At 66.2% G+C, this 114120-nt stretch carries 106 protein-coding genes and 5 tRNA genes (2 of these 111 cut by a window edge); 71 read left to right on the top strand and 40 right to left on the bottom strand.

All coding sequences use genetic code 11. The annotated features are described in order from the left end of the window. Together IFT67_RS03445 and IFT67_RS03440 are read left to right on the top strand one after the other, a co-directional pair. A protein-coding gene (locus tag IFT67_RS03445; RefSeq protein WP_342450546.1) for a glycosyl hydrolase family 28-related protein crosses the window boundary here: on the top strand, window positions 1-157 show its 3' end. It extends 2885 nt beyond the left edge of the window; the window shows 157 of its 3042 coding nt (coding positions 2886-3042); its start codon lies beyond the left edge, outside the window; its stop codon occupies window positions 155-157. A gap of 67 nt (window positions 158-224) precedes the next feature. Then, window positions 225-1331 (top strand): lactonase family protein, encoded by a 1107-nt coding sequence (locus IFT67_RS03440; protein ID WP_192145040.1) that lies wholly within the window; start codon window positions 225-227, stop codon window positions 1329-1331. An 8-nt stretch (window positions 1332-1339) separates the two neighbouring features. Here the strand turns inward: IFT67_RS03440 and IFT67_RS03435 are convergent, their stop codons facing one another. The 6 genes from IFT67_RS03435 to IFT67_RS03410 form a co-directional block, all read right to left on the bottom strand. Continuing rightward, entirely contained in the window at window positions 1340-2911 is a 1572-nt protein-coding gene (locus tag IFT67_RS03435) for a carboxylesterase/lipase family protein (RefSeq protein ID WP_197982899.1), read from the bottom strand. A 102-nt stretch (window positions 2912-3013) separates the two neighbouring features. After that, window positions 3014-3898, bottom strand: coding sequence for an exonuclease domain-containing protein (locus IFT67_RS03430; protein WP_244647146.1), 885 nt, complete (start codon window positions 3896-3898; stop codon window positions 3014-3016). 69 nt (window positions 3899-3967) lie between these two features. Beyond that, window positions 3968-5542, bottom strand: a complete 1575-nt coding sequence (treF, locus tag IFT67_RS03425; RefSeq protein WP_192146418.1) for an alpha,alpha-trehalase TreF — start codon at window positions 5540-5542, stop codon at window positions 3968-3970. A 69-nt stretch (window positions 5543-5611) separates the two neighbouring features. Further along, window positions 5612-8308, bottom strand: coding sequence for a TonB-dependent receptor (locus tag IFT67_RS03420; RefSeq protein ID WP_244647145.1), 2697 nt, complete (start codon window positions 8306-8308; stop codon window positions 5612-5614). Window positions 8309-8408: 100 nt separating this feature from the next. After that, on the bottom strand, window positions 8409-9389 hold the full coding sequence (locus IFT67_RS20530) for a FecR domain-containing protein (RefSeq protein ID WP_192145039.1): 981 nt from the start codon (window positions 9387-9389) through the stop codon (window positions 8409-8411). Continuing rightward, window positions 9386-9928, bottom strand: coding sequence for an RNA polymerase sigma factor (locus tag IFT67_RS03410; protein WP_192145038.1), 543 nt, complete (start codon window positions 9926-9928; stop codon window positions 9386-9388). Before IFT67_RS03410 ends, IFT67_RS20530 begins: the two co-directional genes overlap by 4 nt. Before the next feature lie 168 nt (window positions 9929-10096). On the opposite strand from IFT67_RS03410, the gene IFT67_RS03405 reads away from it, so the two are divergent. Next, entirely contained in the window at window positions 10097-10762 is a 666-nt protein-coding gene (locus IFT67_RS03405; RefSeq protein WP_192145037.1) for a UPF0149 family protein, read from the top strand. Window positions 10763-10863: 101 nt separating this feature from the next. On the opposite strand, the gene IFT67_RS03400 is transcribed toward IFT67_RS03405, so the two are convergent. From IFT67_RS03400 to IFT67_RS03390, 3 genes are all read right to left on the bottom strand, one after another. After that, window positions 10864-10940 (bottom strand) — tRNA-Arg (locus tag IFT67_RS03400). 182 nt (window positions 10941-11122) lie between these two features. Then, window positions 11123-11383 (bottom strand): SWIB/MDM2 domain-containing protein, encoded by a 261-nt coding sequence (locus tag IFT67_RS03395; protein WP_031394799.1) that lies wholly within the window; start codon window positions 11381-11383, stop codon window positions 11123-11125. A 47-nt stretch (window positions 11384-11430) separates the two neighbouring features. After that, the gene (locus IFT67_RS03390) at window positions 11431-11634 is read right to left on the bottom strand and encodes a hypervirulence associated TUDOR domain-containing protein (protein ID WP_192145036.1); all 204 of its coding nucleotides are present in this window, start codon (window positions 11632-11634) and stop codon (window positions 11431-11433) included. Window positions 11635-11753: 119 nt separating this feature from the next. Here IFT67_RS03390 and IFT67_RS03385 point away from each other — a divergent pair, with 119 nt between their 5' ends. Genes IFT67_RS03385 through fghA form a run of 3 tightly spaced genes read left to right on the top strand, consistent with a single transcriptional unit; the run spans window position 11754 to window position 14087 of the window. Continuing rightward, window positions 11754-12860 carry an S-(hydroxymethyl)glutathione dehydrogenase/class III alcohol dehydrogenase gene (locus IFT67_RS03385; RefSeq protein WP_107954987.1) on the top strand — a complete coding sequence of 369 codons (1107 nt, stop codon included), beginning with the start codon at window positions 11754-11756 and terminating at the stop codon, window positions 12858-12860. A gap of 10 nt (window positions 12861-12870) precedes the next feature. Beyond that, on the top strand, window positions 12871-13254 hold the full coding sequence (locus IFT67_RS03380; RefSeq protein ID WP_192145035.1) for a VOC family protein: 384 nt from the start codon (window positions 12871-12873) through the stop codon (window positions 13252-13254). Then, on the top strand, window positions 13254-14087 hold the full coding sequence (gene fghA, locus IFT67_RS03375) for an S-formylglutathione hydrolase (protein ID WP_192145034.1): 834 nt from the start codon (window positions 13254-13256) through the stop codon (window positions 14085-14087). Before IFT67_RS03380 ends, fghA begins: the two co-directional genes overlap by 1 nt. 338 nt (window positions 14088-14425) lie before the next feature. On the opposite strand, the gene IFT67_RS03370 is transcribed toward fghA, so the two are convergent. Then, window positions 14426-17485: a TonB-dependent receptor gene (locus IFT67_RS03370; RefSeq protein WP_192145033.1), complete on the bottom strand. Its 3060-nt coding sequence runs from the start codon at window positions 17483-17485 to the stop codon at window positions 14426-14428. A gap of 203 nt (window positions 17486-17688) precedes the next feature. Here IFT67_RS03370 and folE point away from each other — a divergent pair, with 203 nt between their 5' ends. The 4 genes from folE to IFT67_RS03350 all read left to right on the top strand — a co-directional run bounded on the left by folE (window position 17689) and on the right by IFT67_RS03350 (window position 20200). Continuing rightward, complete coding sequence (gene folE, locus IFT67_RS03365) at window positions 17689-18327, top strand: GTP cyclohydrolase I FolE (RefSeq protein WP_107962235.1); 639 nt, start codon at window positions 17689-17691, stop codon at window positions 18325-18327. Further along, complete coding sequence (locus tag IFT67_RS03360) at window positions 18327-19085, top strand: SDR family oxidoreductase (RefSeq protein ID WP_192145032.1); 759 nt, start codon at window positions 18327-18329, stop codon at window positions 19083-19085. Before folE ends, IFT67_RS03360 begins: the two co-directional genes overlap by 1 nt. Next, window positions 19078-19428 carry a dihydroneopterin aldolase gene (locus tag IFT67_RS03355; protein ID WP_192145031.1) on the top strand — a complete coding sequence of 117 codons (351 nt, stop codon included), beginning with the start codon at window positions 19078-19080 and terminating at the stop codon, window positions 19426-19428. Before IFT67_RS03360 ends, IFT67_RS03355 begins: the two co-directional genes overlap by 8 nt. Before the next feature lie 94 nt (window positions 19429-19522). After that, window positions 19523-20200 (top strand): type 1 glutamine amidotransferase domain-containing protein, encoded by a 678-nt coding sequence (locus tag IFT67_RS03350; RefSeq protein WP_192145030.1) that lies wholly within the window; start codon window positions 19523-19525, stop codon window positions 20198-20200. A gap of 44 nt (window positions 20201-20244) precedes the next feature. Here the strand turns inward: IFT67_RS03350 and leuA are convergent, their stop codons facing one another. From leuA to miaA, 6 genes are all read right to left on the bottom strand, one after another. Beyond that, window positions 20245-21903, bottom strand: a complete 1659-nt coding sequence (gene leuA, locus IFT67_RS03345; protein ID WP_192145029.1) for a 2-isopropylmalate synthase — start codon at window positions 21901-21903, stop codon at window positions 20245-20247. A 195-nt stretch (window positions 21904-22098) separates the two neighbouring features. Next, window positions 22099-22704 (bottom strand): YceI family protein, encoded by a 606-nt coding sequence (locus tag IFT67_RS03340; protein WP_192145028.1) that lies wholly within the window; start codon window positions 22702-22704, stop codon window positions 22099-22101. A 450-nt stretch (window positions 22705-23154) separates the two neighbouring features. Next, complete coding sequence (gene ilvC / locus IFT67_RS03335; protein WP_192145027.1) at window positions 23155-24174, bottom strand: ketol-acid reductoisomerase; 1020 nt, start codon at window positions 24172-24174, stop codon at window positions 23155-23157. Window positions 24175-24280: 106 nt separating this feature from the next. After that, window positions 24281-24796, bottom strand: coding sequence for an acetolactate synthase small subunit (gene ilvN, locus IFT67_RS03330; RefSeq protein ID WP_056048113.1), 516 nt, complete (start codon window positions 24794-24796; stop codon window positions 24281-24283). 1 nt (window position 24797) lies between these two features. Beyond that, window positions 24798-26546, bottom strand: a complete 1749-nt coding sequence (locus tag IFT67_RS03325; protein ID WP_187504607.1) for an acetolactate synthase 3 large subunit — start codon at window positions 26544-26546, stop codon at window positions 24798-24800. Between the two features lie 82 nt (window positions 26547-26628). Then, window positions 26629-27558: a tRNA (adenosine(37)-N6)-dimethylallyltransferase MiaA gene (miaA, locus tag IFT67_RS03320; protein WP_192145026.1), complete on the bottom strand. Its 930-nt coding sequence runs from the start codon at window positions 27556-27558 to the stop codon at window positions 26629-26631. Between miaA and serB the strand changes: the two genes are divergently transcribed. Then, entirely contained in the window at window positions 27551-28432 is an 882-nt protein-coding gene (gene serB, locus IFT67_RS03315) for a phosphoserine phosphatase SerB (protein WP_192145025.1), read from the top strand. The genes miaA and serB overlap by 8 nt on opposite strands. 148 nt (window positions 28433-28580) lie before the next feature. Here the strand turns inward: serB and IFT67_RS03310 are convergent, their stop codons facing one another. The 3 genes from IFT67_RS03310 to IFT67_RS03300 all read right to left on the bottom strand — a co-directional run bounded on the left by IFT67_RS03310 (window position 28581) and on the right by IFT67_RS03300 (window position 30474). Further along, on the bottom strand, window positions 28581-29063 hold the full coding sequence (locus IFT67_RS03310; RefSeq protein WP_192145024.1) for a hypothetical protein: 483 nt from the start codon (window positions 29061-29063) through the stop codon (window positions 28581-28583). A gap of 100 nt (window positions 29064-29163) precedes the next feature. After that, window positions 29164-29373 (bottom strand): hypothetical protein, encoded by a 210-nt coding sequence (locus IFT67_RS03305; RefSeq protein ID WP_192145023.1) that lies wholly within the window; start codon window positions 29371-29373, stop codon window positions 29164-29166. A 90-nt stretch (window positions 29374-29463) separates the two neighbouring features. After that, window positions 29464-30474 carry an SPOR domain-containing protein gene (locus IFT67_RS03300; protein WP_192145022.1) on the bottom strand — a complete coding sequence of 337 codons (1011 nt, stop codon included), beginning with the start codon at window positions 30472-30474 and terminating at the stop codon, window positions 29464-29466. A gap of 179 nt (window positions 30475-30653) precedes the next feature. Between IFT67_RS03300 and IFT67_RS03295 the strand changes: the two genes are divergently transcribed. Genes IFT67_RS03295 through IFT67_RS03285 form a run of 3 tightly spaced genes read left to right on the top strand, consistent with a single transcriptional unit; the run spans window position 30654 to window position 33175 of the window. Further along, window positions 30654-31358 carry an AAA family ATPase gene (locus tag IFT67_RS03295; protein WP_192145021.1) on the top strand — a complete coding sequence of 235 codons (705 nt, stop codon included), beginning with the start codon at window positions 30654-30656 and terminating at the stop codon, window positions 31356-31358. 4 nt (window positions 31359-31362) lie between these two features. Continuing rightward, the gene (locus tag IFT67_RS03290) at window positions 31363-31818 is read left to right on the top strand and encodes a hypothetical protein (RefSeq protein WP_192145020.1); all 456 of its coding nucleotides are present in this window, start codon (window positions 31363-31365) and stop codon (window positions 31816-31818) included. A 16-nt stretch (window positions 31819-31834) separates the two neighbouring features. Continuing rightward, entirely contained in the window at window positions 31835-33175 is a 1341-nt protein-coding gene (locus IFT67_RS03285) for an SPOR domain-containing protein (RefSeq protein WP_192145019.1), read from the top strand. Between the two features lie 157 nt (window positions 33176-33332). Here IFT67_RS03285 and IFT67_RS03280 read toward each other — a convergent pair whose 3' ends face one another. After that, on the bottom strand, window positions 33333-34553 hold the full coding sequence (locus tag IFT67_RS03280) for a dihydroorotase (RefSeq protein ID WP_192145018.1): 1221 nt from the start codon (window positions 34551-34553) through the stop codon (window positions 33333-33335). Beyond that, window positions 34550-35536: an aspartate carbamoyltransferase catalytic subunit gene (locus IFT67_RS03275; protein ID WP_056048137.1), complete on the bottom strand. Its 987-nt coding sequence runs from the start codon at window positions 35534-35536 to the stop codon at window positions 34550-34552. Before IFT67_RS03275 ends, IFT67_RS03280 begins: the two co-directional genes overlap by 4 nt. 134 nt (window positions 35537-35670) lie before the next feature. Between IFT67_RS03275 and IFT67_RS03270 the strand changes: the two genes are divergently transcribed. Next, window positions 35671-37191 carry a hypothetical protein gene (locus tag IFT67_RS03270; RefSeq protein WP_192145017.1) on the top strand — a complete coding sequence of 507 codons (1521 nt, stop codon included), beginning with the start codon at window positions 35671-35673 and terminating at the stop codon, window positions 37189-37191. Here IFT67_RS03270 and ruvX read toward each other — a convergent pair. Beyond that, window positions 37188-37655, bottom strand: a complete 468-nt coding sequence (gene ruvX / locus IFT67_RS03265; protein ID WP_060524389.1) for a Holliday junction resolvase RuvX — start codon at window positions 37653-37655, stop codon at window positions 37188-37190. The two genes, IFT67_RS03270 and ruvX, sit on opposite strands and share 4 nt — an antisense overlap. After that, a complete protein-coding gene (locus tag IFT67_RS03260) occupies window positions 37652-38758 on the bottom strand; it encodes a DUF3089 domain-containing protein (protein WP_192145016.1) in 1107 nt (368 codons plus the stop codon). The genes ruvX and IFT67_RS03260 overlap by 4 nt, the downstream gene beginning before the upstream one ends. A gap of 142 nt (window positions 38759-38900) precedes the next feature. On the opposite strand from IFT67_RS03260, the gene gatC reads away from it, so the two are divergent. Genes gatC through gatB form a run of 3 tightly spaced genes read left to right on the top strand, consistent with a single transcriptional unit; the run spans window position 38901 to window position 42170 of the window. Next, on the top strand, window positions 38901-39203 hold the full coding sequence (gene gatC, locus IFT67_RS03255) for an Asp-tRNA(Asn)/Glu-tRNA(Gln) amidotransferase subunit GatC (RefSeq protein WP_056048145.1): 303 nt from the start codon (window positions 38901-38903) through the stop codon (window positions 39201-39203). Further along, window positions 39203-40687, top strand: a complete 1485-nt coding sequence (gene gatA / locus IFT67_RS03250) for an Asp-tRNA(Asn)/Glu-tRNA(Gln) amidotransferase subunit GatA (protein WP_192145015.1) — start codon at window positions 39203-39205, stop codon at window positions 40685-40687. The genes gatC and gatA overlap by 1 nt, the downstream gene beginning before the upstream one ends. 1 nt (window position 40688) lies before the next feature. Continuing rightward, complete coding sequence (gatB, locus tag IFT67_RS03245; RefSeq protein ID WP_192145014.1) at window positions 40689-42170, top strand: Asp-tRNA(Asn)/Glu-tRNA(Gln) amidotransferase subunit GatB; 1482 nt, start codon at window positions 40689-40691, stop codon at window positions 42168-42170. A 264-nt stretch (window positions 42171-42434) separates the two neighbouring features. Here gatB and IFT67_RS03240 read toward each other — a convergent pair whose 3' ends face one another. From IFT67_RS03240 to IFT67_RS03230, 3 genes are all read right to left on the bottom strand, one after another. Then, window positions 42435-43010, bottom strand: a complete 576-nt coding sequence (locus tag IFT67_RS03240) for a retropepsin-like aspartic protease family protein (RefSeq protein WP_342450545.1) — start codon at window positions 43008-43010, stop codon at window positions 42435-42437. Window positions 43011-43133: 123 nt separating this feature from the next. Further along, complete coding sequence (locus tag IFT67_RS03235; RefSeq protein ID WP_192145013.1) at window positions 43134-43352, bottom strand: hypothetical protein; 219 nt, start codon at window positions 43350-43352, stop codon at window positions 43134-43136. Window positions 43353-43354: 2 nt separating this feature from the next. After that, complete coding sequence (locus IFT67_RS03230; protein WP_192145012.1) at window positions 43355-43510, bottom strand: hypothetical protein; 156 nt, start codon at window positions 43508-43510, stop codon at window positions 43355-43357. A gap of 109 nt (window positions 43511-43619) precedes the next feature. On the opposite strand from IFT67_RS03230, the gene IFT67_RS03225 reads away from it, so the two are divergent. The 5 genes from IFT67_RS03225 to clpX all read left to right on the top strand — a co-directional run bounded on the left by IFT67_RS03225 (window position 43620) and on the right by clpX (window position 48927). After that, window positions 43620-43704 (top strand) — tRNA-Leu (locus tag IFT67_RS03225). 68 nt (window positions 43705-43772) lie between these two features. Next, window positions 43773-45428 (top strand): trigger factor, encoded by a 1656-nt coding sequence (gene tig, locus IFT67_RS03220; protein WP_192145011.1) that lies wholly within the window; start codon window positions 43773-43775, stop codon window positions 45426-45428. 236 nt (window positions 45429-45664) lie between these two features. After that, complete coding sequence (locus IFT67_RS03215) at window positions 45665-46591, top strand: glycosyltransferase family 2 protein (protein WP_192145010.1); 927 nt, start codon at window positions 45665-45667, stop codon at window positions 46589-46591. 235 nt (window positions 46592-46826) lie between these two features. Next, entirely contained in the window at window positions 46827-47516 is a 690-nt protein-coding gene (locus tag IFT67_RS03210) for an ATP-dependent Clp protease proteolytic subunit (protein WP_056048165.1), read from the top strand. Between the two features lie 145 nt (window positions 47517-47661). After that, a complete protein-coding gene (gene clpX / locus IFT67_RS03205; protein ID WP_056048170.1) occupies window positions 47662-48927 on the top strand; it encodes an ATP-dependent Clp protease ATP-binding subunit ClpX in 1266 nt (421 codons plus the stop codon). Window positions 48928-49146: 219 nt separating this feature from the next. Here the strand turns inward: clpX and IFT67_RS03200 are convergent, their stop codons facing one another. Beyond that, a complete protein-coding gene (locus IFT67_RS03200; protein WP_192145009.1) occupies window positions 49147-49599 on the bottom strand; it encodes a hypothetical protein in 453 nt (150 codons plus the stop codon). A 100-nt stretch (window positions 49600-49699) separates the two neighbouring features. On the opposite strand from IFT67_RS03200, the gene IFT67_RS03195 reads away from it, so the two are divergent. Beyond that, window positions 49700-50824: a calcium:cation antiporter gene (locus IFT67_RS03195; RefSeq protein WP_197982897.1), complete on the top strand. Its 1125-nt coding sequence runs from the start codon at window positions 49700-49702 to the stop codon at window positions 50822-50824. 2 nt (window positions 50825-50826) lie between these two features. Here IFT67_RS03195 and IFT67_RS03190 read toward each other — a convergent pair whose 3' ends face one another. From IFT67_RS03190 to IFT67_RS03180, 3 genes are read right to left on the bottom strand one after another with little or no spacing between them, the layout of a single operon-like run. Continuing rightward, window positions 50827-51213: a c-type cytochrome gene (locus IFT67_RS03190; protein ID WP_192145008.1), complete on the bottom strand. Its 387-nt coding sequence runs from the start codon at window positions 51211-51213 to the stop codon at window positions 50827-50829. Then, entirely contained in the window at window positions 51210-51464 is a 255-nt protein-coding gene (locus IFT67_RS03185) for a hypothetical protein (RefSeq protein ID WP_342450543.1), read from the bottom strand. The genes IFT67_RS03190 and IFT67_RS03185 overlap by 4 nt, the downstream gene beginning before the upstream one ends. Window positions 51465-51520: 56 nt before the next feature. Continuing rightward, window positions 51521-53248, bottom strand: coding sequence for a M1 family metallopeptidase (locus tag IFT67_RS03180; RefSeq protein ID WP_192145007.1), 1728 nt, complete (start codon window positions 53246-53248; stop codon window positions 51521-51523). 344 nt (window positions 53249-53592) lie between these two features. Here IFT67_RS03180 and lon point away from each other — a divergent pair, with 344 nt between their 5' ends. The 7 genes from lon (at window position 53593) to IFT67_RS03145 (ending at window position 61691) form a co-directional block, all read left to right on the top strand. Further along, window positions 53593-55986, top strand: a complete 2394-nt coding sequence (gene lon, locus IFT67_RS03175; RefSeq protein ID WP_192145006.1) for an endopeptidase La — start codon at window positions 53593-53595, stop codon at window positions 55984-55986. 127 nt (window positions 55987-56113) lie between these two features. Beyond that, window positions 56114-56386 (top strand): HU family DNA-binding protein, encoded by a 273-nt coding sequence (locus IFT67_RS03170; RefSeq protein ID WP_056048186.1) that lies wholly within the window; start codon window positions 56114-56116, stop codon window positions 56384-56386. 67 nt (window positions 56387-56453) lie between these two features. Beyond that, a tRNA-Val gene (locus tag IFT67_RS03165) sits at window positions 56454-56528 on the top strand. A gap of 280 nt (window positions 56529-56808) precedes the next feature. Next, on the top strand, window positions 56809-57444 hold the full coding sequence (locus IFT67_RS03160; RefSeq protein ID WP_192145005.1) for a CerR family C-terminal domain-containing protein: 636 nt from the start codon (window positions 56809-56811) through the stop codon (window positions 57442-57444). Further along, on the top strand, window positions 57441-58610 hold the full coding sequence (locus IFT67_RS03155; RefSeq protein ID WP_192145004.1) for an HlyD family secretion protein: 1170 nt from the start codon (window positions 57441-57443) through the stop codon (window positions 58608-58610). Before IFT67_RS03160 ends, IFT67_RS03155 begins: the two co-directional genes overlap by 4 nt. A gap of 1 nt (window position 58611) precedes the next feature. After that, on the top strand, window positions 58612-60228 hold the full coding sequence (locus IFT67_RS03150; protein ID WP_192145003.1) for a DHA2 family efflux MFS transporter permease subunit: 1617 nt from the start codon (window positions 58612-58614) through the stop codon (window positions 60226-60228). Then, window positions 60228-61691, top strand: coding sequence for an efflux transporter outer membrane subunit (locus IFT67_RS03145; protein WP_192145002.1), 1464 nt, complete (start codon window positions 60228-60230; stop codon window positions 61689-61691). Before IFT67_RS03150 ends, IFT67_RS03145 begins: the two co-directional genes overlap by 1 nt. A gap of 305 nt (window positions 61692-61996) precedes the next feature. Here the strand turns inward: IFT67_RS03145 and IFT67_RS03140 are convergent, their stop codons facing one another. Further along, window positions 61997-62332 (bottom strand): DUF6481 family protein, encoded by a 336-nt coding sequence (locus tag IFT67_RS03140; protein WP_056058003.1) that lies wholly within the window; start codon window positions 62330-62332, stop codon window positions 61997-61999. A 309-nt stretch (window positions 62333-62641) separates the two neighbouring features. Between IFT67_RS03140 and IFT67_RS03135 the strand changes: the two genes are divergently transcribed. Beyond that, on the top strand, window positions 62642-64270 hold the full coding sequence (locus IFT67_RS03135) for a beta-helix domain-containing protein (protein ID WP_192145001.1): 1629 nt from the start codon (window positions 62642-62644) through the stop codon (window positions 64268-64270). Between the two features lie 108 nt (window positions 64271-64378). After that, window positions 64379-67186: a TonB-dependent receptor domain-containing protein gene (locus tag IFT67_RS03130; RefSeq protein ID WP_192145000.1), complete on the top strand. Its 2808-nt coding sequence runs from the start codon at window positions 64379-64381 to the stop codon at window positions 67184-67186. Window positions 67187-67352: 166 nt separating this feature from the next. On the opposite strand, the gene IFT67_RS03125 is transcribed toward IFT67_RS03130, so the two are convergent. Continuing rightward, the gene (locus tag IFT67_RS03125; RefSeq protein WP_192144999.1) at window positions 67353-68009 is read right to left on the bottom strand and encodes a prolyl hydroxylase family protein; all 657 of its coding nucleotides are present in this window, start codon (window positions 68007-68009) and stop codon (window positions 67353-67355) included. A gap of 182 nt (window positions 68010-68191) precedes the next feature. Here IFT67_RS03125 and IFT67_RS03120 point away from each other — a divergent pair, with 182 nt between their 5' ends. The 20 genes from IFT67_RS03120 to IFT67_RS03025 all read left to right on the top strand — a co-directional run bounded on the left by IFT67_RS03120 (window position 68192) and on the right by IFT67_RS03025 (window position 85823). After that, on the top strand, window positions 68192-68965 hold the full coding sequence (locus IFT67_RS03120; protein ID WP_342450542.1) for a type II secretion system protein N: 774 nt from the start codon (window positions 68192-68194) through the stop codon (window positions 68963-68965). Further along, a complete protein-coding gene (gene gspD, locus IFT67_RS03115) occupies window positions 68962-71181 on the top strand; it encodes a type II secretion system secretin GspD (RefSeq protein ID WP_192144997.1) in 2220 nt (739 codons plus the stop codon). Before IFT67_RS03120 ends, gspD begins: the two co-directional genes overlap by 4 nt. Window positions 71182-71312: 131 nt before the next feature. After that, a complete protein-coding gene (locus tag IFT67_RS03110; RefSeq protein ID WP_192144996.1) occupies window positions 71313-72833 on the top strand; it encodes a GspE/PulE family protein in 1521 nt (506 codons plus the stop codon). 171 nt (window positions 72834-73004) lie between these two features. After that, a complete protein-coding gene (gene gspF / locus IFT67_RS03105; protein WP_192144995.1) occupies window positions 73005-74231 on the top strand; it encodes a type II secretion system inner membrane protein GspF in 1227 nt (408 codons plus the stop codon). Between the two features lie 8 nt (window positions 74232-74239). After that, window positions 74240-74680, top strand: a complete 441-nt coding sequence (gene gspG / locus IFT67_RS03100) for a type II secretion system major pseudopilin GspG (protein WP_082444053.1) — start codon at window positions 74240-74242, stop codon at window positions 74678-74680. Further along, complete coding sequence (locus IFT67_RS03095; RefSeq protein WP_192144994.1) at window positions 74655-75125, top strand: GspH/FimT family pseudopilin; 471 nt, start codon at window positions 74655-74657, stop codon at window positions 75123-75125. Before gspG ends, IFT67_RS03095 begins: the two co-directional genes overlap by 26 nt. Beyond that, complete coding sequence (gene gspI, locus IFT67_RS03090; RefSeq protein ID WP_192144993.1) at window positions 75115-75519, top strand: type II secretion system minor pseudopilin GspI; 405 nt, start codon at window positions 75115-75117, stop codon at window positions 75517-75519. The genes IFT67_RS03095 and gspI overlap by 11 nt, the downstream gene beginning before the upstream one ends. Next, entirely contained in the window at window positions 75516-76202 is a 687-nt protein-coding gene (gspJ, locus tag IFT67_RS03085) for a type II secretion system minor pseudopilin GspJ (protein ID WP_342450541.1), read from the top strand. The genes gspI and gspJ overlap by 4 nt, the downstream gene beginning before the upstream one ends. Beyond that, a complete protein-coding gene (gene gspK, locus IFT67_RS03080) occupies window positions 76189-77187 on the top strand; it encodes a type II secretion system minor pseudopilin GspK (RefSeq protein ID WP_192146639.1) in 999 nt (332 codons plus the stop codon). Before gspJ ends, gspK begins: the two co-directional genes overlap by 14 nt. Further along, window positions 77184-78269, top strand: coding sequence for a type II secretion system protein GspL (gspL, locus tag IFT67_RS03075; RefSeq protein WP_192144992.1), 1086 nt, complete (start codon window positions 77184-77186; stop codon window positions 78267-78269). The genes gspK and gspL overlap by 4 nt, the downstream gene beginning before the upstream one ends. Further along, window positions 78266-78742 (top strand): type II secretion system protein GspM, encoded by a 477-nt coding sequence (gene gspM / locus IFT67_RS03070; protein WP_131585589.1) that lies wholly within the window; start codon window positions 78266-78268, stop codon window positions 78740-78742. Before gspL ends, gspM begins: the two co-directional genes overlap by 4 nt. Further along, window positions 78739-79464 carry a type II secretion system protein N gene (gspN, locus tag IFT67_RS03065; RefSeq protein WP_192144991.1) on the top strand — a complete coding sequence of 242 codons (726 nt, stop codon included), beginning with the start codon at window positions 78739-78741 and terminating at the stop codon, window positions 79462-79464. The genes gspM and gspN overlap by 4 nt, the downstream gene beginning before the upstream one ends. Window positions 79465-79530: 66 nt before the next feature. After that, window positions 79531-79607, top strand: a tRNA-His gene (locus IFT67_RS03060). A gap of 111 nt (window positions 79608-79718) precedes the next feature. Then, window positions 79719-80768 carry a Leu/Phe/Val dehydrogenase gene (locus IFT67_RS03055; RefSeq protein ID WP_121903357.1) on the top strand — a complete coding sequence of 350 codons (1050 nt, stop codon included), beginning with the start codon at window positions 79719-79721 and terminating at the stop codon, window positions 80766-80768. 189 nt (window positions 80769-80957) lie between these two features. Further along, a complete protein-coding gene (gene ccmC, locus IFT67_RS03050; RefSeq protein WP_192144990.1) occupies window positions 80958-81683 on the top strand; it encodes a heme ABC transporter permease CcmC in 726 nt (241 codons plus the stop codon). A 97-nt stretch (window positions 81684-81780) separates the two neighbouring features. Continuing rightward, on the top strand, window positions 81781-82227 hold the full coding sequence (ccmE, locus tag IFT67_RS03045; protein WP_192144989.1) for a cytochrome c maturation protein CcmE: 447 nt from the start codon (window positions 81781-81783) through the stop codon (window positions 82225-82227). Next, window positions 82224-84137, top strand: coding sequence for a heme lyase CcmF/NrfE family subunit (locus IFT67_RS03040; RefSeq protein ID WP_192144988.1), 1914 nt, complete (start codon window positions 82224-82226; stop codon window positions 84135-84137). Before ccmE ends, IFT67_RS03040 begins: the two co-directional genes overlap by 4 nt. Next, complete coding sequence (locus IFT67_RS03035) at window positions 84134-84661, top strand: DsbE family thiol:disulfide interchange protein (RefSeq protein WP_192144987.1); 528 nt, start codon at window positions 84134-84136, stop codon at window positions 84659-84661. The genes IFT67_RS03040 and IFT67_RS03035 overlap by 4 nt, the downstream gene beginning before the upstream one ends. 137 nt (window positions 84662-84798) lie before the next feature. Continuing rightward, a complete protein-coding gene (locus tag IFT67_RS03030) occupies window positions 84799-85179 on the top strand; it encodes a cytochrome c-type biogenesis protein (protein ID WP_446740789.1) in 381 nt (126 codons plus the stop codon). Then, complete coding sequence (locus tag IFT67_RS03025) at window positions 85095-85823, top strand: tetratricopeptide repeat protein (protein WP_342450540.1); 729 nt, start codon at window positions 85095-85097, stop codon at window positions 85821-85823. The genes IFT67_RS03030 and IFT67_RS03025 overlap by 85 nt, the downstream gene beginning before the upstream one ends. A 44-nt stretch (window positions 85824-85867) precedes the next feature. Here IFT67_RS03025 and IFT67_RS03020 read toward each other — a convergent pair whose 3' ends face one another. Together IFT67_RS03020 and ald are read right to left on the bottom strand one after the other, a co-directional pair. Continuing rightward, entirely contained in the window at window positions 85868-86086 is a 219-nt protein-coding gene (locus IFT67_RS03020; protein WP_056058060.1) for a DUF3072 domain-containing protein, read from the bottom strand. Between the two features lie 51 nt (window positions 86087-86137). Continuing rightward, on the bottom strand, window positions 86138-87244 hold the full coding sequence (gene ald / locus IFT67_RS03015) for an alanine dehydrogenase (protein ID WP_056048250.1): 1107 nt from the start codon (window positions 87242-87244) through the stop codon (window positions 86138-86140). Window positions 87245-87371: 127 nt separating this feature from the next. Here ald and IFT67_RS03010 point away from each other — a divergent pair, with 127 nt between their 5' ends. From IFT67_RS03010 to IFT67_RS02985, 6 genes are all read left to right on the top strand, one after another. Next, entirely contained in the window at window positions 87372-87812 is a 441-nt protein-coding gene (locus IFT67_RS03010) for an Lrp/AsnC family transcriptional regulator (protein WP_121903351.1), read from the top strand. 282 nt (window positions 87813-88094) lie between these two features. Beyond that, window positions 88095-89993, top strand: coding sequence for a potassium transporter Kup (locus IFT67_RS03005; protein ID WP_446740803.1), 1899 nt, complete (start codon window positions 88095-88097; stop codon window positions 89991-89993). Then, window positions 89993-90511, top strand: coding sequence for a 2'-5' RNA ligase family protein (locus tag IFT67_RS03000; protein WP_192144985.1), 519 nt, complete (start codon window positions 89993-89995; stop codon window positions 90509-90511). Before IFT67_RS03005 ends, IFT67_RS03000 begins: the two co-directional genes overlap by 1 nt. A 66-nt stretch (window positions 90512-90577) precedes the next feature. Further along, window positions 90578-90654 (top strand) — tRNA-Met (locus tag IFT67_RS02995). 180 nt (window positions 90655-90834) lie between these two features. Next, the gene (locus IFT67_RS02990) at window positions 90835-93207 is read left to right on the top strand and encodes an FdhF/YdeP family oxidoreductase (protein WP_192144984.1); all 2373 of its coding nucleotides are present in this window, start codon (window positions 90835-90837) and stop codon (window positions 93205-93207) included. After that, a complete protein-coding gene (locus IFT67_RS02985) occupies window positions 93204-93992 on the top strand; it encodes a formate/nitrite transporter family protein (RefSeq protein ID WP_192144983.1) in 789 nt (262 codons plus the stop codon). Before IFT67_RS02990 ends, IFT67_RS02985 begins: the two co-directional genes overlap by 4 nt. Before the next feature lie 31 nt (window positions 93993-94023). Here IFT67_RS02985 and fdhD read toward each other — a convergent pair whose 3' ends face one another. Genes fdhD through IFT67_RS02970 form a run of 3 tightly spaced genes read right to left on the bottom strand, consistent with a single transcriptional unit; the run spans window position 94024 to window position 97612 of the window. Further along, window positions 94024-94815 (bottom strand): formate dehydrogenase accessory sulfurtransferase FdhD, encoded by a 792-nt coding sequence (gene fdhD / locus IFT67_RS02980; protein WP_192144982.1) that lies wholly within the window; start codon window positions 94813-94815, stop codon window positions 94024-94026. Next, complete coding sequence (gene mobA, locus IFT67_RS02975; RefSeq protein ID WP_192146404.1) at window positions 94812-95312, bottom strand: molybdenum cofactor guanylyltransferase; 501 nt, start codon at window positions 95310-95312, stop codon at window positions 94812-94814. The genes fdhD and mobA overlap by 4 nt, the downstream gene beginning before the upstream one ends. Before the next feature lie 11 nt (window positions 95313-95323). Next, window positions 95324-97612, bottom strand: a complete 2289-nt coding sequence (locus IFT67_RS02970; protein ID WP_192144981.1) for an FdhF/YdeP family oxidoreductase — start codon at window positions 97610-97612, stop codon at window positions 95324-95326. A 126-nt stretch (window positions 97613-97738) separates the two neighbouring features. On the opposite strand from IFT67_RS02970, the gene trxB reads away from it, so the two are divergent. After that, window positions 97739-98707 carry a thioredoxin-disulfide reductase gene (trxB, locus tag IFT67_RS02965; protein ID WP_056048273.1) on the top strand — a complete coding sequence of 323 codons (969 nt, stop codon included), beginning with the start codon at window positions 97739-97741 and terminating at the stop codon, window positions 98705-98707. Window positions 98708-98816: 109 nt separating this feature from the next. Here trxB and IFT67_RS02960 read toward each other — a convergent pair whose 3' ends face one another. The 3 genes from IFT67_RS02960 to IFT67_RS02950 are packed head-to-tail and all read right to left on the bottom strand — an operon-like array spanning window position 98817 to window position 100566. Beyond that, window positions 98817-99593 (bottom strand): hydrolase 1, exosortase A system-associated, encoded by a 777-nt coding sequence (locus tag IFT67_RS02960; RefSeq protein ID WP_192144980.1) that lies wholly within the window; start codon window positions 99591-99593, stop codon window positions 98817-98819. Beyond that, window positions 99581-100258, bottom strand: a complete 678-nt coding sequence (locus IFT67_RS02955) for an alpha/beta hydrolase family protein (protein ID WP_192144979.1) — start codon at window positions 100256-100258, stop codon at window positions 99581-99583. Before IFT67_RS02955 ends, IFT67_RS02960 begins: the two co-directional genes overlap by 13 nt. Window positions 100259-100287: 29 nt before the next feature. Continuing rightward, window positions 100288-100566 carry an acyl carrier protein gene (locus IFT67_RS02950; protein ID WP_192144978.1) on the bottom strand — a complete coding sequence of 93 codons (279 nt, stop codon included), beginning with the start codon at window positions 100564-100566 and terminating at the stop codon, window positions 100288-100290. Between the two features lie 93 nt (window positions 100567-100659). Between IFT67_RS02950 and IFT67_RS02945 the strand changes: the two genes are divergently transcribed. The 11 genes from IFT67_RS02945 to xrtA all read left to right on the top strand — a co-directional run. Then, a complete protein-coding gene (locus tag IFT67_RS02945) occupies window positions 100660-102297 on the top strand; it encodes an acyl-CoA ligase (AMP-forming), exosortase A system-associated (RefSeq protein ID WP_192144977.1) in 1638 nt (545 codons plus the stop codon). Beyond that, entirely contained in the window at window positions 102294-103520 is a 1227-nt protein-coding gene (locus IFT67_RS02940) for a pyridoxal-dependent decarboxylase, exosortase A system-associated (RefSeq protein WP_192144976.1), read from the top strand. Before IFT67_RS02945 ends, IFT67_RS02940 begins: the two co-directional genes overlap by 4 nt. Window positions 103521-103704: 184 nt before the next feature. After that, window positions 103705-104349, top strand: coding sequence for an XrtA/PEP-CTERM system exopolysaccharide export protein (locus tag IFT67_RS02935; protein ID WP_192144975.1), 645 nt, complete (start codon window positions 103705-103707; stop codon window positions 104347-104349). Between the two features lie 2 nt (window positions 104350-104351). Further along, window positions 104352-105875 carry an XrtA system polysaccharide chain length determinant gene (locus IFT67_RS02930; RefSeq protein ID WP_107961944.1) on the top strand — a complete coding sequence of 508 codons (1524 nt, stop codon included), beginning with the start codon at window positions 104352-104354 and terminating at the stop codon, window positions 105873-105875. A 7-nt stretch (window positions 105876-105882) separates the two neighbouring features. Further along, window positions 105883-106935: an AAA family ATPase gene (locus tag IFT67_RS02925; RefSeq protein WP_192144974.1), complete on the top strand. Its 1053-nt coding sequence runs from the start codon at window positions 105883-105885 to the stop codon at window positions 106933-106935. Beyond that, complete coding sequence (locus IFT67_RS02920) at window positions 106935-108599, top strand: hypothetical protein (RefSeq protein ID WP_244647144.1); 1665 nt, start codon at window positions 106935-106937, stop codon at window positions 108597-108599. The genes IFT67_RS02925 and IFT67_RS02920 overlap by 1 nt, the downstream gene beginning before the upstream one ends. Window positions 108600-108612: 13 nt before the next feature. Then, the gene (locus IFT67_RS02915; RefSeq protein WP_192144973.1) at window positions 108613-109701 is read left to right on the top strand and encodes an ExeA family protein; all 1089 of its coding nucleotides are present in this window, start codon (window positions 108613-108615) and stop codon (window positions 109699-109701) included. Beyond that, window positions 109702-110547, top strand: a complete 846-nt coding sequence (locus IFT67_RS02910) for an XrtA system polysaccharide deacetylase (RefSeq protein ID WP_244647143.1) — start codon at window positions 109702-109704, stop codon at window positions 110545-110547. It abuts the gene before it with no gap. 8 nt (window positions 110548-110555) lie between these two features. Beyond that, window positions 110556-111581 (top strand): FemAB family XrtA/PEP-CTERM system-associated protein, encoded by a 1026-nt coding sequence (locus IFT67_RS02905; RefSeq protein ID WP_192146398.1) that lies wholly within the window; start codon window positions 110556-110558, stop codon window positions 111579-111581. Then, the gene (locus IFT67_RS20525; protein ID WP_342450538.1) at window positions 111578-112867 is read left to right on the top strand and encodes a glycosyltransferase; all 1290 of its coding nucleotides are present in this window, start codon (window positions 111578-111580) and stop codon (window positions 112865-112867) included. The genes IFT67_RS02905 and IFT67_RS20525 overlap by 4 nt, the downstream gene beginning before the upstream one ends. Continuing rightward, window positions 112864-114120: the 5' portion of an exosortase A gene (gene xrtA / locus IFT67_RS02895; protein WP_192144972.1), read on the top strand. 219 nt of this gene lie beyond the right edge of the window; only the first 1257 of its 1476 coding nucleotides appear in the window; its start codon is at window positions 112864-112866; the stop codon falls past the right edge of the window. Before IFT67_RS20525 ends, xrtA begins: the two co-directional genes overlap by 4 nt.

Below are 114120 nucleotides of genomic sequence, written 5' to 3'. Positions count from 1 at the left end.
CCTCGCCAACGGCCAAGTGTTCGTCCACGACGCCGACGGTCGCGAGTCCGGACGGATCGACGTCCCCGAACGGCCGCTGCAACTGATCTTCGGCGGCGCGAATGGGCGGACGCTGTTCATCGTGACGCACCACGCGCTCTACGCTGTCGAAACCTGAGCCGCGTTCGTTGCCTCGGCCGCACCGCTGACGCATGACACGCGCCGATAGCTGCAAAGGAACGGGCATGACCGACTGGACCACGACACGACGGTCGGCCCTGACCGCAATGGCGGCCACGATCGCCTTCCCCGCGGTCGCGGCCGGCAGCGGCAAGCGGCGGGTACGGTTGATCGCCGGCACCTACGCGCGCGAGGGCGGCAAGGGCGTGTATCCGATCTCGTTCGACCCGGATCGCGACACATGGCAGGTCGGCACCCCGGTATCGGGGATCGACGACGCGTCGTTCGGCGTCGGCGGCGGCCCGGGCGACGCGTATTACTTCGTCCGTGAGAAGGCCGCGGGCGAGATCGCTGCCTACGCGCCGGACTGGTCGCACCGCGGCACGGCCGCCACGTCGGGCGCCGACCCATGTTACGTTGCGATCGACCGCGTCAGCGCCTGCCTCGCGGTCGCCAATTATTCGAGCGGCAGCGTCGCGTTCCACCGCCTCGACCCGCGCACCGGCGTGCCAGGCGAACCCGTCGTGCTCCGCCATACGGGGCATGGCCCGAACACGGCCCGGCAGGAGGCGCCGCATGCGCACTGGGTCGGCTTCAGCCCGGATCGCCGCTGGCTGCATTCGGTCGACCTGGGGACGGACACGATCTTCGCTTATCGCTTCGATCCGCGTGCGCGTTCACTGGCCGAGCCGGTCGCGGCATGGCGCGCGCCGCCGGGCGCGGGGCCGCGCCATCTCGTCCCTCATCCCCGCCGCCCACTCGCCTACGTGGTGTGCGAACTGTCCAACGCAGTCATCATGCTCGACGCCCGCGCAGATGGCAGTTTCGCGACCCGCCACACGGTCTCGACGCTGCCGAGCGGGTACGTGGGCGCCTCGCAAGCCGCGCATATCGCGATCGATCAGGCCGGACGGCGGCTCTACGTCTCGAACCGCGGCCATGACAGCGTCGCCGTCTTCGCGCTCGACGCTTCAGGCGTGCCGAGCCTGCTCCAGCATATCCCCAGCGGCGGCAAGTGGCCGCGCTTCCTGCTGGTTCTCGAAGCGCAGCGCCGTGTCCTCGTCGGCAACGAGCGATCAGGCACGCTGGCGATCTTGAGGATCGAACCCGATGGCCGACTAATCGCAACCGGACAGACGCTCTCGGTGCCCGGTGTGGTCTTCGTCGGCTAGATATAGCTTCAGGGCACCCGCCGTTCGAGCAACGGTGTCGCCGCGACATACCGTGCCTGCTCGACGAACGGTTCCGAACGCGTCTGCACGTCGACGATCTGGCGCGGAATGACGCCCCCCGCGGACGGCGCGGGCGACCAGTTCGGTAACCCGGCGGCGTTCGGAGTACCGGTCCTGATGAACGCGGCGAAATACCCTTGGAACACCGTCGAGATCCGGCGATCGTCCGCCGTCCACGCATAGGCCGGGTTCGTGTCGAGGTTACCCAGCGCGTATTCGATCTCCGCGCTGTGCACTGCCCCGATCGGCGGCACGTCGGGATTGGTCAGCGGCGGCAGCGCAGCCGGGCGGGGACGCGCGAAATGATAATAATAGGTCGGCTGCCGCGTGCGGCGGTGCAGGTCGAACCACTGCCACGTCGACGCGCCGAGAAATGCATCGCTTGCCAACGCGGTCGCCGCGACGGGCACGTCGGCATCCGATTTCGCCGGGTACAAGGCGAGCAGTCCGTCCGCATCGGTAAAGAGCTTCGCAACGCCCGCGCGGTAATTCGCCACCGTCGGCGGTTGCCCGGCAAGGATACTGGTCCAGCTTCCCTCCTGCGAGTTCGCCCCGACCAGCAACGGCACGCGCGCCGCGCGCCCCGCCGCGTAGATGTCGATCGGCGGCTCCGTCAGGAACTGGCCGTCGACGATGAAGTCTGCGCGGAACCGCTGCGTCCCCTGCGCCGCAAGCAAAGCCTCGGCCGGCATCGCCCGAAGCGCGCCGAGCGACGGCGCCCCAGCCGCCAACGCGAACGCATCGCCGTCTTTCGTCGCCACCGCTAGAGGCTTGGGGCGGAAGGTCGGCGGCAGCACGCCGCCGCTCTCGCCGATCGCACCTGCGAACTGCGTGCGGGTGAGTGGCGAGGTCATCAGCACGCTGACCGACATAGAACCCGCGCTCTCCCCGCCGATCGTGATCCGGGCCGGGTCTCCTCCGAATGCGGCCACGTTGCGCCGGACCCACGCCAGCGCCGCAGCTTGATCCAGCAGGCCGTAATTCCCCGCGGAATGCGTCGGTGATTCCGCTGCCAACGCGCTGGTCGCGAGGAACCCAGACGCGCCAAGCCGGTAGTTGATCGTCACGACGACGATACCCTTCTGCGCAATTGCCGCGCCGTCATAGCGCAGTTCGGACCCGTCACCCGCGATCGCGCCGCCACCGTGGATGTAGAACAGCACGGGCAGCCGCGCGCCCGGTTTAGCGCCCGCCGGCGTCCAGACGTTGAGCGTCAGGCAGTCCTCGCTCATACCCGGCGAGCGGAACTTCATGTCTGCGAACAGCGGCTGCTGCATGCAACGCGCGCCGAAACGGTCTGCCTTGCGCACACCCGTCCATTGTGCTGCCGGTCGCGGTGGCTGCCACCGCAACGGGCCGATCGGTGCCGCCGCATAGGGGATGCCGAGATACGCATCGACCGGCGTCGCGGCGGTCGAGACGTGCGTCCCTTCGAGCGCGCCGCTTGCGACCTGCACGCGTTGCGCCGTCGCCGGTGCGGCCAGCAAGCCGACCGCCATTCCCCAAGTCGCCAACCGCATATCGCCCTCCGCTATCGCTTTGGGACAATGGTTGCACCCCATCTGGCGTTTGCCAAGGCGGACGGTCGCTAAGCCTTCACATTGCCGGCAGCTTGCGCCTGCTCAGGCTGCCGTAAAGCTGGCCGCGATAGCCGGGAGATCGAGCTCGACCTCAGAGACCACACGGATCGTTCCGCCAAGCCGTCGATACTGCTCCGCGCGGCGATACGCGCCGCTGTTGCGCACCGAGTAGCTGAACGGCGCACGCCCGGTGATGACGAGCATCGTCGTTGTGTTCCCGACCGCCGACACGATCCGTCCGCCGAGCGCGGCAATCGCACACGCGAGCCGGCCGTCGCGAGGCTCACCGAGGATCGCGATACATTCGCCGCTGAGCGGACCGGTGGGAGCGGGGCGCGGGGCAGGGCCGGGCTTCCGCGGTGGCTTCAGCCATTCGTCGAGCGCGATACCGGTATGGTCGATCGCCTTGACGATCACCCAGCCGGCGGCGCGCGCGTCGCTCAGCGCGTCGTGATGCTTGTGCGCGATCCCGAGATATTGCGCGAGGCCGCCCAGCCGGTGGCTCGCCAGATCGGGCCAGGCGCGCTGCGCAACGCGGACGCTGTCGAGCCAGACCGTCTCGATCGGGGGACGGTCATGGATACGACACGCCGCGGCGAGCGCGCCCTTGTCGAAATAGGAATGCGCCACCGTCGTCCGGCCGGACAAGTGACCGTTGACGATGCCGTGGATGTCCCCGAAGCACGGTTTGCCGGTGACGTGCTGCTCGGTGATCCCGTGGATCCGGGTATTGAACACGTTGAACTCGTCACGCGGGTCGACGAGCGTCTCGTATTCGAAAATCTCGCGGCCGTCGCGGAACCCGACGATCCCGACCTGGCAGATGCTGCTGACGCGCGAGCACGCCGTTTCGACGTCGATTACGACAAAATCCGGGGTGAACATGTCGGCGACGTCGGTCTGGCTGGCGGGAGCGGGGTCGAGCATTGCACGTTCATATGTGGCGCCGGGTGCCGTAAGCAACCATTGCCGCTGGAACGCTCGCTAGCGCCTGCCTTATTTCGCCTTCTGCGCTAGATCGGGATAGCGGTCGAGGATCGCACTGGTCACGCCGTTGGTCCAGCCGAAGCCGTCCTGCACCGGATATTCGCCGCCGCCGCCGGGGGTTCGTTGCTCGATATTGTATTTCTCCAGCATCTTGCCGGTTTCGGCATAGGCCGCGCCGACCGTTCCGAGCCAGCGTTTGGCGATGTCCTTGGCGAGCGCCGGTTCGCCATTCCGCTCCAGCCCGGTAATCGCCACCCATTGCAGCGGCGCCCAGCCATTGGGTTCGTCCCATTGCTGTCCAGTGTTCAGAGTCGTCGTCCGCAGGCCACCCTCCGCCACCAGCGACTTGCGCACCGTCGCGGCCACCGCTTTCGCCTGCACCGGCGAGGCGAGGCCGACGAACAGCGGGTGCAGCATGGCGGCGTTAATGCTGGCGGTGGGCTTGCGCGTCGACAGGTCCCAATCGGCATAACGCGCGGTCGTCGCCTGCCAGAGGTAGCGGTCTATCGCGGTCTTGCGCTTCGCCGCGAGCGTCGTGAACGCAGCCGCGCAGGGTGCGTCGTCAGCCACACGACAGCCGTCCGCGATGCGGCGTTCCATCGCCCATAAAAGACTGTTGAGATCGACGGGCACGATGTCGGTGGTGTGGACCGTTGCGAGCGACTTCGGATCGCGGAGCCAGCGCGAACTGAAGTCCCACCCGCTCTCCGCACCCGCACGCAGGTTGCGCTGCGTGTCGGCGGCGGGGCGGGGAGCAGCCTTCGCCGCAGTCTCGACGTCCTCGGCATAGGACTCGTCACGCGGCGTGTCGCGGTCGTCGTAATAGCGGTTCAGCATGCTCCCGTCCGGCATCCGCACCACGCGGAGGCAGGCAGGCTTCCCGGTCAGGCAGGTCGTGCCCTTCATCCAGAACGCGTGTTCCGCCCGCAGAGCAGCCAGACGGCGCTTGGCCACCGCGGGGTCGGTGTTGGTCGATAGATCGAGCATCAGTGCGTAGTAAGGCGGCTGCGACCGGCTGAGATAATAGGTCCGCGTCCCGTTCGGGATATGGCCGTACCGCTCGATCAAGCTGGTGAAATCGTCGAGCATCGATTCAACGAGCGGCTGTTGGCCATCGACCTTCAGCCCCAGCATCGTGAAATAACTGTCCCAGTAATAGATCTCACGGAAGCGTCCGCCCGGCACGACATAGGGGGCAGGGAGCGGCAGCGCGGAGCTGCCCGCCACCGGCGCGACTGGTTGGCGTACGAGCTGCGTCCAGAGCGTACGGACATGCGTCCTGAGATCGCCCGAGCCGCGATCATTCTCGCCGGGCACGACGAAATTGGCGAGCACGAATGCTTTCAGCGCGGGGCCGGCGGGTTTCGCCCGGGCGTAGTCCGCCATGATCGCCTCGGCGGCACGCTTGGGGACGGCATCGACGAACGTCTTGCCGTCCGCGAACACATGGCCCTGCTGCACGGCCCGAAACAGCGGCCCGTAAACGTCGGCCGGAGACTGGACCGCTATGGGGGAGGGGGCAGTCTGCGCTGGTGCCATCGCGGCGACCGAGGCCAGAGCGGCAAAACGGCAAAGGGTTTTCATCACGTCGCGACCATCCCGGTAGAGCGATCGATCCCGCCGACGTGGCAGGATCGATCGCCTAAGCTCTTATCAAAACTTGAACGCGGCGGCGAACCGGATCGACCGACCGACGATCGGCCGTGCCAAAATCGTGCCGCTGCCCTGCGATCCGAGCGTACGCGGATTGCCCTCGGTCAGCCCGATCTCGTCGGTCAGATTGTCGCCGATCACCTGGAACTGGATCTGCCGGGTGACGTCGAGCGTGACGCCCGCATCGAGCTTGTAATAGCCCGGCAGGACCTGAGCGTTCTGGACGTCGGAGAACCGGTCGCCGACATAGCCGACCGTCGCATACACACCCGCCTTCGCATCGCCGCCAAGCTCGAGATCATAGGCGGGGGTTACGCGCCACTGCCATTTCGGCTGGCGCTGCACCCGGTTGCCGGTCAGATCGGTCCGGCCGCCATCGGTGAAGAAGTCGCGGTACTTGGCGTCGAGATAGGTCGCCGAGCCGCTCAGCGTGAACCCGCCGAACGGGCGCAATTGGCCTTCGAACTCGACACCGGTCGCCTTGGCGCCACCGACCGACGCGATCGGTGCACCGCTGGTGATGACCGTCGTCGCGAGCCCGTCGAAGGTGTTGTGGAACACCGTCGCGTACAGGTTTGCGATCCCGGTCGAGACCTTCACGCCGCCCTCATAGCTGTCGACCTGCGGCGCGACGTCGATGCCGTCGCGCAGATTGTCGAAGAACGGGAAGCTGTTGCCGCGGCTGTAGCGGACGAATGCGCCGACCTGGCGGGTCAGGTCGTAATTGACGCCACCGGTCCACGACCAGGCGTCGCCGCGATAGCGGATCGTCCGGAAAGTGCCGTTCAACTGCGCGTCGCCATTGTCGTACAGCGTCAGCGGATTGCCGTCCGCGCCCGCCGCCGGCACCGTGCCCGCGAGGTTCTCGAGCGTGCCATCTACCGAGTGGTGCTGCCAGCGCACGCCGCCATCGACGCGCAGCTTGTCGGTGATCTGCAGTTCGTCGACCGCATAGCCCGCGACGTCCTCACCGGTGTAGCGCGCGTTGACCTTGAACGTCGAACCGCCCGAAAAGCCGTCGCGCGTGACGATCCGGCCGTCCGCCAGCGTCAGATTGAGCCGGCGCGCATTGGGCTCGGCGGTGAGCAGCATGCTGTTGCCGAGGTTCCACCGATCACGCGACTTGTAGCGCGTGTAATAGACGCCGCCGGTCAGCGTGTTGCTGCCCGACTTCCACTCCAGCGCGAAATCGTTGACGAACGCCTGGATGTGCTTCTCGACGCTCCAGAGCCCGGCCTCGACGACCGCCTGGTTGGGTGACGCCGCAGCACCGCCGGTCGCGAACGTTAGCGACCCGATCGTTCCGCCCCGACCGGCGGCATAGGCGGCGGCGGTGATCGGCGGGGTGCCGCCGGGGACGAGACCGATCGTATCGGCATCGCCCTCCATCCAGCTGCCGCGATCGCGGACCGTGATTCCGCTGCCGAGTTCATAGTCGAAGTTGCCGCCGAGATTGTAGATCTTCGCGCTGCGCCCGTCGGCCAGATCGACCCGGCTGCCGTCGTTGCGCACGCCGATCCGCGTGTCGCGCCCGACCAGCGTTCCAGTGCCGGCATCGAACCCGGCATATTCGCGGATCTTGTCGCCGTCCTGCACGACCGGGATCGGCAGCAGCCACTGGCCGCGATCGTCGAGATAGCGACCGAACAGCAGAATCGAGCCCTTGTCGAAATCATGCCGGATGTTGCCGGTGATCTGGCCGCCACGCTCCGCCTCGAACTGCGCGTCGCGAATGCCGCGCGAGGTCGAGTAATAGCCGCCGAGCATGTAGGTCGTGCTGTCGTCGATCGGGCCGGAGACATAGCTGTCGACGCGGAACTCGCCGAAGTCCGTACCGCTGAGCTTGAGCAACCCGGCCGGCGTCTGCTTGCCCTCGCGCTGGACGAGGTTGACCGTCAGGCCGGGCTGGCCGTTCGAGAAAAGTGCGCCGGTGCCGCCGCGGACCGCCTCGACCCGCTGGATCGTCTCGTCGATCCGGATCAGCTGCGTGTTCTCCAGGAACGACAGTGTCGGCGGCGGGAAGAACGGCACGCCCTGCGTCTGGAAAGTGACGTATTCCGCATCGCCACCCGACGGATAGCCACGCACGAAGATGTTCGCGCCGGTTTTGCCGCCCGAGCTTTCGGTACTGACGCCCGGTACCGCGCGGAGGACTTCCGCGGTGCTGGCGGTGCCGAGCCGCTGCGCCATCGTGCTGTCGATCGTGGTGACCGCGAACGCCGCATCCTGCCGACGCGTGCCCGCGCCCGCAGTGCCGATCACGACGATATCCGGGGCAGGTTCCTCGGGAGCCTGTGCGGCAGGCTGGTCGGCGGGCGCCTGAGCCGGAGCGACCTGTACCGCCGCCGGCGTCGTGCCTGCCGCCTGATCCTGCGCGTCGACGATCAGATACGCGCCGCTTGGCGTCAGGCGGTGACCGAGCCCCGAGCCCTTCAGGATCGTGGTCAGCGCATCGCCGACGTCCATCCGGCCGGTGACCGCACGCGCGGTCTTGCCACGGACGAGGTTGGGGGAGAACAGGATCTGCTTGCCGCTCTGGCGCGAGAAGGCGAGCAACGCGGTGCTCATGTCCTGCCGCGCGATCCGCACGCCGACCGCAGCCTGTGCGGTCACGCCGATCGGGATACCGCCCGCGGTGAGTGCCAAAGCGGTCATCATCATGCCGCGCAACAGCACGGTCCTGCCTGTGGATGTCATGCAATCCTCCCTGTTCGTGCGATCCCTCTTCCGGGGTCGATCCAAGGGTAAAGACGCGTGCGTTCGAAAAACCCGAACCGCCTTTATACCGTCGGGTCGATTATTTTTTCGAGGCGATCGTTATGCCGCCGTTCGCGTGCCGGTCGACCGTGACCGGAAAGCCCATTTCGAGCGCATCGAGGAACGGCTGCACCTCGCCCGTCCGGAACGCACCGCTGATCCGCAACCGCCCTGCCTCTGCGTCGGTGATCACGATCTGCGGGGCGCCGTAGCGGTTCATCTCGGCGACCGCCTGGCGCAAGGTCTCGTCCTCGAACACGAGCCGGCCTTCGCTCCAGCTCGACAGCGCGAGCGCACGACCGGGTATGTGCTGCACCGATACGCCCCCAACCGACGCGGTGAGGACGTCGTCCGGTACCATCGCGACGGGCTTGCCGTGCACGCCCTTGGTGGCGACGCTCACCAGCCCCTCGACCAGCGCGACCTGCACCGCATGCGGATCGAACCGCACGTCGAACGCGGTGCCGTGCGCGGTGACCGATTGCGCACCGGCGGTCACGACGAACGGGCGGCGCTGGTGCTTCGCGACCTCGAACAGCGCCTGTCCGCGTTCCAGCACCAGACGCCGTTCGCTGGCGGTGTACGCCATCCGAACCCGGCTATCGGTATCGAGCGTCAGGCGTGATCCATCGGTCAGCGTGACCATGAGGCGCTGACCGGTTGCCGTCCGGTACACCGGTGTCTCGGCGATCCGCGCGGCGGGCGCATCGTCGGCGAAGCGCCAGAGCGTCAACGGCGCGACCACTGCGGCGCAGGCGGCCGCGGCCAGCATCCACGGCGCGACCCGTGGCGGCTCGCGACCCAGCGCCGCTCGCGCCACCGCGGCGTGCCGCAGCACCAGCATGTCGGGATGGTCCGCGAGCGTCGCGCTGGTCGCGCGCGCGTCGGATACCGCCGCCCACGCTGCTGCGTGGCCGGGCCGCGCATGCCAGTCGTCGAACCGTGTACGCGTCGTGCCGTCACAGTCGCGGTCGAGCTGCTCGGCCCATTCCGCCGCTTCGATCATCGCGGGATCGGTCACCGTCGCCAGTCCTTCAGCCGTTCCGCGACATGCGCCAACGCGCGCGCCTGATGCTTTTCCGCGGCGCGCGTCGAGATCGCCATGGCGTGCGCGACATCGGCCATCTTCAATCCCTCCAGCATCCTGAGCACGAACACGTCGCGCGTCCGTTCGGGCAGTTCGGCAAGCGCACGACGCAGCGCGTCGGCGATATGCCTACTCTCCAAGACGCGGTCCGGCGCGAAATCCGAACTTTCGATGGAAAGATCGTCGATCGGATCGGACAACCCGGCGCCGCGCCCCCGGTTTCGGCGCGCCTGATCCTTGAGGACGTTGGCGGCGGTCACGAAGATGAAGCTGTCGTGTTGGCGAATGTCGTTCGGGTCCGCCAGCCGGCTGAGCCGCAGGAACACCTCCTGCACCAGGTCGGGAACGTCGTGCGACGCCGCCACGCGCCGATTGAAGTACCGGCTCAGCGGTCGGCTATACGTCTCGACCAGCGTCCGGAGGATCGTCGCCCTCTCGCCCGGATCGGACGACCTCTTACCCGCCGCGCCCATAGCCACGGTCTAAAGGGTCCGCATCGGCCGTCAACGGCTATGCGCACGCGCCTCGACACCGCACTTTGCCGTGCCTGCGATCGGCACCGTCGGCCTACTCGGCGCTAGTAGCCGAGGTGGTTCGCGCTATGATGCACGCCTCTTTTCCAGCGTAATTGATCGAAACGAATGAGACACTTTCCTTCCCGCTTCCGTCGGCTCGACGGAGCGCTTGCCGATCTTCCTCTCGACGAGCCGATGCTGCTCACCGAACTGGACGGCTTCCTCACCGGCATCGTCGTCGGCCCGGACCGAATTCCGCCGAGCGAATGGCTGCAAGGTATATGGGGTATCGATGACGGCGAGACCGCGCCCTTCGAGGATCCCGCCGACGTCCAGTGGTTCGTCGATGCGGTAACGGCGCGCTGCACCGAGATCGTCCGCGATCTGGGCCGCGGCAAGCCTCAGCCGATCTTCGACGTCGACGAACGCAATGGCGAGGTGCTCTGGGAGCTGTGGGTCGACGGTTTTTCCGAGGCGATGGCGTTGCGTCCCGACAGTTGGGCGATGCTTGCCGCCGGGGCAGACCACGACGCCGCCGACGCGCTGGCACGCCTGTCGTCCCTGATCGCGATCGCGCATGACGAAAGCCCTCTCGACAGTATCGAGATCAACGTCGTCAACGATCGGGCGCTGGCTGATCTGAACGACAGCATCGTGCGGCTGTACGCGGCGCGCCTCCGCGCCGGCGAGCCTGGCTCGATGACAGCGCTCCCGCCGACGGCTACGAAGATCGGCCGGAACGATCCATGCCGGTGCGGATCCGGGGTCAAGTCCAAGCGCTGTTGCGGATGATTTTCGGGTTAGATCGACGCGGTCCTGAAAGCCGCTAGTCGGAATTCCGTAGCTCGAGATTTCGAGCTCGATCGCCAGGCGATCGGATTTTAGGCGCGTGGTGGTGCCCCCGGCGAGATTTGAACACGCGGCCTACGGTTTAGGAAACCGTCGCTCTATCCGGCTGAGCTACGGGGGCATCGGTCGGCGCAATACGCCGGTCGGGTGGGACGATCAAGCTTTGGGCTGGCGTCCAGTCGTGCCCGATAGCATTCGGGCGACGGCAATATTTCGATAGTTCAAACCCTCGGTGGGGTCCGATCAAGGGCGACGGGTATCGCTTACGATGCCCCGTCGCCGCTTGCCGTGCAGTGCGGGCGGTTAGGCCTTGACGTGCTGCGAGATGTACTTGTTCATCTCGAACATCGTGCACTTGTCACGCCCGAAGACCTTCTTCAGCTTCTCGTCAGCCAGAATCTCGCGCTTGTTCTCGGGGTTCTGCAGGTTGTGGGCCTTGATGTAGACCCAGACCTTGCTGATCACTTCGCTGCGCGGGAGCTTGTCGTTGCCGACGATCTCGCCGAGCTCGGGAGAAGGCTGGACGGGGGCGTGGATGCCGCCGGTCTTGGGAGCTGTAGCCATAAGCATTCCTTCCTGTTGCGCACGTGCGTTAGGCACTGCGCGCGTGGTCACGCCTTGGTGAGCGCGTCCGCCTTGTGCGCTGCCTTGCCGCCCTTGTCACTCCTTACGATGAACTGGGGCTCCTCCTCGGACGCCTTGACGGTGTGGCCCTTGATCTTCGTGTCGCTGGTCTGCTTCTTTTCGACCGTGCCGTGCGCCTCGCCGCCGTGCGATTTCCAGGTGACCTCGTCGCCCTTCTTCGGATCCTTCATCGCGCCATCTCCTTGATTTGAAAGGATCAAGCGCCGCACGAGCGGATTGGTTGCATCGTCCGCGGGTTGCGGAGGCGGGGCGCTGGGGGCATCAGGGCGGCAATCAAGGAGACCCACCCATGAAGACCCGCGCCGCCGTAGCCTTCGAGGCAAAAAAACCGCTCGAGATCGTCGAACTCGACCTCGAAGGACCGAAATTCGGCGAAGTCCTCGTCGAAATCATGGCGACGGGCATCTGCCATACCGACGCGTACACGCTCGACGGGCTTGATTCGGAAGGGTTGTTTCCGAGCGTGCTGGGCCATGAGGGCGCCGGCATCGTTCGCGAGATCGGCGCAGGTGTGACCAGCGTTGCGGTCGGCGATCACGTCATCCCGCTCTACACCCCCGAATGCCGCCAGTGTAAGTCGTGCCTCAGCCAGAAGACGAACCTGTGCACCGCGATCCGCGCGACGCAGGGCAAGGGGCTGATGCCCGACGGCACGACGCGGTTCAGCTACAAGGGGCAGCCGATCTTCCATTACATGGGCTGCTCGACCTTCTCGAACTTCACCGTGCTGCCCGAGATCGCGGTGGCGAAGATCCGTGAGGACGCGCCGTTCGATACCTCGTGCTATGTCGGCTGCGGCGTGACGACCGGGGTCGGCGCGGTGGTGCATACGGCGAAGGTCCAGCCAGGCGACACGGTCGTCGTGTTCGGACTCGGCGGGATCGGGCTCAACGTCATCCAGGGCGCACGGCTGGCCGGCGCAGGAATGATCGTCGGCGTCGACATCAACCCGGACCGCGAGGAATGGGGCCGGCGCTTCGGCATGACACACTTCGCCAACCCCAAGGATGTGGGCGATATCGTCCAGCACATCGTCGCGCTGACCGATGGCGGCGCGGACTATACGTTCGACGCGACCGGCAACACGACGGTGATGCGGCAGGCGCTCGAGGCGTGCCACCGCGGCTGGGGCACTTCGATCGTGATCGGGGTGGCCGAGGCGGGCAAGGAGATCTCGACGCGGCCGTTCCAGCTCGTCACCGGGCGCAACTGGCGCGGCACCGCGTTCGGCGGCGCGCGCGGGCGCACCGATACCCCGAAGATCGTCGACTGGTACATGAACGGCATGATCGAGATCGACCCGATGATCACGCACCGCCTGACGCTCGACGAGATCAACAAGGGCTTCGACCTGATGCATGCCGGCGAGAGCATCCGCTCCGTCGTGATCTACTGAGAGGCGGTCCATGTTCAGTCATATCATGCTCGGCGCTGACGATATCGCCGCGTCGAAGACGTTCTATGACGCGGCGTTGGGTGCGCTCGGCGTACCCGAAGGCGTCGTCGATGAATGGGGGAGGGTGGTCTATGCGCACGCCGGCGGCCGCTTCCTGCTGACCCAGCCGATCGACGGGCAGCCGGCGAGCCATGGCAACGGCAGCACGATGGGCTTCGTCGCCGCGTCGCCCGAGGCCGCCGATGCGTGGCACGCCGCTGGCCTCGCGAACGGCGGCACCGCCTGCGAGGATCCCCCCGGTATCCGCCAGGGTACCGCCGCTCGAACGCTGTATCTCGCCTATCTGCGCGACCCGTCGGGCAACAAGCTTTGCGCCGCGCACCGGGTCGCGTGATGGAGACCGTTTCCACCAGCAAGGCCTATGGCGGCACGCAGGGCGTCTACCGCCACGCCTCGACCGCGACCGGCACCGACATGACCTTCGCGGTCTACGTGCCGCCGCATGACGAGGGCGCGCGGTTGCCGGTGCTGTGGTTCCTGTCGGGGCTGACCTGCAGCCACGCCAACGTCATGGACAAGGGCGAGTATCGGCGCGCGTGTTCAGAACTGGGCGTGATCCTGGTCGCGCCGGATACGTCGCCGCGCGGGGACGACGTGCCGGATGACGAGGCGTACGACTTCGGCAAGGGCGCGGGCTTCTATGTCGATGCGACCGAACAGCCTTGGGCGAATAACTTCCGGACGCGGTCGTATGTCGAGGACGAACTGCCAGCGCTGATCGGCGCGGAATTTCCGATGGCAGATATGGCGCGGCAGGGGATATTCGGCCACTCGATGGGTGGCCACGGCGCGCTGACGATCGCGCTCCGCAACCCGGACCGGTTCCGTTGCGTGTCGGCGTTCGCGCCGATCGTGGCGCCGTTGCAGTGCCCGTGGGGCGAGAAGGCGCTTGGCGGATATCTCGGGGCGGACCGGACGGCGTGGCGGGCGTATGACGCGTGTGCGTTGATCGAAGATGGCGCGCGGGTGGAAGAGGTCCTGGTAGACCAAGGCGATGCCGACGGCTTTCTGGCGGAGCAGTTGAAGCCTGAGTTGCTGGCAGCGGCTTGCAAGGCGGCAGGGATCGATCTGACGCTACGGATGCAGCCTGGGTATGACCACAGCTACAACTTCATCTCGACCTTCATGGCGGATCATGTGGCGTGGCACGCCGAGCGCCTGAAGTGACCGGCTCCCCTCGTCGGTAAGGACGGGCATCTGCTATCTTCCCCCTCCCTTCCAGGAAGGGGAGCAAGTTGGGGGCTCTCCCCTTCGAACTATTGAGGGTTGTTGGTCGTACGCGACCTTACTCTTCCCGGTTCTGCCACGCAGGCAGGAGCCAGGTCAGCGTCCCCGCCTTTGCGAGGGGGGAGGGCGCCTTGAAATCCTCCCCCGCTAGGGGGAGGTGGCTGGCACTTGCCAGATGGATGGGGAGGCACGCGCGCACACCTCTGCTCCGTGTCCGCCCCCTCCGACGCCTTCAGCGCCACCTCCCCCTGGCGGGGGAGGATCGCTTCAGCCCCCCCTCAGAACTTGAACCCAGCCGCAATCCCATACCGCCGCGGGTCGATCGTGAAGATATTCGTAAACAGCCCCGACGACTGGTCGCCGACCGCCTGCCCCGTGATCGAGTCATTGTTCGTCAAATTCTGCACGAAGCCGCGCAGGAACCAGCGGTCGTCGGCGCCGTTCAACTGCACCTGCGCGTTGACCACCTCATAGCCCTGCACGCGGTCAACCAACTGGTTGAAGATCGATGCGGTGAAGCCGCCGGTGTAGTTGAGATCCACGCGGGGCACGATCGACATGCCATTGCCGAACCCGATCGTGTACTGCGCGCCCGCCGAGAATTTGTAGGTCGGTGCTTGGGGCAGCTTGCCGCCGCGGATGTTGACTCCGACGCCGTCGATGACGCTGTACGGCAGCGCACCGGTCGGCACACCGAACAGCGCACGGAGTGGCGCCGGTGGATTGGCCGCGGTCGCGGCGAGAACCGAGCAAAGGCTGTACGCGCCGGTCGTGTTGGTCGACGGGATCGACACGGGTCCGCGCAGGCCGAGACCTGAGTTCACCGCGGCGACATAGGTGTTCACGCCGACGATATTGCCCGCGGTGGTCGGCACGACCGCGCAGTTGGCGGCGCTTTGCAGGTCCTTGATGATCACCGCGTCGGAGCGGCCGCCCGACGGATCGCGCGGATTGACCAGGAACTTGTCCGCCGACACCTCGCTGTGGAGGTAGCTCGCGTTCATGTTGACGACGAACGCGGGGATCGGGCTGAGGATCGCTTCCGCCTCGACGCCGTAGACATTGGCGTCGACATTGTCGTTGACCGCGGTCCGCGCGACGATCCGGCTCAGCTGCAACTGCTTGTACTTGTAGTAGAAGCCCGTGACGTTGAGCCGCAACGCGCCGTTACCGAACGTATTCTTCGAGCCGATCTCGAACGAGTCGATCTTCTCGGGCGTGAAGGTGGTCGGCACCGAGAAGGTCGCGGGCAAGGGCGGATTGATGCCGCCCGACTTGTAGCCGCGCGAGTAGGACGCGTAGATCAGATTGTCGGGCGAGATCTTGTAGTCGATCACCGCACGCCCCGTCAGCCGCGAGAAGCTGACCTTGTCGAGCGCATATTCCTGCACCCCGGCGCGCGTGGAGTCGAAGTCGGTGGTGGTGTAGTTCAGCCCCTGCGTCATGTTCGACGCGCCGATCGGGGTGAGCACGTTCAACGTGATGTTGCGCGCCTTCACGTCCTTCTCGTCGTGATTGTAGCGCAGGCCGAGCGTCAGCTTCAGCTTGTCGTTGAACTCGAAATAGGTCTCGCCGAAGATCCCGTAGGATTTCAGGCGGAAATCGTCACCGTCGTTGCGGTAGAACGGCGTCGCGAGGAACGCGTTGCCGTTGACGCCCGGGATCGCCGCTGAGCTGGCTGCGCCGAGCACGCCCGATGCGTAATCAAGCCCGAACGCGTTGACGAAATAGTCGGTGTTCTGGCTGCGCGAGTCCACATAGATGCCGCCGAGCAGGAAGTTGAACATGCCGTCGAACGAACTGTCGATATGCGCCTCGGCCGAATATTGCCGGTTTACCTGGCGCGAGCGATCGACGTCGAGGCTCTGCGCATAACAGCCGATGCCGTTGCCGCCGAACACGCCGACATTGTTCGTATCGGCACCCGACTGGCACGCGCCGCCGGCCGGGCCATTGGGGATCAGCACGGAACGGACGCCATTGAGATAGCCGGTGTTGACCAGCGCGCCGCCGGGCAGCGGGATCACCACGCCGGGGCGGCCGATCGCGTTCAGCGTGTTCAGGCCGACATTGGCCGCGAGTGGGTTCTCGACTGCGAGGTTGAAGTCGGTCGTGCTGTCGACCGTGTTGCGTGAGAACCCGCCCGTGAAGTTGAACGAAACCGGACCGAAATCATGGAAGATCTTGGCCGTGTACTGCTCTTCCTCGGCGAAATAGGTCGGGTTGGAATCGATCCGGACGGTGCGGACGTCGCCGGGATTGACGACCCCGGCATAGGTGTCGGTCGCATACAGGTTTTGCAGGCCGATCGCGGCAATCTCCGGATGCCCGAGCTGCGTGCCGGCGATCCCGAAATATTGGGTGGATGCGAGCGTCGCGGCCAGCGTCGAGTTGCCGTTCGGCGTCTCGTTGGCCAGCCGATCGGGAAGGCAGCCCAGGATGCCGGTCGGATCGCGGTGGCAGAGCTGCTTCTGGATGCGGCTGCGATTGTCCTTCTCGCGGAAATAATAGCCGATCAGGTCAACACGGGTATCGTTGGTCGGCTCCCACGACAACGTGCCACGGATCGAATACAGGTCGCGTCCGTCGATTTTCGAATTGTCATAGGTGTTCTTGGTATAGCCGTCGCGATTGAGATACGTGCCCGCGACGCGGATGCCGAGCGTATCGGTGAAGGGCAGGTTGATCATCGCGCGGGCGCGCTTCGAATCGTAATTGCCGTACTCGGCCTCGGCGGAGGCATGGACCCCCGACAGGTCGGGCTTGGCGGTGATGAAGTTGACCACGCCCGAGGTCGCGTTGCGGCCGAACAACGTACCCTGCGGCCCGCGCAGGACCTCGATCCGCTCGAGATCGAAGAACTCGCTTTCGAACAGTCGCGTGGTGACCAGCGGCATGTCGTTGACGTGGATCGCGGTCGCCTGGTCGCAGGTCGCGCCGACGCAGAGGTCGCCGATGCCGCGGATCGTGAAGCTCGACGTGGTGAAATTGGTCTTGGTGAAGGTGACGTTGGGCAGCGTCTGCTGGAGCGCACTCGGGTTGACGATCTGCTGCTTCGAGATCGTGTCCGCGGTAAAAGCGCTCACTGCAATCGGAACATCCTGCAAACGTTGCGATTGGCGTTGCGCGGTAACCACGATATCCTGCGACGCATAGGCACTGGCCGCGGTATCGGCGGGCGTGGTCTGCGTCGATGTGCCGGGCGTGGATGGCGCCTCTTGCCCGGGGCCATTGGTGGGGCCGGGGTTTTCAGCCGATGTGGTGGTCGTCTGAGCCATTGCCGGCGCAATCGACAGGAGTATCATCGCCGAGGCGGCGAGCAATTCGAACTTGGCCATGTCAGTCCTCTCCCCGATCGTGCCGGTCTGTGCCGATTCACGATTTAGTTTTTCAGGTATGGCGAAGTAACGACGAAAACGATCTAGCGTCAACGCATTTTGAAGCCTGGATTACTTGGATTTATGGCGCGTTGCTCAAATGAAACAGTTGCAAAAGAGGACCCATGTTCTGATGTTTGGGTATGCTGACAAAGGGTGTTGCGATGCGGGATGAACTGAACGGGGCCGAGGAGCGGTCGGTTGATGGAGATGTACTCGGTCCCGACGGCAAGGTGATTGTGCCCGAAGACGTAGCGTCGGCGATCCGTACGCTGATCCGCTGGGCGGGCGACGATCCGACCCGCGAGGGGCTGCTAGACACGCCGCGTCGTGTTGCACGTGCGTGGAAGGAATATTGCGCGGGCTATGGCGACGATCCGGCGAAACATCTCGAACGCGTGTTCGAGGAGGTCGGCGGGTATGACGAGATCGTCCTGCTGAAGGACATCCCGTTCCAGTCGCATTGCGAGCATCACATGGCGCCGATCATCGGCAAGGCGCACATCGCCTACCTGCCGCGCAATCATGTCGTTGGCATCTCGAAGCTCGCGCGCGTGCTGCACGGCTTCGCGCGGCGGCTCCAGGTGCAGGAGCGGCTGACCGCGGAAGTGGCGGACTGCATCTGGGACAATCTGAAGCCGCAGGGCGTCGCGGTGGTGATCGAGGCGAGCCATGCCTGCATGACCGCGCGCGGTGTCCGCACGCCGGGCGTGACGATGGTCACCAGCCGGATGATGGGCGTGTTCCGCGACGACGAGCGCAGCCGCAAGGAAGTGCTGGCCTTGATGGGGCGCGGCGTTTGATGCGAACCGTCCTGGTGACGGGCGGGGCGAAGCGGTTGGGTGCGGCGATCGTCCGGCGGCTGGCTGCCGACGGGCATGCCGTGGTCGTGCATCAGGGACATTCTCCCGACGAGGCGGCCGCGCTGGTGGCGGAGATCGTCGACGGGGGAGGGCGTGCTGCTGCGGTGCCTGGGGACCTGAGCGATCTAGGCACGATCGGCGACCTGTTTGCAGCCGCACGGTCGGCAATCGGCGGGGCGATCGACGGGCTAGTGAACTGCGCGTCCAAGTTCGAGTTCGACCGACCGCCTACCGTCGATCCGATGCTGTTCGCCGAACTCGGCGCGATCAATTGCGGCGCGCCGGTGTTGCTCGCGTCCGCGCTCGCGTCGCAGGACGACGTCGCGGACGGCGCGGTGGTCAATGTGCTCGACCAGAAGGTGGCGAACCTCAACCCGGACTTCTTTTCGTACAGTTGCGGCAAGATCGCGCTGGAGGGGGCGACGACGATGCTCGCACAGGCGCTCGGACCGCGCATCTCGGTCAACGCGGTATCGCCGGGGCTGACCTTGCCGAGCGGAGACCAGAGCGAGGACGAGTTCGCGGAGGTGGCGAGCGACAATTTGCTCAAGCGTCCGGTCGGGGCCGAGGCGGTCGCGGATGCGGTCGCGTGGCTGCTGACAGCAAGGGGCGTGACAGGGCAGAATGTGTTCGTCGACTGCGGACAACGGTTTCTGACGCGCGACGGCGACGTGATGTTTGAGGGACGACATGGCTGAGTTCACGACGATCCTCGACGGGCTCGAGGTCATGATGCGGCTCGGCATCCACCCGCACGAGGTCGCGCCACAACGCGTGGTCGTTTCGGTCGAGATGACGGTCGTGTATCCGGGGCCGCTTGGCGAAGACGCGATCGGGGAAGTGCTCGATTACGACTTCGTCCGTTCAGGCATCCTGGCGATGGTAGCGGAGCGCCCGTTCGCCTTGCAGGAAACGCTTTGCGAGGCGATCGCCGCGCTGTGTCTGGCGGACGAGCGGGTGCGGCGGGTCGAGATCGAGACGATGAAGACCGACGTCTACCCCGATGCCGCGATCGGCTGCCGCATCGTGCGGGAGCGATAGTCCTTCGACCGGACGCATTTGGTTTCACAGTCGGAAGGTGCCGATCCTAGAGCCGGTTCGTTCTCTCTCCACGAACCCGATCCGGAGACCAAAGTTGAAAATTCTCGTCGTCCTCACCTCGCACGCCGATCTCGGCGATACCGGCCGCAAGACGGGCTTTTGGCTCGAGGAACTCGCCGCGCCCTATTACGTGTTCAAGGATGCGGGTGCGGACATCACGCTAGCGTCGCCGGCCGGTGGCCAGCCGCCGCTCGACCCAAGCAGCGCCAAGCCCGACGCGCAGACAGATGCGACCCGGCGTTTCGAGGGCGATGCAAAGGCCACCGCGGCGCTCGCCGACACGCGCAAACTGTCCGAGATGCGGATCGCGGACTATGACGCGGTGTTCTATCCGGGTGGGCACGGACCGCTCTGGGATCTCGCCAACGATCCAGCATCGATCGCGCTGATCGAGGACGCGATCGGCGCAGGCAAGCCCGTCGCCCTCGTCTGTCACGCACCCGGCGTGCTGCGCGACGTGAGGGCCGCCGATGGTGCGCCGCTCGTGAAGGGAAAGACCGTCACCGGCTTCACCAACACCGAAGAAGCCGCGGTCGCGCTCAGCGATGTCGTACCGTTCCTGGTCGAGGACATGCTGCAGCAGAAGGGCGGCACATATTCCAAGACCGCCGACTGGGGCGTGTACGTGGTCGAGGACGGCCTGCTGATCACCGGCCAGAACCCCGCCTCGTCAGCAAAGGCGGCACAGGCGTTGCTGGCGAAGCTGGCGTAAGGAAAAACGGCCACCGGTTGAGCCGGTGGCCGTACTTTCGAAGGTCAGGCGCGATTGGCGGCGCTCAGGACCGCACGCACCGACGCCGTCGCGATGTCGCTGTCCATGCCGACGCCGAACACCGTCTTGCCCTCGGCCGTCCGGCATTCGACATACGCCGCCGCCTGCGCATCTGCGCCGTGGCCGATCGCATGCTCGTTGTAGTCGACCACGTCGAGCGTAGGCCCGGTCGACTCCGCGATCGCGGCGATCACGCCCGAGATCAGCCCATTGCCGCGTCCGGAGATCGACCGCTCCTCGCCATCGATCGCGACGCGGCCGATGAACACGCGCTGCCCTGACGCACCGCTCTCCTCATAGTCGCGCAGTTCCACCCGGTCGTCGGCCTGCGGCATGTAGGTCCGCTCGAACAAGCCCCAGATATCCGCCGCGTTCAACTCGCGACTGGTCTCGTCGGCATAAGCCTGCACGTGCCGGCTGAAGTCCGCCTGCAACCGTTTGGGCAGCTTCAAGCCCTTGTCCTGCTCGATCACCCAGGCGACGCCGCCCTTGCCCGACTGCGAATTGACACGGATCACCGCCTCGTAGCTGCGGCCCAGATCGGCGGGGTCGATCGGGAGGTACGGCACCTCCCACAGCGTGTCGTTCTTCGCCTCCTGCGCCGCGAAGCCCTTCTTGATCGCGTCCTGATGCGAGCCCGAAAACGCGGTGAAGACCAGGTCGCCGGCATAGGGCGTGCGCGGGTGGACGGGGATATTGGTGCAGTAATTGACCGTGTTCACGACGCCGTCGATGTCCGACAGGTCGAGCTTCGGGTCGACGCCCTGCGTGTACATGTTGAGCGCGACGGTCACGAGATCACAATTGCCGGTGCGCTCGCCATTGCCGAGCAGGCAGCCCTCGACGCGGTCCGCGCCCGCCATCATGCCGAGCTCCGCCGCCGCGACGCCAGTACCGCGGTCGTTATGCGTGTGCAGCGAGATCGCCACCGCGTCGCGATTGCGGATGTTGCGCCCGAACCACTCGATCTGGTCGGCGTAGATGTTCGGCGTCGCGCACTCGACGGTGGCGGGCAGGTTGAAGATGATCGGATTCTCGGGCGTCGGCATGAGGACGTCCATTACCGCCTCGCAGACCTCAAGGCTGAAATCGAGTTCGGCGGTCGAGAAGGTTTCCGGCGAATATTCGAACTGCCAGCGGACGTTGGGCTGCTTGGCGGCTTCGTCGCGCAGCACCTTGGCGCCGTCCACAGCGATCTGCTTCACCTGCGTGCGGTCCATCCCGAACACGATCTTGCGCCACGCCGGCGAGACGGCGTTGTAGAGATGCACGATCGCGGTCTTCGCGCCGACCAGGCTGGCAAAGCTCGTCTCGATCAGGTCGCGGCGCGACTGGGTCAGCACCTGGATCGAAACGTCGTCAGGGATCCGCCCGGTCTTCACGAGGCCCGAGATGAAGTCGAACTCGGTCGCACCCGCACTCGGGAATCCGACCTCGATCTCCTTCAACCCAACCTTGCAGAGCAGGTCGAAGAAGCGCGTCTTCTTTTCCGCGTCCATCGGGTCGATCAGCGCCTGGTTGCCGTCGCGCAGATCGGTCGACAGCCAGCGCGGCGGTTTGACGATGGTCTTCGACGGCCATTGGCGGTCGGGCAGGTCGACTTGCGGGAAGGGACGGTATTTGGTCGATGGGTCGCGCAGCATGGCTCGTGTCTCTCGTATCGTCGGGAGCGTTCGGGTCAGCCCTTAGGCGCGAGGCGCGGGGCATGGCCACCGCGCAAACGATCGGCGCGCCTAAGGGCGCGTAAGTCGGAGCAGCAGGAGGCGGCCGTGCGTCATTAATGTCGTCCTATCGCGCGGACACGTCCCGTGTCCAGCGCGATAGGAATTTTTGACAGATTATTGCGCGGAGAACGCAGCGTTGATCGTCAGATCGACCTTATCCGACACGACCGGAGCGTAAGCGCCGATATTGAAGTCGCTACGCTTGATCGAGGTCGTCGCGCGGAAGCCGAAGTTGAGCTTCTTGTTCATCGGGTTCGCGCCGGCGCCGATGAATGTCGCCTGGAGCACGACCGGCTTGGTGACGCCCTTGAGCGTGAGGTCGCCGGTGATCGTCGCCTTGTCGCCGGTCGCGACGACCTTGGTCGAGACGAACTTGGCGGTCGGGTAGGTCGCGGCGTCGAAGAAGTCCTTCGACTTCAGATGGTTCGCGAACGGTGCCGAGGTAACCGAGAGCTGATCGATCGCAAAATTCACTTCGACCTTGGTCGCGTTCGGCTTGGCAGGATCGATCGTGATGCTGCCCCCCGACGCGCCAAGCTGCCCTTCGAGCATCGAGAAGCCCATGTGGTTGACGGCCCACGTCACCTGCGTGTGGTTGGGGTCGACGGCGTAGGTGCCGGCGGCAACGCGTGCCTTGACGGGGGCGCCGGGGACGCCTGCGGTCTGGGCCAGTACGGGCGCGGCGGTAAGGGCGAGGATCGTGGCTAGGACTAGGCGCATGCGGGGTCTCCTGTTTGACGCGCGATGCTGGCCGAGCGGGGCGGGCGCGTCAAACGACGTTATGCCAACGCTGTGTTTCGGAATTGGGTCGGTGGGGGGGCGCTCGCGTTTCCGGTAGAGTGCACCGCCAGCTCTCGTTCCCCCGCGGAAGCGGGGGCCCAGCTAAACCCCGATCACCGCCCGAGATCCTGGGCCCCCGCGTTCGCGAGGGAACAGTAAGGGAGAACGCCCTTACCTTACACCACCACCCCGGCGAAGGCCGGGGCCCAATTGGGGACGTCGCTAACGGAAGACAGCGTTCCGTTACTCGAACCTTCCCAATTGGGCCCCGGCCTTCGCCGGGGTGGTGTGGAGCGTGCGGGAACGCCAGCCCGTCGGCCCCGGCGAAGCCGTGCCCTATGGGCAGGCTCCGTCGTGCCGGCCGCGCTCACGCGCTAACGCGCGCCCGCGTCAGTTCTTCGCCTTGTCAACGAGAGCATTCTTCCCAATCCAAGGCATCATCCCACGCAACTCCGACCCGATCTTCTCGATTGGATGCGCCAGCGCCTGCTTGCGAGCCGCCTTCAGTTCCGGCTGCCCCGCACGGTTGTCGAGGATGAAGTTCTTCACGAACCGCCCCGACTGGATGTCGGCGAGGACGCGCTTCATCTCGGCCTTGGTCTCCGACGTGATGATCCGCGGACCCGTCGTGATGTCGCCATACTCTGCCGTGTTCGAGATCGAGTAGCGCATGTTGGCGATGCCACCCTCATACAGCAGGTCGACGATCAGCTTGGTCTCGTGCAGGCACTCGAAATACGCCATCTCCGGCGCGTAGCCGGCTTCGACCAGCGTCTCGAACCCGGCCTGGATCAGGTGGGTGATGCCGCCGCACAGCACGGCCTGCTCGCCGAACAGGTCGGTCTCGCATTCCTCGCGGAAGTTGGTCTCGATGATCCCCGAACGACCGCCGCCGACGCCGCTGGCGTAAGCGAGCGCGATGTCATGCGCGTTGCCGGACTTGTCCTGGTCGATCGCGATCAGGCAGGGGACGCCGCCGCCGCGGACATATTCGCTGCGCACGGTGTGGCCGGGGCCTTTGGGCGCGATCATGATGACGTCGAGATCGGCGCGCGGCTCGATCAGGCCGAAATGCACGTTGAGGCCGTGCGCGAAGGCGATCGTCGCACCCTGCTTGAGGTCGTCATGCAGGTCGGCAGCGTAGATCGCCGCCTGATGCTCGTCGGGCGCGAGGATCATGACGATGTCGGCCCAGGCTGCGGCTTCCTTGTTCGACTTGACCGCGAAGCCCGCCTCGATCGCCTTCTTCGCGGTGGCGGAGCCCTCGCGGAGTGCGATTGCGACGTCCTTGACGCCCGAATCGCGGAGGTTCTGCGCGTGCGCATGGCCCTGCGAGCCGTAACCGACGATCGCGATCTTCTTGTCGGTGATGAGGTTCAGGTCGGCGTCGCGATCGTAATACACACGCATTGGATTCTTCCTTCTTTCGTCATTCCGGCGGACGCCGGAACCCAGGGTTCCAGGCGGTGCCGATCGTGGCTCTGGGTCCTGACTTTCGTCAGGATGACGCAGTAATTCAGGCTGGCTCTTTGCCGCGGGCGATCGCGACTATGCCGGTTCGGGCTACTTCGATCAGACCGACTTCACCCATAAGTTCGACGAACTTGTCGATCTTGTCGATCCCGCCGGTGACCTCGAACACGAAGCTCGACGTCGTCGCATCGACCACGCGCGCGCGGTAGACGTCGGCGAGGCGCAGCGCCTCGATCCGGTGGTCGCCGGTGCCGCGCACCTTCACCAGCGCCAGCTCGCGCTCGACGTGCGCGCCCTGTGCGGTGAGGTCGGTGACCTTGTGCACCGGCACCAGCCGGTCGAGCTGAGCGATGATCTGCTCCATCGTCGCCGGCGAAGCGCTGGTAACGATGGTGATCCGGCTGACCGACTTGTCCGCAGTGATCTCCGACACCGTCAGGCTCTCGATATTATAGCCGCGCGCGGTGAACAGGCCGGCGATCCGGGCGAGGATGCCCGGTTCGTTGTCGACGATGACGGCGAGCGTATGCCGCTCGGCCTTTTCCTGGGAAATGTGCATCTTAAACCAGCGCCTTCGCTTCGTCGTCCATCGTGCCGGACACTTCGTTCGCCTGCAGGATCATGTCGGTATGCGCCGCGCCAGACGGGATCATCGGGAAGCAATTCGTCAGCTGCGACACGCGGCAATCGACGATCACCGGGCCGTCATAGGCGAGCATCTCGGCGATCCCGCTGTCGAGCTGGTCGCGCGTCTCGATCAGAATACCCTTCCAGCCATACGCCTCGCCGAGCTTGACGAAATCGGGCAGCGAATCCGAATAGCTCTCGGCATAGCGGCTCTCATAGGTGAGCTCCTGCCACTGGCGGACCATGCCCATATACTGGTTGTTGAGGATGAAGATCTTCACCGGCAACCGGTATTGCGACGCGGTGGCCAGCTCCTGGATGTTCATCTGGATCGAGGCCTCGCCGGCGATGTCGATCACCAGGGCGTTCGGGTTGCCGAGCTGCGCGCCGATCGCGGCAGGCAGTCCGTACCCCATCGTGCCGAGACCACCGCTGGTCAGCCACTTGTTCGGCTTCTCGAACCCGAAATGCTGCGCGGCCCACATCTGGTGCTGGCCAACCTCGGTCGTGATGATCGGTGACTGGGCTTGAGTCGCGTCGAACAGCGCCCGGATCGCGCGCTGCGGCATGATCTCGTTCGGGTCGTTCTCGGGGAAATCGAGACACTTCACCGCGCGCCAGCCGGCGATGCGACGCTGCCAGTCGGTCGTGTCGGGCTTGGGATGCTGGCGGCTCTTCCAGATCCGGACCATGTCCTCGAGCGCATGACCGACGTCCGCGATGATACCGAGATCGACGCGCACCGTCTTGTTCACCGACGAGCGATCGATGTCGATATGCACTTTCCGCGAGTTCGGGCTGAACGCGTCGAGCCGCCCCGTCACGCGGTCATCAAAGCGCGAGCCGAGCGCGACGACGAGGTCGGCCTGGTTCATCGCCATGTTGGCCTCGTACGTGCCGTGCATCCCGAGCATGCCGAGCCACTGAGGGCCAGACGCAGGATAGGCGCCGAGGCCCATCAGCGTCGACGTCACCGGCGCGCCGGTGATGCGGACGAGTTCGCACAGCAACTGGCTCGCGGCCGGACCCGAATTGATGATGCCGCCGCCGGTGTACAGGATCGGCCGTTCGGCCGCGGCGAGCATGTCGACGAGCTGCTCGATCTGCGACTGGTCGGCCTTAACCTGCGGGCGATAGGTCTTGTGCTGGATCGGCCCCGGCTTTTTGTAGCGCGCGGTCGCGACCTGCACGTCCTTGGGAATGTCGACGACCACCGGCCCCGGACGCCCCGAGGTGGCGATGTGGAACGCCTCGTGGATCACGTCGCCAAGCTTGGCGGGATCCTTCACGAGGTAGTTGTGCTTCGAGCAATGACGCGTGATGCCGACGGTATCGGCTTCCTGGAACGCGTCGGTGCCGATCAGCGCGGTCGGCACCTGGCCGGTGATCACGACCATCGGGATCGAATCCATCAGCGCATCGGTGATCCCGGTGACCGCGTTGGTCGCGCCGGGACCCGAGGTGACGAGCACCACGCCGGGCTTGCCGGTCGAGCGGGCATAGCCCTCGGCGGCATGCGTCGCAGCCTGTTCGTGGCGCACGAGGATGTGCTTGATCCGGCCACTGCGGAACAGCGCGTCGTAGATCGGCAGCACGGCACCACCCGGATAGCCGAAGACGACCTCCACGCCGAGATCGCACAGCGCCTCGATCAGGATATCGGCTCCACTCTTCTCGGTCATTTCATATCATCCTTTGCGAGAACGCTGCCTTTAGCGTCTCGTGGTGGGGCCGGCTACCGATATAAAAGATGCGTGTCAAACATCATTTGAGCAATATAGTTTCAAATTGCTGCAGGCGCGTTGGGAGATCGAGGGCTTCGGTGCGCGTCCAGATAGCGGGAGGCTGGTGCCGGAGCCACGTATATTGGCGCTTGGCGTAGCGGCGCGTGGCAAGCGATCCGGCGGCGATGGCATCGGCTTTCGAGGTCTCGCCGCGAACGAGCGCGGTGATTTCGGGGACGCCGATCGCGCGGCGTATCGGAGCGTCCTGTGGGATGTCGATGCGCGCGAGCAGCGCGGCGATCTCCTCGCGGCTGGTGTCGGCCATTTCGGCGAAGCGCTGGTCGATGCGCGTGTTGAGCCAGTCGCGGTCGGGGATCAGGATGAGCGCGCGAACGTCGACCGTATCGCCGATCCCGCCGACCTTCTCGGTCTGCCAGTCGGCGAGCGTGCGGCCGGTACCGCGGACGACTTCGAGAGCGCGGGCGACGCGGGTTGTGTCGGCTGCGTTGAGCTTGGTCGCGGCCTGCGGGTCGAGTTGCGCGAGCGCGGCGTGCGCCTCCGCCACGGGGAGGGCGCGGACATCCTCGCGAAGGGCCGGGTCGATCTCGGGAACAGGCGCGATACCGTCGAGCAAGGTGCGGATATAGAGCCCGGTGCCGCCGACCAGGATCGGCAGCTTGCCCTCGGCGAGCGTATCGCGAATCGCCAGCGTCGCCTCGGCAGCCCAGCGCGCGGCGGAGTAGCTCGCGTCGGCGGCATCGACATGGCCGAACAGCCGGTGCGGGGCGAGCGCTTCTTCTTCTGCCGACGGGCGGGCGGTGAGGATGCGGAGGTCGGCATAGACCTGCGCGGAGTCGGCGTTGATGACGACGCCGTCGTAGCGCGCGGCGATGGCGAGCGCGAGCGCGGACTTGCCGCTCGCGGTCGGCCCTGCGATGAGCGCGACCTTCGGGAGAGTTTCTATGTTCACGGCAACGCTTATAGCCTCGGGCACGCTGACCGCAGGCGATATTTCGACCGCGATGGACCGCCTGCGCGACGCAGGCTGCGCACCGGGTGCGAGCGGCTGGATCGATGAGGGGGATGCCGCCGACCTGATCTTCGGGATGGCGCCGGATGCAGCGCGGGCTGCGCTGGAGGGTGCGTTCGTCGGTACCGACGTGGTCGTTCAATCGAGCGTGACGCGTACCAAGACGCTGCTGGTCGCCGACATGGACTCGACGATGATCACCGTCGAATGTATCGACGAACTCGCCGACTATGCCGGTATCAAGCCGCAGATCGCCGAGATTACCGAGCGCGCGATGCGCGGTGAACTCGATTTCGAGGCGGCACTAGATGCCCGCGTGGCGCTGCTGAAGGGGCTGGCGGAAAGCGACGTCGAACGCTGCCTAACCGAACGCGTGAAGATCATGCCGGGCGCGGCGGCGCTGGTGCGGACGATGCGGTCGCGGGGCGCTCTGGCGGTGCTGGTATCGGGCGGCTTCACGCGGTTCGCGGAGCCGGTGGCGAAGCAGATCGGGTTCGACCGTGCGATCGCCAACGTGCTGGAGATCGAGCGTGGCGTGCTGACCGGGACGGTGACCAAGCCGATCGTCGGGTCGAATACGAAGCTTACGACGCTACGGGCCGCGATCACCGAGCGGGGGATTGCGGTGGAGGAATCACTCGCGGTCGGTGATGGCGCGAACGATCTGGCGATGATCGAGGCGGCCGGACTGGGGGTGGCGTACCACGCTAAGCCGATTGTGGCCGCGGCCGCCGCCGCGCGGATCGATCATGGCGACCTTACTGCGCTGCTCTATGCGCAGGGTATCGCGAAGCAGCACTGGGTTTTGGACTAGCCGTTCTTGCGATCCTCCCCCGCCAGGGGGAGGTGGTGCCGAAGGCGACGGAGGGGGCGGACACGGAACACTGGTTTCGCTTACCTCCCCCTCCGTCTGGTAAGTGCCAGCCACCTCCCCCTGGCGGGGGAGGATCAGAGGTGGCGCGTCAGCCCTTTGCCAACGGCGTACCGCTCGCGTTGCACACGTACGTCGCGAGTTCTTCGCGTAACGGCAAACCCTTGATCGGGCGCAGCGGACCATCATGCGCTACGTTGGTCTCGACCAGCGCGCGGTTCGGGCCGACGCCGAGGACGTGGAACAGGCGATTGGCGCAATCCGTCTCGGTGCGCGCATAGGCGACCTTACCGTCATGCTCCTGGCGCAGGATCGCGATGATCGTGCCACTTGCCGCTTTCCGCTCGCGCAACAAGAAGTGGCGTGACGTCGGATCGGAGGGGGTAGGGATCAGCCGGCCCTTGACCGTCAGCTGCTCGGGCTTGGGTACCGCCACCTCGGTCTCGGCGAGGTTGCGCAGCGATACGCCATTATCCGCCATCGCATCGGTATTGGTAGTCGCAGGCTGCTCGCCAGAACACGCGGCCAACAGCGTTGCGCCGGCAAGTGCCAGCGCCAAGGTCTTCGAAATCATTCATCTAGCTCCCGGTCGATGTCGAAACGAAACGACCGGTCCGGCTATTTGATCCCTACCGCACCGGATCGCTGGACCGTCGGGTAGCAGGCGACGTCGCTCAGCGCGCCCTCTTGTCGAGGCCACGATCCGTTCGCGCCACGGTCTTCGGCGGGACGGCAGGTTCGCACACGCGACGGGTGGGTTGGCAGGCTATGCCCACTGTCGAACATCCTTTGATGCCGCTTTCGGTGGGGCACGCGCGGCATTGCTGCTTGATCTGGGTGCAGGTCGACGGCGCCGACACCAACGCCAGGGTCAGGAACAACATTCGCACGTCCTTATCAGGAGTATCGGGCTTATCAGGAGTATCGGGCTTATCACGAGTATCCGGCTCGTCGCGACCATCCGGTGGATCAGATCAGGGCGCGACAATCACGCAGGGCACGCCCGCCGCCGAGCAAGCGCGCGTCGCATCCGCCTTCGATGCGAAGCCGCCCGCCTGGAGCCGGGTCACGCTGCCCGCCTTGGGATAGGAAGGCTGTGCGCCACGGAGCTTGCCGCGAACCTTGTTCCACAGCGTCTCGGCATTGCTCTGGTCGCGGAAGGCGCCAAGCTGGATGCGCCAGTTGCCGGTCGCACGCGCTGGCACAGGCGTCGGCTTCGCGACGGCAGGCTTCGGTGCGCTGGCTTTCGGTGGCACGGGCTTGGGTACGGGTTTGGCTACCGGCTCCCGCGTGGGGGGCTGAACGCGGGCGGGCAGCGAACTCGGCGCCAGCCTGGTCGGGCGCGGCGTTTCGGCGATGCGGGACGGCGGGACGGGCGTCTGTCCGACCGTCGAGCGCGGTGCTGCTGCGGGCCTGGCCTGCAACGCATATTGCTGCGCCAGTGCGGTGCCCTTCTCGCGGTCTGCGGGCGAGATATACTGGTCCATCTGCGTCAGCGTCTGCGAGGCGGACTGCAACCCGGACGCCGACGCGCGGGTCATCAGCGCATAGGCGCGCGGAAAATCGCGCGGGACGCCGTCGCCGTTGAACAGCATCGTCCCGAGTACCAGCTGGGTCCGCGGTTCGCCGCGCGCAACCGACTTCTCAAGCCATGGCAGCGCGTCGGATTTCTTCCCCGCCTGGAACAGCGCGAGCCCGTAATTGTCCTCGGCCTGCTGATGCCCCTGCATCGCCGCCTTGCGGAACCAGCTCTCGGCGAGCGCCGGATCGAGCGGTACGCCGCGGCCGAGCTTGTACGCCTGGGCGAGATTGAACTGCGCATCGGCATCGCCGCCGATCGCGAGCGGGCGCCATTCGCCGACCGCCTTCGGAAAATCGCCCTTGGCCCAGGCATCGACGCCGGCCTTCACGTCGGCCATCGCGGGAACGGCGACGAGCACGCCGCTCAACGCGACCGCACCCAAGAGAAGCTTCCCAACCGTCATCGCTCTACCTCAACATCCACTCGTCGCTACCATGCCGCCGTTCGGCGCGCATGGCAAAGGGAGCTTGTGCGGATTTCGTACCAATGTCGCTTGATTCGAACCCATTATGAAGCCGCGTTAACCGCTTCTTAGAGCCGCGCATGGCACTCCCGTCGCGAATACCAGGGGTTGGGCCGATTATGCGCGTTCTAGCGTTCGCATCGCAGAAGGGGGGATCGGGGAAGACGACCTTGACGGGTCATCTCGCCGTCCAGGCCGAGCGTGCCGGACACGGACCCGTGGTCCTGATCGACATCGATCCGCAGGGGTCGCTGACCGACTGGTGGAACGAACGCACCGACGAAGACCCCGCCTTCGCCCAGACCACGGTATCGCGGCTGGCGGCGGATCTGGAGATCCTTCGCCAACAAGGCTTCAAGCTGGCGATGATCGATACGCCGCCTGCGATCACGATGGCGATCCAGAGCGTGATCCAGGTCGCCGAACTGATCGTCGTGCCGACCCGGCCCAGCCCCCATGATCTGCGCGCCGTCGGCGCCACCGTCGACATGTGTGCGCGGGCCGGCAAGCCGCTGATCTTCGTCGTCAACGCGGCGACGCCGAAAGCGCGCATCACCGCCGAAGCCACGCTTGCCCTGTCGCAGCACGGCACGGTGGCGCCGACGATCATCCACCAGCGCACCGACTTCGCGGTGTCGATGATCGACGGACGTACCGTTATGGAGCTGGACCCGAAGAGCAAGTCGGCCGCCGAGATCGAGGCGTTGTGGACCTATGTCTGCGACCGCCTGGAAAAGAACTTCCGTCGTACCGTGTTCACCGTGCCGACCGCCGCAGGGCATCGCCCCGCCGCCGGTGGCTTCGGCCGTCGAGTGGTCGGCTAAGACCATGGTCCAGCCGAAACCCGCCGCGTCGCTGTCGTCCTCGCTGCTGGCGCGCAAGGGCGATGCACGCCCCGCGATGCGCGCGCAGGACGAACGCGCGCCGGACGATGCCGGCGACGATCTGGGCTGGAACGACATGGGATCGCCCGTGCCGCCCGTGTTGATCGAGCGCGAGGCGTTGAAGGCCGGAATCGAGACGCCGCCGATCGCCGTCGCCGATGTTTCGCTCGCGACTGCCGTACGGATCAGGCGCCAGGCGGCGCCGACGACCCCGGGATCGAAGGCGGCGTTCACGTTGCGCCTTGATGCCGACCGGCATCTGCGGCTTCGGCTGGCGAGTGCAATCACCCGACGTTCGTCGCAGCAACTGATGACCCAGGCGCTCGACGCTTTCCTGCAATCCTTGCCCGAGGTGGAGGCGCTCGTCGCGCAACTGCCGCCCGCAAGACCCAAACGTTGAAACAGGGATCATCCCGATGAACACGCGCGCACTTCTCCTCGGCGGCATATCGGCCCTCCTGCTTGGCGGTACGATGGTCGGTTGCGCCGCCAATGGCGCCATGAGCAACGGGGGCGTCGCCTCGGCCAGCGATCGCAGCGAGGCGCTGGCGTCGAAGGGCGCGGCGCGCGACGCGGGCAAGGCGCAGATCGCGCTCGCCAACCGCAACGGATCGGCGGCTATCGGTCTTGCGGAGAATGCCGTCGCGCTGGTGCCGCGGTCGGCGGAGTATCGCATGCTGCTCGGGCAGAGTTATCTCCAGGGCGGTCGGTTCGCATCGGCATCCCGCGCGTTCGAGGACACGCTCCAGCTATCGCCGGGCAACGGCAAGGCTGCGCTGAACCTCGCGCTGGCGCAGGTCGCGACGGGGGACTGGCAGGCGGCTCGGCAGACGCTGGCGGCAAACGCTGCGATCATCCCGGCGACCGATCGCGGGCTGGCGCTATCGCTGGCAGGGGACACGGCCGGCGGCATCGCGGTGTTGACCGAGGTTGCGCGTTCGCCGGCGGCGAGCGCCAAGGTGCGGCAGAATCTGGCATTGAGCTATGCGCTGGCAGGGCAGTGGCCCGCGGCGCGCGTGGTCGCCGCGGCGGACATGGCGCCGGCCGACGTCGATGCGCGGCTCGAACAATGGGCGACGTTCGCGCAACCCGCCAACGCATCGGACCAGGTGGCGGGGCTGCTCGGCGTCCGTGCGGTGGTCGATCCTGGGCAGCCGGCGGCGCTGGCGTTGAACGCGCCCGCGCCTGTCGTGCCGGGCGTTCCCGAGCAGGCCCTGGCGGCGGCCGATCCGGTCGAGGTTCCCGGCGCGCCGCTTCCCGTCGAAACGGCTGCGGCACAGACGGCGGGGCCGGTCGCAGGCTTCTCCAAGGTGTCGTTCGGACCGCGGCAGGAGGTTGTCCAGTCGCTGCCGTCGATGATGATGCGCCCGGCCGGTGGCCCGATCAAAATTGCCGCGGCGCCCGCGCAAACGGGTCGTGGCATGGCGACCGCCGCGTACCGGGTGAAGGCTGCGGCGACCGGCAACTGGTACGTGCAGCTCGGCGCGTTCGAAAGTGCCGGCGTTGCGAAGGACGCCTGGGGCCGCGCCGCGCGCCGGTTTGCGGTGCTTGCCAGCTATTCGCCGAACGGGACGGCCTTCAAGGCGAGGGGCGAGGATTTCTACCGGCTTTCGGTCGGCGGGTTCAGTCGGTCGGCGGCGGATGCGATGTGTCGCCAGTACCGCGCCACGGGCGGGGCGTGCTTCGTCCGGCAGGGCGCTGGCGATACGATGGCGCAGTGGTTGCGCAAGCCAGGTATGCAGATGGCGTCGCGGTAAGCGCGCGCGCCCGACCTACATCATAAACGCCACCACGGCGGAGGCCGGGGCCCAGTTGGGGAACGTCGCTAGTTGAAGGCGGCACTCCGTTATGCCGACCTTTCCAATTGGGCCCCGGCCTTCGCCGGGGTGGTGCTTGGGGGCTATCGACCCCGCGCTACCGAACCTCGCGGCCACCCTTCCACAATCGCAACACGCGACCCTGCACCGGCAAGCCGTCGAACGGAGTATTGCCAGCCTCGGCTGCAAACTCTTCCCCGACGATCTGCCAAGGCGCCTGCTGGTCGAACAGCATCAGGTCGGCGGGTTTGCCCACCTCCAGCGTCCCGGTATCGAGCCCGAGCACGCGCGCCGGGTTGCTCGCCAGCAGTGCGAACAGCCTCTCCAGCGTGATGCGCTCGTCGCGCACGAGCATCAGTGCGAGCGGGAGCAACGTCTCGGCCCCCGCCATCCCGCTGCTTGAGTCCGTAAACGGCAGCCGCTTTTCTTCCGGTCCGCGCGGCTCATGGCCCGAACAGAGCACGTCGATCGTGCCGTCTGCGATCGCCTCGAGCGCCGCGCGACGGTCGCTGTCCGCACGCAACGGCGGCGACAGCAGCGCGAACGAGCGGAAGTCGCTGACCGCGATCTCCGACAAATGCAGATGCGCGGGCGTGATGCCGCACGTGACGGCGACGCCGCGACGCTTTGCCGCACGGATCAGATCGAACCCGGCCGCCGTCGTCACCTGGCGGATGTGGAGCCGCGCACCGGTATCCTCGGCGAGCATCAGGTCGCGCGCGATCGCGAGCGCTTCGGCCACCGCCGGCGCGGCGGGGAGGCCGAGCCGGGTCGCCGTCTCGCCCTCGGTCGCAACCGCGCCGGCGGTCAGCCCGCCATCCTCGGCATGTGCGATCACCGTCACGTCGAGATCGCGCGCATAGGCGAGCACGCGCCGCATCACGCCACTGTCGGCGATCCAGTGCTTGCCCGTGCCGACCGCCTTCGCACCCGCCGACAGGCAGATCGCCATCTCGGCGAGGTCGTGGCCTTCGAGTCCGCGTGTCGCGGCCGCGATCGGGTGAATCCAGAGGTCGGGCTTGCCGATCAACGCCGCGCGCTGGACGATGCCGGGGTCGTCCAGCACCGGCGACTGGTCGGGCATCAGGCCGATCCGTACGATCCCGCCGGCACGGAACGCCGCACGATCGACCTTCGCGACGCCGAGGTCGACGATCCCGGGTGCGATCGTCTTGCCGCCGCAATCGACGACCGTCGCATCGGCAGGAATATCGACGATCCCGGTCGCGACGATCACGCCGTCGTGGACCAGCAGATTGCCCTTCGACACGCCGCCGACCGGGCAGGCGAGGGTTGCGTTGGTGAGCGCGAGGATCATGCCCAACCCTCCACGCCGCGTGCTCTTCGGGTCAGCACGTCGAGGCAGGCCATGCGGACGGCGACCCCCATCTCGACCTGTTCGGTGATTGCCGAGCGCGCATGATCGGCCACCGCGGAATCGATCTCGACGCCGCGGTTCATCGGGCCGGGGTGCATCACCAGCGCATCGGGCGCCGCCTTCGCCAACCGGTCCAGCGTTAGCCCGTAGCGCAGCCGATATTCCCGCGTGGAGGGGACGTACGCGCCGTCCATCCGCTCGTTCTGGAGCCGCAGCATCATCACCACGTCAGCACCCTCCAAAGCCTTGTCGAAATCGGTGAACGCGGTGACGCCCATCCGCTCGATCATCGGGGGCATCAGCGTCGACGGCGCGCAGACGCGGACCTCGGCGGCAAGCGCGGTGAGGGCGAGAATGTTCGAGCGCGCGACGCGGCTGTGCAGCAGATCGCCGCAGATCACGACGCGCTGCCCGGCGATCGAGCCTTTCCGCCGCCGGATCGTCAGTGCATCTAGCAGCGCCTGGGTTGGATGCTCATGCCGCCCGTCGCCTGCGTTGAGCACGGGGCAGTCGACCTTGTCCGCAATCAGCCGCACCGCGCCGCTCGACATATGCCGGATGACGATGACGTCGGCGCGCATCGCATTGAGCGTCATCGCGGTATCGATCAGCGTCTCGCCCTTCTTCACGCTCGACTGGGCGGCGTGCATGTTGACGACGTCGGCGCCGAGCCGCTTGCCGGCGATCTCGAACGACAGGAGCGTGCGCGTGCTGTTCTCGAAAAACGCGTTGATCTGGGTAAGCCCTGCCAGCCGCTTGTCGGGCGTCGCATGCGTGCGGTTGGCGCCGACCCACGTCTCCGCCTCGTCGAGCAGGAACGCGATCTCGTGTGGCTGGAGCCCGTCGATGCCGGTGAGATGCCGGTGCGGGAAGACGGCGCCGCCTTCGATGAGGGCGGCGGGGCGGTGATCTGAGGTTCGCATTAAAGCTGCGGGATAGTGGCGCGCGGGGCAGGGGGCAAGCGCTCCGCGATGCGTCGCCGCAAACCGCATGGTTAACCTGAATTTAGCGTGGGTGTGGGATGGGGTTTGCAGATGGGGCGAGGGCGCAGGACGAGATGACGAACGCGAACGGTGCCGGATGGTGGGAAACGCGCGCGTTTGCCGTGACGCTCGTTCTGCTGTCCGCGGTGCCGCTGTTGTGGCCGGCGCTGCCTCCGCTCAGCGATCTGCCGGGCCATATGGGGCGCTGGCATATCGCGATGGCGCTGCCGACCTCGCCCGATCTTCAGCGCTATTACGACTATCGTTGGGCGCTGATTCCCAATCTGGGGATGGACTTGCTCGTACCGGCGCTGGCGCACCTGTTTCCCTTCGAGGTCGCGACCAAGCTGGCGGTGATCGCGATCCCGATGCTGACTGTCGCCGGATTGTTATGGGCGGCGCGCGAGGCGCATGGGCGCGTACCGCCGACCGCGATGTTCGCGGTGCCGCTCGCCTATGCCTGGCCGTTCCAGTTCGGCTTCGTCAATTTCGCGCTGTCGCAGGCGCTGGCGTTCTGTGCGCTGGCGTTGTGGATCCGGCTGGGGCGGCAGGATCGACTTGTCCTGCGCGCGCTGCTGTTCGTGCCGATCGCGTGCGTGCTGTGGATATCGCACAGCTTCGGTTGGGGACTGTTCGGGCTGATGGCGGCGGGCGCCGACGTCGCGCGGGTGCGTGCCACCGGGCGCGGCTGGCCCGCATCGTTCGCGATGGCGGCGGTGCAATGCGTATCGCTCGGCGTGCCGCTGATTGCCATGATCGCCGCCGCTGCGTCGGGGCAGGGGGCGGGAGGGTTGGGCGCCGACGACTGGTTCAACCTGACGGTGAAGACGATGTGGCTGCTGTCGCTCTTTCGCGATCGCTGGCAATGGTTCGATCTGCTCTCGTTGCTGACGGTGATCGGCGTCCTGTACGCAGCCTTGCGGAGCCGGCGGATGGGATTTTCACCGCTGCTCGGGTTGCCTGCGCTGCTGTGCCTCGGCGCGTTCGTCGTGCTGCCACGGTTGCTGATGGGGGGCGCGTATGTCGATATGCGGATCGCACCGGCCGGGATGATGCTCGCGCTGGTTGCGATACGCCCGATCGATGTCGCGCAGTCGCGGATGCTGGCGCTGCTGGCGGTGGCGTTCGTCCTGATCCGCTTGACCGGCGACACCGTCAGCTTCGTCGAGCGATCGTCCGAACAGCAACGCGAACTCGCCGCGATCGGCCATATTCCACGGGGTGCGGCCGTCCTGTCGCTGGTCGCCCGCCCGTGTAGCGGGGTGTGGACCGATCTGCGGCGCGATCACCTGCCGGGATTGGCGATCGTGCGGCGCGATGCTTTCAGCAACGAGCAATGGGCTATCGAGGGCCAGCAGGCGCTGCAGATCCGCTATGCGATCGCCGCGCCCTATACCGCAGACCCTGGCCAGAGCGTCTACCCGTCGATCTGTGCCGACATAGGTTCCGATTTCAAGACGACGATCGCGCAGTTCCCACGCGCGGCCTTCACGCACGTCTGGACGATCGGGTTCGCGCCGGGAGCGGCGAAAGCGCCGGACCTGCGCGTAATCTGGACCAACGGTCAGTCCACGCTCTACCGGGTCGTGCGCTAGATCTGCGCGGTCACCAGTGCATCGATGGCGCCTTGCAGGATGTAGGCGGCGGCCATCTTGTCGACGAGTTCGGCGCGTTTGGCGCGGCTGGCGTCCTGTTCGATCAGCGTGCGGGTGACGGCGACGGTCGACCAGCGTTCGTCCTGGAGGAGAATTGGCAGGCCCATGTCCTTGAGGTTCTGCGCGAATGCTCGCGTCGACTGTGAGCGCGGACTCTCGCTGCCGTCGAGGTTGATCGGCAGGCCGATGACGAGCCCGACGACCGCTTGCGCCTTGATGATCTCGGCGAGCGCGGCTTTGTCCTTCTGGAACTTGGTGCGGCGGATCAGGAGGGCAGGGCTCGCGAACGACCAGCCTGCGTCGCAGAGTGCGGTGCCGATCGTCTTGGTGCCGACGTCGAGGCCGATCAGCCGGCCGCCGTTCGGGAGCGCGTCGCGGAACTGCGCGGCGGAGAGCGTAATCATTTAAAGGCCTTCAGGCGGCGGTTGGCGTCGGCGCGGATGTTCGCCCAGAACAGGCTGTAGTCGTAGACGTGGTAATTGTTGCCGGGCAGCACGTAGGGACCGAGGTTCGGGCCCTCTCCGATCAGCAGGAAGCCACGGTCGGCACAGCGTGCGGGGACGCTGCCGATCGCGATCGTCGCGGTCTTCAGGTCCGCGGACGGGACGAGCGTGCCGAGGTTGGCGGTGGCGGGCGCGGTCGCGTCGGCGGTGCCGGTCAGCGGGTTGGTGCAGACTATCGGCGTGGCTTTTCGCGGCTGGCCGTTGAAGCCGGTGGTCTGGTCGTAGGCGTCGACGATCAGCGAGGGATCGGCGGGTTCGGCAAAGCTTTCCCACGACAGGATGCAGCCGGTCTGGTCGGCGGTGCGGCATTCGACCAGACCCATCTTCGGAAGATCGGTCGTACGAGAAACGGGCCAGCCAACGACATAGGCTGCGACGATCCGCGCCTTCAGCTTCGGGTCGTTCGCAACGCGGTCGCGGAGCAGGCGGGTGAGGTGGAGCGCGCCCTGGCTATGCCCGGCGAGGATGATCGGGCGCTTCGGACCGGCTTCTTTCAGGAAGCGGTCGAACGCGGCGGAGACGTCGCCATACGCCAGTGCCAGCGCGCGTTCGCTGTCCGCGACGCTGGTCAGGAATGCACCGAACGTCGCCTGGCGATAGCGTGGTGCCCAGATGTCGCCCGCCTCGTTGAATGCACTGGCCTGGCCGCGCACGAACAGTTCAGCCCGCGCATTGGTCTCGGGGTCGTCGATCGGCGCGTTCCAATGGTCGCGGTTGATGTACGACGTCGGGTGGATGAAGAAGATCGCCGCACCCTTGCCGCGCTCACCGGGGGTGTAGCCGGGCGGCGTCCAGAGCGCAGGGTTGCCGGGCGCATCGGGACGCGCGAGCCACATGATCTTGCGCGCGTAAATGTTGCGCGGGGCTTCGCGTTGGGCCTGGAACGTCTCGCTCGGCACCATAACCGCGCGCATCAACTGCGTGCCGAACAAGCGGTAGGCGAGCAGCGCGGCGATCGCGAGGACGATCATCGCGGCGACGAAATAGAGAAACTTGCGGGCCAAGCGGGACCTTCCGTGCAGGCGGTCCGGCTCCCGTGCCGTATGCGCGCCGCCGTTGCAATCGCGCACCTTCGTGTTCCCCCGCCTCCGCGGGGGAACACGAAGGGTGTTGCGCCGCCTGCGCGCCCGGTGCTAGCCGCAGCCCATGTCCGTAGATACTGCAACCGTGAAGCGGATCGCGAGCCTTGCGCGCATCGCGATCACCGACGAGGACGCCGCCCGCATGGCGCCGGAACTCGGAAACATCCTTGGCTGGATCGAGATGCTCGAAGAGGTCGACACGACCGGTATCGAGCCGATGACCGCCGTCATCCCCAACACGCTGCGGCTGCGCGACGACGTCGTCAACGCCGACCCGCTGACCGGCGGCGGTATCCGCGAGCAGGTCCTCGCCAACGCGCCCGTGGCCGAACACGGGTTCTTCGCCGTGCCCAAGGTGATCGAATAATGACCGACCTTACAGACCTCGGGATCGCAGGCATTCGCGACGGCGTCCGCGATGGCTCGTTCAAGGCGCGCGAAGTCGCCGATGCGTTCATCGTAAAGGTGAGCCAGGCCAAGGCGTTGAACGCGTTTCTTGTCGAGACGCCTGAGCACGCGATCGCCGCCGCCACCGCGGCCGACACCGCGCGCGCAGCCGGCGAGACGCTCAAGCCGCTGGCCGGTGTGCCGATCGGCATGAAGGACCTGTTCTGCACCAAGGGCGTTACGACGACCGCGGCGAGCCACATCCTCGAAGGCTTCACGCCGACCTACGAGTCGACCGTCTCGCAGAACCTGTGGGACGCGGGCGCGGGGATGCTCGGCAAGCTGAACATGGACCAGTTCGCGATGGGCTCGTCGAACGAGACCTCGGCGTTCGGCAACGTGATCTCGCCGTGGAAGCGCAACGACGGCGGTAACGCCTCGCTCGCCCCCGGCGGCTCGTCGGGCGGTTCGTCGTCGGCAGTGGCCGCACGGCTTTGCCCCGGCGCGACCGGCACCGACACCGGCGGCTCGATCCGCCAGCCCGCCGCCTTCACCGGCATCAGCGGCATCAAGCCGACCTATGGCCGCTGCTCGCGCTGGGGGACGATCGCGTTCGCCTCGTCGCTCGACCAGGCGGGACCGATGGCACGCGACGTCCGCGACTGCGCGATCCTGCTGGAGGCGATGGCCGGGTTCGATGCGAAGGACGGCACCTCGTTGCAGCTCGACGTTCCCAAATGGGAATCGGGTTTGTCCGGCAATCTCAATGGCCTGCGCGTCGGCATTCCCAAGGAATATCGCGTCGACGGGATGCCCGAGGAGATCGAGGCACTCTGGCAGCAGGGCATCGATTGGCTGAAGGATGCCGGCGCGACGATCGTCGAAGTCTCGCTCCCGCACACCAAATACGCGCTCCCCGCCTATTATATCATCGCGCCCGCCGAAGCGTCGTCGAACCTCGCGCGCTATGACGGCGTCCGCTACGGGATCCGCGACCTGCCGACCGGCGCCGGTCTGCAGGACATGTACGCCGCGACGCGCGCCGACGGCTTCGGCCCCGAGGTGAAGCGCCGCATCATGATCGGCACCTACGTGCTGTCGGCCGGCTTTTACGACGCGTATTACACGCAGGCGCAGAAGGTCCGCACGCTGATCGCGCGCGATTTCGAGCGGGCTTGGGAGACGTGCGACGTCCTGCTGACCCCGACCGCTCCGTCGGCGGCGTTCGCGCTCGGCGAGAAGTCGGCCGATCCGATCGCGATGTATTTGAACGACGTCTTCACCGTGCCGTCGTCGCTCGCGGGGTTGCCGGCGATGTCGGTGCCGGGTGGGCTCGACAAGCAGGGGCTGCCGCTCGGGCTGCAGATCATCGGCAAGCCGCTCGACGAACAAGGCGTGCTGAACGCAGGGCTCGCGATCGAACAGCGAGCAGGATTTACCGCGCGACCAGAGGCTTGGTGGTAACATGAGCGATTACAGAATTCAGGGCGAAACCGGCGAGTGGGAGGTCGTGGTCGGCCTCGAAGTGCACGCGCAGGTGACGTCGAACGCCAAGCTCTTCTCGGGCGCGGCGACCGCGTTCGGCGCGGAGCCCAACACGCAGGTATCGCTGGTCGATGCGGCGATGCCGGGCATGCTGCCGGTGCCCAACCGCGAATGCATCCGCCAGGCGGTCCGCACCGGCATGGCGATCGAGGCGCAGATCAACAAATGGTCGCGGTTCGACCGTAAGAATTACTTCTACGCCGATCTGCCGCAGGGCTATCAGATCAGCCAGCTCTATCATCCCATCGTCGGCGAGGGCGCGATCGACATCAGCCTCGACGAGAAGAATCCGGATGCCGCGGGCAAGCGGATAGGCGTCGAGCGCATCCATGTCGAGCAGGATGCGGGCAAGCTGATGCACGACCAGCATCCGACGCAGTCGTATGTCGACCTCAACCGGTCGGGCGTCGCGCTGATGGAGATCGTGTCGAAGCCCGACCTTGCATCGCCAGCGGAAACAGGGGCTTACCTGCGGAAGCTTCGATCGATCCTGCGCTATGTCGGGTCGTGCGACGGCAACATGGAAGAAGGCTCGATGCGCGCCGACGTCAATGTCAGCGTGCGCAAGCCCGGCGACGAGCTGGGGACGCGGACCGAGACGAAGAACGTCAATTCGGTGCGCTTCGTGATGGCGGTGGTCGAGCAGGAGGCCAAGCGTCAGGTGGAGGTTCTCGAAGCCGGCGGCAAGATCCAGCAGGAAACGCGGCTCTACGATCCCGATCGCAACGAGACGCGTTCGATGCGGTCGAAGGAAGACGCGCATGATTATCGCTACTTCCCCGATCCAGACCTATTGCCGCTGGTACTCGACGACGCGTTCCTGGCCGAGTGCCGGGCTTCGTTGCCGGAACTGCCGGACGCGAAGCGGACGCGGTACGAGGCGCTCGGGATTGCGCCGTATCAGGCGACGGTGCTGACCGCCGAGGTCGAAGCGGCGCGGTGGTTCGATGCGTTGCTCGACGCGGGCGTGAAGCCGTCGGCGGCGGCGAACTGGACGACGTCGGAACTGTTCGGCGCGCTGAACCGGACTGGCAAGGATATCGAGAACTCGCCGGTGTCGCCGGCGCAGGCGGCGGAACTGCTGGGGCTGATCGCGGACGGCACGCTGTCGGGGAGTCTCGCCAAGCAGGTGTTCGAGGTGATGCTCGAGACCGGCGACGGCGCGGCGAAGGTCGTCGAGGATCGCGGGTTGAAGCAGACCAGCGATACCGGGGCGATCGAGGCCGTGATCGCCGAGGTTATGGCGGCGAATGCGGACAAGGTTGCGGATTATCGCGGCGGTAAGGACAAGCTGTTCGGGTTCTTCGTGGGTCAGACGATGAAGGCAATGGGGGGGAAGGCTAACCCTGCCGTTGTGAACGAGGTTCTGAAGGGGATGCTTGGGGAGTCGGTGGCTTCGTAAGCTATCACTGAGCAACCTGACCGATCTCCCGCCCTGCCTGTTCTCCCGCGAAGGCGGGAGCCCAGGGTAACTGAGTGCAGCGCTGCTTGATTCCTGTTCCCCCGCGCGAGGGAACAGAAAGGGAGCCGTCTCCCATTCGCCACCACCCCGGCGAAGGCCGGGGCCCAATTGGGGGACGTTGCTGACTGAGGGCAGCGCTTCGTTACTGCAACCTTTCCAATTGGGCCCCGGCCTTCGCCGGGGTGGTTGTGTACGGAGGCGGCCTTACCCCTCCACCTTCTGCGGATGGTGCGGCACGAGGATCAGGGTGTTCTCTTCCACCCGCCACGACGCCAGCCGGGACAGGAAGTTCATCCCCAGCACGTTGGTCTCGCCGAACGCGGGCGACACCACCACCTGCAAGTCCCGCGCGACGATCGCGCCGAGACGCAAACTCGCGATCTTCCCCGTCTTGGCCGCGATCGACCCGTTGGCGGTCTGCAAGACGATCGGCACCACGCCGACCCGCGCCTCAACCCCAGCTCTCTCAGCCGTCTTCTCGGAAATAGCGGTAATCGTCGCGCCGCTGTCGATCAGCAGCCGCTGGCTCACCCCGTCGATTGTCGCGCGCGCCCAGAAGTGCCCATCCGGCGACATGCGGATGCGAACCTCGCCGCCGACCACCTGCTGGTCCTCGATCTTCAGGAACCGCGCGATCTTGCCGACATAGGGATCGAACTGGCGCCGCTGGTCGACCGCGACGAACAACAGTCCGACAAGGACAAGCGTCATTGCCAGATTGACGAGCGTTCGGATGATGGGGATGCGCTGCGCCAAGATCAGCAGCAATACGGCGAGCACGAGCGCGATATACAGGCTCTGGTGCTCGGCGAAGGTGGGGATCGTGGGGATTATCGAGTCCTGATTGGCGGAGGTGACACCGTATAGATAGCCACCCCCGCCTGTATGGTTGCTGACGCGAGCTTACTGCGCGTCGTTGTCCTGGTTCTTCACGACGCCGCCGGTACCACCGACGCCGTCGGGCAGGCCGGTATCCGTGAACGTCTCGGGCTCGTCGCCGCCTTCGCCGCGCTCGACCGCGTCGGAGCGCGACTCCACCGCCTGTTTGATGTCGCTGCGGGTATCCTCGTCACGATCCTCGGGGAGCGTTTCGGGGTTCGTACCGGAGTGGGGATCGCTCACGCTCAAAACTCCGGCTGAACGGGTGCGGGATCGTTCGACGGCGTTCCCGGCGCTGGCACGTCGATGTCGGGCGCTGGCGGATTGAACTCGGGCGGCGGCGCGGTCGGCTCGACGGGGGGCGTCGGGGTCGGAAATTCTGCCGGGGGTTGGGTAGCCATGATGTCTCTCCTTCTAAATGTTCAACGCCTGTAATCAGCGGGAGTTGCCTATGTGCTTGCCCCCGCATGCATCGTTGGTATAGACGCGCCCGCTACGGCGATGTCCTGTGCGGGCGTGGCGGAACTGGTAGACGCGCTTGGTTTAGGTCCAAGTATCGCAAGATGTGGGGGTTCGAGTCCCTTCGCCCGCACCAGCCCGCCGCGCAGGCGAGGCGACCGCCCGAAGAATTATCCTGAATGCTCTTTTAGACAAAGGCCGGACATGCAGACTGTCGAGACGTTGAACGAGGGCCTCAAGCGCGCCTTTACGCTCACCATCACCGCGAAGGATATCGATGCCAAGGTCGATGTCGAGCTGAAGCGCCTCGCGCCGCAGATGAAGATGCCGGGCTTCCGTCCGGGCAAGGTGCCGGCGAACCTCATCCGCAAGATGCACGGTCCGGCGCTGACGCAGGACGCGCTGAACGCGGCGATCCAGGAGAGCGTCCAGACGCTCGTCGCCGAGAAGCAGCTTCGCCCCGCGATGCAGCCTTCGGTCGAGCTGGAAGACGGCTATGACCTCGGCAAGGATGCCGTGGTCAAGGTCGAGATGGAGGTCCTCCCGCAGGTCCCCGCGCCCGCGATCGACGGCATCAAGCTCGAGCGCCTGACCGTGCCCGTCGCCGATGATGCGGTGACCGAGCAGCTCCAGAAGTTCGCCGACCAGCAGAAGAAGTGGGACGACGCGGCTGACGATTATGTCGCCAAGATGGGCGATCTCGTCACCGTCGATTTCGTCGGCAAGACCGCTGACGGCGTCGCGTTCGAGGGCGGCACGGGCACCGACATGGGCGTCGAGCTCGGTTCGGGTCGTCTCATCCCGGGCTTCGAGGATCAGCTCGTCGGCGTGAAGACCGGCGATGACAAGGTCCTGAACGTGACCTTCCCCGAGGAGTATCAGGAGAAGTCGCTCGCGGGCCAGCCGGCGACGTTCGACATCACCGTCAAGTCGGTGAAGACCGCGGGCGAGAGCAAGATCGACGAGGATCTGGCGAAGTCGCTCGGTCTCGAGAGCCTCGAGCAGCTCACGGGGCTGTTGAAGGGTCAGATCGAGCAGGAGCATAACGGTCTCACGCGCACGCACATGAAGCGCAAGCTGCTCGACCAGCTCGCCGAAGGTCACGACTTCGAAGTGCCGCCGTCGATGGTCGAAGCCGAGTTCAACCAGATCTGGTCGCAGCTCCAGCACGAAGCCACGCACGAGGCCGACCCCGAGGCTGCGATGGCCGAGATGGAAGGCGAGCGCGACGATTACCGCAAGATTGCCGAGCGTCGCGTGCGCCTCGGCCTGCTCCTGTCCGAGATCGGCCAGGCGAACGGCGTCGAGGTTTCCAACCAGGAAATGCAGCGTCTGCTCGCACAGGCCGCGCAGCAGTATCCGGCCGAGCAGCGCCAGCAGTTCATGCAGTACGTCCAGCAGGAGCCGATGGCGGCTGCCCAGCTGCGCGCGCCGCTGTACGAGGACAAGGTCGTCGATTTCCTGTTCGAGAAGGCCGAGATCACCGACCGCGAAGCGACGCGCGAGGAGCTTGAGGCCGCGATCGAGAGCGAGGACGGGTTCGCCAGCGGCACGCACACGCATGATCACGACAATCACAAGCCGAAGAAGAAGGCCGCAGCCAAGAAGGCCAAGCCCGCTTCGGACGAAGCTGTTTCGGATGACGCCGTGACGGACGAGGCACCGGCTTCGGACGCAGCGGACGAGGCCAAGCCTGCGAAGAAGGCGCCTGCCAAGAAGAAGGCGGCTCCGGTCGAAGCAGAGACCGCCGTGACGGAATCGTCGCCGGTCGCTGCCGAGAACGCAGAGGGCACCGAAGCTGCCGACGCACCGGCGAAGAAGCCGCGCGCGAAGAAGGCTCCGACCAAGACCGAGGCGTAATCGTCGCGCGAGCGCCTCAGGGTTGAGGCGCTCGACCCATAATCGGGTCACTTCCCCGGCGGAGACCGGGGCCCAGTTGGAAAGGTAGCTGTAACGGCGCGCAAAGCTCCGTTATGGACCTTCCCCAACTGGGCCCCGGCCTTCGCCGGGGAAGTGCGTTTTGGGATGGTTCGGTGACTGACGTTTTGCCTGCTGCTCGACCTCCGATGCCGTCTTCAACGCCGCAAGGGCAGGGCATGACCGAACCAAGAATCGCTGTCCTGCTCCCGTGCTACAACGAGGAAGCCGCGATCGCGCAGACGATTGCCGGCTTCCGTGCCGCGCTGCCCGGCGCCACGATCTACGTCTACGATAACAACAGCGCCGATCGCACGATCGAGGTCGCACGCGCCGCCGGAGCCGTCGTCCGGACCGAGCGCATCCAGGGCAAGGGCGCGGTCGTCCGCCGCATGTTCGCCGACATCGACGCGGACATCTACGTCATGGCGGACGGCGACGCGACCTATGACGCTGCTTCTGCACCGAATCTGGTCGCTCGCGTCCTCGACGAGCAACTCGACATGGTCGTCGGTTCGCGCATCAGCCAGGTCCAGGAAAGCTACCGCCGCGGCCACCGGTTCGGCAACGCGCTGCTCACCGGCATGCTCGCCCGCCTGTTCGGCCGCAGCTTCACCGACATCCTCTCAGGGTATCGCGTTTTTTCGCGCCGGTTCGTGAAGAGCTTCCCGTCGCTATCTGCCGGGTTCGAGATCGAGACCGAGATCAGCGTCCACGCGCTCGAACTCAAGATGCCGATCGGCGAGGTCGAGACACCCTATTACGCGCGCCCCGAAGGCTCCGAATCGAAGCTCAGCACCTACGGCGACGGCTGGCGCATCCTGCGCACGATCATGACGCTGTATCGGATCGAGCGGCCGCTCTGGTTCTTCGGCGCGATCGGCAGCGTGTTCGGCCTGCTCGCGCTGATCCTCGGCATCCCGCTGGTGCTGACGTACATCGAGATTCACCAAGTGCCCCGCTTCCCGACCGCGATCCTGATTACCGGCCTCGGCATCTTCGCCGCGCTCAACGTGTTCACCGGGCTGATCCTGGACACGGTCGTCCGCGGTCGCCGCGAAGTCCGCCGCCTGGCGTACCTGGCTTACCCCGCCCCAGGCCTCTGACTCCCTCGCCCCTTCGGGGAGAGGGAAGGAGGAGCCGCTTTGGCGACGGGAGGGTGAGGGGCGGTTGGCGGATCCCAACCGCCCCTCACCCTCCCACCCGCAAGCGCGGGCGGGCCCCTCCCTCTCCCCGGAGGGGCGAGGGCAAGCAGTCCCCGCGCCCAGCGGTAGGCAGGGCTTGAACTCCCCTCCCGGACCGCCGATGTTAGCGGTTCACTGGGGCATAAGAGAGATTTCCATGCACAATCCGTTCGAGACCGGCGATTTCGCGAGCCCGTTGGCCAGCGCCGGGCTCGGCCTGCAGCAGACGCAAGCAGGCCTGGTTCCCATCGTCATCGAGCAGTCGAACCGCGGCGAGCGTTCGTTCGACATCTTCTCGCGCCTGCTACGCGAGCGCATCATCTTCGTGACCGGTGGCGTCGAGGACGGCATGGCCTCGCTGATCACCGCGCAGCTGCTCTTCCTCGAGTCCGAGAACCCGAAGAAGGATATCTTCATGTACATCAACTCGCCAGGCGGTGTCGTCACGGCGGGCATGGCGATCCACGACACGATGCGGTACATTCGTCCGCGCGTCGGCACCGTCTGCATCGGTCAGGCCGCGTCGATGGGCAGCTTCCTGCTTGCGAGCGGCGAGCCCGGCATGCGCGTGGCGATGACCAACGCGCGCATCATGATCCATCAGCCATCGGGTGGTGCACAGGGCATGGCCAGCGACATCGAGATCCAGGCCCGCGAAATCCTGCGCATCCGCAAGCGCATGAACGAGCTGTATTCGCAGTATACCGGCCAGCCGATCGAAGAGATCGAGCGCCGGATGGACCGCGATACGTTCCTCGAAGCGAACGAGGCGAAGGATTTCGGTCTGATCGACGAGGTGTTCGACAAGCGTCCGGCGGTATCCGAGGATGCCCCGAAGCCTGCCTGATACCCGCTTGAACCCAGATCGACCGGGGCTGGCATGGGGTGAATCGTAAACCCCGCCGGTTTATTTGATTGTAGGAACTCCGGGGTGCGTTACGGTAGCGGCCCCGGAAACGGCACGTGCACCGACATGCGCGAGAGGTGATTGAATGACGAAGCTGAGCGGTGGCGACTCGAAGAGCACCCTCTATTGCTCGTTCTGCGGGAAGTCGCAGCACGAGGTCCGCAAGTTGATCGCCGGGCCGACGGTCTTCATCTGCGACGAGTGCGTCGAGCTATGCAACGACATCATCCGAGAGGAGACGAAGTCGGCTTTGGTGTCCAAGAAGGACGGCGGCGTGCCGACTCCGCAGGAGATCTGCGACGTCCTCGACGATTACGTGATCGGCCAGAAGCGCGCCAAGCGCGTGCTGTCGGTGGCGGTGCACAATCACTACAAGCGGCTCAACCACGGCGCCAAGGGTGCCGATGTCGAGCTGTCGAAGTCGAACATCCTGCTCGTCGGGCCCACCGGTTGCGGCAAGACGCTGCTCGCGCAGACGCTCGCGCGCATCCTCGACGTGCCGTTCACGATGGCCGATGCGACGACGCTCACCGAGGCGGGTTATGTCGGCGAGGATGTCGAGAACATCATCCTCAAGCTGCTCCAGGCGTCCGACTACAACGTCGAGCGCGCGCAGCGCGGGATCGTCTACATCGACGAGATCGACAAGATCTCGCGCAAGGCCGAGAACCCCTCGATCACGCGCGACGTGTCGGGCGAGGGCGTGCAGCAGGCGTTGCTCAAGCTGATGGAAGGCACGACGGCGTCGGTGCCTCCGCAGGGTGGCCGGAAACATCCGCAGCAGGAATTCCTGCAGGTGGATACGACCAACATCCTGTTCATCTGCGGCGGTGCGTTCTCGGGTCTCGAGAAGATCATTGGCGATCGTCTCCAGGGCAAGTCGATCGGTTTCGGCGCGTATGTCGCCGGGCCGGACGAGCGCAAGACCGGCGAAACGCTGAAGTCGGTCGAGCCCGAGGATCTGTTGAAGTTCGGGCTTATCCCCGAGTTCGTCGGTCGTCTGCCGGTGATCGCGACGCTCGAGGATCTCGATGTCGACGCGCTGGTGAAGATCCTCAAGGAGCCGAAGAACGCGCTGGTCAAGCAGTACCAGAAGCTGTTCGAGATGGAGGACGTCGCGCTCGGCTTCACTGACGACGCGCTGGTGTCGGTCGCCAAGAAGGGCATCGAACGCAAGACCGGCGCGCGCGGTCTTCGCTCGATCCTGGAGAGCATCCTGCTCGACACGATGTTCGACCTGCCCGGCATGGACGGCGTCGACGAGGTGATGATCGACAAGGACGTGATCGAAGGCCGTAAGGAACCGATCCGCGTCTATGCCGAGAAGAAGAAGACTGGCGACGCTGCTTAAGCGGAACTGGTTTGAGATACGGAGAGGGGCGTCGAGCGATCGGCGCCCTTTTTCGTTTTGGGGCATACGCGCCCGAAGACCCCCTCCGTCATCCTGACGAAAGTCAGGACCCAGAGCCATTAAGGCTCGCGCTATTTACCCTGGATCCTGACTTTCGTCAGGATGACGGGAAGGGGCGTACCACCAAACCGTGTCGCCTTGAGGAAAGTAAGGACAGAACTACGAGGTCAACAGCCTAACCCGCTCTAGATCCTTAGGACGCCCGAACATCCTGAGTATCCCGACTAATTCCGCCCGGTCAGGCACGTAAACGACGCGTCCGTCCAACGGGAGAGATACGCGCGTTCGCGGCAGCACCTCCGTCCAACCCGCGCTCGTCGCAACATGAAACGCCGCCATGATCTCGACGACCAAAGGCGGTGACTCCCACCGCCCGAACAGTGTCGATCGGAACAACGAACTCGCGCCATCCTTGATGGGCACGACTCCGAGCCCGTCCATCACCCTTCGAGCATCGCCTAAGCTCATGAGCACATCGACGTCGCCGACCTCGATCGGCGTCACGCCATGAAGCGCCACCGCGGCGCTGGAAATGACCCACCACGGATCCTGCGCTCCCTCCAACGCGTCGGCGGTCAAGACGAGCGTTTCGCGGAAATCGGAAGCCAGCATCGGTGCAGCCTACTCGATCCTTACCGCCCCGCAATCGCCCCGACTCGGACCCTTATCGGCCCTCGCGCATTCGTTATCCAAGTGGAACGAGGGAGCATGCATGACGATCGAAGTGGCCGACCGACCGAACGAACACGTGGTGGAGACGATGCCGGACCGTCTGGCGCTCCCGATCTGGACGCTGATCGCGCCGGGCCTGGGACTGCTCGCCGTCCTCGTTGGCCTCGCCAAGATGGGCACGCTCGGCACCGCCGCCGCGGTCATCGTGCTGATCGGCAGCGTGCTCGCCGCGGTCCATCACGCCGAAGTGATCGCGCACAAGGTCGGTGAGCCGTTTGGCACGCTCGTCCTTGCGATCGCGGTCACCGTGATCGAGGTGTCGCTGATCGTCTCGCTGATGCTCTCCAACGCCGGCGACGCGACCACGCTCGCGCGCGACACGGTGTTCGCGGCGATCATGATCATCCTCAATTTCATCATCGGCATCTGCCTGCTCGCGGGCGCGGTGCGGCATCATGAGCAGCGGTTCACGCTGAAGGGCATGACGGCCGCCCTCGGCGTACTTGCAGCGATGGCGGTGCTGTCGCTGGTCCTGCCGAACTATACCTCGTCGACACAGGGCCCGACCTACGCGTCGTCGCAGTTGATCTTCGTCGCGGTCGTGTCGCTGATTCTCTACGGGACGTTCGTGCTGGTGCAGACGGTGCGCCACCGCGATTATTTCCTGCCGTCGACCGACGATAAGGACGACCACGCCGCGCCGCCGTCGGGTCGCGCGACGGGCATCGCCTTCGCCGCGCTGCTGGTCGCGCTCGTCTCGGTGGTGCTGCTCGCGAAGACGCTGTCGCCGACGATCGAGGCCGCGGTGCTCGGTGCCGGCCTGCCGCTGACCGTGGTCGGCGTGGTGATCGCGGCGCTGGTGCTCGCGCCCGAGAGCCTGGCCGCCTACAAGTCCGCACGGCGCAACCGGTTGCAAACCAGTCTCAATCTCGCGCTCGGCTCCGCGCTGGCGACGATCGGGCTGACGATCCCGAGCGTGGCGATCGTGTCGCTGGTGCTCGACCTGCCGCTCGCGCTCGGCATCGACGCGAAGAGCATGACGCTTTTGGCTCTGTCACTGTTCGTGGCAACGTTGTCGCTTGGCACCGGGCGGACGACGGTGTTGCAGGGTGTCGTCCACCTGGTGATCTTCGCCGCCTATCTGTTCACGACGGTCGTGCCGTAAGCTCAGGGGCCCTGCGTCGATAGGTAGGCGATGACGTCGGCGCGGTCCTTCGCGTCGGGCAAACCTGCGAACGCCATCGTCGTGCCGGGCACCATCTTGCGCGGGTTGGTGAGCCAGGCGTCCATGCGCTTGGCATCCCAGTTGCCGCCAAGCGACTTTAACCCGGCGGTGTACGAGAAGCGCGGGCGGCGCTCGCCGATCGGGCCGCCCATAACGCCGTAGAGGTTCGGCCCATCGGTATCGCCCGCATATTGCCCGATCGTGTGGCAGGCGGTGCAGCGGCGAAAGACGCGTTCGCCGCTGGCGATCTGGCTGGTGGTGCCGGAGTCGGGGCTCGAACCGCAGCCTGCGAGCGCCAGTGCCAGCAGGGGCCACCGCGGCAGGGTCATCGCTTCTGGCGTGCGGCCAAGGCGAGACCGGCGGCGATCTGCACGACGGCGTAGAGGCGACGGCGGCCGGGACGGTCGACGAACGGCTTCACGAGTTTCTCGGTGCCGAGGGCATCGTCCTTCCAGAGATCCACGTGGCGGCTGGGTTGGAGCAAGCCGATCAAGCCGTCCCCTACCATGAAGATCGCTGCCATCTCCGCCGCGCGCGATCCCCAGATGTTGTCCTGCGAACGCACGAGTTCAGGAAGCACGGGCGTCGTCTCCTGGGACACTGAGCCCACGCCTTCGCGGGGGAACGGTGGAGAGGTCATTGGGGCTTGGCCTTCGCAGCTTGCGCGGCTTTCCAGGCGGCCACGTCTTCCAGTGCAACACTACGCCGCAGGACCAGCGCATCCGGGTCGATCACGACATGCGCGCCCGCCGGGACCGACAAGCTCGCCTTCCCGCCAGTCATCGGCAAAGTCCGCGTCTTGCCGTCGATCTGCACCTGTACCGGCAGCGGGAAGGGGCCATTCCCCGGTACCTTCCAGGTCAAAGTCAGCATATTCCCCGTCCGCGTTTCCACTAGCTCGGGCAGCGCCGCCTGGCGGAGGTACACGTCGAAGAACCACGCATAGTCCTTCCCCGTCACCTTTCGGACGAGCCCCTCATATTCCTTCGTCGACCCGAACCGCGGCGCGAAATTGCCCGGCTTCGGATCCGCGCGCCCATACACCGCCAGCCGCGTGACGTCGAAGAACGCCTTGTCGCCGATCAGGCTCCGCAGCGTGTGGAGCATCCACGACCCCTTGTAGTAGATGTCCTGCCCCGCACCGCCCTTGTCGAGTTCGTACACCTCCTCCTCGGTGGTGACGCGCTGCTGCGTGATCGGCTTGAGGTTCATGATCGAGGTGCGCTCGCCCTGCATCATCGCGGCATAGCGCGCACGCCCTTCGCGCCACTGGCCATAGAGCGGCTGCATGTACGTGCCATAGCCCTCGTGCAGCCAGTAATCGTCCCAGTTCGCGGCGGTCAGCTGGTTGCCGAACCACTCATGCGCGAACTCGTGCTGGAACAGCCAGTCGAACCCCTCCGGCGCCTTGGCATATTCGTTGCCGTACGCGTTGATCGTCTGGTGCTCCATGCCCTTGTGCGGCGTCTCGACCACGCCGAGCTTCTCGTCGCCGAACGGGTAGGGGCCGATCATGCTCTCGAAGAAATCGAGCGTCGGCGCGAACTCGGCGAACAGCTTTTCGGCCTGTGCCTTTTCGCCCGGCAGATACCAGTAATACATCGGAATGCTGTTGCCGAACCGGCTCTGGTACGTGCCGCTGATCTCCTCATACGGCCCGACGTTCAGCGCGATACCATAGGTGTTGGGGTGCTTGGCGCGCCAGTTCCACGTCGTCCGGCCGTCCACCAGCGTATCGACGCCGAGCAGCACGCCGTTGGAGGGCGCCTTCAGCCCCTTCGGCACGGTGATGTGCAGCGTCACCAGCGCGGGCTCGCCGGTCGGGAAGTCGAGGCACGGCCAGAACAGGTCGCAGCCATAGCCCTCCGCGGTCGTCGCGAACCAGGTGCGGCCATCGGGCGTTTTCGACCAGACCATGCCGTCGTCCCAAGGCGCCTTCACCGCGACGTGCGGCGTACCGCCATAGGTGATCTTCGCGGTGACCTTCCCGCCGGCGGGGACGGGCTTGGGCAGCGTGATCGTCAGCCGACCCTCGGGATTGCTCCAGGCCGAGGGCGCGAGCGGAACGCCGTCGATCGCGATCGCGCTGACGGGTAGATTGCGGTCGAGGTCAATCGGCAGCCGGGTTAGGGGCGCCTTCGCGGTGAAGACCAGGGTGGCGACACCGTTCAGGCTTTCCGTCTCGGGCAGCACTTCGAACGCCAGGTCCGCGCTGTCGAACCGTAGCGCGGTCTGTTCGGGTGTCAGTACGCCCCCCGACCGCTGCGTCTGCGCGGTGATCGCGGGTTCGCCCTTCTTCGGGAGGGGCGCGGCGGCGGTGAGAAGTGCGACGGCGCTTGCAGCGAGTAGAAGACCTGATTTCATGGCGTATCCTCGCGCGGAGGTCAGGGCGATACAAGCTATAAGCCTATATTCCTCGTCATTCCCGCGGAGGCGGGAACCCATACCGGCTAGCCTCGCAGCATGATCACAGACCTCCGAGGATATGGATCCCCGCCTTCGCGGGGATGACGGTGGGGTATTCGAACGCTGGACCCCGGAACAAGGCTCTCCTGAGCGTAGCCGAAGGACCCGGGGTGACGGGGGTGCTCGTGGCATCGTTTCGGACCGGATCGTACCGATCCCACCGCCAACCAATTGATGGACGGTTCATCCTCACCATATACACTGTAGATTATGCCCCCATGCAGGCACCCACCGGAGCGTTCATGACCCAGTACCCCGTCCTTCCCCTTCGCGACATCGTCGTGTTCCCGCACATGATCGTGCCGCTGTTCGTCGGCCGCGAGAAGTCCGTTGCCGCGCTCGAAGCGGCGATGGCGGCGGACAAGGAGATCTATCTCGTCGCGCAGGTCGACCCGGCCGAAGACGATCCCTCGCGCGACGACCTGTATTCGATGGGCGTCACCGCGACCGTGTTGCAGCTGTTGAAGCTCCCCGACGGCACCGTCCGCGTGCTCGTCGAGGGCAAGCAGCGCGCGACGCTGGAGACGCTGGACGAGAGCGGCGACTTCCTGACCGCGACGGTCGAGACGGTCGCCGATGCCGAGGTCGAAGGCGCTGAGGTCACCGCGCTGATGCGCTCGGTCGTCGACCAGTTCGAGAACTACGCCAAGCTCAATCGCAAGCTCGCGTCCGAGACCGCGGTGCAGATGTCGGAGATCGAGGACGCGTCGAAGCTGTCCGACGCCGTCGTCGCGAACATCGCGATCAAGGTCGCCGAGAAGCAGGCGATGCTGGTCGAGACCAATCCGTCGAAGCGTCTCGAAATGGCAATGGTCGCCATGGAGGGCGAGCTTGGCGTCCTGCAGGTCGAGAAGAAGATCAAGAGTCGCGTCAAGCGCCAGATGGAGAAGACGCAGCGCGAATATTACCTCAACGAGCAGTTGAAGGCGATCCAGCGCGAACTCGGCAACGAGGACGGCGAGGGCGAAGGCGACGAGATCGCCGAGCTGACGCAGAAGATTGCCACGCTCAAGATGAGCAAGGAAGCGCGTGGCAAGGCGACGTCGGAGCTCAAGAAGCTCAAGACGATGGCACCGATGAGCGCCGAGGCGACCGTCGTGCGCAATTATCTCGACGTGCTGCTCGGGCTCCCTTGGGGCAAGAAGTCGAAGATCAAGAAGGACATCGCCGCCGCGCAGGTGACGCTGGACGAGGATCATTATGCGCTCGAGAAGGTCAAGGACCGGATCGTCGAGTATCTTGCCGTGCAGGCGCGCACCAACAAGCTGAAGGGGCCAATCCTGTGCCTCGTCGGCCCTCCGGGTGTCGGCAAGACCTCGCTCGGCAAGTCGATTGCCAAGGCGACCGGGCGCGAGTTCATCCGCCAGTCGCTCGGCGGCGTGCGTGACGAAGCCGAGATCCGTGGGCATCGTCGCACCTATATCGGCTCGCTGCCGGGCAAGATCGTGACGAACCTCAAAAAGGCCGGCACGTCGAACCCGCTGTTCCTGCTCGACGAGATCGACAAGCTCGGCCAGGATTTCCGCGGCGATCCGGCCTCGGCGCTGCTCGAGGTCCTCGACCCGGAGCAGAACGGCAAGTTCCAGGATCATTATCTGGAGGTCGACATCGACCTGTCGGACGTGATGTTCGTCTGCACCGCGAACTCGCTCAACCTGCCGCAGGCGCTGCTCGATCGCATGGAGATCATTCGTCTCGAGGGGTATACCGAGGATGAGAAGGTCGAGATCGCCGAGCGCCATCTGGTCGAGAAGCAGATCGAGGCGCATGGCCTGAAGCCGGGTGAGTTCACGCTGACGCAGGAGGGGCTGCGTACGCTCATCCAGCAGTACACGCGGGAGGCTGGCGTGCGTACGCTGGAGCGCGAGATTGCCAAGCTGTGCCGTAAGGCGCTGCGTCAAATCCTCGAGAACAAGACCACCAGCGTCACGATCACGCCCGAGAACATCGGCGAATATGCCGGCGTGCAGAAGTATCGCCACGGGCTCGGCGAAACCGAGAACCAGATCGGTGCGGTCACTGGCCTTGCCTGGACCGAGGTCGGCGGCGAACTGCTGACGATCGAGAGCGTCACGGTTGCGGGCAAGGGCCAAGCCAAGCTCACCGGCAAGCTCGGCGACGTGATGAAGGAGTCGATCGAGACCGCGTTCAGCTTCGTCAAGGCACGCGCGCCGAGCTACGGGATCAAGCCGAGCCTGTTCGCGCGGAAAGACATCCATATCCATCTGCCCGAGGGTGCGGTGCCGAAGGATGGTCCGTCGGCGGGTATCGGCATGGTCACGTCGATCGTCTCGACGCTGACCGGCGTGCCGATCCGGCGCGAGGTGGCGATGACCGGCGAGGTTACGCTGCGTGGTCGCGTGCTGCCGATCGGTGGCCTTAAGGAGAAGCTGCTCGCGGCGTTGCGCGGGGGCATCGAGACGGTGCTGATCCCGGCGGAGAATGAGAAGGACCTCGCGGAGATCCCTGCGAACATCAAGGCAGGGCTGAAGATCATCCCCGTTTCGCATGTCGACGAGGTGCTCCGTCTGGCGCTGACCGAGCCGCTCGAAGCGATCGAGTGGACCGATGCGGACGAGTTGGCGGCACTGCCACCGGCACCGATCGCGCCGGTCGGGGGTGGCCTTCACCACTGATCCATGTTTGGATCGTAAGCGATGACGCGGCGGTTTTGTTTGACAGCAGACGGGGCCGCCGCATTATTGCGCGCTGACTGCGGGCGTGATTCTATCGCGGCCGACTTGAGACTTTCCGGGGGACTATATGAACAAGCAGGAACTGATCGCGACGGTTGCCGACACGTCCGGGCTGGTGAAGGCCGACGCGGTCAAGGCCGTCGAGGCGGTGTTCGACGCGATCGAGGCATCGTTGAAGAAGGGCGACGAGGTTCGCCTGGTCGGTTTCGGCACGTTCTCGATCTCGAAGCGCAAGGCGTCGACCGGCCGCAATCCCCGCACCGGCGAGCCGATGACGATCAAGGCGTCGACTCAGCCGAAGTTCAAGGCCGGCAAGGGCCTGAAGGACGCGGTCAACTAGAACCGGTGTCGATAGGGCTGGACAGGTGGACGGGGTCTGCCTAAAGGCCCGCTTCCGAACGAGTTTCGGGCGCGTAGCTCAGTGGTAGAGCACACCCTTCACACGGGTGGGGTCGCTGGTTCAATCCCAGCCGCGCCCACCAGATTTACGCCGGTCTCTTCGCACGAAGGGGCCGGCGTTGCTGTTTTTGGCGTCCGTCGGGGTAGTGGATCTCGCGGCGGGGTGGTTACGCCGCGTCCGTCATCCTGACGAAAGTCAGGACCCAGAGCCACGTAGTGCAACGCTCGTTACCCTGGGTCCTGACTTTCGTCAGGATGACGAAGTGGTTGCGCGAAGATCGAGGTACCACGCTGACCGATCCTGCGCGCAACATGACAGCTTCTTCATTAGGCTGGTTCGTTCGATCGAACTAAATGCCCCGCGTGGTCCAGTCACGACTCCTAGACATCGCGATCAGCGAATTCGGCAGCAAGGGGCTGGAGGGGGCAAGCACGCGCGCGATCGCTGCGGCGGCGGGTACGGCGATGTCGTCGATCACTTATCATTACGGCGGTAAGGACGGGCTGTACCTCGCCGCGGCGGATCGGATCGCCGAGCGCATGTCCGCGATGATGACCGAGCCGTTCGACGTACCCGCCGGGGTCGTCGAGGACGCCACCGCAGCCCGCACCCGGATCCACCGGATATTCGCGCGGCTCGCGGACAAGATGGCGAGCGACGAGAACGCCGACTGGACGCTGTTCATCCTGCGCGAGCAGATGAAACCTGGCGCGGCGTTCGAGCGGATCTATGGCGGCGTGATGGGGCAGATGATCGAGACGCTTGCCGATCTCGTCGCCACCGCGACCGGCTGTACCAGCGCGCGCGTCGCGCGGATCACGACGATCACGTTGATGGGGCAGGTCCTCGCGCTGCGATCGAGCCGCGCGACCTTCCTCAAACTGCTCGGGCGCGATGCGCTCGGGGCCGACGACATCCACGATATCAAGGCGCGGATCGACGCCAATATCGACGCCATCCTCGATTCGATGCGTGCTGAAGAACAGGGCCAGGCATGACCGACCAGACGAACCACTCCGACGCCAACCACGACGATGAGGATCGCAAAACCGATCCGAACGGCGAGGACCAGCAGTCCGATACCGACCAGCAGGACGAGTCCGAGGACGAGGCCGACAAGAAGCCGTCGGTGTTCAAGAAGCCGATCTTCTGGATCATCCTCGTTATCGTCGTCGGCGGGCTGATCATCGGCGGCGTGCTCTACTGGCTCCATGCGCGGCAGTTCGAGTCGACCGACGACGCGTTCGTCGACACGCACATCGTCCGCCTCGCGCCACAGGTCGCGGGGACGCTGGTCCAGGTCGCCGATATCGACAACCGGCATGTCGAAGCGGGCCGCCTGCTCGCGGTCATCAAGGCATCCGGCCGCGACGCGCAGGTCGCCGAGGCACAGGCGAACGAATCGCAGGCGCGCGCGCAGTTCGCGCAGGCACAGGCGCAGGTCACCGCCGCCGAAGCACAACGCCAGCAGGCCGCCGCACAGGCGCGCGTCCCGATGGCGGCTGCGGTGAAGGCTCAGCAGGATCTCGCGCGTTACGAGGCGTTGCTGCGGCTCGATCCGAGCGCGGTCGCCGGCCAACAGCTCGATCAGGCGCGCGCCACTGCTCGCCAGACCGCCGCCGATGCGGCTGCCGCGCGCGAACAGATCGACACCGCCACCGCGCAGATCAGCGTCGCCAGGAAGCAGGTCGGCGCGGCCAAGTCGGTGATCGACGCCCGTCGCGCGCAGGTCGACCAGGCCAACGTCACGATCGGCGATCTCCGGCTGACCGCGCCGGTCGCGGGGCAAGTCGTCAACCGCTCGGTCAATGTCGGCTCCTATGTCGCGCCCGGCACGCAGTTGATGGCGATCGTCCCCGACACAATGTGGGTGACGGCGAACTTCAAGGAAACGCAACTTACCCTGATGCGGATCGGCCAGCCCGTCGACATCCATGTCGACGCGTATCCCGGCGTCGACTTCAAGGGGCATGTCGACTCGATCCAGCGCGGCGCCGGCCAGGCGTTCGCGCTGCTGCCCCCGCAGAACGCGACCGGCAACTATGTGAAGGTGGTCCAGCGCGTCCCCGTGCGGATCGTGTTCGACGCGAAGAACGGTCCGGATCCGAAGCGCTATCCGATCGGCCCCGGCATGTCGGTGGTGCCGACCGTCAAGGTCCGCTGAGGTGGCGAAAGCCCCAGCGAAAGTCGATGCGGGGGGCGGTCACACCTGGTCGCCGAGCCGGTCGGCGGCGGGCAAGTACAGCCCGTGGCTGATCGTCGCGATCATCTCGATCCCGACCTTCATGGAGGTGCTCGACACCTCGATCGCCAACGTCGCGCTCGATCACATCTCGGGTGGGCTGTCGATCACCACCGATCAGGCGACCTGGGTGCTGACCAGCTACCTCGTCGCCAATGCGATCGTCATTCCGATCTCGGGCTGGCTCAGCGACGCGATCGGCCGAAAGCGCTATTTCCTGCTTTCGATCGCCCTGTTCACGCTTGCTTCGCTGATGTGTGGCCTTGCGCCCAATATCGCTACGCTCGTCGTCGCCCGCGTGCTGCAAGGCATCGGCGGTGGCGGCCTGGCGCCAGTCGAGCAGTCGATCCTCGCCGACACCTTCCCGCCGAAACAACGCGGGATGGCGTTTGCCGCCTTCGCGATCGTCGTCGTCGTCGGCCCCGTGCTCGGGCCGACGCTCGGCGGCTACATCGTCGAATATTCGAGCTGGCACTGGGTGTTCCTGATCAACGTGCCGGTCGGCATCGCCGCCTGGTTCCTGGTCGAGACCTTCGTCGACGAGCCGCCCCAAGTGAAGAAGGACCGCGACGAGCGGTTCAAGAACGGCCTGACGATCGACTATGTCGGCGTCGCTTTGGTCGCGCTCGGGCTCGGCTTCCTCGAACTCACCTTCGATCGCGGCGAGCGCGAGGATTGGTTTTCGAGCGGCTTCATCGTCATGTCGGCGATCATCGCCGCGGTGTCGCTGGTCACGCTGGTCGTCTGGGAGCTCAACCACAAGGACCCGGTGATCGACCTCAAGCTGATGAAGAACCGCAACTTCGCGCTGACGATCGGCGTGATGGGCGTCACCGGCATGATCCTGTTCGGCACCACGCAGCTGATCCCGCAGATGCTGCAACAGGTTCTCGGCTACAGTTCGCTCGACGCCGGCCTCGCGCTGACCGCCGGTGGTCTGGCGACGCTCGTCATGGTGCCGTTCGCAGGGCGGCTGAGCGGGCTGGTCGACGTGCGCTTCCTGCTGTTCCCGGCGTTGCTGGTGCAGGCGTTCGCGCTGTGGAACATGAGCCACCTGACCGCAGACATCGCGTTCTCTGATGCGGCGTTCGCGCGGCTGTTCCAGGCAATGGCGCTGCCGTTCCTGTTCGTGCCGATCAACGCGATCGCCTATGTCGGGCTCAAGCAGACGCAGACCGCGCAGGCGTCGAGTCTGCTCAACGTCTCGCGCAATCTCGGCGGCACGATCGGCATCTGTTTCGCGCAGACGCAGCTTGCTGGCGGATTGCAGCGGCACCAGTCGGAATTGACTCAGACGCTCAACCCGCTCGATCCGAACTACAATGACTGGATGCAGAAGGCGACGAGCGTGTTCGGCGGGCAGGGCGATGCGACAACGCCCTTGGCCGTTCTTTATAGCCAGATGCAGCGGCAGGCGACGATGCTCGCGTTCCTCGACGTGTTTCGCGCGATGATGGTTGTCGTGCTGGTCGTCGCGCCACTGGTTCTATTCATGCGCTCCGGCAAGACCGGCGGCGCCCCCTCGGGAGGGATGCATTGATGCGTGCGCGGTTCATGGTGGTTGCGGTTGCGGCCCTGCTCGCGGGGTGCACCGTCGGCCCGAATTACGTCGCTCCCAAGATGGCGGTGCCGCCGGCGTTCGTCGGTCCGCAAGCTACTGTGGGTGCGACGGTCGATCCAGCCCGCTGGTGGTCAGCATTCGGCGATCCGCAGCTGGACGGCCTCGTCGAGCGTGCGTTGAAGGGCAATCCCGACATCGCCATCGCCGCCTCGCGTGTGCGGCAGGCGCGGTTGCAGGAGATCGTCGCGCGCTCGCAAGGATTGCCGAGCGTCAACGCGAGCGCCAGCCCGAGCCACATCGAGTTCAGCAAGAACGCCGGCCTCTCGTCGATCGCACGTGCGTTCAGCGGCGGCACGGGGGCAGGCGGCACCGGCCCGACCGGCGGCATCGCACTCCCCGGCAGCGGGATCACGACCTATTCCGTCGGGTTCGACGCGAGCTGGGAGCTAGACCTGTTCGGCGGCGTCCGGCGCAGCACCGAAGGCGCGCGGGCACGGACGGAAGCGGCGGTCTGGTCGAAGCGCGATGCGGCGGTGACGCTCGCGGCGGAAGTCGCGCAGGCGTATTTCGCGCTGCGTCTCGACCAGGCGCAGATCGCGACGATCGAGGGCGAGATCGTCCGCCAGCGTCGTGCGCTTGAGATTGCCGGCAACACGGCCAAGGTCGGTCTCGTCCCGCCGATCGACGTCACCCGCCAGCGCGCTTCGATCACATCCACGGAAGCGCGCGCCGAACCGGTCCGCGCCGATGTCGACGTCCGCATGCACGCGCTGGCGATCCTGCTCGGCGAGCCACCCGCGACGTTGATGACCGAGCTCGCGGCGCCGTCGGTAGCACCGCTCGGCGTACCGTCGATCCCGGCCGGGTTGCCGTCGGAGCTGTTGCGTCGTCGCCCCGACATCCGCGCAGCCGAACGCGGTCTCGCGGCGTCGACGGCGGATATCGGTGTGGCGGTGGCGGATATGTATCCGAAGTTCAGCCTCACCGGCATGAGCCAGCTGATCTCGACCGCGCTCGGCAATCTGTTCTCGGGTGACAGCCTCCAGCTGACCGCATCGGGCGCTGCGCAGTTCCCGTTGCTTGACTGGGGCCGGCGCAAGTCGACCGTGAAGTCGCGCGAGGAAGACCGCGAGCAGGCATATCTGCGCTATCGCTCGACGGTGTTGCAGGCGTTGCGCGACGTCGAAGACCCGCTCGCGCAGATCGCTGCCGAGCGGAGGCGGAACGCGGCTTTGCAGCGCGCGGTGGTCGATGCGCAGAGCAGCGCGAAGGCGGCGGAGTCGCAGTACCGGACCGGGTTCGTGGCGCAGACTACGCTGCTGAATGCGGAGACGGACGTGCTGACGGCGCGCGAGCAGCTGGTGTCGAGCGATGCGCAGTTGCGGCAGCTTACGGTGGCGTTGTTCAAGGCGCTGGGGGGCGGTTGGGAGCAGGCGGAGTAGGGGCGCGCTTCAGCTCGTCTGGTACCCACACCTAATTGTTCTCCCGCGAAGGCGGGAGCCCAGTCTGTGCTCCCGCCTTCGCGGGAGAACACGCTAGTTGATGGGGTTCGTCCATTCCTCAGCCACCACCCCGGCGAAGGCCGGGGCCCAATTGGGAAATGTCGGTAACGTAGGTGCGCGCTTCATCACCGCGACCTTGCCAATTGGGCCCCGGCCTTCGCCGGGGTGGTAGGCTTTTTGGCAGGTGCTTTCAGCGAGCAGTCGTTCAATCAAAAAACAGGGCGGCCACACGACCGCCCGCAAAATCACTTCTTCTTGTTCTTCCGCGCCGCATACTTAGCGTCACGAATCGCCTTCTTCTCAGCGTCGGTCAGCTCGACCTTAGCCTCGGCCTCGCGCTTCTTCGCAGCAGCAGCCTCGGCCTCAGCCTTCTTCGCGGCCTTGGCTTCGTCCTCGGCGGCACGCTTCGCGGCACGCTTCTCACGCTCGGCGAGTTCCTTGGCTTCGCGCGCGGCGAGGCGCTCGGCTACGACCGCTTCGTCGATCGGTGGCTTGGCGCGCAGGGCTTCCAGCGCCTTCTGCTTGGCGGCGGCTGCGCTGCTCGTACGGTCCTGGAAGCTGGGGTCCTTGAAAGAGGCCATTGTCGTAGAATAATCCTGTAATATCGGTCTGACCGCCCGCACGCAGGAATGCGTGGGCATTGACGCTGGCTGCGCCTTTAAATCATCGCGCGCCGGATCGGAAGAGATGTGTTCGATGGCGCGGTTTTCAACCCCATGGGCCTGCAGCGCCCCAATCGACAGTCATCGAACCGTCATATCATAGTCACGCAAGCGTAACCGAAATCGCATCGCGGCGTCATCTGGCCAGCCTAACCGCCATGTCACGGTCGGCAGGGGGGAGCCTGGGTCGATCCGAACAATCAACGGTACGACTCGGGAGTCCTTCGCATGACCAGCTTTACTCGCCTCGGCACGATCCTGCTGACCGGCACGGCCTGCCTCGCACTCACCGCTTGCGGCGGTGCCGACGACGTCGCTTCGCCGGGCGCAGGCACCGTGATCATCACCCCGCCAGCCACGCCGACCCCGACGCCGTCCACGCCGACGCCGACCCCATCGGCGATCACGGCCGCTCAGTTCGCCTCGACCTCGGGCGGCCGCTCGGACGGCACGATCACGATCAGCGCCGATGAGCAGCTTGCGATCGTCAACGCCGGCACCAACAACAACGTCAGCGGCACCAACGTCCTGACCGGCGTGTACCCGACCGCCGCGACGTCCGCCACGACCGCGACCGACCCGTCGTCGATCAACCCGTTCTTCGCCAGCACCAACTTCGTCGGCGCGCTCAACGGCCCGACCGACACCGCGTTCCAGGGCTGGACCTGCGCCTCCACGTCGGCCGAGTTCGGCGGCAGCACGACCGCGCGCTGCACCGCGGTTCCTGCCGTCGGCGCCGGCGGTTCGGCCGCAGCGTGCCCGACCGGCACGATCGACGACGGCCTGGTCCAGACGTTCCGCGCCTGCCGCCTGCCGACCAACATCACGTCCAGCCTGACGCTGCCGAAGATCGCCGGCGTGTTCTACCGCCTGCGTGGCCAGACCGAAGTCGGCGCCGATGCCGGCACGACCGGTGCCGATACCGGCGTGACGCTGACGATCGCACCGGGCGTCGTCGTCGCGGCGGATTCGACCGAAGTCACCGCCGACCTCCTGCTTGTCAACCGCGGGTCGAAGATCAGCGCCGTCGGTACGCGCGACGCGCCGATTATCTTCACGTCGCAGCAGAACCTGACCGCCAACGGCGTCAGCGATGCGACGCAGGGCCAGTGGGGCGGGATCATCCTGCTCGGTCGCGCACCCGTCGCGGTCTGCGCCACCGGAACCGGCCCGAACAATGCCGGCGGTACGAGCACGACCTGCCAGCAGGCGATCGAAGGCGTCACCGGGCGCTTCTACGGTGGTCCGACGCAAGCCGACAACAGCGGCACGATGCAGTATGTCCAGATCCGCTACAGCGGCATCGCGATCAGCGACGGCAACGAGCTTCAGGGCCTGACGCTCGGCGGCACCGGTTCGGGCACGACGATCGATCACGTCCAGAGCCACAACTCGGCCGATGACGGCATCGAGATCTTCGGCGGCACCACGAACATCAAGTATTTCGCGGTCACCGGCGCAGACGACGACGGCTACGATATCGACAACGGCTATCGCGGCTTCATGCAGTTCATCATCGCCGCACAGCGCCTGCTGGGTGCGACCGCCGACTCGTTCTCGACCGAGATCGACTCGAACGGTGCCGAGGATCTGCTGCCCCGTACCTTCGGCCAGTATTCGAACTTCACGTTCGTGCAGACCGCACTTGCGCCGGCAGCGATCCGCCAGCGTGGTGGTTCGGACATGCGCTTCATCAACGGCATCGTGAAGACGCCGGCGACCGTCGCCTGCCTCAACCTGATCGCGCAGGAAACCAGCCAGGCCGATCGCTCGACGATCCGCGCGGCCGATGCCTCGAAGCAGGACCAGGGCCCGCCGATCTTCACGTCGGTCTACTTCAACTGCAACGGCCGGTGACGCCTCCGGTCGGCTCTCCGCAGTCGATGATGTGAGCAGCGATGCCGGGGTGGTTCCAAAGACCACCCCGGCATTCGCCCATAGACCCCCTGATCTGGATATTCGGCCATGCAAACGCGCTTCGGCTATGCCACCTTACTTCTCCTGACCTCGCAGCTGGTCGCGCCCGCGGTGCTCGCCCAGACCGGCGGCGCTGCACCCGCTCCAGCCGCCTCGCCACCCGCCTCGACCACGTCGACGGGGCCTACCTCGACGCCGGTGGATACCTCCGCGCCCCAGGCTGCCGGAGCAGAGGCCGCCCGAGCGCAGGCCGAAGTGTCGACGCCGGGCTACGATCCCAACGCCGGTGAGGACATCGTCGTCGTCGGTCGCAACATCCCGAATTTCGTACGCGCGACCCCGCAGGTCGTCTCGATCCTGTCGACCGAGGACATCGCACGCACCGGCGAGGGCGACATCGCCGGCGCGTTGTCGCGCGTCACAGGCCTCAGCATCGTCGGCAACGGCTTCGTCTATGTCCGCGGTCTCGGCGATCGTTACTCATCTTCGCTGCTGAATGGTTCGCCACTGCCGAGCCCCGAGCCGCTGCGTCGTTCGGTCCCGCTCGACATCTTCCCGACCACGATCGTCGGGTCGGCGCTGGTCCAGAAGACCTATTCGGTGAACTATCCCGGTGAGTTCGGCGGCGGCGTGATCAACCTCACGACCAAAGCGATCCCGGACAAGAACTTCCTGTCGTTCGGCGGTTCGATCTCGGCCGACACCGCGACCACCAGCGAACTCGGCTACACCTATTATGGCGGTGACGCCGACTGGATCGGCTTCGACGACGGCACGCGGAAAGTGCCGAGCTTCATCAAGAACGCGCCGAAAGGCACCGGCAACATCTCGGCCGCGCAGGCTGCGACGCTCAGCAACGCCTCGACCTCGCTGCTCCAGCGCAACAACCAGCTTCCCGCCAATTTCTCGGGTGAGATCAGCGGCGGCTCGGTGTTCGACATCGGTTCGGGCCGGCTCGGCGTGATCGCGTCGGTCAGCGCGAGCAACACGTTCCGCACCCGCAGCATCACGCAGCAGGATTCGGTCACCAACGAAGGCCTGCTCCGCAACGATTTCCAGACCCTGTTGACCGACAACCGGATCGTCGCCAACGCACTGATCGGCGTCGGCTACGAGTTCGGCGAGAACAGCATCAAGCTGACCAACGTCTATATCCACGACACGCTGAAGCAGGCGCGTGGGTCGGCGGCGACCACCTACAACAACTCGAGCGGCCTGCGTTTCCAGCAGAATACCAACTGGTTCGAACGCCAGCTGTTCGAGAGCCAGCTGGTCGGTGCATTCAAGCCCGTCGATGCGCTGACGCTCGACGTCCGTGGCGCTTATGCGAACTCGAAGCGCAATGCGCCGTACGAGCGGCAGTTCGACTATCTCTGCTCGAACACCACCACGACCGGCCAGCCGATCACGGTACAGGATCCGAACGGGACCGGCGGCGCGCAGTGCAACGGCGCGTATCAGGTGACGCAGCGCTTCTCGCCGTTCGCCTCGATCATCTTCAGCGAACTGAAGGAAGACCTCTACAGCGGCCAGGCGGACGCGACGTACAAGCTGTCGACCGAGCGGCCGATGTCGCTATCGACCGGGTATTTCTACTCGGATACGAAGCGTACGTCGTCGCGTCTCCAGTTCAACTACCAGACGCCGCGCGGCGGCGGCACGGCGCCGGGCTATCCGTACAACCTGCTCCGTCCGGATTACCTGCTGGCGATCGATACCAACGATCCGCTGAACTCGCTCGAACTGCAGTTCAACACCCCGCTCGGCGCGTATCAATATGATGCGTCGCTGCGGATCCATGCGGGCTACGTCCAGGCCGAGGCCGAGGCGACCGACGGCGTCCGCGCGACGATCGGGGTGCGCTACGAAACGGCGGAAGAGCGTGTCACGCCGATCCTCTCCGCGACGACGCGTCTCAAGAACGACTATTTCCTGCCGGCCTCGACGCTGACCTGGAATTTCGCGCCTGACATGCAGCTTCGCGCGAGCGCTTCGAAGACGATCTCGCGCCCGCAGTTCCGCGAGCTTGCACCACAGCAGTTCCGCGATCCCGAATCGGATCGCCTGTTCTTCGGTAACCCGCTGTTGCAGGATACCAAGCTCTACAATCTCGACGCGCGGTACGAATGGTTCTTCGCGCGTGACCAGCGCTTTACGCTGGGGGCGTTCTACAAGCGGATTGACAAGCCGATCGAACAGGTCGGTTTCTACACCGGCGCGGACGATCGTCTCCAGACCGGCTTCACCAACCTGCCCAAGGCCAAGCTGTACGGCGGCGAGGTCGAGTTCCAGAAATACGTGCCGCTCGACACGCTCGGCAGCGATTTCTTCGCGACCCGTCGCCTGCTGTTCATCGCCAACTACACCTATACGCAGTCGTCGATCACGGTGGACGGCAGCTGCGTCCCGAACGTGGTGGACCAGAGGACGGCGACCGGGGGCTGCCAGGTCGGCTTCGCACCCGCGACCGGCAATTTCCGCGACGGCGCGCCGCTCACGGGTCAGTCGGATCACCTGGTCAACGTCCAGCTCGGGCTGGAAGATACCAAGGCGCTGTCGCAGATCACGTTGCTCTTCAACTACGCCAGCGACCGCGTGACCAATCGTGGCCCGTCGAACCTCGGTGGCACGGGCTTTCTGCCCGACATCATCGAAAAGCCCGGCATCCGTCTGGATCTCGTCGCTCGCCAGGGCGTCGAATTGCGCGGCGCCAAGTTCGAGGTGAAGGCCGAGGCCCGCAACCTGACCAAGACGCGCTTCACCGAGGGTCAGACGTTCGAGAACGGCAACAAGGTGTACATCAACCGGTATAATCTGGGTCAGGTGTTCACGCTCGGGATCAGCACGACGTTCTGAGGAAGGGGGCGGAAGCTATGATCCTCCCCCGCAAGGGGGAGGTGGCGCCGAAGGCGACGGAGGGGGAGGATACGCGACAGGCGTTGCTTTTGCCGCCCCCTCCGTCGGGCAAGTGCCTGCCCCCCCCTGGCGGGGAGGATCGTAAGCCTAGCGACATGCCGGGATCTCAACCCCAAGGCTTCTCCCGAAACCATTTGGTGATCACATACTTGACCCCCGACCGCACCTTCATTCCGTGATGCAGCGTCGCGGGGTTGAGGCTGCCATCCGCGCGCCGGTTGTTCCAGGCGAGCAGCTTGCCCGTCTCCGGCTGGACGATCTTGTCGATCGCCTTGAACCGCGTCGCGCCGCCTGCTTCGGGCCGGTTGAGGTAGATCATCACGGTCCACGTCCGGTTGCCGGCAATCCCGCAGTAGCGCTGATAGTCGACGCCGTTGGGCTCGAAATAGTCGGTGTGTCCCTTGAACTCCTGCCCGACCGCATAGCGCTGCCCCTGGAGCGGTTCACCGTACACCGGGTCAAGTCCGGTCAGCGCGGCGATCCGGCGTTCGACCTCGATCACCGCCGGGTGCAGCGCCGACAGGTCACCGGTCTCGCTCGTCCGATAGCTCGCATCGCCGTTCGAATCGGAGATCGTCGACGGGCGTCGCACCGCATCGATCTGTTCGATCAGCGTGGCGCACAGCGCGGGCGGCAGGAAGTCGCGCCGCACGAACAGGTCGAGCTTGGCACTGGGGACACGCTGAACACCGGGTACGGCCAGCCGTGCGATGATCGCTTCGGGCGGCAGGCCGGAGCCGCTCGACGGGACAGGATCGGACATGAGCGTCTTCTGCCCATCGTCGACGCGAAGCGCTACCCCATCAGAATTGAAGCAACCGACGTGCAAGCCATTGACGCGGAATTGTAACATGGCATGCCTACGCGACGAAGAGAGCGGGGAATTGGGGTGGATCGCGAATGCGATTGAAGCTGGACGCGCGGGCGCGCCGTATCTTGCGGCGTATGCCCGTCGTGAATGTCTATAATGTGGTGGAACTTGCGCTGCTCGCCGGGCTGGCGGTGCAGTGCGCACGGCTGGCGTGGACGATCGTGACGCCGATCACGCCACTGGGTGACTGGCGTCCCGCCACGCCGATGGTGGTAGGGTCGCCCGCGGATATCCTGCGCGGGTTCGATCCGTTCTTCCGTCTCGGTGGTGCGGCCGGCGCACCTGCCACGGTGACCTCGCTCCAACTAACTCTGTTCGGTACGCGCATCGACGAAGCGATGGGCCGCAGTTCTGCGATCATCGCAGGGGCCGACGGTGTCCAGCAGAGTGTCGCGGTCGGCGACGAGATCCAGCCCGGCGTGCGTCTCAAGGCGGTCGCGTTCGATCACGTCACGATCGACCGCGGCGGTGCCGACGAGGATCTGTTCCTCGACCAGTCGGGCGCCGTCACGCCGGTCGTTCCCGGCGCGGCACCCGCCGGCGCTGCGTCTCCGGTCGTCGGCATCCCCGTGGCGCAGTTGCGCAGCGAGATCGGCTTCATCCCCCGCATCGACGGCGGCCGCATCAGCGGACTCACGGTCCGGTCGCAGGGCTCGGGCAACGCGTTCCGTTCCGCAGGACTGAAGGACGGCGATATCGTCACCTCGATCGGCGGGCGGCCCGTTTCCGGCCCCGGCGATCTCGACCGCATCGTCAAGGATTTCGCGGGCGGCGGCAACGTCCCCATCACCGTAGAACGCGGCCAGGACACCCTGCCGCTCGCCATCACGATCGCGCCACCCCAATGAAAAAACTGTTTCTCGGTCCCGTTGTCGCGCTCGCGCTGGCGGCAGGCGTCCACGCGCAGACCACGCTCAACGTCCGCGACGCCGACATCCGCGCGTTCATCGCCGATGCCGCCAAGGTCACCGGGCGCACCTTCATCATCGACAACCGCGTCGCCGGCAAGGTGACCGTGGTCACCGATCGCCCGCTGTCGCGCTCCGAATATTTCGAGATATTCCTCTCGACGTTGCGCGCCAACGGCCTCGTCGCGGTGCCGACCTCGGGCGGCGCGTTCCGCGTCCAGCCGCTCGACAACGCCGCCTCGCAGCCGAGCCGGATCGGCGTCGCGGGCGCCGCGCGCAACAGCTACGTCACCGAGATCATCCGGCTCCGCGCAATCGACGCGCAATCCGCGGTCGAGACGGTTCGCCCGCTGGTCAGCGCGCAGGGCTCGGTCAGCGCGAACCGCGGCGGCAACAGCCTCGTCGTGGTCGATTTTGCGGACAACATCCGCCGCATCCGCGAGGTCCTTCGCCGGATCGACACCGATACGTCGTCCACCCGCGTCGTCGCGCTGAAGAACGCCAGCGCTAAGGAGATCGCCACCGCACTCCAGGGCTTGATCGGAACCGGTGCCGGCGGCGGTCAAGGCGGGCAGGGCGGTGGCGCCGCCGCCGGCCCGAGCGCATCCGTCGTCGCGGTCGAGGGCTCGAACGCGGTCGCCTTGCGCGGCGATCCGACTACCGTCGCCCGCCTCGCGCAGGTCGCCGCCGATCTCGACCAGAAGGCACGCAACGGCACCGAGATCAAGGTCGTGTTCCTCGAGAACGCCGATGCCGAGCAGCTGCTGCCAGTGTTGCAGGAACTCGTCGGCCAGACTCCTACGCAGCCGGTACAGACGGCATTGTCGCGCTCCAACTTCGGATCGAGCAGCACCAATGGCGCGTCCGGCGGCCAGTCGAACTTTTCGCAGCCGCAGATCCCGCAATCCGGACCGTCGTCGAGCGGCGGGGGCGGTGGATCGGGTCAGGCTGCGATCACCGCAGCGGGCGGCAAGACTGCGGCAGTCGTCACGCGCTTCGCTGGCGCCAACGCGATCGTCATCGCCGCACCCGCCGAGATCCAGCGTCAGCTGAACGAAGTCGTCCGCCAGCTCGACACGCGCCGCGAACAGGTGCTGGTCGAGGCGATCGTCGCCGAGGTCTCAGATTCGACCGCGCGCACGCTCGGCGCACAGTTCATCGTCGGCGACCCGAGCGGCGGCGCGTTCGGCGCGTCGACCTTCTCGAACTCCGCGCCCAACATTCTCCAGATCGCGGGCGCGATCGGCGCGCGCTCGATCGGCGGCAACGGCACGACGGTCGTCGCGCCCGATGGCACGCGCACCGAAACGAACACGCCCAATGCCGCGGCGGACGCGCTGCAGCAGTCGGCGATCGCGTCGATCCTCGCGGCCACCGGCGGCTTTGGCGGGTTCGGCGGCAAGATCGGCAGCACGTTCTTCGGCGCGATCATCAACGCGGTAAAGAGCGACACGACCTCGAACCTGCTCCAGGTCCCGCACCTCGTCACGCTCGACAACCAGGAGGCGCACAGCCTCGTCGGGCAGGAGATCCCGATCACCACGGGGCAGGCGCTCAGCACCAATTTCGACAACGCCTTCCGCACCACGCAGCGCCAGAATGTCGGCATCGAGCTGACCGTGCGGCCGCAGGTGAACTCGTCGGGCACGGTGAAGCTCAATCTCCGCCTCGAAGTCAGCTCGATCGCGGGGCCGGTGTCGAGCGACAACAGCGACCTGATCCTCAACAAGCGCGAGGTCGAGACCGTCCGCACCGTCGACGACGGCCAGATCGCGGTGATCAGTGGCCTGCTCGACGACAACGAACGCCGCACGATCGAGAAGATCCCGCTGCTCGGTGACATCCCCGTGCTCGGGCATCTGTTCACGTCGAAGGCGAAACAGCGGTCGAAGACGAACCTGATGATCTTCATCCGCCCGACGATCCTGCGCACCGCCGAGGACAGCCGCAAGCTGACCGAGCAGCGCTATGGCTATGTCCGCCTGCAACAGGGCTTGCAGGAGCCGGGCGCCGAGCCGTCGATCGATCAGCTCGTCCGCGACTATATGGGCGCCGCGCCGCCGATCCCGAGCGCGCCGATCCCCGGGAGCATCGAGGATCCGCGGATCGCGGTGCCGGTACGCACCTCGACGATGGTCGTGCGACCAAAGAAATGATCATCCGCGAAGGCCACGAGATCGAACTGACTTCCCCCCTCCCGCTTGCGGGAGGGGTCGGGGGAGGGGCTGCCTTACTCACGGACGACGCGATCGAGGGATATGTCATTCCCTCCCCCAACCCCTCCCGCATGCGGGAGGGGAGTGAGGCCGCCCTCCCCCAGATCACCATCCCCTACGCTTTCGCCCGAAAGTTCGGCGTCGTCGTCGACCATACCGACACGGACTCCCACCTCACCATCGCCATGCGCGCCGGCGCCGACCCGAAAGTCCTGCTAGAACTCCGCCGCTACCTCGCCCGCCCGTTCGACGTCACCTTCGTCGAACAGGTCGCGTTCGATCGCCTTCTGTCGAACGTCTACGCGATGGACGGCCAGGCCAACGCGCTCGCCGCGGTCGGCATGGGCGACGAACTCGACCTGCTCGCCGGCGACATGCCGACCGCGGAGGATCTGCTCGACACCGCCGACGACGCTCCCGCGATCCGCCTGATCAACGGCATCATCGCCGACGCCGCGCGCAACGGCGTGTCGGACATCCATATCGAGCCGTACGAGTCCGGCCTCGTCGTCCGCATGCGCATCGACGGCGTGCTGCGCGAAACGCTGCGCATGCCGCCCAACGTCGCCCCGGTCGTCGTCAGTCGCATCAAGGTCATGGCGCGCCTCGACATCGCCGAACGCCGCGTCCCGCAGGACGGGCGGATGGGGCTGACGCTCGGCGGCAAGCTGCTCGACGTCCGCGTCTCGACGCTGCCGTCGCGCGCAGGGGAACGCGTGGTGCTGCGTATCCTCGACAAGGAAAACGCCGGCATCGACCTCGAAGCGCTCGGCCTGCCGCCCGCACTGTTCGCGCTGCTCAACGAAGCGCTGAGCGAGCCGAACGGCATCATCCTCGTCACCGGCCCGACCGGCTCGGGCAAGACCACGTCGCTCTACGCCGCGCTCCGCCTGCTCAACGACGGCAGCCGCAACATCCTCACCGTCGAGGACCCGGTCGAATACGCCGTCGACGGCGTCGGCCAGACCCAGGTCAACCCGAAGGTCGGCCTGACCTTCGCGGCAGGGCTCCGCGCGATCCTCCGCCAGGATCCGGACGTCGTGATGGTCGGCGAAATCCGCGACCGCGAGACTGCCGAGATCGCGGTGCAGGCGTCGCTCACCGGCCATCTGGTGCTGTCGACGGTCCACACCAACGACGCGATCGGCGCGATAACCCGGATGCGTGACATGAAGGTCGAGAGCTTCCTGCTCGCCTCGACGTTGCGTGCCGTGATCGCGCAACGGCTCGTTCGCCGGCTCTGCCCGACGTGTCGCAAGGCCGTGCCCGCGTCCGATACGGTTGCGCCGCTGCTCGGCATCGCCTCCGACGCGGTCGTCTACGTCGCGCAAGGCTGCGAAGACTGCAACCAGACCGGCTACAAGGGGCGTATAGGAGTCTTCGAAGCGGTCCGCATCGACGACACGATCCGCCGCCTGATCAACACCGACGGCCACGAATCGGAGATTACCGCGCACGCCTTTGCCAAGTCCCCGAACCTTGCGCAGTCCGCCCGTGACCTCGTTCTCTCCGGCCAGACCACCGCCGAAGAAGCCGTCCGAGTATCCCGCCGCGACACGACCGAAGTCGTTGAGGATACAGCAGTTGCGTAGCGCCCTAAAAATCCTCCCCGGAACGGGGAGGGGGACCAGCGAAGCTGGTGGAGGGGGTTCACCACGCTCGCACCACCGGCCGTACGCCGCCAGCAGCGCAACGCAGCGTTCGCGGCACGCCCCCTCCACCACCGCTGCGCGGCGGTCCCCCTCCCCTTGCAGGGGAGGATGATGGCGGACTTCGACTATATCGCGATCGATACCAAAGGCGCCGAACGCCGCGGTCACATCGCTGCCGCCGACATAGATGTCGCCCGCGCCACCCTCGACGCACGCAAATTCTACGTCGTGAAGATCACCCCCGGCGCACCCCCGCAGGCGACCAAAGGCCGCCCGCTCTTCGGCCTTCAGCTTGGCACGCCGAAGATGTCGGGCAAGAACCTCACGCTCTTCACCCGCCAGCTCGCCACCCTCAACCGCGTCTCGCCGCTGGAGGAATCGCTCCGTACGATTACGCGCCAGACCGAACAGGACAGCGTCCGCACGATCGTCCAGCACGTCCACGCCGGCGTCGTCGAAGGCCGCCGCCTTGCCGACGCAATGGCGCGCGAGCCGAAAAGCTTCCCGCCGCTCTACCGCGCGATGGTGTCGGCCGGAGAAAGCTCGGGCTCGCTCCCGACCATCCTCGACCGGCTCGCCGCCCTGCTCGAACGCCAGGCCGAGATCCGCGGCAAACTCATCACCGCGCTAGCCTATCCCTCGATCCTCGCGCTCGTCGCGTTCGGCGTGGTTACCGCGCTGATGATGTTCGTCGTGCCGCAGGTGGTCGAGCAATTCGACACGGTCGGCCAGCAACTCCCGCTGCTGACGCGCATGGTCATGGCGTTTTCAGCGTTCCTCGTCGGATACTGGTGGGTGATGCTGCTAATCGTCGTCGGCGGCAGCCTCGCCGGGTGGCGGGCGCTCAAGGACCCGACGCTCCGGCTCGCGTTCGACGGCTGGCTGCTCCGCATTCCACTGCTCGGCCGCCTGATCCGAGACCTTCACGCGGCACGGATGGCGCGCACGCTCGGGACGATGGTGGCGAGCCGACTACCGTTGCTCGACGGCCTCAACCTCACCGCGAGCACGATCCACAACCGCCGCCTGCGCCTCGCCTCCGACCAGATCGTCGACGCGATCCGCGGTGGTGGTTCGCTCTCCGCCGCGATGCGCCGGGCGGGCGTCTTCCCCCCGCTGCTGACCTATCTCGCGGCGAGCGGAGAAGCCGCCGGTCGCCTCGACGAGATGCTCGAGCGCGCCGCCGATTATCTCGAACGCGAGTTCGACCGTTTCACCGCCACCGCACTCTCGCTGCTCGAACCGCTGATCATCGTCGTGATGGGCGGCATCGTCGCGACGATCGTGCTATCCATCCTGCTCCCGATCCTCCAGCTCAACACGCTGGCCGGACAATGAGGTTGTTCATGCGTCCCGAAGATAAAAAGAAGCGCCGCGAGGCCGGCTTTACCCTTGTCGAGCTGATGGTCGTGATCGTGATCATCGGCCTGCTCGCCACCATCGTCGCGCTCAACGTGCTGCCCTCGGGCGACACCGCGCGGATCCAGAAGGCGAAGGCCGACATCGCCCAGATCGAGGGCGGGCTGGAACTCTACAAGCTGCAGAACATGACCTTCCCCAACACCACGCAGGGGCTGAACGCGCTCGTTTCGGCACCCGCCGGGCTGGCCGATCCGTCGCGTTATCAGCGTGGCGGGTATCTCAAGAAGCTGCCGAACGATCCCTGGGGTCGCCCGTATCTCTACGCCTCGCCCGGCGCGCACGGCGAGGCCGACGTCTGGACCTTCGGGGCGGACGGCAAGGAAGGCGGCGAGGGGATCGATGCCGACATCGGCAGCTGGCAATAAGCGCGAAGGCGGCTTTACGCTGGTTGAGCTGATGGTCGTCGTCACGATCATCGGTCTCGCATCCGCGGTCGCCGTGCTCGTCATGCCGGACCCGCGCGGCCGCGTGCTCGACGAGGCGACCCGCTTCGCCCTGCGCACCCGCGCCGCGCACGATTCGGCGATCGTCGAGGCGCGTCCAGTGAGCGTCTGGATCAGTGGCGGAGGTTACGGCTTCGACCGTCGACTCGCTGGCGGCTGGACGCCGATCGCGGAGAAACCGATGCGCGTCGAACGCTGGAACGACGGGACCAGAGCTAGCATCGGCGATACGAGCGGCCGGATGCGCGTGACGTTCGACCCGACCGGCCTCGTCGATCGTCCCGCCGAGATCCGCCTCGATCGCGGTGGTGTTGCGGCGACGGTCCACATCGACGCCGACGGCAGCGTAAGAGCCGATGCAGGCTGAGCGCGGCTTCACCCTTCGTCGACGTTACGCCGAATACGGCTTCACGTTGATAGAAATCATGGTCGCGCTGGCAGTGTTCAGCCTTGCGGCGATGGCGCTCGTGCGTCTGGAAAGCGCGACGATCCGCGGCGCCTCGATCCTCGACGAAACGCTGGTCGCGCAGATGGTCGCGCGCAACGTCGCGATCGATGCGGTCACCAGCGCGCAGCCACCGACGGCAGGTCGCGTCACCGGTACAGAGACCAACGGCGGCCAGCCCTGGACGTGGACCCGACAGGTCAGCGCACTCGGCGGATCGAGCGTTCTGCGGATCGACGTGGCGGTCGCCGACCGGACCGGCACGCAGCTCGGCCGCCTGACGATGGTGCGACCCGCGCCGCGGATGGTGATGTGACGCATCCGAAAACCGAGGCCGGCTTCACGCTTATCGAAGTCATGGTGTCGCTCATGATCTTCGGCATGATCGCCGCCGCGGGCGTCGCGATCCTGTCGTTCAGCGTGAAGGCGCAGAGCGCGACCGGCGCCAAGCTCGACGAAATCAGCGCGCTCACCCGGACGATGTCGATCCTGTCCGCCGACCTCGCCCAGGCATCGAACCGCGCTACCCGCGACGAGGCCGGCACCAGCGTTCCCGCGTTCATCGGCGAGAGCGGATCGGGCGTCACGCCGATGCTCCGCCTCGTCCGCGCCGGCTGGAGCAACATCGACGGTACGGCGCGGTCCAGCATGCAGAAGGTCGCCTACCGCGTCGATGGCGGCGTGTTCCAGCGGATCGCCTATCCGATGGTCGACGGCGCGCAGCCACTGCCGCCTGCCGCGTTGCTCACCAAAGTCCGCCAGGTCGCGCTGCGCTATCGCATCGCGGGCGCCTGGAGCGATCGCTGGGATGGCGCAAGCGGCAGGCCGTTGCCCGACGCGATGGAGCTTACAGTCCAACGCGACGACGGTACGCAGTTCCGCCAGATGTTCCTTGTCGGCACCAGTTACATCCCGGCCCCGTCTGACGGAACGGGTCCCGCCGTCACGCCACCTGCGGGCACACCTCCCGGACAGGAGACGCCCGGTGCGCGCACCTGATCGCGGCATTCCGCGCGGGCAAGAACGGGGTGCGGCGCTGCTCACCGTGCTGATGCTCGTCGCGATCATCGCGGTGATGGCCGGCGCGGCGCTGGAGAAACTTCGGCTGTCGACCCGCCTCGCGAGCAACGCCGCGACCGGCGAGCAGGCACGCGCCTATGCGCTTGCGGCGGAGACGATGGCGCTGACCCGCGTTTCGAACCTGCTTGCCCCAAAGCCTACGCGGGTCACGCTGGCCGGCGGCTGGAGCAACACGCCGTTCGGCCTGCCGGTCCCCGGAGGCTTCGCGACCGCGCGCGTCCGCGACGGTGCGAACTGCTTCAACCTGAACTCTCTCGTCGGCATGACGACCCCGGGCGTGTACGTCGCGCGAGGCGACGTCCGACCGCAGTTCGTCCGCCTGATGCGGCTGCTCGACGTGCCGGTGCAGGTCGCGGAACAGGTCGCGGCGGGCACGACGGACTGGATCGACAGCGATCAGGACCAGTCACCGATGGGGGCCGAGGACGGCGCATATCTCGGCCGCGTGCCGTCGTACCGCACCGCCGGCACGCTGATGAGCGACCCCAGCGAACTGCGCGCGATCGCCGGGATGACGCCCGAGATCTACACGAAGATCCGGCCGTGGATCTGCACGCTGCCCTTCGCCAGGCCCTCGCCGATCAACGTCAACACCCTGCTGCCCGAACAGAGCGTGCTGCTGGCGATGATGTATCCCGATACGCTGTCGGTCGGCGGCGCGCAGCAACTTCTGCTTCGGCGACCGGTGCAGGGCTACGCCACGTTCGACGAATTGCAGAAGGGCGCGTCGTTGCTCGGCGCCGCCAATATCGCGCCCGGCGCGGACGCGCAGGTGCTGTCGAAATGGTTCACGCTCGATATCGACGTGACGCTCGGCACGACACAAATGCAGGAACGTGCGCTGATCGACGCGAACCGGCTTCCCGCGCAGCTCGTATCGCGGCAATGGGGCGAGCCATCATGACGACTTTGCTGTTCCTTCCCGCCGGCGAGACCGGATATCGCTGGATGCGTGTCGCGGATACGCGCGTGGTCGGGGAGGGGGAGGGTATCCCCGATTCGATCGACGGCGAGACGATCGCGGTGGCGCCCGCCGATGCGGTGACGCTGCACTGGGCGGAACTGCCGTCGCGGTCTGCGGCGCAGGCAACGGCAGCCGCGCGTATCCTGGCGAGCGAGGCAAGTGCATCGCCGCTCGCCGAACTCCATGTCGCGGTGGGGGACGAAGGCGCGAGCGACCGACCGATCGGGGTCGTCGGTGCCGCGACGATGCGCGACTGGCTGCTGATGCTGGCGGAGGCTGGGGTCGATCCAGTTGCGCTCATTCCCGCACCCATGCTCCTTCCCCGACCCGAAGAGGGGTACGCGCGGGCGAAACTGGGCGGAAGCGGCGTAGTGCGCGGTACGTCGAGCGGGTTCGCGGACGAGGCGCGGCTGACGGAGTTGGTGACCGGCGGCACCGCGCCCGCGACGATCGACCGCGACACGCTGGAGGCGGCGATCGTCGTCGCCGTCGCGTCGCCCCCGCTGGATCTTCGACAGGGGCCGTTCGCGCGGCGGCGACGGTTCGCGATCGACTGGGGATTGATCCGACGGCTTGCGCTGCTGTCGCTGACGATCCTGGCCGTGACCCTCGCGATCTCGCTCGTCCGCATCGCGAAATACAGCTTCGGCGCGGATGCGTTGGAGGCGGAAGCCAATACGGTCGCCGTCACGGGCCTGCCGCGTGGCGAGACGGTGGTCGACGCCAGCCGTCAGCTCGACGAGCGCCTGTCGCGCGTGCGGGGACCGGGACTGGGCTTCACGAGCACGACCGCGGCAGTCTTCGCGGCGGTGCGTGCGACGCCCGGCACCGAAGTCACCGCGCTCGATTTCCAGGCGAACGGCGACCTGCGCCTGTCGGTGGCGGTCGAGCGCGAAGCCTTGGCGACCGACCTGAAGCGCGCGCTCGAAGCCGCCGGCTTCTCGGTCCGCGCGGGCGTGTTCCAGGCCGCCGCCGGCCGCGTGACGGGCGAACTCACGATCAGCCCGGAGAGCGGACGATGACCGGATTGAAAACCTGGTTCGAGGGACGCTCGCTACGGGAGCGTCGATTGCTGCTCGTGATGGCGGCGCTCGCGGTCCTCACGTTGCTGTGGGCGCTGATCATCCGCCCGGTCGGCGACGGCCTGTCGAGCGCGCGCGAACGTCATGCCGATGCGGTCACCCGGCTCGGCGAGACGCGCGCGCAGGTTGCGACGTTGCGCGATATCCAGCGGACGCGTGCGACGCCCTTGACCGGTACGCTGGCCGACGTCGTGCGCGCCGAGGCGGACCAGGCAGGCTTCGCGCTAGCCTCGCTCGATCAGGACGGGGCGAGCCGGGTACGCGTCGGCATCCAGTCGGCGCGCCCCGCGGCGCTGGTCGCGTGGCTCGCGCGTCTCGAACGGCTCGGTATCCTCGTCGATTCGGTGGCGATGACCGACAAGGGCGACAAGACCGTCGGCGTCGCGCTCACGTTGAAGGCACGCGCGGCATGAGGCGGATTCGTTTGCGTACCGGCCCCGCCGCGCTGTTCGGCGGGATGCTGCTGATCGCGCTGATCGTCTTCCTGCCGATGCGCGCGGTGCTCGGCTGGGTCGGCGTCGGCGACCAGGGGCTGGTCGCGCGGCGCGTGTCGGGGACGATCTGGGGCGCGACGCTGACCGAAGCGCGGTTCGGCGATCTCGCGCTCGGCGATCTGCACGCGCGGCTGTCGCCCCTGCCGCTGCTGGTCGGCCGCGCGACGATCGTCTTCGCCGGTCCCGAATCGGTGTCGGCCAAGCCGTTGCGCGGGTCGGCGAGCGTCAGTCGCCACGGCTTCGGCGTCGACCACATGACCGCCACGGTCGCGACGGGCCGGCTGTTCGCGCCGGTGCCCGTCTCCGCGCTCGACCTCGACGATGTCTCGGTTCGCTTCCGCGACGGCCAGTGCGAAGCCGCCGAGGGCCGCGTCCGCGCAACGCTGGCGGGTGACGTCGGTGGGATCACGCTGCCGCAGTCGGTAAGCGGCACCGCACGGTGCGACGGCACGGCGTTATTGCTACCGCTGGCGAGCCAGTCCGGGACCGAAAGCATCGCGCTCCGGATCGAGGGGGCAGGGACCTACCGCGCCGAGCTGTCGCTGCGTCCATCCGATCCGCTGGCGGTCCAGAAGCTTGAGCAGGCGGGCTTCGTGAGCGGCCCGAACGGGTACAAGCTCGCCATCGAAGGACGTTTTTGACGTCTTTTTGGCAAGTCGGCGGTTGACGCCGCCCGGCGACCCCCGCTAGGGGGCGATGCCTACGCGGCGGTCGTAGTTCAATTGGTTAGAGCGTCGGCTTGTGATGCCGGATGTTGCGGGTTCAAGTCCCGTCGGTCGCCCCATTTTCCCATTATTTTTCCGAGCCTCCCCAACGTGAGCGCTTTGGGCTGGTAAAACCGGCCGGAAAATAATATTTCGCTTCCCGGTAATTTTATTCTCCTCAGGAGCCGGCGATGACAGCGGTTTGGGACCTTCCCGATTTCGACGACCACGAGGGCGTTCATGCCTTCACCGATCCCGAATCGGGCCTGCACGCGGTGATTGCGGTGCACTCGACCAAGCTCGGGCCGGCAGCCGGCGGCGCACGCTTCTGGCATTATGCCGACAATGGCCGCGCGGTGACCGACGCGCTGCGCCTGTCGCGCGGCATGAGCTTCAAGAACGCGATGGCGGGCCTGGAGCTCGGCGGCGGCAAGGGCGTGGTCCTCGCGGCCAAGCCTGGCGACGTCATCACGACCGCCCAGCTCGAGGCGTTCGGCCGCGCGGTCGATTCGCTCGGCGGGCGCTACGTGACGGCCGAGGACGTCGGCATGTCCGAAGACCGCATGAAGGTGATCGCCAGCCAGACGCGCTACGTCTCCGGCCTGCCGGTCGCGAGCGGCGCGGCCGGCGGCGATCCCGGCCCGTACACCGCGCTCGGCATCTATCTCGGCGTGAAGGCGGCGGCGCAGCGTGGCCTCGGTGCGACCGACATGAAGGGCGTGCGCGTCGCGATCCAGGGCGTCGGTTCGGTCGGCGGCGGTCTCGCGCGGCTGCTCGCCAAGGACGGCGCGGTGCTGACGCTGGCGGACGTCGACGAGGGTCGTGCGCAGAAGCTGGCGGCTGAGCTCGGCGCGACCGCGGTGGCGGCCGAGGCGATCCTGACGACCGAGGCGGACATCTTCAGCCCGAACGCGCTGGGCGCGATCCTGACCGAAATGTCGATCGCCGCGCTGAAGGCGAAGGTCGTCGCCGGCGGCGCGAACAACCAGCTGAGCGTTCGCGAGGACGGTGCGCGTCTGCATGCTCGCGGCATCCTGTACGCGCCGGATTACGTCATCAACGCAGGCGGGATCATCAACGTCGGCCTGGAATATTTGGGTCACGGCGACGAGGCCGAGGTTAAGGCGCGGATCGCGCGCATCCCGGAGCGTCTGATCGAGGTCTGGAACGAGAGCGACCGCACCGGACAGCCCGCGTCGGACGTGTCGGACTCGATCGCCAAGCGCCTGATCGGCCGGTAATGGTCCTTCTCCCCTCCGGGGAGAAGGTGGCACAAAGTGCCGGATGAGGGGAGCTGGGGGTAAACGACCCGAGCCTCACGCCCCTCACCCTCCCACCGCAAGTGCGGCGGGCCCCTCCCTCTCCCCTATGGGGAGAGGGCCTCAAGTCCAAGGTGACAGCCTCGTATTGTTGCCATAGTGGTATCCCCAGTGGCCACCCTACACGCCTTCGCAAACCCCGCGCGCTTCCTGAAGATCGCCAAGCCGTTGACGCCGTTGCTCTTCTGGGCCGGCGTCGCGCTGATTGCGATCGGCTGCTGGGCCGGCCTGACGCAGACCCCGCCCGATTACCTCCAGGGCGAGACCGTCCGCATCCTCTACATCCACGTCCCCGCCGCCTGGCTCGGCATGGGCGGGTGGAGCGGGATCGCGATCTCCAGCATCGCGTTTCTCGTCTGGCGCCACCCGCTTGCCAGCGTCGCCGCGCGGGCGATCGCGCTGCCGGGTGCGGTGTTTGCGGCTCTATGCCTCACGACTGGCTCGATCTGGGGACGACCGACCTGGGGAACGTGGTGGCAATGGGACGGCCGGCTGACCTCGATGCTGCTGCTGTTCTTCGTCTATCTCGGCTACATGGCGCTCGCGAAGGCCGATGCGGATCGTGGCGGCGACGGGCGCGTGCCGGCGCTGTACGGGATCGCCGGGTCGGTGCTGCTGCCGATCATCCGCTATTCGGTGGTGTGGTGGAACACGCTGCACCAGGGGCCGAGCATCGGGCTGACCAAGTCCACGATCGATGGCTCGATCCTGTGGCCGCTGCCGATCATGCTGGCCGGCTTCACCTTCGTGTTCGCGGGGATAGTCCTGATGCGGATGCGGACGATGCTGGCCGTTGCGAAAGCCGAAGCCCGCATGCGCCGGATGGCGAGAGTATGAACCCCTGGCCGTTCGTGACTGCTGCGTATGTCGTGACGCTGGGCGGCGGCGCGATCATCGCATTGCTGAGCTACCTCGCGATGCGTAGGGCCGAGAAATGAAGGCCAAGCACCAACGCCTGACGCTGGCACTGTTGGCAGTCGGCGCGGTAGTCGTCGCGGGGCTGCTGGCGCTGTCTGCGCTGAAGGATCAGGCCGCATTCTTCTACGCACCCTCTGACGTGCGTCGTGACGGCCTGCCTCTCGGCCGCGCAGTCCGGCTCGGCGGGACGGTCGAGGGCGGCTCGGTGAAGCGCGCCGCCGACGGCATCACCGTGCATTTCACCGTCACCGACGGCCAGGCAACCACGCCGGTTGTGTTCGCGGGCATCGTCCCCGACCTGTTCCGCGAGAAATCGGGCGTTGTCGCCGAAGGCCAGTTCCAGTCCGACGGCAGCTTCGTCGCGTCGAACCTGCTCGCCAAGCACGACGAGAAATACATGCCGCCGGAGATGGCCGGCAAGATGCACGAGACCAAGACGCTCGAACCGGACGCCAAGCAATGATCGCCGAAGCAGGCCTCGCCGCGCTCTGGTTCGCGGGCGCGCTGGCGGCGTTGCAGCTAGTGATGGCAGCGATCGGCATTGCACGCGGTCGTGAGGACGTCGCGGCGGCCGTACGTCCGGTGGCGATCGTCCAGGGTTTGTTGGCACTGCTAGCGATGGCGCTGCTGATCGAACTCTTCCTCGACTCCGACATGTCCGTGAAGCTGGTCGTCGAGAACAGTCATTCGGCCAAGCCGTGGCTCTACAAGTTCGCTGGCGCCTGGGGGAATCACGAGGGCTCGATGCTGCTCTGGGTGACGATCCTCGGGCTGGCCGGCGGCGCGGTCGCGATCTTCGAACGCTCGCTGCCCGAACGCACGCTCACCGCGACGCTCGGCGCGCAGGCGACGATCGCGCTCGGTTTCTACGCGTTCCTGCTATTCTCCTCGAACCCGTTCGCGCGGCTCAATCCTGCTGCACCCGACGGCCTCGGGCTCAATCCGCTGTTGCAGGACCCCGGCTTGGCGTTCCATCCCCCGACGCTCTACACCGGCTATGTCGGCCTCTCGGTCGCGTTCTCGTTTGCGGTCGGCGCGCTCGTCACGCGCGACGTCGGCCCGGCGTTCGCCAAGGCGATGCGCCCGTGGGTGCTGATCGCATGGATATTCCTGACGCTCGGCATCACCGCGGGATCTTATTGGGCCTATTACGAGCTCGGTTGGGGCGGCTGGTGGTTCTGGGACCCGGTCGAGAACGCCTCGCTGATGCCGTGGCTCGCGGCGACCGCTTTGCTCCATTCGGTGACCGTGCTCGCGACCCGCGATGGCTTGCGCGCGTGGACGATCATGCTGGCGGTCGTCGCATTCTCGATGTCGATGATCGGCACGTTTTTGGTGCGCTCGGGCATCCTGACGAGCGTGCACGCGTTCGCGGTCGACCCGGAGCGCGGGGCGTTCATCCTGGCGTTGCTCGCAATCTACATCGGCGGAGCGCTCGCGCTGTTCGCCGCGCGGATCGGCACCGTCCGCGCGGGCACGACCTTCGATCCGGTCAGCCGCGAGGGCGGGCTGGTCGCGAACAATTTGCTGTTGTCGGTGATCCTCGGCATCGTCCTGATCGGCACGCTGTACCCGATCGTCGCGGCGAGCTTCGGCGTGCAGCTGTCGGTCGGTCCGCCGTTCTTCAACAAGGCGGCGGGGCCGATCGCGCTGCTGCTGGTCGCGGTGATGGCAGTCGGGCCACTGCTGCGCTGGCGGCGTGACGATGCGAGGGCGGTGCTGCGCCGTGTGATGCTGCCGATCGGCGCGACGTTGCTCGCGGCGATCGCGCTGCTGTTTGTCTGGCCGGGCGTGCTCCCCTGGGCCGGGCTGTCGCTCGCCGCAGGGCTCGCCGTCGCCAGCGTCGCGCCTCTGTGGAAGCGCAATCTGAGACGCACGCCGCTGTTCACCTACGGCATGGTCATCGCGCATCTCGGCATTGCGGTCAGTCTCGCCGGGATGGCATCAGACAGCGCCTTTACCAAGGAAACGCTGGTCGCGGTGCGCGCGGGCGAGCCGGCGCGGGTCGGGCCGTACACCGTGACGCTCGACGGCATTTCGCCGGTGATCGGCGAGAACTGGTCGGCACTGGAAGCGCGGCTCACCGCGACACGCGGTGGCAGCGAGAGCATCCTCCGCCCGCAACTCCGCTTCTTCGCCAACCCACCGACGAGCACCAACGAGTCCGCCATCCTTACCGTGCTCGATGGCCAGCTCTACACTGTGCTCGGCCAGCCGGACGGGCAGGGGCGCTGGCAGCTTCGCCTCTGGTGGAAGCCGTTCGTGACGTTGATCTGGTTCGGTGGCGTGCTGATCGCGCTCGGCGGCATGCTGTCGCTGCTCGGCCGGGTGCGGCGCGAGCGACGCGCTACGATACGGGCTGAATGGGCATGAAGCGGTTCGCACTCTGGGCGCCGCTGGCGATCTTCGCGCTGCTGTTCGCGGTGGTGGCGAGCGGGCTGTTCCGGCCCGCCGAGAAGGTGGTGCGGTCGGCGATGGTCGGCAAACCGCTCCCCGGCTTCGCGCTGCCGGCGATGGTCCCCGGCAAGCCGGGCCTCACCAGCGCGTCGTTCCGGCAGGGCAAGCCGCGGTTGCTCAACGTGTTCGCAAGCTGGTGCATCCCGTGCATCGCCGAGGCTCCGCAACTGATGCGCCTGAAGGCGATGGGCGTGCCGATCGACGCGATCGCGATCCGCGATACCGCGCCGGCGATCAGCGGGTTCCTGCGGCGCAACGGCGATCCGTACGAGCGGATCGGCAGCGATCGGGCCAGCCAGGTGCAATTGGCGCTGGGCTCGTCTGGCGTGCCGGAGACGTTCGTGATCGACGGCCGCGGGATCGTCGTGAAGCAGATCATCGGCGATATCCGGCCGGAGAATGTGCCCGAGATCGTTCAAGCCGTGAAGGACGCGCGGTGAGGGTGCGCAACCAAGTTCCCCTCCCGCTTGCGGGAGGGGTTAGGGGAGGGGCTTCTCATGCCTCCCCAACCGCTCGCGCGCGTCATGCCCTCCCCCGTCCCCTCCCGCGAGCGGGAGGGGAGGTCATTGCGGCGCTGTTGCTCTATATCTCGCCGGCCGCCGCCCAGCCGGTCACGCCGCCAGCGCATTACGCCAACGTGCAACTCGCTGACCCTGCGAAGGAAGCCTCCGCCCGAGCGCTCATGGAAACGCTGCGCTGCCTCGTCTGCCAGGGCCAGTCGATCGCCGACAGCGATGCTGACATGGCGGCCGACATGCGCGCGCTCGTCCGCGAGCGGATCGAGCGTGGCGAAAAGCCTGCCTCGATCCGCGATTGGCTGATCGCGCGCTACGGCGACTACGTGACCTATGACCCGCCCTTATCCGCTCTGACGTGGCCGTTGTGGCTGGCGCCGATCCTGCTGCTTGGCATCGGCGGCTGGATCGCGCGGTCGAGCTTTCGGCGGAGGACACGCTGATGGGTTACGTCTGGCTGGCCGCGATCGGAGCCGGTGCGTTTGCGCTGCTCGTGGTGCTGAAGGTGAACCGCGTCCTGTGGACGATGGCGGCGGCGGCGTTGATGCTCGGTGCGGCGGGGTATGCGTGGCAGGGCCAGCCGGGGCTTGCCGGCCATGAAGTGTCCACCGAGCTTGCAGCGGCGCCGGACAACACCGCGATGCTCGAACTGCGCGACCAGATGCTCGAGCGGTATACGGGCGCGGCGGCGTACCTGGTTGCGGCGGACGCGATGACGCGGATCGGCGACCGTCGCGCGGCGGTGCAGGTGTTGCTCGGAGGGCTCAGGATCGCCCCGAAGAGCGTGGTAATGTGGACCGGGCTCGCCAACGCGCTGGCGGCGCACGATGCCAACCAGGTTTCGCCGCCCGCGTTGTTCGCCTTTCAGCAGGCAATGCGTTTGGCGCCAAAGCATCCCGCTCCGCCGTTCTTTCTGGGGCTGGCGTATGTGCGTGCGGGAGAGTTCGCGACGGCCCGGCCCTATTGGGCGAAGGCGCTGGCGTTGACGCCGGCCAACATCACATATCGGGGCGAAATCGCTACTCGGCTGGAATTGCTGGATCGGTTTCTAGCTATGCAGGATACGCCGAACGCGAGCCAAAAATAATCCCGCCACCCTGGGTCAAACCCAGGATGACGGGATGAAGGGGCTTACTGCCCGCGGCCAGTCTTCGACTGCAGTTCGTCAATCTTCTTCGACGCATCCGCCTTGGTCAGCGTCTCGTCGAATTCCTCATGCGCTTCCTCGGACAGCGTCTTGAGGTAGCTCGCCTGCGCACCGGTCATCTTCTCGTCGCCGGTGGTCCAGTCGTCCGGGTCCTTCTCGGCGTTCGAGAATGGTTCGGACTTGGGGTTCGGGGTGTCGGACATTGGGAATTCCTTTCCCCTGTCCAACACCCGTGTTCCGTATCCGTTCCCGAGTCAGCCAGCCCATGCTTCGTAAGGTAAACCTAGATCATCGGCGACCGCCTTGTACGCGATCTTGCCCTTGTAGACGTTCAGCCCGTTGGCGAGGTGCGGGTCGGCCTTCATCGCGGCCTCGGCCCCCAGATTTGCCAACTTGAGCGCGAACGGCAGCGTCGCATTGTTGAGCGCGAATGCCGAGGTGCGCGCCACGGCGCCCGGCATGTTGGCGACGCAGTAATGGATCACGCCGTCGACCTCGAACACCGGATCCTCGTGCGTCGTCGCGTGCGACGTCTCGAAGCACCCGCCCTGGTCGATCGCGATATCGACCAGCACCGAGCCGCGCTTCATCGTCTTCAGCATCTCGCGCGTGACGAGCTTTGGTGCAGCGGCCCCCGGCACCAGCACCGCGCCGATCACCAGATGCGCGTTCTTCACTGCCGCCGCGATCGCTGCTTTCGACGCATACGCGGTCTTGATCTGGCTCGAGAAAAACATGTCGAGTTCGGCAAGGCGATCGTTCGAGATGTCGTAGATCGTCACGTCGGCGCGCATGCCGACCGCCATCTGCGCCGCGTTGACGCCCGAGACGCCGCCACCAAGGATCGCGACCTTGGCCGGCGCAACACCGGGCACGCCGCCGAGCAGGACGCCACGTCCGCCCTGCTCCTTCTCGAGATAATGCGCGCCGACCTGCACCGACATGCGGCCCGCAACTTCCGACATCGGCTTCAGCAGCGGCAGCCCGCGACGGTTGTCGGTGACGGTCTCGTACGCGATGCAGGTTGCGCCGGACTTCATCAGCCCCTCGGCCTGCGGCTTGTCGGCGGCGAGATGGAGGTAGGTGAACAGCAGGTGGCGCGGCTCGAGCATCGCGATCTCGCTCGGCTGCGGCTCCTTGACCTTCACGATCATGTCGGCGCCGGCGAAAACCGCGGCGGCGGTCGGCAGGATCGTCGCGCCTGCGTCGACATAGTCCTGGTCTTCGAAATCGATGCCCGAGCCGGCCTGTGTCTCGACGACGACCTCGTGACCGGCGGCGACCAGTTCGGCGACCGACGGCGGGGTCAGGCCGACGCGATATTCGTGGTTCTTGATTTCCTTGGGGACACCGACGCGCATTGATTCCACTCCATTATCGTTTGCGCCATACTAGCGCGACTTGGACGGGAAGGGTTCGCAAACTGGTCCCGGTGCGATACCGCATCTGCAAGATGATTGCATCCGTCGTCACGGAAACGGGATAATCTTGAGCATCACGATAGAACGCAGGATTCTGGACCTGCTCGCCGCCAATTCCGACCTGACCAGCGCCGAGCTTGGCGACGCGGTTGGCCTGTCGGCAAGCGCCGCGCATCGCCGGGTCGCGCAACTTCGGGAAAGCGGCGCGATCGTCGGTTATCGCGCGGTGCTGTCGCAGGCCGCGCGGGGCGATCCGAGCATCGTGCTCGTCAACGTCACGCTCCGGGATCAGCGCAAGGAGACGATGGCCGCGTTCGAGGCGGTGATCGTCGAGTGTCCGCAGGTCGTGCAATGCTTCCTGATGAGCGGGGAGGCGGACTACATGCTCCACGTCGAGATCCGCCACGGCGAGACGTTCGAGCGCATCCACCGGGAAACGCTGTCGCAATTGCCGGGGGTGACGCGGCTGGCGTCGCATTTCGTCATTCGCGAGGTGATCAGGCGGTAGCGTTTTCCTGCGCACGCAGGAACCCAGGGTCAAGAACACCAGCGCCTGTTAACCCTGGGCTTCTGCGTTCGCAGGAGAACCGGAGCGTTCTCACCTTACACGCCGGTCCGATCAGCCTCGGTTAATCCACGCTAACCGCCCCGCCGTTGCCGCCTTCCGGCCCGCATGCTAAATGCGCGAGCTTGGGGCACAGGGTGAAATCGGAAATTCGATGAGTATTGCTGCACTTCCGGGCCGATTCACCGTCCAGTGAGCGTCGACCAGACCGCCGCGGCCTCGACCGTGCCACCCGCCAATCTCGATCTCGAGACGGGGCATCACAACTCTGACGGCATGCTGAAGCTCGCCTTCGGTGCGATCGGCATCGTCTTCGGCGATATCGGCACCAGCCCGCTCTACGCCTTCCGCGAGACCTTCGCCGGCCACCACAAGCTCGCGCTCGACGCCGCGCACATCATGGGCGTCATCAGCCTGATGTTCTGGTCGATGATGATCGTCGTGACGGTCAAATACGTCATCATCATCATGCGCGCCGACAACAAGGGCGAGGGCGGCAGCCTCGCGCTGCTCGCACTCGTCTCGGGCAAGACCAAGACCAAGCGCTGGAGCAAGGGCATCATCCTGCTCGGCGTGTTCGCGACGGCTTTGTTCTACGGTGACAGCATGATCACGCCCGCCGTCTCGGTGCTGTCCGCAGTCGAAGGCCTCGCCGTCGCCGCGCCCGCTTTCGGCGGCCTCGTGCTGCCGATCGTGATCGTCATCCTGATCGGGCTGTTCTGGGTGCAGAAGAGCGGCACCGCGCGTATCGGCCTCGTCTTTGGACCGATCATGCTGGTGTATTTCAGCGTCATCGCGGTGCTCGGCATCCTCAGCATCGTCCAGACCCCCGACGTGCTCTGGGCGTTGTCGCCGCACTACGCGGTCGAGTTCTTCATCATCGATCCGGAGCGGGCATTCCTGGCACTTGGCTCGGTCGTCCTTGCGGTCACCGGTGCCGAGGCGCTGTACGCGGACATGGGGCATTTCGGCCGCAAGCCGATCGGACTGTCGTGGCTGTTCTTCGTACTCCCGGCACTGATCCTCAATTACATGGGGCAGGGCGCGCTGCTGTTTCGCGATGGTCGCGAGGCACTCGTCAGCCCGTTCTACAATCTCGCCCCCGAGAGCCTGCAGCTCCCGCTCGTCATCCTAGCGACGATGGCCGCTGTGATCGCGTCGCAGGCGGTGATTTCCGGCGCGTTCTCGGTGACGCAGCAGGCGATCCAGCTCGGCTTCATCCCGCGCCTGCGGATCGAGCACACCAGCGCCTCGACCGCCGGCCAGATCTACATCCCGCTCGTCAATGGCGCGCTGATGGTGATGGTGATCCTGCTCGTGCTGTTCTTCCGCACCTCGTCGAACCTGACGAGCGCGTACGGAATCGCGGTGACCGGCGCGATGTTCATCGACACGTGCCTGCTCGGCGTGGTGCTGTTCCGCCTCTGGAACTGGCCGAAGATCGCGGCGATCCCGCTGCTGGCGATCTTCTTCACCGTCGACGGCGCCTATTTCGCAGCCAACCTGACCAAGGTACCCGCGGGCGGCTGGTTCCCGCTGCTGGTCGGGTTCATCATCTTCACTTTCCTGACGACCTGGTCGAAGGGGCGGCAGCTGATGATCGACCGGATGCACGAGGCGGCGATGCCGATAAAGGTGTTCATCGGCTCGGCAGCGAGTTCGGCATCGCGCGTGCCGGGCACAGCGGTGTTCATGACCTCGACAGCGGACGGCGTGCCGCATGCGCTGCTCCACAACCTCAAGCACAACAAGGTGCTGCACGAGCGCGTCATCCTGCTTACCGTGAAGATCGTCGGGCAGCCTTACTGGCCCGCCAACGACCGTGCGGTGCGCGAGGAGCTTGGCGACGGCTTCCACCGCCTCGTGCTGCGCTACGGTTTCATGGAGGACGCCGACGTGCCCGCAGCGCTGCGCCAGGTCCATAATTGCGGCGCCGACTTCAAGATGATGGACACCAGCTTCTTCCTGTCGCGCCAGACGCTGCTCGCGTCGGACAAGCCCGGCATGATGATCTGGCGCGAAAAGCTGTTCGCTTGGATGCTCCGCAATGCCGAAAGCGCAATGGAGTTCTTCCGCCTGCCGACGAATCGCGTCGTCGAGCTCGGCAGCCAGGTCGAGATTTGATGATCAGCGATACGGGACCAGCCCCGATCATCGTCACGGCCCTGTTCGGCCGCCAGGATACCGCGTTCTTCGATGCCATGCGCCGCGAGCATTTTCCGCCCGAGCGCAACCAGCTCGACGCGCACCTGACGCTGTTCCACCACCTGCCGCCCTCGGGCCTCGACGAGCTCAAGCACCGCCTCAACCAGGAAACGCGCGGCATCCGTGCCCCACAGGCGCGTGTGGGCGGCCTGATGTCGCTAGGGCGGGGTGTCGCCTACCGGATCGAGTCCCCCGAGCTCGTCGGCATCCGTGCGCGGCTTGCGGACGCGTTCACCGGCATGCTGACCCCGCAGGACGCCGGCGGCTGGCGTCCGCACGTCACCATCCAGAACAAGGTCAGCCCGCAAGTCGCCAAGCTCCTGCTCGGCAATCTGCAGCGCGATTTCGCGCCCAAGGACGTGGAAATCGCCGGTCTTGGCGCGTGGTGGTATCGTGGCGGACCATGGGAAGCGATTTCCCGGCACATGTTCGCTTGACCGCCTCGAAACCGCTTCCTATAGGCCGCGCCTCGCAGGGAAGAACGCTTCCCTGACGGACGGTACGGCGAAGTAGCTCAGTTGGTTAGAGCACGGGAATCATAATCCTGGGGTCGGGGGTTCAAGTCCCTCCTTCGCTACCATTTCAGACCTGGCGCACGGCGCCCGTGGTCCAGCTCCCGCGACATACGCAAGCGATCACCAAGTGCGGGAAACTCGTCTTCGCAATCGCAAAATGCCGTTCTATTGCCTTGGGTTAATGGTCGGGCGTCGCGCTGCGTATTCGGTGTTCGCGTCGGTCCGGCCTTACGGGAGAGACGAGCATGCGTGACAAACGCCCTGATGGGATCGCCGATTATACGGGTCCGGCCGGTGGCTGGGGCGCGCTGAAGGCGGTTGCCGTCTCGCTCAAGGCGCAGCAGATCGTCGTGCGCGGCGGTCAGACGCTGCTCAAGTCGAACCAGCCCGACGGCTTCGATTGCCCGAGCTGCGCATGGCCTGATCCAAAACATACCTCCTCGTTCGAATTCTGCGAGAACGGCGCAAAGGCCGTCGCATGGGAATCCACCGCCAAGACGATCGGCGCCGACTTCTTCGCCGCGCATAGCGTGTCCGACATCTGGAAGCAGAGCGATCACTGGATCGAGGACCAGGGCCGCGTCACCGAACCGCTCCGCTACAACGCCGCCACCGATCACTATGAGGTTGTGAGCTGGGCGGATGCCATGCGCGAGATCGGTGCAGGTCTCGCCGCCGTCCCCGATCCCAACCAAGCCGAGTTCTACACCTCGGGCCGCTGCTCGAACGAGGCGGCGTTCCTGTTCCAGCTGTTCGTGCGGCTGTACGGCACCAACAACTTCCCCGACTGCTCGAACATGTGTCACGAGGCGACCTCGGTCGGCCTGCCCAAGTCGATCGGTATCGGCAAGGGCACCGTCAGCCTAGAGGACTTCGACCACGCCGACCTGATCCTGTCGATCGGCCACAACCCCGGCACCAACCACCCGCGGATGATGGCGACGCTGCGCGAAGTGTCGAAGCGCGGCGGCAAGATCATCGTCTTCAACCCGCTCAAGGAACGCTCGCTCGAACGGTTCGAATCGCCGCAGTCGGTGGTCGAGATGGCGACGATGTCGGCGACCCCGATCGCGAGCAGCTATTACCAGGTGAAGGTCGGCGGCGACGCAGCCGCGTTGAAGGGCATCGCCAAGGCGCTGGTCGCACTCGACGAGGCGGCCAAGTTGTCGGGTGGCGAGCGCGCGCTCGATCACGCTTTCATCGCCGAGCATACCGCCGGGCTCGACGACTATATCGCCGATCTCGCCAACACCGAATGGGCGGATATCGAGCGCTCCAGCGGGCTTTCGCGGAAGGACCTCGAAGAGGTCGCGCTGGCCTATTCGAAGTCGAAGTCGACGATCTGCTGCTACGGCATGGGCGTCACGCAGCATCGCACCGGCACGACCAACGTCCAGCAGATCGCGAACCTGCTTCTCCTGCGCGGCAACATGGGCCGGCCAGGCGCGGGCATCTGCCCCTTGCGGGGCCACAGCAACGTACAGGGCGACCGTACCGTAGGGATCACCGAGCGGCCGATGCCAGTGCTGCTCGACGCGATGCGCGACGTGTTCGGGTTCGAGCCGCCACGCGATCACGGTCATTCGGTGGTCGAGAGCATCGCGTCGATGCGCGACGGCCATGCCAAGGCGATCGTCTGCCTCGGTGGCAACCTCGCCATCGCCTCGTCCGATCCGCAGGCGTGTGCGGAAGGCTTCCGCAACCTGGATCTCGCGGTCCACATCACCACCAAGCTCAACCGTACACAGTTGCTGATGGCGAAGTCGACCTACGTCCTGCCGTGTCTCGGCCGGACCGAACTCGACATGCAGGCGACCGGGCAGCAATCGGTCACGGTCGAGGATTCGATGTCGATGGTCCACGCCTCGCGCGGCTTCCTGATGCCACCGGGCGAAAACGTGAAGTCGGAGATCTGGATCGTCGGCGAGATCGCCAAGGCGACCTTCGCTGCCAAGGGCCGTGCGCCGATCGAGATCGACTGGGACGCCTATGTCGGCGACTACAGCCTGATCCGCGACAAGATCGAGGCGGTGTTCCCCGCCTTCGCCGACTACAACGCGCGGATTCGCAAGCCAGGCGGCTTCCACCTGCCGAACTCGGCGGCGATGCGCGAGTGGAAGACGGACAGCGGCAAGGCCAACTTCATCGTCGCCAAGGGTGTCGAGGAGGACGAGAGCGCGGGCGACCCGACCGTGCTGCGGCTCACCACGCTGCGCGCGCACGACCAGTACAACACCACCGTCTACAGCCTCGACGATCGCTATCGTGGTGTGTTCGGACGCCGCGACATCCTGTTCATGAACGAGCGCGACATGGCACGGCTCGGGCATAAGGAAGGCGACGTCGTCGACATCGCCACCGCGCTGCAGTTCGCCCGCCCCGATCGTGTCGTGCAGAAGCTGATGCTGGTCCGCTACGCGCTGCCCGATGGCTGCGTCGCCTCCTACTATCCCGAGACGCAGCCGTTGATCGCGCTCGAGGATCACGATCCGCAGAGCTTCACCCCGTCCTACAAATCCATCCCGGTGACCGTCCGTCCCGCCGCTGCCGACATGGGTTCGGATCGCGGCGTGGTGCGCGCGGGGATCGTCGGGCACGAGAGTAAAGTACACGCATGAGCACCGGCTATTCGTCGACGATCGACACCTACGCGACCCTAGCGGCGACCAAGGCGGAGGCGTTGCGGCGTTCTCCCGCGGGGTTCTTCGCGGGCGCGATCCTCGCGGGCACGTATATCGGCATCGCGATGATCCTCGCGCTCAGCACGGGCTCGGGGCTCGAACCGGGCGTTCGGCCGCTGGTGATGGGTGCGACCTTCGGGCTCGGACTGATCCTGACCGTGTTCGCAGGCGCCGAGCTGTTCACGGGCTATGTGATGTATCTGGGCTTCGGCTTGGCAAAGCGGACGATCACGGTCGCAGAAGCCGTGAAGCTGACCATCGTTGTATGGGTCGGTAACCTGATCGGTGGATTAGTCCTGTCGGCAGTGTTCGCGGCTGGCGGCGGCGGCGCGGTGTTCGCCAACGCGGACACGATGTTCCACGCCTATGTCCAGCATAAGGTCGAGGCGAGCGCGGTCGCGCTGTTGGCGCGTGCGATCCTGTGCAACTGGCTCGTGTGCCTCGCGATATGGACCGCGGCCCGGATGACGGGCGACGCGGCGAAGTGCATCGCGATGGCGTGGATACTGCTCGCCTTCGTCGCGGCCGGGTTCGAGCACTCGGTCGCCAACATGACGGCCCTGACGCTTGGTCTGATGGTGCCCAACCCGTCGATCGATATCGCCGGCATGGTCCGCAATCTTGCGATCGTCAGCGTCGGCAACATCATCGGCGGGCTGGTTTTCGTCGTCGGCGGCTACCTCGCCGCGGCAAAGACCGACGCGGTTCTCGTCGCGAAATAAGCGATCCTTCGCCTGGCTGCACCATCCGCAGCTAGGCGAAGACGTTCCACGGATCGTTGACCACCAGGATCGCGTCGCTGCGGGCGAGCGCCAGCAGCGTCAGGCCGTGCTCGCGAGCATGATCGATCGCAAGGCTGGTCGGGGCGGAGATCCCGACCAGCATCGGCGCACCGGCGATCAGCGCCTTGTCGACCATCTCGAAACTGATCCGCGACGTGACGAGGATGAAGCCGCCGATAGGTTGCCCCGTGATCGCGATGCCGCCGACGAGCTTGTCCAGCGCATTGTGACGGCCGACGTCCTCATACGCCGCAACGATCCCACCCTCGCGATCACAAGCGGCAGCGGCGTGGATCGCTCCCGTAGCCGCGTTGAGAGGCTGGTGAGCGCGTAACCTACCCACCGCGGCGAACAGCGCGTCGACAGGCGTGTCGGGCTTGGGCGGCGTCCTCGGGACCGGTTTGCGGAGCTGTTCGAGCCCGGAGATCCCGCACAGCCCACAACTCGTGTCGCTAGTCCGGTGGCGGACGCGGTCGTGGATGCGGCCCTTGCAGCGATCGGACAGCCCGACGCGAACGATCCAGCCCGCCTCCGCCTCGAAGATATCGATGTCGCGAACGTCGTGGGCACTGTCGGCCAAGCGCTCGGTCAGCAGGAAGCCGGTCGTAAATTCGGCCAGATCGGCGGGCGTCATCATCATCACCGCATAGCCGAGCCCGTCGATCTCGATCGCAACAGGGACTTCGACCGCGATGGCGCGCTCGCCCGCGGCAAGCGAGTCAGGCCGCAGGATCTTGATCGCTTCGTTGCGCGACGTACTCATAAGATATCGAGGTCCTGCGGCGTGTTGACGTTCGGGATAGGCGCACCCGCCGGGATCGGGATAGCCCCGATCGCCTCAGCCCAACCCCGCACCGAGCGCCGCGGCACGGTCTCGATATGGGTCAGCAAATTGCCGAGCAAACCCGTCTCCCAATGCCCGAGCACCGGAGCGTCGGGGCAATAGGCGGAGGCACGTCGGGAGAGTGCCGTAAGCAACCCGTCCGGCAACCACGGCATGTCGCATGCAATCGTCAGCACCGACGTGAAGCCCCGCGAGGCTGCATACCCAAGCGCGCCGGCGATGCCCCCCAATGGCCCGATATCCGCCCTTGGCAGGTCAGGGATCGCCCCATCGCGACCCGCAACCATCGCGGTCTCGACATGAGGCAACAGCAGTGCCCGCGCGTGCTCAGCCAACGCAAGCCCATCCAACACCGCCAACGCCTTGTCGGACCCGAAGCGAGACGACCGTCCGCCCGCGAGTACGACGCCGAGAATGCGCTGCTCGGTCAGCGCGTCTTCTCGATCCGCACCGGCACCGATTTCGCTGCCGGAACATGGCTTTCGCGGGCATGGTGAGCAACCGGTATGAGCAAATTGCACTCGGGGTAATACGCACCGAGGCAGCCCTCGGGGATCGCATATTCGACCACGCGCAGCTTGTTCAGGCGGCGATCCGAATTGTCGCCGGCATCGCCAACCAGATCGACGTCGTCGCCATCGGTGATCCCCATCCGGATCATGTCGCTGCGGTTCATGAACACGATGTCGCGCGTACCCTTCACGCCGCGGAAACGGTCGTGATAGCCGTACACGGTCGTGTTGAACTGGTCGTTCGACCGCAGCGTCATCAGGCGGAAACGGCCTTCCGCCTCCTCGAACCCGGTCACGTTCAGCGCCTGCGGAACGTTGATCTCCGCCTTGCCGCTCTTCGTCTTCCACTCGCGGTGTGCCGCGGGCACGCCCTTCCAGAAGCCGCCGGGCGTGAACATCTGGTCGTTGAAGTTCTTGAACAGGTCCGGATACGTCACTTCGATCGCATCGCGGACGCGCGCATAATCGCGCACCCACGCGTCCCAATCGAGCTTCGGATTGGGCGCCAGCGTCGCCTTGGCGATCCCCGCGACGATCGCGGGCTCGGACAGCAACGTCTCGGCAGCCGGCGTCGCCTTGCCCTTCGATCCGTAGATCTGGCTGAACGAATCCTCGATCGACACGCTCTGCGGCCCGGTGCCCTGCATGTCGGTCTCGATCCGACCCAAGCAGGGGAGCAGATACGACGTCTCGCCGGGCAACAGGTGCGAACGGTTGAGCTTGGTCGCGATATGCACCGTCAGGTCGAGCGCCCGCCATTTCGGCTCCATCCGCGCATGATCCGGGATCGCCCGCACGAAATTGCCGCCAAGCCCGACAAACGCCTGCGCGCTGCCGTCGAGCACAGCTTCACACGCCTCGACCGTATCCCAACCCTTCTCGCGCGGCGGCTCGAAGCCATATTGCTCGGCAAGCTTGTCGAGCGGCGCGAGTTCGGGCTTCTCCGTGATGCCCACGGTGCGCTGGCCCTGCACGTTCGAATGACCACGGACCGGCCCCATGCCCGCACCGGGTTTGCCGATGTTGCCACGGAGCAGCATCAGGTTGACGACCATGTGGACGTTGTCGATCCCACCGACATGCTGCGTCAGCCCCATGCCGTACACCGCGATGACCGCCTTCGACTTGGCATAGACCTTTGCCGCCGCCTCGATCTCGGTGCGGGGCAGGCCGCTCTCATGTTCGATCGTTGCCCATTCGGTCGCGCGCGCGACATCGGCGAACGCCTCGAATCCGATCGTGTGCTCGGCGAGAAACGCGTGGTCGAGAACGGGCAGGCCGTTGATCCGCTTGGCGTTGTCGTCGGCCTCGATCAGGTATTTGCACATCCCCATGATCGCGCCGACATCGCCGCCGGTCTTGAGCTGATGATATTGCGAGGCGATCGGCGTCGACTTGCCCGTCACCATCTCGATCGGGTTCTGCGGGTCCTGGAATTTCTCCAGACCGCGCTCCTTGAGGGGATTAAACACGACAATCTCGACGCCGCGCTTCGCGCAATCGCGCAGCGGATGCAGGAACCGCGGGCTGTTCACGCCGGGGTTCTGCCCGAAATAGAAGATCGCGTCGCACTTCTCATAGTCCGACAAGTGGATCGTGCCGACCGCCGAACCGATCGCCGACTTCAGCCCGACCGAGGTCGTTTCGTGGCACATGTTCGAACTGTCGGGCAGGTTCTGGCTGCCATACATTCGCGCGAGCAGGCTATACATGTACGACGTCTCGAGGCTGGCGCGGCCCGAGGCGTAGAAGATAACCTTGGTCGGGTCATACGTCTTCAGCTTGGCGCCGATACCGGTGAACGCCTCGTCCCAGCTGCATGCCGCGTACTTGTCGGTCGCGGCATCATACTTCAGCGGGTGAGTCAGGCGACCGGCCTGTTCGAGATCGTAATCCTTCCAGCCGATCAGCTCGCTGACCGTATGCTGCTCGAAGAACGCAGGCGTGACCCGGAACGAGGTCAGCTCCCATGCCGTCGCCTTCGCGCCATTCTCGCAGAACTCCGCGACGTGCGGATGCGCGGGCTTGCCCCACGCGCAACTCACGCACGCGAAGCCATCCGGCTTGTTCTGCCGGGCAAGTTCGCGGATCACTTCCGGCCCGACCTTCTCGCGCGCGGAAATCTCTACGAGCGACTTCATCGAGCCCCAGCCGCCTGCTGGTGCCGTGTAGTCTTCGATCTCTACGGTTCGGTCGTCGCTCATGCTCATCTCCGCTTTTGAGCTCTAACGAAGCGGCAAAGCTTTCGATGCAGGCGGCACAGATTTACCGGCGGTTCAAATCCGGCCGCGCATCCCCTAGATGCAGTCTCGAATCTCCAAGGAACTCCGATGACGACGCACACGACCCGCATGCTTATCCTCGGCTCGGGCCCAGCCGGGCTCTCCGCCGCGATCTATGGCGCGCGTGCCGGGATGGCGCCGATCGTCGTGCAGGGCATCCAGCCCGGCGGCCAGCTGACCACCACCACCGACGTCGAGAATTACCCCGGCTTCAAGGACGTGATCCAGGGCCCGTGGCTGATGGAGCAGATGCAGGCACAGGCCGAGCATGTCGGTACCCGGATGATGTGGGATACTATCGTCCAGGTCGACCTGACCAGCCGCCCCTTCCGCCTGATCGGCGACAGCGGCGACGTGTACGAGGGCGACACGCTGGTCATCGCGACCGGTGCGCAGGCGAAGTGGCTTGGCATCGACAGCGAGGAGCCGATGAAGGGCAAGGGCGTCAGCGCCTGCGCGACCTGCGACGGGTTCTTCTACCGCGGCAAGAAGGTGGCGGTGATCGGTGGCGGCAACACCGCGGTCGAGGAGGCGCTGTACCTCACCAATCATTCGCCCGACGTGACTCTGATCCACCGCCGCGATTCGCTGCGGTCGGAGAAGATCCTCCAGGAACGCCTGTTCGCACACAAGGGCGTGACGGTGCTCTGGAACAAGGAGGTCCGCGAGTTCGTCGACGGCGGCGGCAATGCGGGTCTTGTCGCGCTGGAGCTCGAGGACACGGTGACCGGCGAGCGCTCGCGGCTCGCGGTCGATGGCGGGTTCGTGGCGATCGGGCACCATCCGGCGACGGAGCTGTTCCGCGGTCATATCGATCTCGATTCGGACGGGTATATCTCGGTCGAGACTGGTTCGACCCGGACCAGCGTCGAGGGCGTGTTCGCGTGCGGCGACGTCGCGGACAAGGTGTACCGGCAGGCCGTGACGGCGGCCGGGACGGGCTGCATGGCGGCACTGGATGCCGAGCGGTTCCTCGCGGCGGCCGAGTTTGCGGAGCTGGCCGAAGCCGCGGAATAACGCCCGCGTCCTTCGTCATCGTCATCGTCATCCTGACGAAAGTCAGGATCCAGGTTTCCAAACGATAGCGGTTATGGCTCTGGTCCTGCGTTCATCAGGACCAGAGCAGCTACTCTTGCGCCATCCCGTCGACGATCGCGGCGTGGAGCGCGGCGGCGTTCTCCGCCCCGGCAAAGCTATGGGACGCCGTATCGAACAGCTTCACCTTCGCGCCACCGCGATACCGTGCCGCAAAGGCCATCGCGGTCGCGTCGCCCGTCGCAAGGACGATGGCGGCGTCGTTGTGCCAGCCGTCAAGTGCGGTCAAGACGTTGGCCGCTAGTGAAGCACGCTCTTCAGTCTTGGCGGTCACAACTCTTTTTAAGCCTCTGAGAAGCTTGGCAATGCTGACCCGTCCCGTCAGCGCGCGTCCCCAGGTTGCGGGGTCGCGTAGCGCGCTGTGATAGCGGGCTCGTATCGCGGCGGCGGGCGGGAGGTCGTCGATCGGTTCGACGACCCAGGGGTTGGCGACGATGATCCGGTCGATTCCCGCCGATCGTCCGAACAGCGCGAGCGTGCTGGCCGCGTCGCAATTGCCGAAGCCGACCAACCGGCTGACCCCCGGTGCCGCGCGCCGGAACGCGGCGGCGGCTGCGATCAGGTCAGGCTTGGTGCTGAGGAAGCCGCTATTGTCGCCGGTCGAATCGCCGACGCCGCGGCGGTCGTAACGGAACACGGGTATGCCAGCGGCCGCCAGCCGATGCGCCAGCATCGCCATGCCGCGATGTGCGCCGCTGCGGATCTCATTGCCGCCGGACACGATGAGCAGTCCTGTAGACCCGTCTGCCTCGTCCAGCGTTGCGGCGAGGCTTTCGCCTTCGCAAGGGAACACGATCAGCGTTCGCACGATGCGATCCAGTGCGAGATGTCGCGGGCAATTATCTGAACTAGCGGGATATCATTGTCCGGCTCTGACCGACGCCAAAGGGGCGATGCCGCATATTTCACGTCGGCCTCGCGCGGGTCGGATTCGAGCCTGACACCTCGTAGGTGGCCCGCCCCAGCATGAGGTGTGGCGTCGCGAAGGTCGGCCAGCATTTCGTGGGACAGCGTGTTGCCAGCATAGTCAGTTTCGCTGGCTTGAGCGGAGCGGGAGGCCACTCGCGCGCGGTCTAGTTCACGCAACAGGTCTTCGCCGGTTTGCGCGGATAGCTGCCATCGTCCGGCGAGGGCGGCGTCGGTATCGAAGAGCGCGCCGCTTCTTATCGAAATGCCGTAGGTGTTCCGGCCAAGGTACTGAGCAAGATCGGTATAGGCTGTCCGCTGGTCGCGGAGTCGCGCTTCGCCGGTGGCGACGATGCTTTCACCGGTCCCAGGGAGATCGGGGAGCACACTGCCGATCCCAAGAGCCGCAAGTGCGCGTAAAATCGTGACGAGGAACTGGCGGGTCCGGTTCGCTTCTTCGAACAGCGGGAGGGCGGCGATGACGATCGGGCCGGCGTCGGAGCCGAACCGCAGCATCGCTTCGCGGCCGCCACTCCAGTCATAGGTATCGAAGCGCAGGGCGGTCATCCCGGGTGAGGCTAGACCCCCCGCGAAGGCTAGACCAGTGCCTTGCTCGCGGCAAACTGGACGAGCGCGCCGAACGTCTCGAGCATTTCGCCGTCGATCTCGTCGTCCTCGATTAGGATGCCGAGCCGGTCTTCGAGTTCGGTCAGCACGCTTGCCACCGCCATCGAATCGAGCTCGGGCAGCGCGCCGAATAGCGGTGTGTCGGCGGTGAACGCGGCGACGCGGTTCGCGCTGAGACCGAGGATATCGGCGAGGACGGCGCGTACCGTCGTTTCGACTTGGGAAGTGCCTTCGAAGATCACGAGCATCGCCTGAACGGTTAGGAACCCGGCCCCGCTAGCGTGTGGGGGTGAATTCGGCAACGGGTTCGCGCTTAGGGGGCTTGGCGCTATTAGGGCATCATGATCGCGCTCGACCCCAAGCCGTACCCTATCGACCACATCACGCTGCGTGGTGCGCCGGATGCCGTCGCGCTGGTCGACAAGGCGGGTACGATGACGTTTGCCGAGCTCGAGGTGGGGGTCGGTGCATTGGCGGGGTGGCTCGCTCGCCGAGAGCTGTCGGCGGGCGACCGCGTCGCGACGTGGCTGCCGAAGACGCGCGTCGCCTGCATGATGCCGCTGGCGACGGCGCGGGCAGGGCTGGTGCATGTCCCGGTCAACCCACTGCTCCGGCGAGTGCAGGTCGCGCATATTCTCGCAGATAGCGGCGCTCGGTTGCTCGTGACTCAGAGCGCGCGGGCTGGGACGCTAGACGATGGCGACGTACCGGATGGCTGCGCAATCGTGGACGAGACGGAGCTACTCTCGTTCCCTCGCGAACGCGGGGCTCCAGGATTGCAGGACGCGACGCCCGTGATTCCTGGCCCCCCGCTTCCGCAGGGGAGCGGAATGATGGGTCCCTCCGACGCCGACCCCGATACCCTGGCCGCGATCCTCTACACGTCCGGCTCCACCGGCCGCCCGAAAGGCGTGATGCTGAGCCATGCCAACCTGTGGCTCGGAGCGATCTCCGTCGCGCACTATCTGAAGCTGGAGCCTGAAGACCGCGTGCTCGGCGTCCTGCCCTTGTCGTTCGACTACGGCCAGAATCAGCTGTTCTCCACCTGGGCGGCAGGCGCGACGGTAGCGCCGCTCGACTACCTCGTCGCACGCGACGTGGTGAAGGCGGTCGAACGGGTCGAGGCGACGACGCTGGCAGGTGTGCCGCCCTTGTGGGTTCAGCTACTGGAAGCGGAGTGGCCGGTGGAAACCGCCGCGCGGCTGAAGCGGCTGACCAACTCCGGTGGTGCGCTGACGCCTCGGCTCGTGCGTGGACTGCGCGAGCGGTTCCCGGCGGCGGAAGTGTACGCAATGTACGGGCTGACCGAGGCGTTCCGGTCGACCTATCTCGATCCGGCGCTGATCGATACGCATCCCGACGCAATGGGGCGGGCGATCCCGTTTGCCGAGGTTTCGGTGGTGAAGCCCGACGGCACGCGCGCTGCGCCGGGGGAGGCGGGGGAACTCGTGCATTCGGGGCCACTCGTCGCGCGAGGCTATTGGCAGGATGCGGAGCGGACGGCGCAGCGGTTCCGGCCGGCGCCTAGTGGGGGCGGCATGGCGGTCTGGTCGGGGGATACCGTCGTCGAGGGCAATGATGGCTTGCTTCGGTTCGTCGGTCGCGACGACGAGATGATCAAGAGCGCGGGGAACCGGATCAGTCCGCTTGAGGTCGAGGAGGCCGTATTGGCAGGCGGCGAAGCGCGCGAGGCAGTCGCAGTCGGTGTGCCGGACGAGCGGTTGGGGCAGGCTATCGTCGTGATGCTGGCGGGGGATGCGAGCGAGGAGACGGCGTTGCGGGCGCGATTGCGGACGGCCTTGCCGAGCTTCATGCAGCCTGGAGGGTATCTGTGGCGGGACCAATTGCCGCGTAATGCCAATGGGAAGCTGGACAGGTCTGCCATCGCGTCGGAGGTAAAAGCTTGTTCTCCCGCGGAGGCGGGAGTCCAGTCTGGGCCCCCGCCTTCGCGGGGGAACAAGGAGGGGAGCGCGTCATGAAACCGATGGGTGCTCTTCCTCGGGAGTTCGCGCAGCAAAATGGTTCGCTGAAGATCAGCGGACGGACGGCCGACGACTGGGTCGCACAGGCCGGCGACACGCCGCTGTTCGTTTACGACATGGAGATCGTCGCCGCCCGCATTGCACGGTTCCGCGCGGCGATGCCGGCGATCGATCTGCATTACGCCATCAAGGCCAATCCACACGCCGAACTGCTAACCGCGATCGCACGGCTGGTCGACGGGCTCGACGTCGCGTCGTCGGGCGAACTCGCGAAGGCTATGATCGTCAAACCCGCCGCCTCGATCAGTTTCGCGGGTCCCGGCAAGCGTGACGATGAACTCGTGGCCGCGATCACTGCTGGCGCCACGCTCAACGTAGAATCGGAAGGCGAGGCGGCGCGGGCGTTCTTGATCGGCGACCGGCTTGGGCATACGCCTCGGATGGCTGTGCGGGTGAACCCCGATATCGAACTGCGCGGTTCTGGCATGCGGATGGGAGGGCGCGCGTCGCCATTTGGAGTCGATGCGGTACGGGCAGCGGCGCTCGTGAAGGTGATCGTCGCGGCGGGCGCAGACTGGCGCGGGTTCCATATCTACGCCGGCAGCCAGGCGCTTGATGCCGGCGCGATCGTCGAGACGCAGGCGGCGACGATCGCGCTCGCGGGGCGGTTGGCGGATGAGGCGGGCGTCGCGCCGCCGCTCGTCAACCTCGGCGGCGGCTTCGGCGTGCCGTATTTCGCCGGAGACGTGGCGCTCGACGTCGAGCGGGTCGGCGAGGCGCTGGCCGACGCGCTGGCATCGCGTCCGGCAGTCCTTGGCGAAGCGCGATTCGCGATCGAACTCGGGCGCTGGCTCGTGGCGGAGGCGGGCGTGTACCTGACCCGCGTCGTCGACGTGAAGCAGAGCCAAGGCGAGACCTTCGTCGTCGTCGATGGCGGCCTGAACCACCAGCTCGCCGCGAGCGGCAATTTCGGCACGGTCGTCCGTCGCAACTATCCGATCGCAGTCGCCGCGCGGATGGGCCAGGCGCCGACCGAGACCGTATCCGTCGTCGGCCCGCTCTGCACGCCGCTGGACCGGCTTGGCGACAAGATCGCGCTCCCGCCGGTGCAGGTCGGCGAGCTGGTGGCGATCTTCATGGCCGGCGCATACGGCGCGAGCGCGAGCCCGAGTGCGTTTCTTGGGCATCCACCGGCGATCGAGATCGTTACTGCTGGATAGCCCATCGGCGCGGTCTCGAATTGGGGTGTCCCAATCTGGGGCCATTGCCCGCCTGGAGCATGGTTACGGGGCGCTCCTAACGCTATCTTCACCTGTTCCTTGCATAGCCGAGGCTGAGTTTAGCCGACCGCCGGGCAACCGTCGGTCAGCGTCCCGCCAATGTGGCGCCAGGAGAGAAGTGCCCATGCGTTCCGGACCCGTATCGAAATCCCTGCTGACCTTGGGCCTCGTCGGAACGACGTTGTCCGCCTGTTCGACCACCGGTGGCCGTCCCGAACTGCCGCCCGCGTCGTATGTCGCGAACAAGGAGCTGCCCGGCGAGGAATACGTCATCGGGCCGCTCGATCAGCTCAACATCTTCGTCTGGCGCAATCCGGAATTGTCGTCGAAGGTCCAGGTGCGCCCCGACGGCCGGATTACCACGCCGCTGATCAACGACATGCCTGCGGTCGGCAAGACGCCGGCGATCCTTGCGGACGACATGAAGAAGGCGCTGGGGGCCTATATCAAGGACCCGATCGTCTCGGTGATCGTCGAGAATTTCAGCGGCACGTACAGCCAGCAGGTCCGCATCGTCGGCGCGACCGAGAAGCCGGCCTCGATCCCGTACCGTGCCAACATGACCTTGCTGGATGCGATGATCGCGGTCGGCGGGCTCAGCCAATATGCCGCGGGCAACAAGGCGCGACTGGTGCGCTATGATCGCGAGACCGGCAAGCAGACCGAGTTCGCGTTGCAGATCGGCAATCTGCTCAAGAAAGGCGATTCGTCGGCCAACGTCCGGCTCGAGCCTGGCGACGTCATCATCATCCCTGAATCGATGTTCTGACGATGAACGGGATCTACGACGAAGTGCGCATCGCGCTGCATGCGATCTGGACGCGGCGATGGCTGGCGCTGGGCGTGGCGTGGGGCGTGTGCGTGCTCGGCTGGCTGGTCGTGTCGCAGATCCCAAGCCGGTACGATTCGACCGCGCGTATCTTCGTCCAGATGCAGACGATCCTGCCGGCGGGAATGGACGGCGTGCCGCAGAGCGTGCCGATGTCCGTCGATACGATCCGGACGACGTTGATCTCCGCGACGAACCTCGAAAAGGTCGTGCGCGGGACCGATCTGGCTAACACTGTGGCGAGCGACAGCGACGTTGCGGACCGGGTTGCGACGCTGGCCCCCAACATCAAGATCGCATCGCAGCAGGATAATCTGTTCCAGATCACGACGAGCGCCGCGAGCCCCAAGATCGCGCGGCAGGTGACGCAGAAGCTGATCGACCTGTTCGTTGAGCAGAACCTTGCAGGCGATCGTTCGAAGACGACGCAGAGCCTGACCTTCCTCGATCAGCAGCTGGCAGCGCGGCAGAAGCAGCTTGCCGATGCCGAGGCCAAGCGTGCCGATTTCCAGAACCGTTATCTTGGCGCTCTGCCCGGTACCGGGTCGGTCAGCGACCGGATCGGTGCGTCGCGGTCGCAGATGGCACAGGTCGACGGCGACCTTGCCGCTGCGCAGTCGAGCCTCGCCGCGGTGCAGGGCCAGATGGCGGGAACGCCGGCGACGGTGCCGGGCGCTGGTGGCGTCGCCGGCGCGGCCGGGCCGGCGCGCGCGCGGTTGCAGGCGATCCAGGGCCAGCTCGCCGATGCGCGCGCGCGGGGCTATACCGAGAACCATCCCGACGTGATCGCGCTGAAGAGCCAGCTCGCGGCAGCGACCGCGGCGGCGCGCAGCGAGCCCCTGTCGGGCGGTGCGGCGGCCGGGAACGCACAGAACCCGCTCTACGCATCGCTACAGTCGATGGTCGCCGATCGCCAGGCCACCGTCGCCTCGCTTCGCATGCGGAAGAGCCAGTTGCAGGGCGACCTTGATCTGCTCAATTCGAAGCTGTCGGGCGATCCCGAGGTGGCCGCCGAGCAAGGGGCGATCGATCGCGACTATCAGGTGCTCAAGGACCAGTATGACGCGTTGCTGCGACAGCGCGAGCAGACCGCGCTGGTCGGTCAGGCGCAGTCGCAGAACGATCATGTGAAGTTCAGCGTGATCGATCCGCCGACGATGCCGCGCACACCCAGCGCACCCAATCGGATGCTGCTGCTGTCGGGCGTGCTGATCGCAGGGCTCGGCGCGGGGATCGGTGCGGCGTTCGCGATGGGCCAGTTGCGGACGACGTTCCCGACGACCTCGCGGCTCGAAAAGGCGGCGGGAATGCCGGTGATCGGCTCGATCGGCGAAGTCGTGACGCGCGTGCAATCGAGCCAGCGTCGCCGGAAACTGACGATGTTCCTGGGCGGTACCGCCGCGCTGGGCGCAGCCTATGTCCTGTTGCTGGGGGTGGAAATCCTTCAGCGCGGGCTGGCGGCATAAAGGGGGCATGACCGTGACCAAACCCGTCCGCGAACCCTCGCTGCTTGAACGTGCGGCCAAGGTGTATGATTTCGGCGCGCATGCGCGCGCACGCGGTGTTGTGGTGCCGGAAGCGCCCGTGGTCGAGACGCCAGTGGTCGACACGTCAGTAGCCGAGACGCCCGCTGCTGCTCCTACCGCGGCACCGGTCGCTCCCGCCGCGCGCGAACCGATCTTCGCGCCGTCGCACGAGTTCACCGATCCGACGTTCCTTGCGATCCCCGAGGAGCTGCGCGCGCCGATCGGCGACGAACTGCCGGACGAGTTCTACTTCCCCGAAGAGACGGGCGACACCGCGCGGATCGACCGCGGGATGCTCGCGGGCAATGGCATGATCGTGCCCGGCGCACCGGTCGGCCCGCTCGCCGAGGAATTCCGGCTGATCAAGCGCCAGTTGCTGATCTCCAGCACGCGCATCGCCGAGAGCGACAGTCCCGACAAGGCGCGAATGATCCTGGTGTGCTCGGCCCGCCCGGGCGACGGCAAGACGTTCTGCGCGGTCAACCTCGCGCTCTCGATCGCCGCCGAGCGCGATACCGAAGTGCTGCTGGTCGATGCCGACGTCGCCAAGCCCGATGTCGTCAAGCAGCTCGGGCTCGCCGATGGCCCCGGCCTGCTCGATGCGCTGAGCGATGTGCGCGTGGATGTCGAAGACTTCGTGATCCAGACCGACGTGGCGCATCTGTCGATCCTGCCCGCCGGGACCAAGACGACGATGGACACCGAACTGCTCGCCAGCGCGCGCACCAAGGCAGTGATCGCGCGGCTGCTCGAGGCGAACCCGCGCCGTGTCATCATCTTCGATTCGCCGCCCGCGCTCGCGGCATCGCCTGCCGCCGTGCTGGCGATGCGCGTCGGGCAGGTGATGCTCGTCGTCCGCGCCGATCGCACGCCCGAAAACGAACTGCGCGCCGCAGTCAATCTTCTCGACGGGTGCGAGCATATCCAGCTCGTCCTCAACGCCGTATCCTTCGTCCAGGGCGGCGCGCGCTTCGGCAGCTATTACGGCCAGGAGGCCTGATGATGACCCACCCAACCAGGCTGACGACCCGCGCACTCGCGCTGGCAGGCGGCACTGCCGTGCTGGCGACGCTGCTCGCGGCGCCCGCCGCAGCGCAGGCCGCGCGTCGCGTCACCATCAACCCGTATATCGAAGCCAGCCAGACGCTGTATGCCGATCTGAACGGTGGTGACGTGCTGACCTACACCAGCCTTGCGGCGGGCGTGGATGCCGCGATCGAGACTCAGCGTGTTTCGGGGCAGCTCAGCTATAGGTACGAACGCCGCTTCGGCTGGGGCGACGACCTCGGCGACCAGGATATCCATTCCGGCCTCGCGCGCGTCGACGCCCGCGTCACGCGCAACCTGACGCTCGAAGCCGCCGGCATCGCGACACGCGCGCGGTCCGATATCCGCGGCGCGGCGCCCGGCTTGCTCGTCGGCAACGTGGACAACGTCAGCCAGCTCTATTCGGTCTTCGCCGGCCCGAGCTTCACCGACACCTTCGGCCCGGTCGTGTTCAACGCGAACTATCGCCTCGGCTATACCAAGGTCGAGACGCCGACCTTCGGCGATACCGCGGTGGGCGGACGGCGGCTCGATTATTACGACGATTCGATCGGCAACACCGCCACCGCCAGCGCGACCGTCGCACCCGGCAGCATCGCGCCGTTCGGCATCACGCTCAGCGGCGCGTACGACCGCGAGACCGCAAGCCAACTCAAACAACGCTACGAAGGTTATTACGGCCGCGGCGACATACTCCAGCCGATATCGCCCTATGTCGCGCTGACCGCGGGCGTCGGCTACGAGACGATCGAGACGAGCCAGAAGGACGCGGTCGTCGACGCGACGGGGACGCCGGTGCTCGACCGCGACGGCCGGTTCATCACCAACGCAGCGTCGCCACGGCGGATCGCCTACCGTACCGACGGGGTCTATTACGACGCGGGCGTGATCTGGCGGCCCAATCGCCGGACCTCGGTCGAGGCGCATGTCGGCAAGCGATATGGCTCGCTCAGCTACACCGGCACGGCGACGTATCAGGCGTCGCAGTCGGTTGGGCTCTCGGTCAACGTCTATGACGGCGTGCAGACCTTCGGACGCCAGCTCCGCACCGGCATCGGCAACCTGCCGACCAGCTTCCTGACCGGCCAGCAACAGGGCTTCGGCCAGCAGTTCAACGGATGCGTGTTCGGTACCACGGGCGCGGCGCCCGGCGGCTGCCTCAACGACGTGTTCCAGTCGATCTCGACCGCCAGCTACCGTGCGCGCGGCGTCGACGGCGTGATCGTCGCGACCCGTGGCCGATCGACCTTCGGTGCCGGCCTCGGCTATGCCAATCGCAAGCTGTACGCCCCCAATTTCGCGCCGGGCATCGTCGTCACCGGTATCGAGGATCAGAGCTATTACGGGCAGCTGTTCTACCAGCGCTCGCTGACGCAGGCGTCGGGCGTCAACGCCGACCTGTTTGCCAATTATTATGATCCCGGCGTGGCCAATATCGCCCCTGAAGACGTTTCTGGTGACGACGGCGTATGGTCGTACGGGGCGACGGGTACATACTACCACAATTTCGGGCGACTCGGCACAACCGCGTCGCTTGGGCTTTACAGCTTCAAGGTCGGTGATTTCGACAGCGAGTGGTCGGCGCAGGCGCTGATCGGCGCGCGGTACCAGTTCTGAAGGCGAGCAGCAGATGTACGACGAACATTATGGACTGACGGGGCGGCCGTTCCAGCTGACCCCCGATCCCAAATTCTGGTTCGAGACGGCCACGCACCGCAAGGCCATGGCGTATCTCGGCTATGGCCTGGCGCAGGGCGAGGGCTTCATCGTGATCACCGGCGATATCGGCGCGGGCAAGACGACGCTGGTCGGTCACCTGATGGACACGATCGATCACCAGCGGCTGAACGCGATCAAGCTGGTGTCGACCGCGATCGAGGCGGACGACCTGTTGCGGATCGTCGCGACCGAATTGCAGGTCGATCCCGCCGGGCTGACAAAGGCCGAACTGCTGACCGCGATCGAGCGCGGGCTGCACGCCGTGGCGCGGACCGGCAAGCGGACGCTGTTGATCGTCGATGAAGCGCAGGCTCTGCCGGTATCGGCGCTCGAAGAATTGCGGATGCTGTCGAACTTCCAGGCGGGCGGCCATGCGCTGTTGCAGATCGTCCTGCTCGGCCAGCCCGAATTCCGCGATCGGCTGCACGGGTCTGAGCGGCTCGAACAGCTGCGCCAGCGCGTCATCGCGATCCACCACCTCGATCCGATGGAGGAGCACGAGGTCTCCGAGTATCTTGCGCACCGGCTGTCGGTGGTCGGCTGGACGGGCAATCCCGATTTTGCCGACGATGCGTTTGCGGCGTTTTTCGCAGGGTCGGCGGGCGTTCCGCGGCGGCTGAACCTGCTCGCGGGCCGCGTCATGCTGTATGCGGCGATCGAGGATCTGACGGTCATCGATGCTGCGGTCGTACAGTCGGTACAGCGTGACCTGGAAGGCGATCTGCCGATGCTGGCGACCGATACGGGGAAGGGGGCCGCTGCGTCCGCTCCCGTCTCCGGTACCGCCGAGCCCGTCGCAAAGCCGACGCCGGTGGCAGAGGCGGAGCGCACCGATCCCGCGATCGCGGACCGCATCGCTGCGCTTGAAGCGCGCGTGGACTTGCAGGACAAGGCGCTTCGCCGCGTGCTGACGCTGCTGGTCGACTGGATCGAGAGTGACGACGACAAGCCGGAATACGCACCGATCCGCGGTGTGACGGCCTGGCACGACGCAGCGTAAATGACTGTTCTCAACGGCATGTCGGTCGACGTGGAGGACTGGTTTCAGGTCGGCGCGTTCGAGAAGGTCATCGACAAGGCGGACTGGGATTCGCTCCAGCCGCGCGTCGAGGCGAACACCGATGCGGTCCTGGCGCTGTTCGCCGAACGAGAGACGAAGGCGACCTTCTTCACGCTGGGCTGGGTGGCGCACCGCTATCCGGCGCTGATCCGGCGGATCGTCGATGCGGGGCATGAGATTGCCAGCCATGGCTGGGACCACCAGCGCGTGTTCACGATGACGCCGGAAGTGTTTCGTGCCGACCTCGTGCGGGCACGGACCGCGATCGAGGATGCGGCGGGGGCGAAGGTCACGGGCTATCGTGCGCCGAGTTTCTCGATCGACCAGCGGACGCCCTGGGCGCATGTCGAGCTGGCGGAGGCGGGCTATGCCTATTCCTCCAGCGTCGCGCCGGTGAAGCACGATCATTACGGCTGGCTCGATGCGCCGCGCTACGGTTTCAAGCCGCTTGCGGACAGCGCGCTGATCGAAGTGCCGGTGACGGTCGCCCAGTTCGGTGAGCGCAAGCTTGCCACCGGGGGCGGGTTCTTTCGGCTGCTGCCCGCTGCGATCACCGATTTCGCCGTGCGGCAGGTAAACCGCGAGGACCGGCCGGCGATGTTCTACTTCCACCCGTGGGAGATCGACCCGTCGCAGCCGCGCGTCGAGCAGGCACCGATGCGGTCCAAGATCCGCCATTATTCGCGGCTCGGCGCGATGGCGGGCAAGCTGCGCGGGTTGCTTGGTCGTCATCAATGGGGCCGCGTCGATGCGGTCGTCGCGCGCGAAGCGGCCCGGCTGGCGTGACCGCACCGATGCCCTTCGGCGTGCGCGAGGCGGACCTTCGCGATACGGGCGATTGCGCGCAAATCACGGCGTTCGTGGAATCGTCGGAGGGCGCGACGCCGTTCCACCTGCCAGCCTGGAGCCGTGCGGTGCAGGACGGATGCGGCCAGCGCGCGCGGTATCTCGTGTCCGAGACCGATCGCGCGATCGTCGGCGTGCTGCCACTGACCGAGATGCGCTCGCCATTGTTCGGGCGTGCGCTGGTGTCGACCGGGTTCGGCGTCGATGGTGGCGTGCTTGGGGGAGCGGTTGAACCGCTTGCCGCTGGCGCGTGGAACCTTGCGCTGCGCATCGGATGTCCGTCGGTCGAGCTGCGTGGCGGTGCAGCGCCGAACGGCTGGGATAGCGACGACGGCAGCTATCTCGGTTTCGCGCGCGATCTGGCGACGGACGACGATGCCGAACTGCTCGCCATCCCGCGGAAGCAGCGCGCCGAAGTCCGCCGTGCGCTCGGATTCGACCTGGAGATCGTCACGGGCAACGATCGGAAACTACTTGCCGAGCACTACCGGGTCTATGCGGAATCGGTCCGCAACCTAGGCACGCCGGTGTTTCCGGCCAAGCTTTTTCGTAGTGTTACCAGCGTGATGGATGCGGATGTTCTTACCGTAAAGCATGGGGGCAGGGCGGTCGCCAGCGTGCTGAGCCTGTATTTCAACGGCACGGTTTACCCCTATTGGGGCGGCGGGACCGACGCGGCGCGGGGGCTTCGCGCCAATGACCGGATGTATTTCGCGCTGATGGCACATGCCCGAGCGCGCGGCTGCACGCGGTTCGACTTCGGGCGTTCGAAGACGGGGACGGGGGCGGCGGCGTTCAAGAAGAACTGGGGCTTCACGCCCGAGCCGCGGCTTTACGCCAAGCGGAGCAGCGGTCCCGCGCGCGAAGTGAACCCGCTCAATCCGAAATACGCGCTGATGGTGCGAACGTGGAAGAAGCTTCCCTTGTGGGCGGCGACCGCAGCAGGGCCGTGGATTTCCCGAGGCTTGGGGTGAGCCTGCTCTTCCTCGCGCACCGCGTACCCTTTCCGCCCGACCGCGGCGACAAGATCCGCAGCTTCCATATCCTCCAGTATCTGGCGCAGCGCACGCCGGTGCATCTGGTGGCGTTTGCCGACGACGAGGCGGACGTCGATCCGCCTGCGGTGTTCACCGACATGCTGGCGAGCTGCACGATCATTCCGCGCGCGAAGTCGCAGACGCGTGCCGCCATCGAAGCGCTCGCCACGGGCAAGCCGGTATCGCTGACCGCGTTCGCGCATCCGGCGATGCAGGCCGCTGTCGATCGAGTCGTCCCGCAGGTCGGCGGCGTCTATTGTTTCTCGGGTCAGATGGCGCAGTATCTGCCGGCTGGCAGGCCGCCGGTCGTCATGGATTTCGTCGACATGGACTCCGCCAAGTTCGCGGGCTTCGCCGAGGACGCGCGCGGCCCGATGCGCTGGATGATGCGCCGCGAAGCCCGCCTGCTGGGGGCTTTCGAGCGGGAGATTGCGTCACGGGTCTCTGCGAGCCTGTTCGTCAGCGAGGCCGAAGCGGCACTGTTCCGCGACGGTGGTGCGCAAGGGCGGGTGCTCGCCGTGGAGAACGGCATCGATTCAGCAAAGTTCGATCCTGCTGCAAGCTACCTCAACCCAAGCAACCACCCCGGCGAAGGCCGGGGCCCAGTTGGAAAGGTTGCAGTAACAGCGGACAGCCCGTCCTCATCACGCTCTCCCAACTGGGCCCCGGCCTCCGCCGGGGTGGCATGGTCGCATGAAATGGAAGGGGAAGCGCTCGTCGCTTTCACCGGCCAGATGGACTACCGCCCCAATATCGATGCGGTAACCTTGTTCGCGCGCGACATCCTCCCGCTGATTTGCCGCTACCGTCCCGTGCAGTTCGCGATCGTCGGCCGCGCACCCACGCCGGCCGTGCAGGCACTGGCGAGCGACCACGTCACCGTCACCGGCGCAGTCGACGACGTCCGCGGCTGGCTCGCCGCTGCGGACGTCTGTGTCGCACCGCTCAAACTCGCGCGCGGGATCCAGAACAAGGTGCTCGAGGCGATGGCGATGGCGCGCCCCGTGGTCGCCTCCGCCGCCGCCGCCGAGGGCATCGACCATGCCGGTACGATCCGCGTCGCCGAGACCGCCGCCGCGTTCGCCGCCGAGGTAATCGCGCTGCTCGAAGCCCCCGAGGACGCAGCGAGTCTTGGCGAGTCTGCCCGCGCGCAGGTCATCCGCCGCTACGGCTGGGACGCGCGTCTCGCACCGCTCGACGCGCTGCTCGGGCTGTCCACATGACCGCGTGGCGCCGGCACGGTATCGCGCTGGCGGTCGCGTTCGTGCTGATCCTGCTGACGTTCCGCAGCGACGTGCGCGATCTCGCGCATATCTGGTGGAACAGCACGACGTTCGGGCATTGCCTGTTCATCGGCCCGGTGATTGCCTGGCTCGTCTGGCAACGCCGCGCGGAACTCGCGCAACTCACGCCGACGGGGTGGTGGCCTGGCCTCGCGCTGATCGCGATCGGCGGGTTCGGTTGGCTGATGGGCGACGCCGCCTCGGTCGGGTTCGCGCGCCAGCTCGGGCTCGTAATGATGCTGCAAGGCACGGTGGTCACGATCCTCGGGCCCAACGTCGCGCGCGGCCTGCTGTTTCCGCTCGGCTACGCGTTCTTCCTCGTGCCGTTTGGCGAAGGCCTCGAACCGCCGTTGCAGACCATCACGGTCGCGATCGTGATGCCGCTGCTCCATCTCGTCGGCGTGCCGGCGGTGGTCGACGGCGTGCTGATCCATGCCGGTCGCTATTATTTCGAGGTCGCCGAAGCGTGTTCGGGCGCGAAGTTCGTCATCGCGATGGTCGCGTTCGGCGTGCTGGTCGCCAACCTATGCTTCGTGTCGTGGAAGCGCCGCGCTGTGTTCCTCGTGGTCTCGGTCGTCGTGCCCGTCATCGCCAACGGCTTTCGCGCGTTCGGGACGATCTGGGCGGCGGACCTGACGTCGGTCGAGGCTGCGACGGGCCTCGATCATATCGTCTATGGCTGGGTCTTCTTCGCGCTCGTCATGGCGGGCGTGCTGGCGATCGGCTGGCGCTGGTTCGACCGCGCGCCCGACGATCCCGCGTTCGATCCGGCGACGCTCCAGGCGATACCTCGCCGCCGCACCGACCTCCCGGTCGCTACCGCGCTCGTACTCGCCACGGTCGCGGTCTTCCCGCTGTGGAGCGCGGCGATCGCGAGCCGGGCGCAGGCGCTGCCCGCGCATATCGACCTGCCCGACATTGCCGGCTGGCACCGCGTTCCGGTCAGCACGCGCGCGCCCTGGACGCCCTATTATCCCGGCGCCGACCACTATCTGTTCGGTCGCTACGCCGATGCGTCGGGCGTGACCGTCGACGTGAGTATCGCCGTGTTCGGTAGCCAGCATGAAGGCAAGGAGCTGATCGCGTACGGCACGGGCGTCCTGCGCCAGGAGGATCGCTGGGTCCGCGTCGAGACCCTGTCCGCGATTTCGGGTGGTTCGGCGATGCGGATCACCGCGCCGGGCCCCGTAGAG

The organism is Sphingomonas sp. CFBP 13728 (genome assembly GCF_014841895.1).
Classification (GTDB): Bacteria; Pseudomonadota; Alphaproteobacteria; order Sphingomonadales; family Sphingomonadaceae; genus Sphingomonas.
Note: the sequence above shows the minus strand (reverse complement) of the source record. Positions and strands in the feature narration are given on the sequence as shown.

Coding starts and splice junctions, on each gene's coding strand:
- gatA (WP_192145015.1), top strand. CDS start 39,203: ATGACCGACCTTACAGACCTCGGGATCGCAGGCATTCGCGACGGCGTC.
- IFT67_RS02940 (WP_192144976.1), top strand. CDS start 102,294: ATGAAACCGATGGGTGCTCTTCCTCGGGAGTTCGCGCAGCAAAATGGT.
- IFT67_RS02925 (WP_192144974.1), top strand. CDS start 105,883: ATGACCGTGACCAAACCCGTCCGCGAACCCTCGCTGCTTGAACGTGCG.
- ccmE (WP_192144989.1), top strand. CDS start 81,781: ATGAAGGCCAAGCACCAACGCCTGACGCTGGCACTGTTGGCAGTCGGC.
- IFT67_RS03395 (WP_031394799.1), bottom strand. CDS start 11,383: ATGGCTACAGCTCCCAAGACCGGCGGCATCCACGCCCCCGTCCAGCCT.
- gspI (WP_192144993.1), top strand. CDS start 75,115: ATGCAGGCTGAGCGCGGCTTCACCCTTCGTCGACGTTACGCCGAATAC.
- IFT67_RS03300 (WP_192145022.1), bottom strand. CDS start 30,474: ATGACGGTTGGGAAGCTTCTCTTGGGTGCGGTCGCGTTGAGCGGCGTG.
- IFT67_RS03120 (WP_342450542.1), top strand. CDS start 68,192: ATGCCCGTCGTGAATGTCTATAATGTGGTGGAACTTGCGCTGCTCGCC.
- trxB (WP_056048273.1), top strand. CDS start 97,739: ATGACGACGCACACGACCCGCATGCTTATCCTCGGCTCGGGCCCAGCC.
- ilvC (WP_192145027.1), bottom strand. CDS start 24,174: ATGCGTGTGTATTACGATCGCGACGCCGACCTGAACCTCATCACCGAC.
- IFT67_RS03305 (WP_192145023.1), bottom strand. CDS start 29,373: ATGTTGTTCCTGACCCTGGCGTTGGTGTCGGCGCCGTCGACCTGCACC.
- gatB (WP_192145014.1), top strand. CDS start 40,689: ATGAGCGATTACAGAATTCAGGGCGAAACCGGCGAGTGGGAGGTCGTG.
- IFT67_RS03110 (WP_192144996.1), top strand. CDS start 71,313: ATGCGGGAGGGGAGTGAGGCCGCCCTCCCCCAGATCACCATCCCCTAC.
- IFT67_RS03200 (WP_192145009.1), bottom strand. CDS start 49,599: ATGCTGGCTTCCGATTTCCGCGAAACGCTCGTCTTGACCGCCGACGCG.
- tig (WP_192145011.1), top strand. CDS start 43,773: ATGCAGACTGTCGAGACGTTGAACGAGGGCCTCAAGCGCGCCTTTACG.
- IFT67_RS02985 (WP_192144983.1), top strand. CDS start 93,204: ATGAGCACCGGCTATTCGTCGACGATCGACACCTACGCGACCCTAGCG.
- IFT67_RS03285 (WP_192145019.1), top strand. CDS start 31,835: ATGAACACGCGCGCACTTCTCCTCGGCGGCATATCGGCCCTCCTGCTT.
- IFT67_RS03290 (WP_192145020.1), top strand. CDS start 31,363: ATGGTCCAGCCGAAACCCGCCGCGTCGCTGTCGTCCTCGCTGCTGGCG.
- IFT67_RS03380 (WP_192145035.1), top strand. CDS start 12,871: ATGTTCAGTCATATCATGCTCGGCGCTGACGATATCGCCGCGTCGAAG.
- IFT67_RS03180 (WP_192145007.1), bottom strand. CDS start 53,248: ATGAAATCAGGTCTTCTACTCGCTGCAAGCGCCGTCGCACTTCTCACC.
- IFT67_RS03390 (WP_192145036.1), bottom strand. CDS start 11,634: ATGAAGGATCCGAAGAAGGGCGACGAGGTCACCTGGAAATCGCACGGC.
- IFT67_RS02930 (WP_107961944.1), top strand. CDS start 104,352: ATGAACGGGATCTACGACGAAGTGCGCATCGCGCTGCATGCGATCTGG.
- IFT67_RS03055 (WP_121903357.1), top strand. CDS start 79,719: ATGACAGCGGTTTGGGACCTTCCCGATTTCGACGACCACGAGGGCGTT.
- IFT67_RS03125 (WP_192144999.1), bottom strand. CDS start 68,009: ATGTCCGATCCTGTCCCGTCGAGCGGCTCCGGCCTGCCGCCCGAAGCG.
- IFT67_RS02990 (WP_192144984.1), top strand. CDS start 90,835: ATGCGTGACAAACGCCCTGATGGGATCGCCGATTATACGGGTCCGGCC.
- IFT67_RS03210 (WP_056048165.1), top strand. CDS start 46,827: ATGCACAATCCGTTCGAGACCGGCGATTTCGCGAGCCCGTTGGCCAGC.
- IFT67_RS03435 (WP_197982899.1), bottom strand. CDS start 2,911: ATGCGGTTGGCGACTTGGGGAATGGCGGTCGGCTTGCTGGCCGCACCG.
- IFT67_RS02950 (WP_192144978.1), bottom strand. CDS start 100,566: ATGCTCGTGATCTTCGAAGGCACTTCCCAAGTCGAAACGACGGTACGC.
- IFT67_RS03195 (WP_197982897.1), top strand. CDS start 49,700: ATGACGATCGAAGTGGCCGACCGACCGAACGAACACGTGGTGGAGACG.
- IFT67_RS03340 (WP_192145028.1), bottom strand. CDS start 22,704: ATGCGCCTAGTCCTAGCCACGATCCTCGCCCTTACCGCCGCGCCCGTA.
- gspF (WP_192144995.1), top strand. CDS start 73,005: ATGGCGGACTTCGACTATATCGCGATCGATACCAAAGGCGCCGAACGC.
- gspN (WP_192144991.1), top strand. CDS start 78,739: ATGAGGCGGATTCGTTTGCGTACCGGCCCCGCCGCGCTGTTCGGCGGG.
- IFT67_RS03430 (WP_244647146.1), bottom strand. CDS start 3,898: ATGCTCGACCCCGCTCCCGCCAGCCAGACCGACGTCGCCGACATGTTC.
- IFT67_RS03095 (WP_192144994.1), top strand. CDS start 74,655: ATGCCGACATCGGCAGCTGGCAATAAGCGCGAAGGCGGCTTTACGCTG.
- IFT67_RS03360 (WP_192145032.1), top strand. CDS start 18,327: ATGCGAACCGTCCTGGTGACGGGCGGGGCGAAGCGGTTGGGTGCGGCG.
- IFT67_RS03440 (WP_192145040.1), top strand. CDS start 225: ATGACCGACTGGACCACGACACGACGGTCGGCCCTGACCGCAATGGCG.
- IFT67_RS03410 (WP_192145038.1), bottom strand. CDS start 9,928: ATGGGCGCGGCGGGTAAGAGGTCGTCCGATCCGGGCGAGAGGGCGACG.
- IFT67_RS03355 (WP_192145031.1), top strand. CDS start 19,078: ATGGCTGAGTTCACGACGATCCTCGACGGGCTCGAGGTCATGATGCGG.
- IFT67_RS02970 (WP_192144981.1), bottom strand. CDS start 97,612: ATGAGCGACGACCGAACCGTAGAGATCGAAGACTACACGGCACCAGCA.
- IFT67_RS03170 (WP_056048186.1), top strand. CDS start 56,114: ATGAACAAGCAGGAACTGATCGCGACGGTTGCCGACACGTCCGGGCTG.
- IFT67_RS02920 (WP_244647144.1), top strand. CDS start 106,935: ATGATGACCCACCCAACCAGGCTGACGACCCGCGCACTCGCGCTGGCA.
- treF (WP_192146418.1), bottom strand. CDS start 5,542: ATGAAAACCCTTTGCCGTTTTGCCGCTCTGGCCTCGGTCGCCGCGATG.
- clpX (WP_056048170.1), top strand. CDS start 47,662: ATGACGAAGCTGAGCGGTGGCGACTCGAAGAGCACCCTCTATTGCTCG.
- IFT67_RS03155 (WP_192145004.1), top strand. CDS start 57,441: ATGACCGACCAGACGAACCACTCCGACGCCAACCACGACGATGAGGAT.
- IFT67_RS02935 (WP_192144975.1), top strand. CDS start 103,705: ATGCGTTCCGGACCCGTATCGAAATCCCTGCTGACCTTGGGCCTCGTC.
- fdhD (WP_192144982.1), bottom strand. CDS start 94,815: ATGAGTACGTCGCGCAACGAAGCGATCAAGATCCTGCGGCCTGACTCG.
- IFT67_RS03140 (WP_056058003.1), bottom strand. CDS start 62,332: ATGGCCTCTTTCAAGGACCCCAGCTTCCAGGACCGTACGAGCAGCGCA.
- IFT67_RS03145 (WP_192145002.1), top strand. CDS start 60,228: ATGCGTGCGCGGTTCATGGTGGTTGCGGTTGCGGCCCTGCTCGCGGGG.
- gspG (WP_082444053.1), top strand. CDS start 74,240: ATGCGTCCCGAAGATAAAAAGAAGCGCCGCGAGGCCGGCTTTACCCTT.
- IFT67_RS03040 (WP_192144988.1), top strand. CDS start 82,224: ATGATCGCCGAAGCAGGCCTCGCCGCGCTCTGGTTCGCGGGCGCGCTG.
- gspL (WP_192144992.1), top strand. CDS start 77,184: ATGACGACTTTGCTGTTCCTTCCCGCCGGCGAGACCGGATATCGCTGG.
- IFT67_RS03405 (WP_192145037.1), top strand. CDS start 10,097: ATGAGACACTTTCCTTCCCGCTTCCGTCGGCTCGACGGAGCGCTTGCC.
- gatC (WP_056048145.1), top strand. CDS start 38,901: ATGTCCGTAGATACTGCAACCGTGAAGCGGATCGCGAGCCTTGCGCGC.
- IFT67_RS03280 (WP_192145018.1), bottom strand. CDS start 34,553: ATGATCCTCGCGCTCACCAACGCAACCCTCGCCTGCCCGGTCGGCGGC.
- IFT67_RS03270 (WP_192145017.1), top strand. CDS start 35,671: ATGACGAACGCGAACGGTGCCGGATGGTGGGAAACGCGCGCGTTTGCC.
- IFT67_RS02945 (WP_192144977.1), top strand. CDS start 100,660: ATGATCGCGCTCGACCCCAAGCCGTACCCTATCGACCACATCACGCTG.
- IFT67_RS03000 (WP_192144985.1), top strand. CDS start 89,993: ATGATCAGCGATACGGGACCAGCCCCGATCATCGTCACGGCCCTGTTC.
- IFT67_RS02955 (WP_192144979.1), bottom strand. CDS start 100,258: ATGACCGCCCTGCGCTTCGATACCTATGACTGGAGTGGCGGCCGCGAA.
- gspD (WP_192144997.1), top strand. CDS start 68,962: ATGAAAAAACTGTTTCTCGGTCCCGTTGTCGCGCTCGCGCTGGCGGCA.
- IFT67_RS03230 (WP_192145012.1), bottom strand. CDS start 43,510: ATGGCTACCCAACCCCCGGCAGAATTTCCGACCCCGACGCCCCCCGTC.
- IFT67_RS03035 (WP_192144987.1), top strand. CDS start 84,134: ATGAAGCGGTTCGCACTCTGGGCGCCGCTGGCGATCTTCGCGCTGCTG.
- IFT67_RS03325 (WP_187504607.1), bottom strand. CDS start 26,546: ATGACCGAGAAGAGTGGAGCCGATATCCTGATCGAGGCGCTGTGCGAT.
- ilvN (WP_056048113.1), bottom strand. CDS start 24,796: ATGCACATTTCCCAGGAAAAGGCCGAGCGGCATACGCTCGCCGTCATC.
- IFT67_RS03310 (WP_192145024.1), bottom strand. CDS start 29,063: ATGATTTCGAAGACCTTGGCGCTGGCACTTGCCGGCGCAACGCTGTTG.
- IFT67_RS02905 (WP_192146398.1), top strand. CDS start 110,556: ATGCCCTTCGGCGTGCGCGAGGCGGACCTTCGCGATACGGGCGATTGC.
- IFT67_RS03275 (WP_056048137.1), bottom strand. CDS start 35,536: ATGCGAACCTCAGATCACCGCCCCGCCGCCCTCATCGAAGGCGGCGCC.
- IFT67_RS03370 (WP_192145033.1), bottom strand. CDS start 17,485: ATGGCCAAGTTCGAATTGCTCGCCGCCTCGGCGATGATACTCCTGTCG.
- IFT67_RS03385 (WP_107954987.1), top strand. CDS start 11,754: ATGAAGACCCGCGCCGCCGTAGCCTTCGAGGCAAAAAAACCGCTCGAG.
- lon (WP_192145006.1), top strand. CDS start 53,593: ATGACCCAGTACCCCGTCCTTCCCCTTCGCGACATCGTCGTGTTCCCG.
- folE (WP_107962235.1), top strand. CDS start 17,689: ATGCGGGATGAACTGAACGGGGCCGAGGAGCGGTCGGTTGATGGAGAT.
- IFT67_RS03130 (WP_192145000.1), top strand. CDS start 64,379: ATGCAAACGCGCTTCGGCTATGCCACCTTACTTCTCCTGACCTCGCAG.
- gspM (WP_131585589.1), top strand. CDS start 78,266: ATGACCGGATTGAAAACCTGGTTCGAGGGACGCTCGCTACGGGAGCGT.
- IFT67_RS02915 (WP_192144973.1), top strand. CDS start 108,613: ATGTACGACGAACATTATGGACTGACGGGGCGGCCGTTCCAGCTGACC.
- ruvX (WP_060524389.1), bottom strand. CDS start 37,655: ATGATTACGCTCTCCGCCGCGCAGTTCCGCGACGCGCTCCCGAACGGC.
- IFT67_RS03420 (WP_244647145.1), bottom strand. CDS start 8,308: ATGACATCCACAGGCAGGACCGTGCTGTTGCGCGGCATGATGATGACC.
- leuA (WP_192145029.1), bottom strand. CDS start 21,903: ATGCTGCGCGACCCATCGACCAAATACCGTCCCTTCCCGCAAGTCGAC.
- ald (WP_056048250.1), bottom strand. CDS start 87,244: ATGCGCGTCGGTGTCCCCAAGGAAATCAAGAACCACGAATATCGCGTC.
- IFT67_RS02910 (WP_244647143.1), top strand. CDS start 109,702: ATGACTGTTCTCAACGGCATGTCGGTCGACGTGGAGGACTGGTTTCAG.
- IFT67_RS03190 (WP_192145008.1), bottom strand. CDS start 51,213: ATGACCCTGCCGCGGTGGCCCCTGCTGGCACTGGCGCTCGCAGGCTGC.
- IFT67_RS03135 (WP_192145001.1), top strand. CDS start 62,642: ATGACCAGCTTTACTCGCCTCGGCACGATCCTGCTGACCGGCACGGCC.
- IFT67_RS03020 (WP_056058060.1), bottom strand. CDS start 86,086: ATGTCCGACACCCCGAACCCCAAGTCCGAACCATTCTCGAACGCCGAG.
- IFT67_RS03295 (WP_192145021.1), top strand. CDS start 30,654: ATGCGCGTTCTAGCGTTCGCATCGCAGAAGGGGGGATCGGGGAAGACG.
- IFT67_RS03215 (WP_192145010.1), top strand. CDS start 45,665: ATGACCGAACCAAGAATCGCTGTCCTGCTCCCGTGCTACAACGAGGAA.
- fghA (WP_192145034.1), top strand. CDS start 13,254: ATGGAGACCGTTTCCACCAGCAAGGCCTATGGCGGCACGCAGGGCGTC.
- serB (WP_192145025.1), top strand. CDS start 27,551: ATGTTCACGGCAACGCTTATAGCCTCGGGCACGCTGACCGCAGGCGAT.